The sequence below is a fragment of the Streptomyces sp. NBC_00631 genome (assembly GCF_045206895.1).
GTDB lineage: Bacteria > Actinomycetota > Actinomycetes > Streptomycetales > Streptomycetaceae > Streptomyces.
Genome location: NZ_CP107734.1, coordinates 280726 through 394459, shown reverse-complemented (window position 1 = coordinate 394459; position 113734 = coordinate 280726). Strand labels below are relative to the sequence as shown.

Here is a 113734-nt window from a genome sequence, read left to right as displayed (position 1 = left end):
CTGTTAGTGTGCCTCCACAAGCAGAACGCAAATTCTTTTTGTGGGAGGTGTGATGCCACGGCTCACCGACGCGCGCAAGGAACTCCGGCGCGCCCAGATCGCCGAGGCCGCCGTACGCTGCTTCGGCCGCAACGGCCTGGAGCGGACCTCGATCGCCGACATCATCGCCGAGTCCGGCCTCTCGGCCGGCTCGATCTACGCCCACTACCGCAACAAGGCTGACCTGGTTCAGGCCGCCGCCCGCGAGGTGCTCGCCGAGCGCGCCAAGGTCCTGGGAGAGCACGCTGCGAGCGATACCCCGCCCGACCCCGACGAACTGCTCGCCCGCCTGATCGCAGCGATCGACCCCGCAGAGGCCCGGGTCGGCGTGCAGACCTGGGGCGAGGCGACCACCAACCCGGCCATCCGCGCCATCGTCGTCGACATGACCGACCGGATGCGCGGGATGCTGCACGACTGCATCTCGGCGTGGCTCGTCAAGGTCGAGCACCACGAGCCGACCGAGGCACGGAAGCGCGCCACCCCGATCGCCCACCGGGTGATGGCGCTCTATCAGGCCGAACTGCTGTACACCGCCTTGCAATCACCGACCGAGGAGACAGCGTCATGACCACAGCGACCGCCTCGTTGGCCGGCCGCACCGTCTTACGCGTCGGCTACGGCGCGTTGCAGCTTGAGCGGCTGCACGACCGCCGCGGCGAGGCCGTCGCGCTGCTGCGCCGCGCGGTCGAGTTGGGCGTCGACCACGTGGACACCGCCGAGTTCTATGGCTTCGGTTTCGCCAACGCCGTGATCCGCGAGGCACTGCGCCCCGAGGACAACGTCCTGGTGGTCACGAAGGTCGGCGCTGACCCCAACCCGGGCGGGCGCGTGCCGTTGCGTCTGGCGCAGCGGCCCGAGCAGCTGCGCGCCAGCGTCGAGGACAACCTGCGCAGCCTCGGCGTCGACCGGCTCGCGGTCGTCAACCTCCGCCGCCTGGACACCGGCCCCGGGCTGCGTCCTGAGGGCGATCAGGTCGTCGACCTCGACGACCAGCTCGCGGTGATGACCGCCCTGCGCGACGAGGGCAAGATCGGTGCGATCGGCCTGAGTAGCGTCACCCTCGACGGCCTGCGCCACGCCCTGCCGGCCGGCATCGTCTGCGTGCAGAACGCGTACAGTCTCGTCTCCCGCGACGACGAGGACATGCTGCAGCTGTGCGCGGCCGCCGGCATCGCCTGGGTGCCGTTCTTCCCGCTCGGCGGGGCCTTCCCCGGCCTGCCCAAAGCGACCGACGAGCCAGCGGTGCACGCCGTGGCCGAGTCCCTGGGCGCCACGCCCTCCCAGGTCGGCCTCGCCTGGCTGCTGCACCACGCCCCGAACGTGCTGCTCATCCCCGGCACCGCCAACGCCGCCCACTTGGAGGCCAACATCGCGGTCAGCGAGATCACCCTCGACGCCGCGACCCTCGCCACCCTCGATGCCATCGAGTCCCGCTCCAACGACGTCCCTATCGGCTGACCGGAACCAACGCGACCCGGCTCGCGACCACACCACACGCCGGACACCCTGACGCACCGCCAGGCCACGCCGGGAACCCCCGCTCTACCAGGCTCCAAGGACGGATCATGAAGGCCATCATCTACCGCGACAACGGCGCCCCCGACGTTCTGCAGTTCGTCGACCGTGACCTGCCAGCGCCCGGCCCCGGCGAGGTTCGCGTCCGGGTCGCCGTGTCCGGGGTCAACCCGACCGACTGGCAGGCACGCTCCGGCGTCGGCCACCCCAAGCACTTCTCGGAGGTCACCCCGCACCTCGACGGCGCCGGCACGGTCGACGCTGTCGGTGAGGGTGTCGACCAGAGCCGGGTCGGTCAACGGGTCTGGCTGTTCATGGCCGCCGCCGGGCGGCCAACCGGCACCGCCGCCGAGTTCACCGTCGTGCCCGCCGAACAGGCCGTGCAGCTGCCCGACGAGGCCGGCTTCGACGTCGGCGCCTCACTCGGCGTCCCCGCGCTCACCGCGCACCGCGCGCTCACCGTCGCCGAGGACGGCCCGCGCCGGCTGCGGCCCGGGGTACTCGACGGGAGGGTGGTGCTCGCCGCGGGCGCGGCCGGAGCGGTCGGGCATGCGGTGATCCAGCTCGCCCGATGGGCCGGCGCCACCGTGATCGGCACGATCAGCAGCCCGGAGAAAGCCCGGCTGGCCACCGCCGCCGGGGCCCACCACGTCATCAACTATCGCGAGGGCGACCCGGCCGCCGAGATCCGCAAGATCGCCCCGGACGGCGTCGACATCGTCGCCGAGGTGGCGCTGGGCGCGAACCTCGCACTGGACCTGGCCGTGCTGCGGACGCGCGGCACGATCTCGACCTACGCCAACGATGGTGGCAAGCCAGTCGAACTGAACGTGCTGCAGAACATGGTGCTGAACACACGCTTGCAGTTCCTGGTGCTCTACACGGCCGGTCCGGAGGCACGCGCCGCGGCCGTCCAGGACGTCGCCGCCGCAGTGCGCGACGACGCGCTGCCGGTCGGCGAGGAGCACGGCCTGCCGCTGATCCGCTTTCCCCTCGACCGCACCGCCGACGCGCACCGAGCGGTCGAGAGCCGCGCGGTCGGCAAAGTCCTAGTGGACGTCACCTCCTGACGCCCAGTCGGCTACCGCGCACCCACCCGCCGCCCACGGGGAACCCCGCATGGGGCGGCCGGGTGGGCGGCGTCACCCCGACCTCTGTCCGGCCCGCGGCCACCCCACACCTCGAACAAGGTATTCAGCGAGAAGATCGGCACCCGGGTCCGGGCGCGCCCCCAGTTCGAACAGGCGCTGAAAGAGCGTTTTGTCCCGGCGAGGTTGTTTGGTTCGAGGTTCAGGTGTCGCGCCAGTTCGGAGTGGATTCGCTGGTGAGTCGTCGGCTTATGAGGTCGATCATCGCGATGTGGATTATGGCTTCGGACCGGTGGGGGTGGGTCTCGTAGTCGCGCGTGAGCCGGCGGTGGTGCATGAGCCAGCCGAAGGTCCGCTCGACCACCCAGCGCCGGGGGATCACCTTGAACCCTTTGACGCCGGGGTCGCGTTGGACGATTTCGACGTCGATTCCGAGGCGGGCGCCGTGGTCGATGACTTTCGTACGGTAGCCGGTGTCGGCCCACGCCTTGGTCACGCGAGGGGCTGTGGCGGAGATCTGGGTGAGCAGGTGGATGCCGCCGGTGTTGTCGGAGACACTCGCTGCGGTCACCCAGACGGCCAGTAGCAGGCCGAGGGTGTCGACGCCGATATGGCGCTTGCGACCTGCGATTTTCTTGCCTGCGTCGATGCCCTGGCCGGCCGCTGGCACGTTGGCGGAGGTCTTGATGCTCTGCGCGTCCAGGACGCATGCGCTCGGCTCGGCATCCCGGCCTTCGGCTTCGCGCGCCAGGCGCCGAAGCAGGCCGTTGAGCCGGTCGAAGACACCTTCCTTCTGCCAGGCGGCGTAGTAGCCGTAGACGGTTTCCCAGGGTGCGAAATCGTGCGGCAGATACCGCCAGGGGATGCCGGTGCGGTCGACGTACAGGATGGCGTCCATGATGCGGCGCAGGTCGTGCTCGGGTGGGCGGCCGATGTCCAGGCCCTTGCCTCTGCGCTCGGCCCGCCAGGCGGTGAGGGTGGGGCCGATCAACTCCCAGCGGGCGTCGGACAGGTCGCTGGGATACGGGCGCTGTCGCGTCATGTTTCGGTAGTACCGTCGGGCACGACGCATCCCCAGGGCGCAAACAGCGTCAACCGGGGGCGCTTCGGGATCAGACAGGAGCAACTCGACTCAAACGGTCAGACATATGGCGTCTCCTGTCGCACAGGCCGCATCGACCACTCTCGCCTCAGCAGTCGCAGACCCACTCGCCCTTCGAAGCGCCACCAAACAACCTCGCCGGGACAAAACGCTCTTTGAGACCGCGTTTGAGATCTGGTGTCCCGTGCCACCGAACCTTGATGGATGCGAGTCTGTGTCATCGAAGTTCGAGGGCCCTGGCTGGAGACGCGGCCGCCGAGACCGCACCTGGCAGCCGCGTAGCTTGAGGGCTCGGCGGACCAGGGTGCAGACGCCCTTGTTACGGTCGCTGGATGGAGAGCTGGGACGGGGACGGCGTACGCGCACGGATCCGGGAGATGGCAGCACGGGATCCGGGGCTGGCGCGTTTCGGGGCGGACACGCACCGGTACGAGTTGGCACCTCGGCTGCCGGAGGCAGAGATCCGGGCGTTCGAGGAATCCCACGGCATCGATCTGCCGTTGGAGTACCGGTCCTTCGTCGCTGAAGTGGGCAACGGCCCCGCAGGCCCCAGCCATGGGTTGATGCCGTTGACCGTCGCCCGCCCGGAGGCCGACGAGGAGTGGGCCGTAGACGCCGAGTGGCGGGAAGACCGACTGCCGGGCCGACTCGCTGAGCTGTTCCCTCTCACCGCACCTCTGCCAGGCCGGATCCGCACACCGGCCGATGCACTGACCCAGGGCACACTCATGTTGGCCGAACAGGGCTGCGGCATCTTCACGCGGCTGGTCCTGAACGGCCCCCGAGCCGGCCAGGTCTGGCAGATCGATCCGGACTGGGGTGGCTTCGTACCAGTGAGCCCCGGTTTTCGCACCTGGTACACCGACTGGCTGGCGAGCCCCTGAACACGCGTTACGTCGACCAGGCCAACCCTCCGACCTTCGACGCAGACCACATCACGAGTGAGCGACCCGGGCCACTCAAACTTGGTTGGCACACACTCAAGGTTCGGTGGCACAGGACATCTGGTGTCCCGTGCCATCGAAGGTCAGTGGTGGCCGTCCTCGGCAACGAGCTGCGCCACACCCACCCACGGGAACTCGCCGGTCTGATGGACCGCACGCACCCTCCACCGACCCGCCGGGAGCTGCACTGGAGCCTGGTCCGGCTGGCCCCCGTCGGGATACTCCACTCCCAGATCGGCGCCCGCTTCAGCCGAATCCATCAACACCGCCGGGCCATCGGTGACCCACAGGCCGCCGTCCTCCCAAGCGGTGTCCGGATCGGCCAGGACCGCCTCGGCTGCCGCGAACAACTCGGCCTCGGAGTCCGCAGCCAGCCACCGCACGAACAGCAGCTTCTCTGGCAGGAAGCACGTCTTTGCAGGTTCATCGGCCAGGACAAGCGCAGTGACGGCGCCCGCGCCTACGGCGATCACACCGGCCCAGTCCTCCACCTCGCAGGCGCGGTCGTAGTCATCACGGCCATCGGCATCACCGAGGACAGAACCGTCCTCCGTGCACCCACCCCAGGCGGTCACAGAGGACTCCGGAACGACGATCAAGGGGCCGCCCATCGACCGGACCCACACCACCCCAGCACGGTCACAGCGATCGGTGTCGAGAGAAGCATCCATGCGCGCAGTCTGCCGCCCTCCACTGACACCGATCGGAGGCCGGAGCCTGGTCGGCCGACCTGGTCACTCAAACTTCGATGTCCCGCGCTCAAAGTTCGATGTCACAGGACATCTGGTTCGGTGGCCTCTCGGAGGGTGCTCTAGGCTCGGCCAGGTGATCTTCGACAAGTTCCCCTTCCTCGGCGGCTTCAGGGAGCTGGAGTACGGCAGTCCGGACGGGCCGTCGATCCGAGCTGCAGCGCGCATGGCCGCGCCGGGGTATGAAGGCGATCTGGTTCGGTACCTGCGCGCCGGTACGGCCTTGGTCGCCACGCCTTCAGCTGTGCCTGACGTGCTGAGCGAGACTGGGGCGTTCATCAGAGGGCTGCACCTGCTCACAGACGGACATTGGCTGTGGTACTCCGACCTGGCCCACTACGTGGAGCGCTACCACGTGGAACTCAACCCGGCGTTCATCGATCACGCGCGCAGCAACAACTGGACTGTTCCGCAGGTCAGCGACGAGCACCTCGAAGCGATGGTGACGTCGCTCATCGGAGACGAAGGTGAGCTGGAGTGATGTTGTCCCGCGCCTAGATATCAGGCCGAAGTTCGGGTCAACGGGCGTCGACGTGCCCGGGATACCGGCGCCACTCTGGTCAGGCGGCGAACCATGATGCCGATCATCGCCCAGCGGATCATCGTCTCGGAGCGGGCGGGACTGGTCTCGTAATCGCGGGCCAGTCGTCGGTGGGCGGTGATCCACGAGAAGGTGCGTTCTACCGCCCACCGCTTCGACTGGACTTGGAACCCCTGCTGGTCGGGGTCTTTACGGACGATCTCCAGATCGCGGCCGAGCACGGTGGTGGTCCAGTCGACCAGTCGGCCGGCGAAGCCCTGGTCCGCCCAGATCTTCTTGACACCTGGATGGTCGAGGCGGGTCCACAACAGCGGTCGGCGGGCGCCGTCGCGGTCCTGGACACTGGCCGCGACGACGTGCACGGCCAGTAGTAGGCCGAGAGTGTCGGTGACGATGAACCGCTTGCGGCCCTTGACCTTCTTGCCCGCGTCGAATCCCCTGGTGACGGCGGGAACGGTGTCGGCAGTACGCACAGACTGCGAATCGATCAGGCCCGCGCTCGGCTCAGCGTTGCGGCCATCGGCTTCGCGGATCTGGCCGCGCAGGGCATCGTGGATGCGCTGGACCGTGCCGTCGTCGTGCCACCAGGTGAAGTACCAGTAGACCGTCGGCCACGGCGCGAAGTCCTTCGGCAGTTGCCGCCAAGCACAACCGGTCCGCACGACATAGAAAATCGCGTCCACGATCCGCCGCCGCGGATGCTTCTCCCTCCGCCCGCCCTTGGGCCCCACCCTCGCGGGCGGCAGCAACGACTCCACCAACGCCCACTGCTCGTCCGTCAAGTCCGACGGATACCCACCCCCAGCACCGCTCACGGCATGCTCAACGACCACACCTCCAACGGGCCACGGCAGATCTCAAACGCGGTCTGAGGCTGGCCAGCAGGGGGTGGTTTAATTTCAAAGAGCCCCATCAACCTGGACCATCCACGCCTGGTTTTCTCGCCTTGAATTGGGATCTGGCACAGAACCTGAGCTGGAACCATTTCTCGTACACGGCCCCGCAGGCCGCCCATCGCCACCCAGACTGATGGACGAACGCTGCTGCTTGAAGTGAACGAAGCCAGGCGAGGGAACAGGTAGGTCATTCGGCGCAGTGCTGGCGTCTCCGTATCGTCCGCCGCGTCCGTGGTTGGCCGGGAATCGCACCTGCCGTCCTAGGACTCATCCGCCAGGTATTTTGATTGCTCACTCTGAGTTAGGGTTCTGTGGACGGCTTGATGGATCTTCCTCATGGCGGAGCGAGGATCCGAAAGAGGGACGTCCCAAAGCCGGATTTTCCCGTCGCTGTTGCCGCTGGCCAGGGTTCGGCCATCGGGGCTGAACGCCACCGAATTCACCCCACCGCCGTTCTCGACCAAGGCGGTGCGCAGGCCACCGGTTGCAGTGTCCCATAGCCGGATTTTCCCGTCGTCGCTGCCGCTGGCTAGGGTGTGGCCGTCCGGGCTGAACGTCATCGACTCCACGCTGGCCGTATCTCCGGTCAAAGCGGTGCGTGGTTTGCCGGTTGCAGCGTCCCACAGCCGGATAACGTCGTTCTCACTGCTGGCGAGGGTGCGGCCATCTGGGCTGAACGCCACCGACCCCACGATGGCGGTATCTCCGGTCAACGTGGTGCGTAGTTTGCCGGTTACAGCGTCCCACAGCAGGATTGTCCCGTCGTCGCTGCCGCTGACGAGGGTGTGGCCGTCCGGGCTGAACGCCACCGGATTCACGATGTCCCCGTGTGCGGTCAGAGTGGTGCGCAGTTTGCCGGTTGCCGCGTCCCAAAGCCGGATCGTGTCGCCGCTGGTCGCAAGGGTGCGGCCGTCGGGGCTGAAAGCGACCGAATCCACGACTATGTCACCGCCAACGGCGTTGCGCAGTCGGCCAGTCGCCCTTTCCCACAGTTGGACGCCGTTGTCGCTGCTGCTGGCGAGGGTGCGGCCGTTGGGGCTGAACGCCACTGACCCCACGATGGCCGTGTTCCCGGCCAGTGTGGTGCGTAGTCTGTCGGTTTCGACATCCCACAGCCGGATCTTTTCGTCGGCCCCGCCGCTGGCGAGGGTGCGCCCGTCCGGGCTGAACGCCACTGATTCCACGCCGTTGGTGTGCCCGGTCAAAGTGATGGGCACCCCGCCGGTTGCAGGATCCCACAGCCGGATTGTGTCGTCGGCACTGCCGCTGGCGACGGTGCGGCCGTCAGGGCTGAACACCACTGACTGCACGAGGTCCGTGTGTCCGGTCAGTGTGGTGCGTAGTTTCCCGGTTGCCGCGTCCCACATTCGGATTTTCCCGTCGTCGCTGCCGCCGGCAAGGGTGCGGCCGTCCGGGCTGAACGCCACCGACTCCACGGCGGCCGTGCCTCCGGTCAGGGTGGTGCGTAGTCTGCCGGTTGCCGCGTCCCGCAGACGGACCCCGTCGTCGCTGCCGCTGACGACGGTGCGGCCGTCCGGACTGAACGCCACCGACAGAACGGCTTGATCTGCAGTGGTTGTGCGCAACTTACCGGCAGCCGTGTCCCACAGCCCGGCCCCGTCGTCGCAGCCGCTGGCGAGGGTGCGGCCGTTGGGGCTGAACGCCACCGAATTCACCCCACCGATGTGCCCGGTCAAGATGGTGCGCAGTGTGCCCGTTGCAGTGTTCCGCAGCAGGATTTTCCCGTCGTCGCTGCCGCTGGCGAGGGTGTGGCCGTCTGGGCTGAACGCCACCGAATTCACGACGGTGTCCGCGTCTCCGGTCAGGGTGGTGCGTAGTTTGCCGGTTGCCGCGTCCCACAGACGGACTTTTCCGTCAGCGCCGCCGCTGGCGAGAGTGCGGCCGCTGGGGCTGAACGCCACCGACTCCACGATGGCCGTCCCGGCCAGGGTAGTGCGCAGTCTGCCAGTTGCCGTATCCCAAAGGCGGATTGTCTGGTCGTCGCTGCCGCTGGCGAGAGAGCGGCCGTCGGGGCTGAAGGCCACCGACTCCACTCCGCCGGTGTGCCCGGCCAGACGGTGTCGGAGTGGGAGAGCGGCGGCGGCGAAGAGACTGGCGGTGGCTTCCCTTGTCGGACTGGTTTGGTACGCCTGGACCGCCAGGAGGGACGCCAGGTCAGGGTTGGCCCCGATGAAAGCGTCCGACTCTGTAGCGAGCTGGCGTGAGAGTGCGATCCGTTGTGCGGTGAGCGCCTGCTGCCGCCGCTGCTCGCTGGTCCGGTACTGCTGCCAGGCAATCAGCCCTGCTGTGAGGGACAGCACGAGCAGGATCGACAAGGTCACGGTGAACTGGCGCAGGCGCCGGGTGGTGCGGCCGGCTGCTTCTTCTTCATGACGGCGCGCTGTGGCGCTGCAGGTGAGGAAGTCACGCTCTAGGGAAGTGAGGTCGCTGTCGATGCCTGTCTGGCGAAAGGCCTCTTCGGCTGCGGTGAGCCGGGCGCCGCGATACAGCGCGCCCGGGTCGCGGTTGAGATCCTCCCATGTCCGTGCAGCTTCGGTGAGCTGACGGTGAAGGCGCAGGCGGTCGCGTGCTTCATTGATCCACGCCTGTAGCCGGGGCCATGCGGCGATCAGAGCTTCGTGGGCCAGGTCGACGGTGTCGTGCTCAAGGGTGAGCAGACGGGCGCGGGCGAGGTGTTCGAGGACCTTGGCCGTGTCGTCGGGGTCACCGAAGTCGAGTTCGGTGCGTGGGGTGGGCCGTCGAGTGTCGGGTGCTCCGTCGCCCGGGGTGATGAGGCGCAGCAGGATACGGCGGGCCAGGTCGGCCTGCGAGGGGGTCAGACGAGCGTGAACGTCTTCGGCGGTGCGAGCGATGGCGGCGTTGAGACCGCCGGCCGCCTCGTACGCCCCCTGGGTGAGGGCGCGACCTTTGCGGCGGCGCCAGGTCTCCAGCAGGGCATGGGACATCAGCGGCAGGGCGCCGGGTTCGCCCTCGACCTCGTCGAGGATGTGCGCAGTCAGGACCCGTTCCACGATCATCCCGGCGGCCTGGGCGGGTTTGGTGATGGCTTCGCGCAACTCGTCGCGGCTCATGGGACCGGCCAGCACGGTCGAGTCCTGTAACGCAGCGGTCAGAGCGGAGTGTTCGGCGCAGCGGCCGAGGAAATCGGCCCGCACGGCGATGACAACGCGCAGGCGACTTGCGGTATCGGTGGCGGCCAGGAGCCGGTCGATGAACTGGTTGCGTTCGGACGGGTCGGTGCAGAGCGTGTAGAGCTCCTCGAACTGGTCGACGATCAACCACGTCTCACCATCGCCGTCCTTGGGTACCAGCCGCGGTTCGTGGGCGTTCACGGGATGCTCACCAGGAGTGAGGACGCGCACGGCGGCCGGCCTCGGACCGGAAGCCTCCGGGCTGCCTAGGCGCGGAATGAGGCCGGCGCGCAGCAGAGAGGACTTGCCGCTGCCCGAGGGGCCGAACACCGCGGTGAACCGGCGGGCGCGGGTCAGTTCGACCAGGCGGTCGGTGAGCTGGTCGCGGCCGAAGAACAGATCGGCGTCGCCGGGCTCGAAGCGGGCCAACCCTCGGTAGGGAGGCTCCGTACCTTCGTCCGGACCACGAGGCTCTGCGGCTTCTTCCTCGACTGCCTCACGCCACCGCTCTTCCCACTCCTCGGCATCGCCACCGCAGGCTCGCACGTATGCCAGCACCACAGGCAGGGTCGGCAGCCGCTCTCCTCCAGCCGCCTGCGACAGGGTGCTTGCCCCTTGGCCGGTGCGCTGCGCCATCACCCGGTAGGTCGGACTCCCCGCCTCCGTACGGAGTTTACGCAGCCCGGCTGCGAGCCGTGCTACCGGTCCAGCACTCGGATCGAGCGGACTCTCAGGGCGTCCCGCCATCGACGACTCCTCTGCCCGTTCCGCTTCCCCCGTGGACGCGGCATTGAGGCTCGCGAAGCTAGACCTGCCTGCGGTGGAGGGGCAAACCACAGGGACGTTCTTTGGTCAGCATCCCGCAGGTGATGTCCACGCCCTGCGGCACAGCCATTGATCAGGCTGGCGGAACCGCCTGCCCATTCAATTCCCCAGCCGGAAAAGTCGAGGTCAGACGGCACGGACAGCCACCCATGGCTCGTGCCGCCGTCGACAGCAGGAAGGGATCGATCATGAACGTGCACAAGCGGCTCGTACTCGCGACCGCAGCCGTAGCGCTGAGCGCCGGGCTGGCCGGCACCGTACCGGCCCATGCGGATCAGCCGTCAGTCTCCGCTCAGGCCGCGACGCAGCGGCGGGACGTCTGTTTCACCGGAGCCTGCGGCAGCGCAACCGTCACCTTCAAGAGCCACTACTCCGCCAGCGTGAGCATGTCGGTGGCAGACAACCACTGCGACGCTCACCCCGCCAAGGTACGGATCTTGGCCGATCAGTACAGCGCCAGCCACGGACGGTACACCTGGCACGGGCCCTGGCACGTCAACCACCGGGGCTGCCACGGTGGGACCGGCCAGCCGTGGAACAGCACGTTCGCGGGCGGTGACCCTCTGCTCGGCATGAAGGTGGAGATCTGCAATGACGGCGTGAAATGCAGGACCTCGTCCGAGATGTACAACCCGTACTAGGCCAGGCAGGCACCGTCCGAGTCGCCGTGGCCGTCACCTCCTTCGCCCTCGGACGGGGGAAGTGACGGCGCCTTGGAAGGGGTGATGCTGAGCACGGGCTTCGGCAAGGGCGGCGTGGCCGCTGTGGCTGTGGATCCTGACGGGTGCCACGCTGCAGCGACCGCAGTCGTCGCGATCTACCTGCCGGTCACTCAGGTCGGGCGCAGGGAGCTCCAACTGCTCCTACGCCCAGAACTTCACTCTCCACTGATCAGCGTTGTCCTGGCCTGGGGAACTGGCAGGCGCGAGGGGACCTGCCAGTGCTTCAGACCATGGACCGCTGCTGGATGAGGTACGGAAGGCGACTCGCGTCCGGACTTCGTGCAGGCGGTGAGCAACGACTCCGCCGGGCGGGCGGTCACCGGTTGACCCGCCCCGTCTCGCCCGAGGGGCGCACGCCCACACGGCGGGCCTCCGCACATATATGAAGGGACCGTGCCACGTGAATCCGAGCAAGCACCCTGATGCGGTGCTGGAATTCGAAGACTACGTCCGTGCCCGGCAGGTCGGCCTGCTGCGCAGCGCTCGGCGCTTGGTCGACGACCCGCTCGACGCCCAGGACCTCCTGCAGACCGCGCTCTTACGCACGTACCGCCAGTGGGAGCGCATCGCCGACAAACGGGTCGCTGACGCCTACCTGCGGCGCGTCATGATCAACACGCGCACCGAGTGGTGGCGGGCCAAGAAACTGCGGGAGCTTCCCTCCGAGCATCTGCCAGACACGAGTATCGACGACTCCACGGAGCAGCACGCCGACCGTGCCCTGCTGCTGGACATCCTGAACGTGCTCGCTCCCAAGCAGCGCAGCGTCGTCGTGCTGCGGCACTTGGAGCAGATGACCACAGATGAGACGGCCACCGCTCTGGGCATGTCGGCCGGAACGGTCAAGAGCACCCTGCACCGGGCGCTCGCCCGGCTCCGCCAGGAACTGGAGAGCCACAACCCCGATTCCGTTTCGGCGTCAGCCACTGGTCGTGTATGCGCGACGGACGGAACGGAAGGGTGATGTCGCGCAGGGACTGTGTCTCGATCTTCCGACAGTCCCCGTCATGGCCCCCCCGGCCGCCGCCGCGGGAGGTTGCCAGTCGCCCAGGCCGCTCGCGCCCAGCAGCCGCCTGCTCAGCTCGGCCGAGGACAGCGGCACTGCCCCGACCGGATGAACGGACCCGGAAGGTGTGACGGACCGGTTCGCCGTTCACAGACCGAGCGGCACCGGCTCCGTCGGAGCTCCTGAGGTGATCAATGCTCCCAACGGTCCGGCGAGGTCCCGGGGAGAGAACAGATCCGGACCGTGATGACCGGCGACGTCTGGCAGGGACCACCACTTCAGCCCAGTGATGTTCTCTGCTGCGAGCTGGTCGTCAGACATGGCCCCGCGAGGCTCGAACAGCGCAGTGCGCACGAGGAAGTAATCATTGACTACTCCGTCGTAGCCCGCTGCGTGACCCGGCGCCACGACTTCCTGGTGCCACACATGCGGCGGGTCTGTCTCGATCATGAGACCGACCTCTTCCCGCACTTCGCGACGCAACGCGCCAAGCGGCGTCTCGCCTGGTTCGATCCCTCCGCCGGGAGCCGCCCACACGATTGTCCCCGCCGGGTCCGGGATCGCAAATCGGCACAGGAGGATGCGGTCATCTTCGTCGAGGATGATCGCGCGAACTGAATGACGCAGGTTCACGGATGGCACCCGGAAAGCCTAGCCGTCGCTGCCAGAGCATCGGCAACTCACCACGACGGGGTACAGGATGGGTCCGGGCGGCCGGAGCGAGCCGGCCCCGGGGCCGCCGGGCGGAGGTGCCGACCGAGCCGCCGGCGCCGTTGGGGGCGGAGAACGCCGCTCTGCGCAAGAAGGTGCGTGAGCTGGAGGAAGAGCGTGAGATCCTACGGAAGGCGGCGAAGTATTTCGCCGGGGAGACGCGCCGGTGAACCGCTTCCAGTTCGTCGCCGACCATCAGCGCCGTTACGGCGTGAAGCGGCTGTGCACCATCGTGGGCATCGCATTGCTCCAGCTTCTACTACTGGCTTCGCACGGCCGCGGACCGGGCCGCCCGGCAGGCGGCCGACGCCCGCCTCGCCGCCCGGATACGGTCCGTGCACCGCGAGTCGGACGGCACCTACGGCGTCCCCAGGATCACCGCCGAGCTCCGCGAGGCGGGCGAGCGGGTCAACCACAAGCGGAGCCAGTGCGGGAAGTAACTGCCCTGGCGCAGCTTGGGGACGGTGAGTTCGACGGTGCCGGCGCGGGTGTCCCACTCGCGTGGGCGGTAGCCGTTGCGGTGGTTGACGCGTTCGTCGCTGGCCTGCCCGTATTCGGCGTTGCAGAGGGCGTCGGCCTCCGCGGACATGAGCGCGGCGGCGAACGTCTTGACCATCGCGCGCAGCAGATCGGGACTCGCCGCGGCGAGGTTGTCTTCCGCGAGGGCGTGCAAGGGCACACTTTCGGGTGCGGTCATCGTGCTGATCTCCTTCGAGGCTTCGACACTTCGAAGATCAGCCGGTGGCCGTTCGTCTATGCGGGGATCGTCCCGATGCCGGAGCAAACCCCCGGATCAGGTCGAATCCGTACACCACTTGCCTGGACGCAACCTGGGCGGGTGGGAACCGCTGCGGGTACCCATTGCAGGCTTCATCCGGGATCTGACAGTCGAGTGAGTCACCAGTTCGCGCGATGTGGACAGTTCCTTTTCGGTCTGCTCTGCCCGGAAGGCCGAAATCAAACGATCATCGCCTCGCCGGGCGTGAGCGGACCGGCCGAGCTGCGCCGCCCCACATGCTGCGTCGGCGCGTGGATCCCGTCACGGTCCGTCTCTGTGCGGAGCTCTACGGGCGGCTCGCTCTCGGGCAGTCGCTGATCGAGCCGCCGGAGCCCTGGGCGGCGGATTGGCAGGGCGCCGACCCCGACCGATTCGCCGCCTGACAGCGGTGGCCCTCAGCTTCGGCCTCGCCCGAGCTCGGCGGTGCCGCGCGCGGTGTTCGGTGCGGGCCACCAGGCCGCGTCCGAGACCGGGGTCGCCGGTGAGCCGGTGATCCGTGGGACGACGTCGGTGACTGTGGAAATCTCGCCCTTCTCGATCGCCTGGTACCACGAGATCCAGGTTTCGATCTGTTCCCCGCTCATGCCCCGTCGCCATCGCCGCGTGAAGGCTTCTTCGAGAGTCTCGGGTTCGTAGCGGTAGGGCCGGCCGGTGGCTGCGGCGATCCGGGTGACCGCTTCGTCGAGGGTCAGGGCCTCGGGGCCGGTGATCTCAAGGGTCACGCCGTCGTGCTCGGAGCGGGGCCCCTCGTCGAGGGCGACGGCCGTGATCACGTCGGCGATGTCCTCATGGGTGACAAAGGCGGCCCGCCCGGTCGGTGCGGGGCCGCCGACGACGAATTCCTCGTCGGCGAGGGCGGCGGGCGTCGAGGTGTAGAAGCCGGCCCGGAGTACCGTGTGCCGGATCCCGGCCCCTGCCAGGAACTGTTCGGTCAGCCACTGGTCGCGGGCGTTGAGGTACGTGGCGGTGGGCGCCGCACCGACGAGGGACACATACAGAACCCGGTCCACGCCGACCGCGATCGCGGCCTCGACCGCACTGGCGTGCTCCTCCAGTCGGCGGACCGTGCGATGTGCGGAGACCAGGACGAGGGTCGACGCGCCCTCGAGCGCCTTGCGCATGGCGGAGGCGTCGGCGTAGGCGGCCGGGCCGCGTCGCTGGGCGCCAGGCAGTTCGGGCATGCGGTCGGGCCTGCGCCCGACGAGGAGTTGTGGGACGCCGCGGTCGGCGAGCCGGGCCGCGATCCGGCTGCCCAGCGCCCCGGTCACCCCGGTGACCGCCACCGTGGCGTGGTTCTTCTGGGACATATGTCTGCCTCCATCCGGGCCCGCGTCGATCGCGCACCCCTCTTCCGATTACGTCTGGCGAAAGAGACCTCGCCTCCGGCTGCCTTCCGCGGGTGCGCGACGGCGTGGTACTTCACCGCCACGCAAGCCTCACTGTTCCCGGAAATCCGACCGCCCCGGGACCAGGCCTGCGGCCGTAGCGGCAACCCGGGGACCGAACGGCCGTCTGAGCGGGCGTCAGCGGGGCACACGGAAGCTCAGGTCCGGACCGGACGCCGTCTCGGCAGGATCAGGCCGGCGACTCGTGATGACCTTGCCGCGCGTGTAGAAGTGCACGACTTCGCTGCCGTACATACGGTGCTCGCCGAAGGCCGAGTCCTTCCAGCCGCCGAAGGAGTGGTTGCCCACCCGCAGCGGCATCGGCATGTTCACGCAGACCCTCCCGACCTCGACCTCCAGCTGGAACCGGCGGGCCGTGCCGCCGTTGCGGGTGAAGACGGCGCCGGCGTTGCCGAACGGGGAGCCGTTGACGATGTTCATGGCATCCTCGTAGGTCTTTGACCGGAGCACGCACAGGACCGGACCGAAGATCTCGTTGCGGTACGCGTCCGAGTCCGCGCTGACCCTGTCGAGGAGCGAGATGCCCATCCAGTGCCCGTTCTCCGGGCCCTCGACAGTGACGCCGCAGCCGTCGAGCACCACGTCGGCTCCCTGGCCGGCCGCGCGAGCGACGTACTGCGCCACCTCGTCGCGGTGCGCCTCCGTGGGGCTTGCCTGCGATCCAACGGGTGACGGTCTTCATCGGCGGAACTCCTTCGAGAACGACGGCGCCGGCCGCGAGGTTCCTGTCGCTGCGCCTCAGGGGCCTTGGCTGCGCCCGGACCGGGCCGCGTTCTCAGCACGGGGCACGGGCCCATCGGGGCCACGCGCGGGAATGCTGCTGACATGGAATCGATTGCTCCACGTTCCGCGTTGCGGCAGATCCGAGGGCCGGGGCGCGCAGTGCCTCCCTCATGGCCCGCACTGCGGTGGCGCGGGTCACCGGATGCCGGGCGGCAGGCAGTCAGCTCCTCAGGATCCGCGTCCCGTGGGTTCGAGATCGAGGGGGTGAGCCGCCGCGCGAGACGTCCGGTTGCACCGGTCGTGCAGGGTGAAGTCGGCCCGGACCGCCACACCGGACTGCATCAGTTTCCGGTGGACCAGTGGGTCTCGGCCGGGGTGTGAGACCACGACACTGACGTATCCCTCGGGCAGACCGGTCACCGCGTACTCGCCCCGCGGGTTGGTGGTGGTCCGCACCAGCTGCCGGCCGCTGGTGTCCATGACGGTCACGGCGGCATGGCGGACGGGCTGCTGTTCGCTGTCGCGGACGAAGCCCTCCAGCATCGGCAACAACTCGCCGAAGTGATGGGGACGGACCGGAAGCGCGGTGGGTACGGGCGCCTCCACGGAGGGGTCCTCCACCGGCGGTTCCGGAACGTCCTCCTGCTCGTCCTCGGCTAGCTGCCGTGCGGCCACGCGGTGGTGCCGCCACGCGTCGAGTCCCAGCAGGGTCATGCCTGCCGCGATCCATGCGCACAGCACGAGGACCGGCTTGAGTACACCCGCGTCGTCGAAGTACAGGACCCCTCTCAGGCCGTCGACCGCGTTGCCCAGAGGCATGACGGCGTGCAGGACCTGGAAGAACCTCGGCAGCAGCTGGACGGGGACCAGGCCGCTGGAGGGAACGCTCAGCACGATGTACAGGCCCAGACCCGCCAGTGGGAAGAAGTGCTTGACGAAAGGCGCCATGCCGAGGGAGAACGTGCCCACCGCCGTGGTGAGCAAGAAGGCGATCGCCAGGGCGGCGGGGGAGTCGGGCAAGTAGCCCAGCCCCACACCGACGAAGAAGCCCACAGCGCTGACGACTGCGGCGAAGCACGTGACCATCAGCAGTTTCCTGCGCCGGTTGAGGGTCACCGCCCGCAGCAGGGACGTCGCGAGGATGTAGCCGGGCATGTTCCAGGCGATCGCGAAGTACACCAGGGTCGTGCCGAGCCCGTCCTTGCGCACGGTGGGAGCCACGTCCGTGACCGTCAGTTTCTGGTGGTCGTGCGCCGCGAGCCGGGCGAAACCCTTGGTCAGCGACTGTTCGAGGCTCACCCCGTTGGCCCCCGCCACGTACAGCACGGAATGCTTGCCCTTCGTGGCGAAGCCTGCCACGGCGTCCCGGTCCAGCACCGCTCTCCGAGCTTCCCGGGCGTCTGCCACGGCGGCGACGTCGAACCCGCCGGGATGCTGGCTCTGCAGAGCGGTGTCGACCCTGCGTTCCAGTGGGACACCAGCGATGACAAGCTTCGCGTGGTCAGGCTGCGGCTGGTGGAAGGCCATGGGGAAGCAGAACAGCAGGCCGAGGAAGAGCAGGGCCGGAACCGTCAGGGTCTCGGCCAGGACTTTGACCAAGGAGACGCCGCGGGGACGCTCGATCCGGTGTTTCACAGAACCGCACCCCGGGCGCCACGGGGAGCCATGTCACTGAGCTCGCGGACCACGCGGCCGACTGGATGCCCGGTGATCCGACGGCCGCCTCTTCGGTGCCGGAGGGCCTGCACTTCTCGCGGTCCAACCAGTTTCACGGCGTCCCTTTCGGCTGTGCCGCGCCCGGCCGTCGCCATGGCGCCACTCGATAAATGTACCGATCGGCACATCTACGTCTGCTGGACCATACGCGTACCGATCGGTACAGTCAAAGATGTGCCTCGCCCCATCAATGCCGAAAAACGTGCCGAACTGCAGAAACAGGTGGTGCACCACCTCCAGCACCACGGCGTCGCGCAGATGTCGTTGGGTCCGCTCGCGGAGTCGATCGGCACCACCAAGCGCATGCTTCTGTACTACTTCGGCAGCCGCGAGAATCTGTTGGCTCAGGTGCTGGCCGCAAGCCGCCCCGACGCCCACGCGATGTTCGACGGCGTCAGCGACACCGCGGGACTGCGCAAGGCGGCCGATGCCCTGTGGGAGGCTATGACCGTCGGGGAGCAGTCCGGGCCGATCCGCATGCTGCTGCAACTGCTCAGCCTGGCCGCCACCGATCCCGAGCAGTACGGCAGTATCGCCGCCGAGACGGTCGAGGCCATGATCGGCCCGATCGCCGCGGCCTACGTCCGGCTGGGGCACTCGGCACAGCAGGCGCGGACAGTGGCCACGCTGCTCGTCTCCGGCCTGCGCGGTCTGTGCCAGGACCGCCTGGTGACCCATGACGTTGTGCGTACCGACGCGGCCGCCGGCCGACTCATCAGGGACGCAGTCGCCGCGGCCGACTGAGCCTGTGCCCCCGACCCGGCGCTGATCGCGGAGCTCATCAGAGAGGGTGAATCCGTCGAGTTGGCGAACCGCCGGCCGTACGGCCTGGCCGCGTCCCTGAGGGCGAACGACCGCCCACGGTTCGAGGTCGGACTCCCGCCACCGGCGGAGCAGAAGACGATCGGTTCGCAGCTCTGGCATGCCACCCAGCCAACCCGATCAAGACCAGGGTGTCGATCAGTCATGTCGAACCCCACGGTGCTCGTCCATGCCGGACCCGCTGCGCAGATCCTCACGGCCTGCACCACCGGCGGGACACCATCCATCCACGCGCGGGACCCCTACGTGGTGGATGTACGGCTGGGTGCCGCCCAGGCACCGGCAGCAGGGCGACCAGTCTCCGGACCAGTGGGCCCCGCCGCTGCGACGAGATCGGCGCGTGGCGGGACCCGTTGCGCCCAGGAGCTGTCTCCAACAAGGGGTCGTCCCAGCTACCCGCCCTCAGCGAACCGGTCGACGCGGCCGATGGACCGACCGAGTCGCTCAGCGGTCTTACCCAGGGCGCGGGCCTGGCCGGGTTCGAGCCCGGCCCGCTGCCGGACGCAACGATGGCAGGCGTTCGGCGAAGCAGGTGATGCCGTCGGGGATCTTGAGAGCCAAGTTTCCCCGCAGATAACCCCGAACTCGGCCATGGTCCAGTACGTGCGCCCCATACTGTTGCCCGTGGCTTCTGAAGATCGTGACATCAGCGTTGAAATACGCCTTCCGTTCCTCACCATCGGCACGACAAGCATTCAATCGCTGTTTCGGCGACGTGATCGACGCACCGCCGGGCCCTTCTTGATCATTTCTGTGACCAGCGGACTGGCCCTGGATACCGCGCTCGGCACCGCCCAGGGAACCTCCCCGCATCTATGGGGGCCACACGGCAAACCGCACCAGCTGTGGTACTTGCGGCCGTCAGGCCACGCGGGAGAGGTGCACATTGTCTCCGTCGCGAACGGTCTCGCCCTTGACGCCGGCCGAGGCATGGGGGACGGACATCAGCCACAGATGTGGGAGCAGAGTGACGTGGCGTGGAGGCGATGGCGGCTCACTCCCTCACCAGATGGCCGGGCCCACACGCTCAGCTGCGAGGGCACGGGCACCGTCCTCGACAGTCCCTGGGACGCCAAATGGGAGACACGACCCGTCATGTGGAACGGCCATGGCGGTGAAAACCAACAGTGGGTACTCGCCCTACCGTTCGGCACTTCTCCGATCACTCAGTAGGACCAGCTACCTGTTGTAGACCGTGTCGAGCATGTCGTCCAGCGTGTCTTCGCGGTTGCTGATGCCGTGTGCCGCGAGCAGGCCGATGCAGGAGGCCATGTAGCCTCCGAGGTCGACGATGAGGTCGTAGAAGCGGTGAACGCGTGATCCCTGTCCCGGGCCTGCGATTTGACACCGCAGGCGATCGTCATCGCCCGATGACCGCCCTCAGTCGCCTCAGCCTGATCTGGCCGGAGGAACAGGCGCCGCCGTAGCGGCGCGGAGTCCCAGCTTCGCCGAGCGATACCAGATGGTCAGAGGACGACGAGGCGCTCGGCGGGTGCCGTCTGCTTGCTGATTCTGCCGAGCCTGCCCCGCTGCGTACGACGACGTGAGCAGGTCGATCGTCTGTGATGCCAACGCCGCCAATGGCAGGATGAGTTGGGATGAAGGGCGAAGTTTTCGTGCGGGGTGACAGGCGGCAGATTCAGACGGCGGTCCTGGGCGGCGCGGACTCGGAGGAGCCGCTGATGCTGCCGCTGGAGGCGATCGAGCTGGACGCCTTCCGCCGCCGTCACGAGCACGACACGTTCTCGTGCGGCCTGCTGCTCGGAGGCTGCGGCCTTCAGCTGACCACCAAGCTGTACACCGATCGGGTCTGTTCCCTGTCAAGTGCAGCGTGTTGAACCCCTGTGGGAAGAACTGCCTGGCTCTGTTCACGACCCTGCGACAGCAGTTCGGCCACTGCTCGGCGGCCCCTCCAGGGCCTGGCAGTGGCCGACAGCTGCTGGTGCGCGGTGCGGGTCAGAGCAGGGTATTGACCCCTTTGGTGATGCCTGTCAGGCCTGTCGGGCTGTCGCTGTGGGACGCCGTGCTGGGACGTCCCGCCAGAAGACGAGACCGGCGCAGAGCATGGTCCACCCGGCCAGCATGGTGATGCCCTGCACGAGGCCGTCGTTGTCGAAGTGGGACAGGCCCTGGATGGCGCGTACTCCGACTCCCACCGGAGGGATCTCCGACAACGGGCGTAGCCAGCCGGGCAGGTAGGCGGCCGGCAGGGTGCCTCCGCTTGTGCTGTTGCCCAGGGTGAGCAGGACTATGGAGGCCAACGGCAAGCCGCCCCGGCCGAACAGCCGCATGATCGCCATCGTCGCACTGCCGACTGCGGCGCCCATCAGAGCGACGAGCCCCGTAATCCCGAGGAAGGGACCGGGCAGAGCACCGAAGCCGAGACTTCCCGTCAGCAGGGCCACGATCACGCCCCCGGGCACGCTGAAGGAGGCGAGGCTCGTCATGCGCCAGCGGAATTCCAGGCGGGGAGCCATCTGAAAGGTCATCATGCCGAACAGGAAGCCGGCCAGGACGAGACCGAAGGCAGCGTAGAACACCGACATGCTGCGGGTGTCCCCGTCAGCTGCGGGCACGACATCCTTCTCGACGAGCGTGCGCCCGCTCGTCCTGGCGACCGCCGAGAAAGCATTGCTGACCGTAGAGGTGACCGACGGCCCGTTGGCACCGGCATACAGCAGCTCGGGCGAGCCGTCAGCGGCTGTGACGTATGCGGCGTACACCGTGCGGTCCTGCACTGCGTGACCGACGGCGCTCTTGTCGGCATACCGCTTCACTTCGAAGCCGCCCGGTATGCCGCGCTCCAGCCCGTTGGCTGTCTGCCGGGTCTGCTGTGCGGTGCCGACGACGGCCACCGGCAGGTCGTGCGGCTCGGGTGCATGGAAAGCCGCGAGGTACACGCTGACAAAGATGGAGCCGATGACCAGCACGACGACAACGGGCATCAGCACACCCTTCAGCCCGTCGGCAGGACGCTGCGGCGGAGCGGCGCCCAGGACATGATCACGATGCTTTGAGTGCACCGTTGACGGCAGGGGCGTTGATCTGGTGGACAAGGAGGCCTCCTCGTTCGATGTGGGGCTCAATGAGGCGTACGAGGGGGTCGCCGCCAGTGATGTGCGCTGCCGGTACGTGATCGACACCGCAACCTTCTGAGATCGGCCGTGCGAACGAGAGCCCGGGCGGATGTTCCGACAGGGCCCTCAGACGGACAGCGCACCGGCAGATGCGACCCCTGCCGTCAGGGCGGGTGAGGTGTTCCCGTTGACGTGGAGGTCGGTTCGGTCGCGGTGGATCGGTATGTGCGAGCCGCTCAGCGGGAGACCTGTTCCGCCGTGGCGGGCGGCGACGATCTCAGCGGCGATGGACAAGGCGGTCTCCTCGGGTGTGCGGGCGCCGAGGTCGAGGCCGATGGGCGAGTGCAGGCGGGCCAGTTCGGCGTCGGTGAGGCCGATTTCGCGGAGTCTGCGGTCGCGGTCTTCGTGGGTGCGGCGTGAGCCCATCGCGCCGATGTAGGCGGCCGGCAGCCGCAGGGCCGTCTCCAGGAGGGGTACGTCGAACTTGGCGTCATGGGTGAGGACGCACACCACCGTGCGGTCGTCGATCTGGGTACGGTGCAGGTAGCGGTGTGGCCAATCGACCACGATGTCGTCGGCCTCGGGAAAGCGCGTCCGCGTGGCGAAGACGGGTCGGGCGTCGCACACGGTGACGTGGTAGCCGAGGAACTTGCCCATACGCACCAGTGCCGCGGCGAAGTCGATGGCGCCGAAGACGAGCATGCGGGGCGGCGGCACGCTCGACTCGACGAACAGGGTCAGGTCCGGCTCGCAGTGGGATCCTCCCCCAGACTCCGTCCGGGGGGACCCCCATCTCGCTCCGCTCGCCGCGATGTCGAAGGTGCCGGTGCGGCCCGCGTGCAGCAGGGAGCGGGTTTCGTCGACGACGGTGTGGTCCAGGCTGGGACGTCCGCCGAGGTCACCTTCGTAGGATCCGTCGTGGCGGACCGCCAGCGCCCGTCCGAGGAGCTCTGCCGGGCCTCGGACCACGCGGGCGAGCGCCGCCGCCTCGCCCCGCGCGGCGGCCGACAGCGCCGTCTGGAATGTCTTCCTGCCGGGCGCGTCGGCGGGTATGGGTGTGACCAGGATGTCGAGGACACCGCCGCAGGTCAGTCCGACGGCGAAGGCGTCCTCGTCGCTGTAGCCGAACCGCTCGCGCACCGCCTCGCCGTCGGCGAGCGCCTGGGTGCACAGGTCGTAGACCGCGCCTTCCACGCAGCCGCCGGAGACCGATCCGATGGCGGTGCCGTCGGCGTCGACGGCGAGCGCGGCGCCCGGCCCTCGCGGTGCGCTGCCGCTGACGGCCACGACCGTGGCGACGGCGAAGTCGCGTCCTTCCTCGAGCCACCGGTTCAGCTCGTCCGCGATGTCCAGCATGGTGTTTCTTTCTTGTGGTGGTCGGATGGCGCGGATCTGCCAGGAGGCGGCTCAGTCCCTCGCGCCGCAGGCGCCCGAACGGGCACGGCGCGACGAGGGCTTTTCGACCGCCATCGCTTCAGAGCAGTTTGTCCAGCGTGATCGGCAGGTCCCGCACCCGCTTGCCGGTCGCGTGGTACACGGCGTTCGCCACGGCCGCACCGACACCCGTGACACCCACCTCGCCCGCGCCAAGGATGCCGAGGGGCGTGTTCGGATCCGGTTCGCCGAGGAAGGACACGTCGATCGGCGGGATGTCGGCGTGCACGGGGACGTGGTACTCGGCCAGGCTGGGGTTCATGATCCGTCCGGTGCGCGGGTCGACGAGGGTCTCCTCGGCCATCGCCAGGCCCAGGCCCATCACGATGCCGCCGCGCACCTGGCTGGCCGCCGTCTTCGCGTTGATCACCCTGCCGATGTCGAACACCCCGACCCACCGCGACACCCGCGTCTCGCCGGTCTCCGCATCGACCTTCACCTCGCAGAACTGCACACCGGAGGCAGCCTTGATCAACCGCTGGGCCCCGAGCAGGAAGCCCGGGAGGAACCGTGCCCGCCCGGCGATGCGGCCGAGCCGCGTCTCGGATCCGATTTTGGCTTCGACGTGCGGCACGTTCGCGCGCCGGAGTATCTCCTCGTGGCTGTCGCCGCCGGTCTTGCGGGCCATTGACTTCAGCGTCTGCTTCAGCTCCTCGCACGCCTGCATCACACTGGCGGCGGTGCTCGCTGTCTGGACGGAGGAAGCGGCGGCCGGCCCCATCGGCAGATCGGAATCGCCGTACTCCACGCGGACGGCGTCGAACGGCACGCCCAGCGCGTCGGCCGTGATCTGGGCCTGGGCCGTGGCCGCGCCCATGCCCATCTCCTGGAAGGCGCAGCGCACCAGGACGCTGCCGTCGGCCGACAGACGGACCATGACGTTGACCGGCATCGTCAACGTAGGGTGGAACGCCGTGGCCACGCCTGTCCCGACCAGCCACCGCCCCTCGCGCGTCGAACGCGGTTCGGGGTTGCGCTCATGCCAGCCGAACCGCTCTGAACCCATCGCGTACAGCTCGGGCAGCTTGCGGTGGGAGAACTTCTTCTTGCCGTCGATCGGGTCGACCGCGGTGTCATTGCGCAGGCGCAGCTCGATCGGGTCCATGCCCAGCTCATAGGCCAGTTCGTCGATCGCGGACTCCAACGCGAAGGTGCCGATCGCCTCGCCCGGCGCCCGCGTGAAGGTGCTGGGCAGCAGGTCGAGCTGGACACGGTCATGCCGCGCGAGGATGTTCTCGGCCGCGTACAGATGCTGGGACACAGAGGTGACCTGCTCGAAAGTACCGCCGATCGCGCTGGCGCGGGTGACGCTGGTATGCAGCAGCGAGGTCAGCCTGCCGTCACGGTCCGCTCCCAGCGCGACCCGCTGGATGGACGGGGTGCGTCCGCCCACCGTGCGGTAGACCGCCTCCCGCGACAGCACCAGCCGCACGGGCCTCTTGGTCGCCCGGGCCGCCAGCGCCGCGAGGATGGTGCCGGGCCAGATCGAGAACTTGCCGCCGAAGGCGCCGCCGACGAAGGGCGCCAGCACCCGTACGTTCGTCCTGGGCACGGAGAACCGCAGCGCGAGGTGGGTGCGGAACCAGTCGATCGACTGCGTCGCGTCGTGAACGGTCAGCCGGTCGCCGTCCCAGACTGCGGTGGTGGCATGCAGCTCCAGCGCGTTGTGGCTGTGCGGCGGGGTGGTGTACCGCAGGTCCAGCGACACCTGCGAGGTAGCCAGCGCCGCCTCCGCGTCGCCCCTAGTTGCTCCCCGGGGGAAGAACGAGTCGTTCGGTTGCGGCTGTGCGTCTTGTTCGGACCCCGTGAAGTCGACCGAGGACTGGGTGACGGTGTACTCGGCGCGCACCAGCGCGGCTGCCTCCCGGGCAGCAGCTGAGGTCTCCGCGACGACCACCGCGATCGGCTGCCCCTCCCAGTACACCTCGTCGCTCTGCAAGTAGTTCACCGAGGTCCCGGAGAACAAACCGGCGAAGTTGAATGTTCCGGGCAATTGCGCCGGTTTCATGTGGGGCGCGTTGAGGTGGGTGAGGACGGCGATCACGCCCGGCACCGCGCTCGCCTCGTCGGTGTGCAGGGCGGTGACCCGGCCGCGGCTGATGGTGGCGTGCACGAGTACGGCGTGCGTGAGGTCGGGATAGAAGTGCTCGGCGGCGAACTTCGCGGCGCCGGTCGTCTTGACCCCGCCGTCGACGCGGTCGAGCGGTTGTCCGATCGTGGTCATGCCGCCCTGCCTTCTTCCGTACGGCCCGGTAGCTCCTGACGCGGGAGTCTCGCGAGCCGGGCGGGGATGGTGTTCTTCACAAGGACTGCCCTTGAGCTCGGCATCAGGCGGCGCTCCCGTCGGTCAGCAGCTGCCGCAGGGTCGCCACGATCGTGCGCTGCGCGAGCTCGATCTTGAAAGTGTTCTGCGGTCCGCCCACTGCGGCGGCGAGTTCGGCTTCCGCCGCCCGCCGGAAGGCCTCCTCGGTCGCCGGCCGGCCAAGCAGCGCGCGTTCGGCTTCGGTGGCGCGCCAGGGTTTGGTGCCGACGCCGCCGAGTGCTAGCCGCACCTCGGTGACCACGCCGTCCTCGACGGCCAGCGTGGCGGCGACGGAGACCAGGGCGAAAGCGTAGGAGGCACGGTCGCGGACCTTGCGGTAGCGGGAGCGCGCCGCCACCGGCACCGGCGGCAGCTCGATCGCTGTGATCAGCTCGTCGGCGGCCAGCACCGTCTCGATGTGGGGGGTGTCGCCGGGCAGCGTGTGGAAGTCGGCGACCGGGATACGGCGCACTCCGCGCACGCTCTCGACCTCGACGACCGCGTCGAGCATCACCAGCGCCACCGCCATGTCCGAGGGGTGCGTCGCGATGCAGTGCTGGCTCGCCCCCAGCACCGCGCTGCCGCGGGAGAACCCGGCGATCGCGTCGCAGCCGCTGCCGGGTGTGCGTTTGTTGCACGCCGAGGTCTCGTCGTAGAAGTACATGCAGCGGGTGCGCTGCAGCAGGTTGCCTCCCACGGTCGCCATGTTCCGCAGCTGGGCGGACGCTCCCAGCAGGATGGCCTGCGCGAGTACCGGATAGCGGGTCCTGACGAGGGGGTCCGCGGCGAGCCGGCTGTTGGTCACCAGCGCGCCGACGCGGAGGGTGCCGTCCGGCAGTTCCTCGATCCCGGTCAGCGGCAGGCGGGTGATGTCCACGAGTATCGCCGGGTGTTCGATGCCCTCCCGCATGAGGTCGACGAGGTTCGTGCCGCCCGCGAGGAACTTCACGTGCTCGTGGTCCGCGATCGTGCGCAGCGCCGTGGCCGTGTCCGGTGCGCTGAGGTAGGAGAACGACTTCACTTCGCGACCTCCTTGATCGCCGAGACGATGCCGTTGTAGGCGCCGCAGCGGCACAGGTTGCCGCTCATCCGCTCCCGGATCTCCGTCTCGTCCAACTCCCCGCCGGTGTCGGCGAGGTGCTCGGTCGCCGCGCTGGGCGCGCCTTCCTTGTGCTCGGCGAGCATGCCGATCGCCGAGCAGATCTGGCCCGGCGTGCAGTAGCCGCACTGGAACCCGTCCGTGCGGACGAACGCCTCCTGCAGCGGGTGGTCGACCCCTTCGATGGTCGTGATCTCACGGCCCTGGTACTGCACCGCCAGAGCGAGGCAGGCGTTGATCCGCCGACCGTCGACCAGCACCGTGCAGGCACCGCAGGCACCCTGGTCGCAGCCCTTCTTGGTACCGGTCAGGCCCAGGTACTCGCGCAGCGCGTCGAGCAGGCTCACCTGTGGCGAGACGTCCAGCCGCTGGCGGATCCGTTGATCCGCAGCTCGATCTCCACCGTGTCACTCCTCCGGTTCACCCGAGGGCTCGTTCTCTTGAGGGGGGCGCCATCAGGCACCGGGCTGGATCAGAAGGACTGCGGCCTGGAACACCGCGTTCTGCCTCGCCATGCTCGCGGGTGATGATTTCCTTTCAGGTCACGCGCTGTCGGCGGGCAGCGCCGGGTAGTCGGTGTAGCCGCTGTGGTCGCCGCCGTAGAAGGTGGCCGCATCGGGGGTGTTGTAGGGGCCGCCGGCTGCGAGGCGGGCGGGCAGGTCCGGGTTGGCCAGGAACAGCGCGCCGAAGGCGATGATGTCCGCGGTGCCGTCCTCGATGAGGGCGAGGGCGCCGGGGCCGGTGGGCTCGGGGTGGGTGAAGGGGTTGAGGATGAACGCCGTCGGCCAGTCCTTGCGCAGCCGGGCAGTCAGGTCGCGGTCCGGGCTCTCGACCAGGTGCAGGTAGGCGAGGTCCAGCCGGGCGAGACCGGCGATCAGGGTGGTGTAGGTCTCCAGCACGTTGGCCGGGTCGGTCTCGGCGATGTCGTTGTAGGGGTTGCCCGGAGAGATACGGAAGCCGGTGCGGTGGCCGCCGATCGCCTCCGCGACGGCCGTGGCGACCTCGATACCGAAGCGGACCCGGTCCGCGGCGCCGCCTCCCCAGCTGTCGGTGCGCAGATTGGTGTTGGGGGCGAGGAACTGGTGGATCAGGTAGCCGTTCGCCCCATGGATCTCCACGCCGTCGAAACCGGCGGCGATCGCGTTGCGCGCGGCGTCGGCGAAGGCGGCGATCGTCTGGGCGATGTCGTCGGGGGCCAGTTCCCTGGGCGTGACGTATTCCTGGGGGCCCTGGTAGGTGAAGACCTGGCCCGTCGCCGCGACGGCGGAGGGGGCGACGGGGATGAGTCCGTCGGGCAGCAGGCTGGGGTGGCTGATCCGGCCGGTGTGCATCAGCTGCGCGAAGATCGTGCCGCCCTGGGCGTGGACGGCGTCGGTCACCTTCCGCCAGGCGCCAACCTGCTGGGCGGAGTGCAGGCCGGGGGTGTTGGTGTAGCCCTGGCCGACGACCGACGGCTGGATGCCCTCGGTGACGATCAGGCCGGCGCTCGCGCGCTGGGCGTAGTAGGTGGCCATCAGCTCCGTCGCCGTGGCTGCGGGAGCGTCGGCGCGGCTGCGGGTCATCGGCGCCATCGCGATGCGGTTGGCCAGCGCCTTGCCGCCAAGGTCGATCGGGTCGAACGCGGTAGTCATAGCAGCTTCCTTCAAGGAATGGGTCGGGTGAGAGAAGCAGGCGGCGTGCCTGGTGGTGTGCCGGTTCGCAGCACTCCGTCCGCCATGAGGCCTCTGGCGGGAGACTCTACACCCGAGTGAGACCAAGTCTCAATACGATTCTCTGTCCGGTCACAGCGAGGCGGTTGAGATGCTGCTCTCAATCGAGACTGAGTCTCAAGTCGAGTCTTTGCTGTAGTATCCCTTGTATGACCGACTCCGCCAGCACTGCCAACCACACCCCGCCGAAGCCGCCCGGTCTGCGTGAACGCATGCGGGCAACAGTCCGGGCGGAAGTCACCGAAGTGGCGCTCCGGCTCTTCACCTCCCAGGGCTTCGACCGGACGACCGCCGACCAGATCGCCGCCGAAGTGGGTCTGTCGCGCGCCAGCCTGTTCCGGTACTTCGGGACCAAGGAAGACATCGTGCTGGGCGGTCTGGAGGGCGATGGCCAGCAAGTCGCGGAAGCCCTCGCCGCCCGCCCCGACGAGGAGCGGCCCTGGGTGGCGCTGCGCCGGGCCTTCGACGTCCTGGTGCGGGTGAACGAGGAAGCACCCGAGCAGACACTGAGCTTTCTGCGCCTGCTGCAGCAGACGCCGTCACTGCGCGCCCGGCACTTCGAGAAGAAGTTGCAGTGGCAGGAACAGATGGTGCCGGAGATCGCCAGGCGACTGGAAGCCAGTCCTGGCCGGCCGGAGGATCCCAGGTCGACCGCGCTGGTCGCAGCCGCCCTCGCCTGCCTGGACGCGGCCGCGAGCGGGTGGGTGGCCTGCGATGGCACGGTTTCCCTCGCTGTCCTGCTCGATCGGGCGATGGGAGCGCTGATGGAGTAACCGCCCGCCCAAGGCCGGCGATCGGCGCTCGCCGAACGCGACGCCCCGGTCATGGCCGTGGTAGGTGAAGTTGAGCAGGGCGGCGGTGCACGCCAACATGGCTGCGCCGCCGAGGTCTTGGAGGATCCGGGCGGCGATCAGGGTCTGCTCGTTCGGGGCGAGCGCGCACAGCAGCGAAGAGACCGCGAAGACGCCGATGCCCACCAGGTAGGTGCGGCGCCGAGCGAATCGGTCGGCGAGAGAACCGGCCCCGAGCACCAGAGCGGCCAGGGACAGGGCGTACCCGTCGAGAACCCTGTGGGGCTCGAGTAATCATCGCTGCTGGTCAAGCGGCCCGGCCGTTGGTCGAAGCCCTGGCCGAGCAGGCGGACCGGGTCGTCATCCGCTGCCGCCCCTACGCCGCGGTCGCCAGCCCGCCGCGCCACCTGAAGCGACGATCAGCAGAAAGAGATCAGCCATTGGTTGTCGGGCGCCGTGCCGTGGGCTGCGGCGGATCCTGAGTGACGGTGCGGGGAGCGGGAACGGCCGACCGGGAACGGCTACTCCCTGCGCCGGAACGGGGGCGGGGGCTGTGAATACCTGACTCTCTGTCAGTTCTCGCTTTCCTCTCCCGGGTCTCCCAGGCGCGTGGGTGAGAGTCGTGACCTGTACGCGATCAAGGCAATGGAGCCGCCCCCGTGTCCCTTCTCGTTTGAGGAAGCCATGTCGCCCACCCCCCACAGCACGGCCCTCACCCGCGCCTCCGGCCGGAGCGTCACCTTCCAGCCCCCGAGCGGTCCCGCGCGCGTCGGCTCCGGCACCACGACCGTGGAGTTCGTCGTCCCCGTCTACAACGAGGAACGCGCCCTGCCCGGCTGCCTGCACACCCTGCACGCCCGGCTGACCGACGAGTTCCCGTTTGCCTGGCGCATCACTGTCGCCGACAACGCCAGTACGGACGCCACGCTCGGCGTCGCCCACCGCCTCGCGGAAGAACTGCCCGGCGTCGACGTCGTGCACCTGGAGCGCAAGGGACGGGGCCTCGCCCTGCGGGCCGTGTGGGGGTCCAGCGACGCGGACGTCGTGGCCTACATGGACGTCGACCTGTCCACCGGTCTCGACGGGCTGCTTCCGCTCGTCGCCCCACTCGCAACGGGGCACTCCGACCTCGCGATCGGCAGCCGGCTGGCCCCGGGTGCGCGTACCGTGCGCGGGCCGCGCCGTGAGTTCATCTCCCGTTGCTACAACGGGATCATCCGGCTCACCCACGGCGTGCGTTTCACCGACGCCCAGTGCGGATTCAAGGCCGCCCGTACTGAGGTGCTTCGGCCCCTGCTGGCAGTGACCCAGGACGACGCGTGGTTCTTCGACACCGAACTGCTGCTGCTCGCCGAGCACAACGGGCTGCGCGTCCACGAGGTACCGGTCGACTGGGTGGAGGACGTCGACACCCGGGTCGACGTGGTGGGCACGGCCACCGACGACCTCAAGGGGCTGTGGCGGATGGCGCGCCTGAAGGCGTCCGGCGCCGCCCGCGTCGAACTGCCCCGCCGCCCCGCACCGGCCGCCGAGCACCCGGACGCCGTCCTGGCGCCGCCCACCAGGCGCGGCGTGCTGTCGTGGGAGGTGGGCTGCTTCATCGCGATCGGTATCGCCTCCACGGTCGGGCAGGCGCTGCTGTACTGGCTGTTGCGCGGCTGGTGGCAGCCGGCGGCCGCCAACCTGGTGTCGCTGCTGTTACTGACGGTCCTGAACACCGAGGCGAACCGCCGCCTCACCTTCCGGCATGCGCAGACCGAGCCGGCACGTGCGCACCTGGGGGCGGGCGGACTATTCGTGCTCGGCTACCTGGTCACCTCCGGGGCTGTGCTGTGGTTCAAGCACGCCGATCCCGGGGCCTCGGCGGCCGCCGAGACCGCCGTTCTGGCCGCCGCGTCCGTCGCAGTCACTGCCGTCCGCTTCGCCGTGCTGAGGCTGGCCGTCTTCCGCAGCACGGCCGCCTCCGGACGCAAGCACCGCCACCACCACTCCTGACGAGAGCTGATCTTCTTCCATGAACGAGTCCTACCGGACCCTGTCCGTCGCGCCGGCCCCCGATGGACCCCCGGATGCCCCCACCCGCTCCTTGCCCCCCTGGGCCGCCCCGGCCGCGCTCGGCGCGATCCTGCTGCTGGCGACCGCGCTGTACGGCTGGGCGCTCGGTTCACTGGGCTGGGGCAACGGCTACTACGCAGCGGCCGTGAAGTCGATGGGCAAGAGCTGGACCAACTTCATCTTCGGCTCCTATGACCCGGCCGGAGTCGTCACCGTCGACAAGCCGCCCGCCGCGCTGTGGCCCCAGGTCATCAGCAGCAAGATCTTCGGGCTGCACGGGTGGGCGCTGATCCTCCCGCAGGTGATCGAGGGCGTGGCCGGCGTGTTCGTGCTGCACCGCACCGTGCGCCCCTGGGCGGGGGAGCAGGCCGCACTGCTCGCGGCCCTGGTGCTCACCCTCACCCCCATCACCGTGGCCATCAACCGGGACAACAACCCCGACACGCTGCTCGTCCTGCTGCTGGTGTCGGCTGCGTACGCGCTCACCCGTGCCCTGCAGACCGAGGGCCGGGCGGCGACCTGGTGGCTGTGCGCGAGCGGCTTCCTGATCGGGTGTGGGTTCCTCACCAAGATGCTCGCCGCCTGGATGGTGGTCCCCTCGTTCGCTCTCGCCTGGCTCGTGGCGGGAAGCGGTGCCTGGGCCGCACGGGTGGGGCGGCTGCTGGGTGCGGGAGCCGTCCTTGTGGCGTCCTCCCTGTGGTGGGTTGCGATGGTGGCGCTGTGGCCGGGGGACCGGCCCTACATCGGCGGCAGCGAGGACGGGTCGGCCTGGGATCTGGTGGTCGGTTACAACGGGCTCGGCCGGGTCTTCGGCTCCAGTGACGGCTCGTCGCAAACCGGCAGCGGCGGGTTGGGGCAGTTCGGTGGCACAGCGGGTCTCGGCCGCATGTTCAACACCCAGGTCGGCGGGCAGATCAGCTGGCTGCTGCCGGCCTGTGCCGTGGCCCTGGCGCTCGCGGTGGCGTGCACGGTCTTGCATCGCCGTGGGCGGCTGGAGCCGTTCGGGGTGCTGCCCGCCTCGGGGTGGCTGCTGTGGGGGAGCTGGCTGATCGTGTGCGTGGCCGTGTTCTCCACGCAGAAGGGCATCTTCCATCCGTACTACACCACCCAGTTGGCCCCGGCGATCGCCGCCCTGTGCGGGGGGATGCTGGCCGCCCTGATCCGTCTCCACCGAGCCGACGTGGCGTGGGCTCCTTGGGCCGGCGCGGCGGCCGTGGCGGTGACGGTCGGCTGGGCGACGGTTCTCATCCGCCGTACGCCGGACTGGCACGGATGGCTGATCTGGCCCGTGCTGCTGATCGGCTGCGCAGCTATCGCGCTCCTGCTGGCCCGGCGCGGTGGAATGCTGCTCCAGGCCGGGGTGGCTGCCGCGGTGGTGTCGATGCTGGCGGCGCCGGGAGCGTGGGCGGCCAGCACGCCGGCCTCGGCCCCGTCGGGCGTCATGGCGGGCGGCAACCCGACGGCGGGCCCCAAGGGCTCTCAGTCGGCCTTCGGAATGTCCGGCATGCCAGGCCGGGGCTCCGGTGGGGATCAGGGATCGTCGGGAATGCCTTCCGGGATGCCGTCGGGTATGGAGGGCTTCCCCGGCGCGGGCTCCGCCTCGGGGCAGCAGGGCGAGCAGCCGACGGGTGGGATGCCTTCCGGGATGCCTTCCGGGATGCCGTCGGGGATGCCTGGTGGTGGTCAGGACGGTATGCCAAGTGGTTTCCCCAGCGGCATGCCTGGTGCATCCGGTGGCTCCGGCTCGGCCTCCGGCGGCCAGGAGATGCCCTCCCTCCCCAGCGGATCCGGCGGGATGTCCGGCGGATTCGGCGGTTCCAGCGGCTCGAAGCTCACCTCCGACCAGCGCAAGATGCTCGACTACGCCGTGAAGCACTCACCCAAGGCGCGGATCAAGCTCGCTGTGTCAGGCGGCGCAACCGCCTCCAACGCGTTCATCCTGGACAGTGACGAGACGGTGATCGGCATGGGTGGCTTTATGGGCTCCGACGACGCGCCCTCGGTTGCCCAGCTGAAGAAGTGGACCGGGGACGGTGAGCTGCGGTACATCCTTGGATCGGACAACTCCAGCGGTGAAGCGATGACGATACCGGGCATGTCGCAGGGGAAGGCCACTGACCGCTCGGATTGGATCTCCAAGAACTGCACCAAGGTTGCCGCGTCGGCGTACGGAGGCAGTAAGACGTCTCAGCAGACCTCGGGCATTGCGGCGCTCTTCAGCGCCTCCGTGCTCTACGACTGCGCCGCTCGGTGAACGGCAACAGGACGGACCGCACAGCACGATGACAGAGCAGCCCGCGGACAGGGCGCGGTACAGGCTCCTCGTGGTCGAGGACGAACCCAGCATTCGCACGCTGTTGGAGTCCACCCTCCGGCTCACCGGATACGAGGTGAGCGGAGCGGAGGACGGGCAGTCCGCCTTGGTCGAGATCGAGCGGCGGGAGCCGCACCTGGTGCTGCTCGACGTGATGCTGCCCGACCTGGACGGCTTCGAGGTCACGCAGCGGCTGCGGGCGGCCGGGAACGGCGTACCCGTGCTGTTCCTGACCGCCCGCACCGACGTCGACGACCGCATCAGGGGTCTGAGCTCCGGCGGCGACGACTATGTGACGAAGCCGTTCCACATCGAGGAGGTGCTCCTGCGCATTGAGGCGATCCTGCGCCGAACAGCCACCCAGGCAATGGAACCCCTTCTGCTGGAGACCGTGCTGCGCTACGCCGACCTCGAACTCGACGAGGGGGCGCACGAGGCGCACCGCGCCGGGCACTTCGTTCCGTTGTCGCCGACCGAGTTCAAGTTGCTGGCCTATCTGATGGCCAACCCGGGCCGGGTGCTGAGCAAGGCCCAGATCCTCGATCACGTGTGGAGCTATGACTTCTCCGGGGACGCCCGCATCGTCGAGACATACGTCAGATACCTGCGCAAGAAGATCGACTGCTTCGATCCGCCGCTCGTCCACACCGTGCGCGGCGTCGGCTACTGCCTGCGGCTGCCGCGCGAGGCGGGCGGGATGGGTGGGGTGGGCGGGGCGGCGAGCCAGTGAAACGGCTCCTTCCCCGCCCGCCCGGATCCCTGCGTCGACGCCTGGTCCTGGGTGCCACCGTGCTGGCGACGGTCGCCGTCGTCGTCTCCCAGGTGTTCGGCTTCGCGGTGCTGCGCTCGTGGCTGGTGGACCGCGTCGACCAGCAGCTCGTCGACTTTCATCCCCCCACCCCTGCCTACTTCGGCGCGCGCCAAGGGGCCGTTCCCGGCGACCGGCCTGGTGTCCTGCCCTCGGACTTCCGCGTCTATTTCTACGATGCCTCCGGCCGCCGGATCGACGCGTCGCTCGGTGCCGTTGACACGCCAGGGCCTCGGATCGCGGATTCGGTGGCGCGGCTCGGTCTCCGGGACGGCCACCCGGAGACGGTGGACTCTGTCAGCGGCGACAGCCGGTGGAGGGTGTTGCTGAGTTCCGGCCCGGACAACATGCACGCGGTCGTGGCCCTTCCGCTGGACACGGTCGACGGCGCCACCTCCAAGCTCCTGTGGCTCGACGCCGTGCTGCTGGCCGCCACCGTCGCCGCACTGCTCGCACTGGGCCGCTGGGTCGTACGGCTCGGCCTGCTGCCGTTGACGCGCATGGAACACACTGCCGAACGCATCAGCGCGGGGCAGCTCGATCTGCGGCTGCCCGACACCGATCCGCGCACCGAGATCGGGCGGCTCAGCCGAGTCCTGAACTCCATGCTGGAGAGGCTGCGGCAGGCGCTCGCGGAGCGGGAGGCATCCGAGGCGCGCATGCGGCGCTTCGTCGCCGACGCAGGCCACGAACTGCGCACCCCGCTCACCGCCATCCAGGGCTACGCGCAGCTCGCACTTCGCCGAGCCCGCCTGTCGGCCGATGAGGAGAGCGAGGCCCATCAGCTCATCGCACAGAACGCTGAACGCATGGGCCTCCTCGTCGACGACCTTCAGCTCCTCGCCCAGCTGGACAGAGAACCGTCGTACGCGAGCGCCCCAGTGGACCTGCTCTCGCTGGCGGCGGACGCCGTGCGGACCGCCGCGCTGCATGGGACGAGCCATCCGGTCGACCTCGGGCCGCTGCCGACCCCGGCGGGCACCGGCGAACTGGAGGTGGTCGAAGCCACCGGCGATCCCCACCGCCTGAGACAGATCGTCGAGAACCTGCTCTCCAACGCCCGCCTGCACACCCCGCCCGGCACCCCGATCCATGTCCGGGTGGGTGAGACACGAGTGAGCGTGGGCACCTGCGGAGCGAACCGTGCGGGACGCACCAGCGCGTCACCCCCCTTGCCGCACGGCACGCCCGTCAGCGTCCTGGAAGTAGCGGACGAAGGGCCCGGACTCGCCGCCCGGAACGCCGAGCACGTCTTCGAGCGCTTCTACCGTGCCGACCCCTCCCGCTCCCGGGCCTACGGTGGCAGCGGCCTGGGCCTGGCCATCGCGGCCGCCATCGCCGAGGGCCACGGTGGCCGCCTGGAACTGGACACCGCGCCGGGCCAGGGGTGCGTCTTCCGTCTCGTTCTGCCCGCGCAGACTCCGAATGGGCGAACCGGTGGCACGTCCGCTGACGACCGCGGGCCGGGGCGAACGCTGAGCGGTTGTCCGCCCCGCCCACAAGCCCGTACATCAGGAGATCGACGATCCGCTCCATGTACTCCTCGTCGCCCGGCCGACGGGTGAGCAGCACCTGCCGACTACGACGTTCACAGCAAAGTCACTGCGTCAACGGCGGTGAGAAGTAGGAGTTCGCAACAGCGGTTTGCCGACCGAGGACGTCGACACGGTCCGGTCGGCACCCGCCGAGATGTGGCCCGACCGGCCGGGCGGATGGGTGTACGAGTGATCGCGACTGGCCGTCGGATACGCCGAGTACGGTCGGCACCGACTCGCGGCGCTCGCCTACGGGTGGGCGAAGTTCCCACCCTGGCATACGACGCGAAACTCACGGCGCTGGAGCGGTCCTCCCTTGCCGCTCCCGGCTTCAAGGTCGCGTTCGAGCGCCGCATGGTCGACGTGCCCTACGGGAGGGGGTCACCGCCCTGCCCGTGCACCTTCTCGCTGGGTGTTTGGTCCGGTCTTGGTCGAGTTGGTGTCGTTTCTCGAGTCCAGCAGCGCCGGGACCGCTGTGCCTGATGGGGCAGTCGATGCGTTCGTGACGCCTGGGAATTGGTTCGTTCCGGCTGCTCCTGTCTGCTCCGAACACGGCCCCCAAGCGCTGCCTTTTGACCGCTAGCGGGGCCGACCGCAGTCGGCTACTTCGCAAACATGACATCGCACGGCCCCCGTCCCAGCGACCTGTCGGACGCGCGCTGGGAACTGATCGAGCCCGTCCTGGCTGCCTGGCGGCACCAGCGCCGCGTCCCGGCGCTGGACATCGGCCGACCGCCCGAACGCGACCTGCGCCCAGATCATGAACGCCATCCTGTAAGTGGACCGCACGGGCATCCCCTGGCGCCGCCTCCCGCACGACTTCGCACCGTGGGCCACGGTGTACGGGTACTTCGCCAAGTGGCAGCAGGACGGCGTGTTCGAGGAGCTCGCCGGCCTTTGCGGTGACTGGTCCGCGAAGCCGAGGGCTGAGGCGCGGAGCCGTCGGCCTGCGTGCCGGACTCCCAGACCATCAAGACCTCCGCCCACGTGCACCTCGCCGATCAGGTCACCGACGCCGGGAAACGGATCATCGGCCGCAAGCGACACCTCGGCTGGGACACCCTCGGCCTGCTGCTGACCGTGCTGGTCACCGCCACCAGCGTCTCGGGACAGAAGGCCGGCTCGCGCTACTCGATCACCGCAACGAACGTCCGGCACATGGGACACAGCGCCGACACCCACCAGGTGCAGTTCCTCGATGCCCTCCACCGCGATCACGCCGAAGCCGAAGACTCCTTGCGTACCAACAAGGCGATGGGACTGGCGGATCCGTCATCCCAGTCCCGGGAAACGAACGCGAGCCGAATGCTCACCGCGAACCTCTTCGGCGATCTCGACGCCTGGCTGCGGCTGCTGCCCCTCCACGACCAAGCCTGCCGCCCGCCCCGCCACCACGCACGCCGCCACCTGCGCATCAAACGGACAGCTGTCCCCAGTCCCCGCGAGTCGCTGGCAGGGCACGGCGGCGACGTCGTTCCTGCCGACGGCGCCTCGCCTGGCGGGAGGGGCGTCTTGCTGTCTGTGCAAAATATGCAGATTGAGAAAACATACATAGACTGCAATCATGGGGGGTATGACTGGTAGGAGAGTAGGCCTGCGTGAGCGTAGGCGCCGTGAGACCCGGCAGGAGATCCGGGCCGCAGCGCTGCGGCTCGCGGGGGAACACGGTTTCGATAAGGTCACCGTAGAGATGATCTCTGCTGAGGCCGACGTCTCTCATCGGACCTTCTTCAACTACTTCCCCAACAAGGAGGCGGCCGTCGTCCAGGCGCCGCCGGGGCTGTTGGGCGAGGACACTGAGGCCTTCACCGCGGCCGGCCCCGCGCACCCCCGGGAGGTCCTGGCGGACCTGACCGCGCTACTCCTGCGTAACATGGTCGAGCAGCCACCACAGCGGGACGAATTCTCTGCCACCTTCGCGCTGGCCCGCGAGCACCCGCCCGTGCTGGCTGCGATGCTGGCGAGCTTCGGGACGTTCGAGCAGTCCCTGGTCGACATCGTGGCGGCACGCACGGGGGAACGACCGGAGGACGAGGCGCCGCGCCTGATCGCCGCCCTGGCGGTGACCGCCCTCAAGACCGGTATCGAGAGCTGGGTGGCCGGCGGCCCCCAGGGCCAGGACGACAGCCCCCTGCCGTACGTGGAGCGCGTGATGGCCTTGCTGCGCGCCCTCCTCGGCCCCTGACCCGCATGGCCCTCGTCGGTTCGCCGCGCGGCCGCCCCACGACATCGCCCCTCGCTGGAGCATTTGATGACCGCCCTCTCCCCCCTGCACAGTCGGAGCAGCCTGACTCCTCTGCCCTGCCCCAGCGATTCGGCCCGCTGTTCGCCAGTCTGATGACGACCATGCTGCTCGCCTCACTCGACCAGACTTTCGTCTCACCGCGCTCCCTACCGTCGTCGGTGAACTTCACGGCCTGGACCACATGGCGTGGGTCACCACCGCCTACATCATGGCCGCCACGATCGGCATGCCCCTGTACGGCCGTTTCGGGGATCTGATCGGCCGCAAGGCCCTCCTGCTCAGCGGGATCGGTATCTTCATCGCCGGATCGGTACTCGCCGGAGCCGCGAACAGCATGACCATGCTGATCATCGGGCGGGCCGTTCAGGGTCTGGGCGGCGGCGGTCTGATGATCACCTCTCAGGCGATCGTCGCCGAGCTCGTGCCGCCGCGGGAGCGTGCGCGGTTCATGGCCCCGATCGGCGCGGTGTTCGGCCTCTCGGCGGTGGCAGGGCCGCTGCTCGGCGGCTGGTTCACCGACAGCGTCTCCTGGCGGTGGTGCTTCTGGCTCAATCTGCCGGTGGGCGCCGCCGCCTTCGCGGTGGGCGCCTTCGCGCTGCGCACCCGGCGCAGGTCCGTCAAGGTCACCATCGACTACGTCGGCATCACCCTGATGGCCCTCGCCGTCGCCGCCACGGTGTTGGTGGCGAACTGGGACGGCAACGCATACGGCTGGACGGACCCGGTGGTCCTCGGTCTGGCCGCCGGCGCCGTCGTCGCCTGGGTCCTGTTCTTCTTCTCGCAGAGCCGCGCCACGGAGCCGATCGTCCCGCTGTGGCTGTTCCGCAGCCGGATCTCCAACATCGCCACGCTGATGGACCGCGCTCTGTCCCACGTGGACGGGGAGGGCGAGGGCCTGCGTTCGCAGGCCGAGCACCGGAGCGAGGGCTCGCAGGTCCCGCTGGTCGAGTCCCGGTTGTAGCTGTAGTTGGGCGCCGGCACGGGCCTCGCCCCGGCGGGCCAGGCCCATTGCACCGGGGCGTGAGGACTTCGCCGTGAGCCGTCATCGCGGCCAGCGGCACCATCCTCTGCCTGGAAGTCGGTATTCAGGCCGTCCAGGGCGATCAACTTCCGCCCTCGCCTGACAGCAGAGGGGTCGGGTTCGGGTCCGCCGTCCGGAACCTCCAGGGCGGCGGGCGTTGTCTGCTCGATGCCCTCGCGATGAATGAGTGGCGCCGGGCGGGTTCGCGAGGGACAGGGCGCCTGGAGAGACTGCGGAGACCAAAGTTCCGTCCACGACGGTGTGTTCGTCCGGCGCAGGATGCCAACTCATCGCAGAGCACGCCCCCTCGTGGCCGCGGGCCCGTGGGGAGAGCCTGAGCGGTTCAGTGCGTGCCGCCGCATTCGGCCGCCGGCGCGTCGTCTTCGGTGGTCCGTATCCGTTGGGGGCGCCTGGAGGCCCAGGCGCCCCCAACGGATCCTGTTGGCCGGTCGCTTTTGGCCGCAGCCCCCTGTGTCCCGCGGCGCGCTCGCGTTCCGCGCCTCGACGCGTGCCCGGCGCGGAAGCTGTCGTCGCGGCTTTCGCCGTGCCTTGCCGTGGAGGCGTCCGGTGCGCCTGCAAAGGCCACTGCGTCCGGGGGTCGTTGCCCGGACGCAGTGGCCCTTGTTCAGAACCGATAGCGTCGGGTTGTCGCCCGACCGGCGTCTACGGTTCTTTGCGGCTCAGCAGTATGTCGACGCAGTCCTGGCCGCCGCTCAGCGTGACCGGTGTGGCGACCGGCGGGTGGCCGCTGGTGATCAGGGTGTACTGCTGGATGGAGAGGCCGGTGAAGGAGTAGCTCCCGTCGGCACTGGTGGTGCGTGTCGCGACGACGTCGCCGACGGCATCGATCAGGGTGACCCGGGCGTCGTCCGGCGCGCGGCCGTCCTGGGTGCGCACCGTCCCCCGCAGAGTCGCCGCGACGAAAAGCCGGATGTCGCCGGAGGCGCCCTCGGCGGAGACGCCTGTCGGCACGGTGGCCGGGCGATGGCCGGGCGCGCTGGCGCTGAGCGTGTAGTGGCCGGGCAACAGGTCGCTGATCCGGTAACCGCCGTCGTTTCCGCTGGTGGTGGAGGCCGTCACCTCTCCACGCTGGTCGGTGGCCACTACCAGGACGTCGGACAAGGCTTCGCCGTCCCCGCCGCGCACTGTACCGGCCAGGCCGCCCATGCTCGGGAGTATCACGAGGTCCTGGGAGAGGGGTGCCTCGTTCAGCACCAGGGTGACAACGCCTGGCTGATGATCGGGCGCCGAGCCGACGAGGACCAAGGTGCCGCGCTCGGCGGTGTCCACCGCGTACGAGCCGTCCTCCCGGGAGGTGGTGCGGGCCAACTGACGACCCGCCGTGTCCAGCACGGTAATCGCGGCGTGGGGTACGGGGGCGCCCGCGCCGTCGCACACTCGTCCGTGGATGGCGGAGGCATCGTCCCCGCCCGTGCCGACGGTACCGGCATCGGGTGCGGCCGGGGAGCCCTCCGCGGGCATGCTCGACCTCTTCTTGCGGCGGAACATCAGCACCGTGATGATCAAGGCGACGGCGAAGAAGCCGGCGGACCACCAGTAGGTGACGGCGTAGCTGTGCAGCGCCGCCTTCTCCTGGACCAGCGGGTCGCTCAGGTGGTCCTTCGTGTAGTCGGTGACGGCGCCGGCGGCCAGGGTGTTGAGCAGAGCGGTGCTGATCGCACCGCCCACCTGCTGTGTGGTGTTGACGGCCGCTGAAGCCACGCCCTGGTCGTCCGCCCGCACACCGAGGGTGGCTCGGCTCATCGACGTGGTCATGAGCAGACCGATACCCCCGCCCACCAGGAGAATCGGCGGCAGTACGTGGCCCGTGTAGCCACTGTGCAGATCGAGGCGGGTCAGCCAGACCAAACCGCCGGTGGCCAGCAGCGCGCCGAAGGGCACCACCACCTTGGGGCCGAACTTCGGAACCAGCCAGTTGGTTGCCAGCTGTGACCCCACCATCAGTGCACTCACCAGTGGGAGGAAGGCCACGCCGCTCTTGACCGGGGAGTAGCCCAGCGTCGACTGCAGATAGTAAGTGAGGAAGAGGAGGACGCCGAACGTCCCGGCCGACGAGATGAGCAGGGCCGACAGTGAGGCGGCGCGATCGCGGTCGACCAGGATGCGCAGTGGCAGCACGGGGTGCTTCGCCCGGGTCTGCCAGAGGAGGAACGCCAGCAGCAGGACGCCGCCTGCGGCGAGGAACCCCCAGGTCATCCAGTTGTCCCAGTCGTGGGTCTCCGCGTTGGCGAAGCCGTAGACGATGCCGAACAGACCACTGGAGACCAGGACCACTCCGGGGATGTCCAGCTGAGGCCTCTCGGCCGGAATGGAACGGCGGATGAAGAGGATCGCGCCGATGAGCGCAGGGACCGCGATGGCATCGTTGACGTACATGGTCCAGCGCCAGTTCAGGTACTCGGTGAGCAGGCCGCCGAGGACCAGGCCTATGGCGCCGCCGGAGGCCGAGATAGCGCCGAATATGCCGAACGCCCTGGCGCGTTCCTTGGTGTCGGTGAACGTCGTGGTGAGCAGGGAGAGCGCCGCCGGCGCGAGCAGGGCGGCGAACAGGCCCTGCACGGCGCGCGCGACGACCAGCATGATGAAACCGTTGGCCGCGCCGCCGACCGCGGAGGCGACGGCGAAGCCGGCGACGCCGATGATGAAGGTCGTCTTGCGGCCGAAGACGTCGGCGAGCCGACCGCCCAGCAGCAGCAGACTGCCGAAGGCCAGGGAGTACGCGGTGACGATCCACTGCCGCCCGGTGTTGTCGAACTCCAGGGATTTCTGGGCGGACGGCAGCGCGATGCTCACGATCGAGGCGTCGAGCATCACCATGAGTTGGGCGAGGCCGATCACGGCCAGTGCCCACCATCGGTGCTTCGCTTGCGCGGGGGTCTGGCCGGACGGTGCGGTCCGGACTGTGTCGGCCAATGTGGATGACAAGGTGGAAACCTCCCCTTCATGGGTTCGGATGGCTCGGTTGTGGTCCGCACCGGCAGGAAGACGAGGTTCAAACGGCGCGTCGGAACACGTGGTGTCGGCGTCGAAGCGGTCGGCGGCTGCCGGAGCGAGGACTGTCCGGGCGATCAGACGCGGTGCGCCAAGGGGACGGCCGGGTCGGCTGGTGTCATCTCGCAGCGGTGCGGGGCACGTTCCGGCCTCGACCACCGCGATCTCCAGCAGATCAGCGCATGGCGAGCCGCCATCTTCCAGGTGGACGGATTCCCGTCGGCACAGAGAACCGCGTCTGAGCAGCGACGGTGACCGCGGCACGACGACCCCGTGCGGCGGAATGGCAGCAGCGGCGCAGAACTCCTGCTCCAGTGTTGCCGGTGCGCCACGCGCCGCGCAGCTGTAACAGCACGACGGCCAGAGGGACCGCCGTCAACGGCCCGGCATTTCCTCTCGTCCAGACAGGCCTCGAGTCGGGCGCGCACGATGCGGGCCGTACAGAAGGCGATCGGTACCAGAAAGGGCATGATGCCCTCACGTCATTGAGGCGGGTTTGGCCAGGGCTCGGAGTGCAGTGACGGGTTTGCGCATGCCGTACGCGATGACGGTCGAACGGCCGTCGGGGTGTTTCCAGGTGAGCAGGGCACGCCCGTTCTCCACACTGCCATCCACGGTTGCGGGTTCACCGGTGGGCGGCAGAGGGCCTACGACCTTGAGGGCGAGTCCGGCGACCTCGGTCCAGAAGTAGTCGTCGTACGGCGGCCCCGAGGGCGGAAGGCCGAGGGCGGAGGCTGCGGCGACCTTGCCCTGGGCGACGGCGTTGGACCAGAACGGCGCGCGCCGTTCTGGTCCGCTGTCGTCGGCGCGGAGATAGGTGACGTCGCCGGCGGCGAACACCTCCGGCACGCGGGTGGCGCAGGTGTGGTCGATGCCGACGCCCAGTGGGTCGTCCAGGCCTGTGCCCGCCAGCCAGTCCGTGCAGGGTGTCTCCCCCGCGCAGGTCACCACGAGGTCGGCGCTGAGCTTGGTGCCGTCGGGCAGGGTCACGCCGCGCATGGGGTTGCCTGCCGGTGTGACGAAGCCGGACGTCTGCTCGCAGCGGATGCCGTATGCCTCGGCGTGTGCGGTGATCGCGGCGGAGACATAGCCGCCGAGGATTCGCTCCAGTGGCCGGTCGACGTCCAGGACGGTGACCGGGATGCCGCGGGCGGCGCACGCGCTGGCCACCTCCATGCCCAGGAATCCCGCGCCGATCACGATCGCTGAGGCCGCGGTCTCCAGGCGTCTGCGCAGCGCACGGGCGTCGTCGAGTGTGCGCAGGACGATTTCGCCACGTCTGCCGGGTGCGGCGAGGCGGCGGGCCTGTGCGCCTGTGGCGATGATCAGTGCGTCGTAGCGGAACTCGCGTCCGTCGGTGGTGGTGACGGTGCGGCGGCTGGTGTCGGCCGCGATGGCGGCCGAGCGGACGATGTCGACGTCGAGTCCGTCGAGTCCTTGGGCCAGGACATCGTCGGCACTGGGGTCCTTGAGGACGGCTTTGGACAACGGTGGGCGGGAGTAGGCGCCGTGTCGTTCGGCGCCGATGATCGTGAGCGGGCCGGTGTGGCCCAGGGACCGCAGTTCTCGTGCGGCGGTCGTTCCGGCGAGCGATTCGCCGACGATGAGCACCGAACGCGCCGTCATGGCAGGACCCGCAGTGCGGCGACGGGACACGCGTTGACGGCCGCCCGGGCCGATGGCTGGTGCTCGTCGGGCACGTTGGCATCGTCGAAGTGGTAGGTGAGTTCGGCGTCCTCGTCCAGGCTGAACAGGTGGGGGGCCTGGTCCGCGCACATGCCGTGGCCTTCGCAGCGGGCGTAGTCGACGGAGATCTTCATGATGCTGTCCTTCAACAGGGTTTCTGGCCGGAGGAATTGGCAGTTGTCTGGGCGGGGATGAGTGCGAGCGGGAGGCGCTCGTAACGGTGGATGAGGTTGTTCAGAGCCCACTCGGGGGTACCGGTCGGCTCGATCCGGTCGACGCGGGCGACCAGGGCTCGGAGCATCGCGGAGGTCTCCAGGCGGGCCAGCCCTTGTCCGGCGCAGCCATGGCTGCCCTGTCCGAAGCCGAGTTGGCGGGATGCGTCGCGGCGGATGTCGAAGGTGGCCGGGTCGTCCCACGCCAGCACATCGCGGTTGACGCATCACGCAACGTCCAAAGCTGTGGTACGGCGCTTGACCGAACGAGCGCGCATCGCCAGCAGTACCCCCAGCACTGCGCCGGCACCGACTACCCCGAGGACCTCGGGCGAGGTCCAACCCCAGGCACTTCCCTTGACGAGCCCGAACGTCACCAGCAGTGGGGCGGTGGCGTCGAGCAGGCGGCTGGGCACGTCCAGGTCTTTGAGCTTGACATCTCGCGGAGGAGTGTTGGGTACGGCCTTGAGCAACAGCATGGCCACGGCCGTGAGGGCGATGAAACACCCCACGCTGCCTCGCCAGCCGATCGCCTCGAGCAATGGCCCCGACACCTCGTTCGTGACAACCACAAAGAGACCGATGGTTGCAAGGACGCTGAGCAGCACGAATGGGAACTTCTTGCGGGGAAAACAGTCACGCGTGGCGAACAGAGCAAGGGGGCCGACCGCCGTGTACAGACCGGCGATTGCGTGCCCGATCAGCGCTACCGCGAAAGTCTGCGCCAGCACGGTGATCGTGTTGCCGAGAATCCCGAAAGCGCAGACGACGCCCAGAACCCTCTTCGGGCCATGAAGGTGACTGGCCCTCATGGCAAGGGGAAGACCCAGCACGCTCGTCAGGGCAAAGACCGTGCTGTACAGGCCTCCCTGGGAGGTGGGCAGATCTCGCGTGAGGTAGGCCTCCAGCTTTCCGCCCAGTACAGCGCTGATCACCAGGACTGCGCCGGCCCAGTTCAGCACGGAAGCAACCAACAAACGTCGTGATACTCCGCCGGGTGGCAACGTCAGGACAACGGGCGGCTCGACTGCCGGATCGGTGGGGACAGCACTGTGGGTTGAGTCAGAGTCGGCAGTCATGGCGCACTCCAGAAGAGGGTGACGTGGCGATCAAGGCTTGAGGTATGGGCGCGCGCGACGCCCGGGACGACGAGGACCTCGGCCGGGACGTATCCGGGTGATCCGCCGGTGCGGATCGCATCGCAGACCCTGATGTGCAGCCGGCCGTCGAGCTCGCCTCCGCCGGCGAGGACTTCGGACAAGGGCACCTGGTAGTCGCCGTCCGGCTCCTCGGCCCCGATGACCAGCGTCTCGGCGATCTCCGGTAGACGCTCGACGACATCGCGCATGTCAGCGCCGAAGGACCGTACGCGGTTGCGATGGAGGGTGGCCAGTGTTCCCGCCCTCGGGAGCGAACTGCGGAAGCCGTCTGGTCGACTACTGGAGCAGCCCACCCCCGCCGGTCAGCTGAGCACCCTCGGCGTGAGCTCCGCCTACCCGCTCGTACCTCAGCCGGTTGTCCACAGCCTTCGCCGGCGCCACCCTGGCACAGCTCACCGGTCTCGCCGTCGGCCACGCTGTTGCTGGTCATCGGGCCGTCTTCAGTGATCGGGAATTACACCGAATGGTGCGCGGTCGCCGTGGTCAGGGAGCGGTGCAGGTGTTCGTGAGGCTGCCGAGTCCCTCGATGGTGGAGCGCAGCACACCTCCGGGGGCCATGTAACGGGGCGGCTTGCAGGCATGGCCGACACCAGAGGGAGTGCCGGTGAAGATCAGGTCTGCCGGCCGCAGCTCGCACACGCTGGACAGGTAGCTGATCAGGGTCGGGATGTCGAAGATCAGGTCGCTGGTGCGTCCCTTCTGGATGGTGTCTCCGTCGTAGGTGGAGGACAGTGCGAGGTCGGTCGGGTCGTCGAGTTCGTCGAGGGTGGTCAGCCAGGGGCCGATCGGGCTGAAGGCCTGGTGGCTCTTGCCGAGACCGAACTGCGGAGGACGGCCGGCCAGTTGCATCGTGCGTTCGGAGATGTCCTGGCCGACGCAGAATCCGGCGATGTGACTGAAGGCCTTGTCGGAGGGGATGTTGCGGCCGCCCTCGCCGATGACGACGACGAGTTCGAGCTCCCAGTCGACGGTCTCGGTGGGCAGCGGGATGTCCGCAACGGGCCCGGCCAGGCTGGAGGGCCACTTGGTGAACGCCAGCGGGGCGTCGGGCACAGGCACGTTGTTCTCGGCGCTGTGGTCACGGTAGTTCAGGCCGATCGCGAAGATCTGGCGCGGATCAGTGACGGGAGGACCGAGCCGGCTGGCGTCGGCTTCCAGCATGGCCAGTGTGGTCGTCGGGTCCGCCTTCGGGTGGGTGGCGGCGACCCACTGGCCTATCTCGGAGATCCGGGTGACGGAGGAGTCGACGGAGGTCGAGAAACGGCCGCCGGAGGCGGTGTGCAGGTCGATGACGCCTTCGGGCGTGACGACGACAGCGCGGCCGTCAAGATTGGCGAGTTTCATGGTGAGATCCTTTTCGGGAGAAGAGAGCCTGCGGCACACGAGGGACGCAGGACCGGATAAGGGGCGAACGCAGCGTGGTTCAGTCCTTGGGCCTGGGCATGGCTCCCCCTGAGGGACAGATGGTGTGAACCAGGCGGGCTGCGGCGGTGCCTCGTCGGCGCAGGTGAGCGGGGCTTGGTGCGTCTGCAGGCGAAGGAGCGCGTTGACGCGATGGGGGCCGCCGCCAGGCGAAGCCGAGACGGGCTGGGGGCCAAGTCCGGCGGCTCCGGGACGATCTGCCGGACAGGGCGTGGCCGGGCCCTAGTCCCGTGCCGTCGGCCGGGCGCCGGTGGATGCGGTGTCGTGCAGTTCCAACCGCAGACGTTCGGTGAGTTCGCGGACCAGGGCGTCGGCGCCGTCGAGTGAGTCAGCGGTGCCGAAGACGTGGAAGTCGGGGCGGAGCAGGATCACATCACGGTCCCATTCGTCGAACCAGGCTGCGTACCCGCCTTCCACGTCGGTCACCGGTGCATCCGGCCCGATGTGAACGGCGACGCCCCCGAGGCGCTCCCATGCCTCACGGACCGGCGGCGACAGCGACTCCAGCGGGTCCCCGTCACGGCTGAGAAGCACATGTGCGCCCATGCCGCACACGTCGTCGAAGAAGCCCTCCCGGTCGCCGACCCGCACGAGCCCCTGACGGCCCAGCCGCCCCGCGTGCGGGTCTCCGGCTGCCAGCGAATCGGTGCCCATCCGCCAGTCCATCGCCGGCGGCCCTTCGCCGGTGTTCTCCCGGATCGCCCTGTCCCGCTCGGCGCACGCCTCAGGGTCGACCATGCAGAGAATGTTGCCGATCATGACGGCAGTGGAGATCAGCTGTTCGACGTGCGGCCGACGTTCGCCGGCGTAGTCGTCGAGGGTGTCCGGCGGGACGATCCCTTTCAGCACCAGGTCCAGGCGCCAGGCGAGGGTTGCCACATCGCGGATTCCGGAGTTCATGCCCTGTCCCAGGAACGGCGGCATCAGGTGGGCGGCATCACCGGCCACCAGCACCCGCCCCTGCCGCCATCGCTGGGCCCAGCAGGCTCGGAAGCTGTATGCCGCGTACCGCACCAGTTCCGCGTCCGCCGGAGTGACCTCTCGCTCAGCGAGCAGCCGCCACACGGTTTCGTCGGTGGCCATCTCCTCCTTGCGCTCCCCGGGCAGCAGCATGAATTCGAAACGACGCCGCCCCGGCCCGGCGGGCACCGATGTCACAGGGCGCGGCGGGCCGAGGACCTGCCCGAAATGCGGGAACCACTCCCGTTTCACCGTGGGTTTGAGGTCCACGACCAGCCAGTCGGAGGAGAACTGCAGGTCGCCGTCCATCGGAATGCCCACCAGGCTCCGGACGGTGCTTGTGGCGCCGTCACACCCGACGACGAACCCGGCAGTGCATGTCAGTTCACCCGCCCCGGCCCGAGGGCCTCCGTTCTCGTCGGAGGGCGCAAAACACACTCGGACCCCGTCGTCGTTCTGCTGTAGGTCGGTGACCACATGGCCCCGGAGCAGGCGGATCGTCGGCTCGGCCTCGACCTGTGCCTCCAGCACCGCCTCCAGATCCGGCTGGTTGAACGTCCCCCCATGCGGTCCCTCGGCCCTGGCAGGCGCAGGGAGGGTCTCCGAGAAGAGGATTTCTCCCTCGGGGGTGACGTAGTCGAGGCTGCTCCCCTCCGGATCCCACAGCACGTGGGGCTCCAGTGGCTCGGTGACCCCCGTCATGTTCAGCACCCGCCGCGCCTCATTGCTGAGACCCACGGCTCGGGGCAAGGGGTACAGGGCGGGCCACCGCTCCACCACCAGAACCCGGTGCCGGTTACGGGCCAGCAGCAGGCTGAGCGTCAGTCCCACCGGCCCGGCCCCTACGACCAGCACATCCCACGACTCGGCCACGGAATCACCCGGTGACGCAGGATGTTCACTGTTCTGCTCCATCGCAGCTCCAAACACTCTGTGAATTATCGAAGACGGGGCGCACCGCTGCTCCCCAGGCTCTTGGGCATCCTCAGCAGAAATGCCGACCAGGAACGGTCAAGGCTCGATATCCGCGTCGCATTCCTGCAGGATTCTGGCCCACTGTTCCTGAATCACACTCTGCACATGGCGGGCCTTTGGCCAGCCGCTGTAGACGGCGAGGTGCAGTGTGAACTCCTCCAATTCCGCCACGGTGAGATCGCCACTGCTCAGGGTGGCCCAGACGTGATCATTGATCGCCTGCGGTGCACCCGCCGCGGTCACGCAGGCCAGCGTCACCAGCCGCCGATCACGCCTGCTCAACCCCGGACGCACCCACACGGCGCCGTATACGAAATCCTGGGTCGCCTCATCCAGCGGCGTGTGAATGTAGTCGCTCTCCGGCAGTTTCACCATCATGATTTCACGGAACGCCGCTTCGCCAGCAGAACGGGACAATGGATCCTCCTTGGCTGCTCGGCCGTTGAAAGCCGCTGAGGGCCTGCGAAACCGAGTTGCTGTAGCTACCGTGCGCACCTGTCACCGCGTCGACCCCGCCCCGGGGCGGACGTCGAGAGCGGAGCGATCATCACAGTGGGGGGCGGCTCTTGCTCTCCCTCGCACGCGACGGCACCGCGCTCGATGTCGTCAACGAAGGCATCGGCGTCGCCCGTCGCCACCCCCCGCCCCCAGTGGGCGGGGAATAACGCGCGCGCACGCGACGGCTGGCGGCTTGGGGGCCTTGGTGCGTGTCGGGTTCGGCTTATGTGTCGCCCTGGCCGATCCCGCCGGTCCGGTGCCGGTTGCGGAACCGGGCACCGGGCGGTTCATGGGCGCTTGGTCAGTTCGGCCTCCGGCTCGCCGGCCTCGAAGCGGGCGACGAACTCATCGGGGTCGAACTCCACCCCGATCGGGTTCTTCTGGAACTCGTCGGACAGCAGGTACGCCTGCGTGGACTCAGCGTCGGGGAAGTTGTCGATCTGCAGCTCTACGCGGTTTCCGTCGGGGTCCGCGTAGTACATCGAAACGGTCATGCCGTGATTGATCACCCAGACCGGCTCGATATCGTTCGCCTTCAGCCGCTTGTAGTTGTCGACCAGGTCACCCAGCTTCTCGTAGGTGAAGGCGAAATGCTCAAGCCCGGTGTGCTCCATTCCGGGGGTCACAGACGAGCCGACCCCGAGGAACGCGACCCGGTGATGCTCGTCGTCGTAGGTCATGAAGCCCAGCATTTCGTTCGAAAATACTGGGCGGCCATCCAGAACCTGCGAGTACCAGTCGATCATCTCGTGCAGGCGATCGGTCTTCAGGACGATGTGAGCGAGTTTGACAGGAGCAACCATTTTTTTCCTCCTTGATTGTGCGGCACTGCTGGACATCAACGACAACGCCCCGGCCACGTCTTTTGCGGTGGGTCAAGATGTGGATACCAGTCGTCGCCACCTGAAAGGCTTGCGGCATACGGGATCTCGAGGCAGGCCTGGAACAGTCCGTCACGCACCCCGGGAAAACAATGTCGCGCGACGGTGCAGCATCCGGGCCTCCGGAGGCGCACCGCGGAGAGCGGGGGCCGGATTCCATCGATACGTGCCACTGCGCCGGTGACTGACCGTGCAGGGCGCGCGTCGATCTGCTCCACCCCTTTCCGGGCAAGAGCCGGGCGGGGCTCGCCCCCGTCCAGAAACTATAATCTATAGATTCCATTTCCGGAAGGGCTGGGGAAGAATGTGGCCATGTCTTCTTCCCAGACCTGGCCGACCGATCCCCCGCAGACCCGCGCTGAATGGGTTGACGCGCGGTTGCGCGTCGCCATCCTCACAGGGCAACTCGCAGCCGGGACCAGGCTCCACGCGGAACGCCTGGCTTCCCAGTGGGGCGTGTCGGCCACGCCCCTCAGGGAGGCGTTCCAGCGTCTGGCCGGCGACGGGCTGGTCGAGATCGCACCTCAGCGGGGTGCGTGGGTGGCAGGCCTCGACCGCGCCAAGGCCGCCGAATACTACGAACTGCGCCTCCTGCTCGAACCCCGTGCGCTGGAGTCCTCGCTCCGTGAAGCCGATACGGCCTTCCTGGATGAGGTCCGTCGCGCCATCACCGAGTTGGAGGCAGTGGAGACAGGCGACACCGTCGAGACCGGGTTCATCGCACATCGCAGCTTCCATCGAACCCTGCTGTCCCGCTGCCACAACCGGGAAATGCTGCGCATGTGCACTGTCCTGCAGGACCAGACCCAGCGATTCGCCGCCAACTCCATGGATGTGAGGCACATCGCCCAGCACCGCGCCCTCGCCGAGGCGGTCCTCAAGGGAGACATTGACGAGGCTGTCCGCCTGATCACCGTCCACCTGCACACCACCATCGGCGCCACCCATCCCCCAGGTGACGACCTTCCTGGCAGCACCGCCGCCGAGCCCCTGAAGCCCTGAGCCCACCAGGTACGTCCACCCCCAGGGCCACCACCAGCATCCACCGTCATCTCTTCGCTCCCGTGAGCTGGCACTTTCCCTGAACGCACAGATCGCGGGGACGAGCAACCCGGACGGTACGGCGGTGATGTGCGGGTGAGTCCGGCTGGGCGTGCCGCGGGGTGGCAAGGACTTCGCTGACTGGCACCTGCGGGATGGGCGCCCCGGCCTCGCACCCACCCAGCCCCCCACCACTGCACTACATGGTCCGAGAGCCGCCCCGGCCTGGTCGGCGACACCGACGTGCTGAACCTGTCGCTGGACGTCCGCGCCACCGTCTTCGAATGCCGCAACCACCCATGCCCCGAAGCGCCTTCGGGGCCCGGGCGAACGACCTGATGGCCAAGCACTCGGCCGCAGATGCACTGCCCCCGCCGCTGCTCCAGCTCGCGGACCTCTACTCGCGCGCGACTGACTACTGGTTGCGCAGAAAGTGTCACTGTCGGCAACCAGTCCGACAGTTGACGTTCGTTGCGGTGAGTGCAAGTCTTGCCGTCGCTGCAACATGCAGTGAGTATAAGCAGGCTCGCCGTGAACTCGCCCGCCGTACCGCCCGGATCGGCGTGAGCGCAGGAGCCGCGAGCCAGGGAGAGGACAACGATGAACTCGATCCCCAGCTACGAGCCCGACATCTTCGACGACGCTGCTCAGCTCGATCCCTACGGCCACTACAGCGCCCTGCGTGATCTCGGTCCGGTCGTCTGGCTAGAGGCCCACAAGTTGTACGCGCTGCCGCGTTACGCCGAGGTCCGCGCTGCGTTGGGCGATCCGGAGACGTTCTGCTCCGGCCGGGGCGTCGCGATGGACGAACCGCCCGAGGGCCTCCCCGTGTCGACGCTGATGAGCGACGGCGCACTGCACGAGCACCTGCGCAGCGTGCTCACGGGGGAGCTGACGCCCCGGGCGTTGCGCCCGCGCAGGGCCGGCATCCAGGCCGTCGCCGACGAGGTGGTCGAGCAACTGGTCCGGCGCCGCTCGTTCGACGGCGTCGCCGACCTCGCCCGAGCCCTGCCGCTCGCCGTCGTCCCCGACCTGGTGGGCTGGCCACAGAGCGGTCGTGAGCACCTGCTGGAGTGGGCGGCAGGCGCGTTCAACCTCACGGGCCCCTTCAACGAGCGGGCGATAGCCAGCCTGCCCGCCGTCGGGGCGATGATGGAGTTCGCGATACAGACCGCGAACTCGGGTGACCTGCTGCCCGGCAGCGTAGGGGCCGGGATGCTCGCCGCCGCGGCCCGTGGCGAGATAGAGCCCGGGCACGTTCCGAGCCTGCTGGTCGACTACATCGCCCCGTCACTGGACACCACCATCAGCGCGATCGGCAGCACGCTGTGGCTGCTGGGCACCCACCCCGATCAGTGGGCCGCGCTGCGCGCCGACCGCACCCTGATTCCCAAGGCGGTGAACGAAGCCATCCGGTTCGAGACGCCGATCCGCAGCTTCACCCGGGTCACCACCACCGCTACCGAGGTCGGCGGGTTCGCGATCCCGGCGGACGCGCGGGTCATGATGATGTACGCCTGCGCCAACCGGGACGAGCGCCATTACGAGCGGCCTGACGAGTTCGACATCACCCGCGACGCCGCCGACCACCTGGGCTTCGGCTACGGCGTCCACGGATGCGCCGGTCAGGGGCTCGCCCGTCTCGAAGCGCAGGCCGTGCTGTCCGCGCTCGCCGACCAGGTCGAGTGCTTCGAGATCGGGGAACCCGTCCGCGGGATCAACAACATCATCCGGGCCCTGGCCGCCCTGCCCATGACCGTGACGCCCGCCCGCGCCACGGCTGACGCCTGAACCTCCCAGTCGAGGACCGTCATCCCGAACAAGCATGTGGTCCTACTCCGGAGGGCGACGCGGCGATCACTGCATCCGCGCCTGCACGAAGGGCTCACCCTCAGACGCGTGATCGGGTGGAACGGGACCGCGGCGAGCCGACGTCAGCCTTGCCGGACGGGCCGTGAACAGCTGAACCACACCGCTCGCCGCCGCACCTTCCTCGTCAGCTGTATCGGCGCCGCACTCACCCTGGTCACCACAGCATGCAGGGGACAGAAGCGACCGTGGACTCCGGCTGCGGAGGGGACAGCGGCAAGAGGACGGTGAAGATCGCCGCTCCGCCACGGGCTGGGACGAGCACACCACCGCCATGTACCTGTGGAAGGAGATCCTTGAGGAGAAGGGCTACAAGGCCGACGTCCAGGAACCGGACATCGCCAACACCTTCACCGGCGTGGCCGACAGCAGATCGACTTCCACCTGGACGCCAGGCTGCCGCCCACGCACGAGGCTGGAGATCGCCTTCACCTGGTACGAACCGGCCGAACGCAACCTGCGCGTCCCCACCTATGTGAAGGACGTCGACACGATCACCGACCTCAAAGCGCATGCCTCCGAATTCGGCGGATGGATCGTCGGCATCGAGGCGGGCTCCGGCCTGACGCTCCTCACGCCTGAGAACGTCATGCCCAACCACAAACTGACCGGGCGGCTACCAGCACACCGAGAGCAGCACCTCCGCCACGCTCTCCCCGCTGTAGATCACCATCAAGGAGAAACCCATCGTGGTCGCCCTGCGGCGGACGCATTGGGCCTACGACAAGCCCCCCCTGAAGGTCCTCAAGGACACGAAGGGCGCCTTGAGGCAAGCCCGACAAGGTTCAGGCCGTCGCCTCCAAGGGTTCCTCCGACGCCCACCCCGAACTGGCCGGGCAGCTCGAGCACTTCAAGCTCACCTCGGACCAGTTGGGCAGCCTCGAACTCCGGATCCGAGAAGGGCCGGCGGCACGAGCAGGAAGCAGCCAAGGAATGGATGGCCCAGAACCGGAACAAGGCGGTCGTCGACTCCTGGTTGAAGTGAGCCGCGCTGGCGGCCCCCACCCCCCTTTCCACACCCAGCAGAAGGAGAAGCCCTCACATGGCACAGGAAGTACGCGGCGTCATCGCGCCGGGCAGGGACGAACCGGTACGGACCGAGACGATCATCGTCCCGGATCCCGGGCCGAGCGAGGCGGTGGTCAAGGTACAGGCGTGCGGTGTGTGCCATACCGACCTGCACTACAAGCAGGGAGGGATCAGCGCGGACTTCCCGTTCCTGCTGGGGCATGAGGCCGCCGGCGTGGTGGAGTCTGTCGGCGACGGCGTGACCGACGTCGAGCCGGGAGACTTTGTCATTCTGAACTGGCGTGCGGTGTGCGGGAGTTGCCGGGCCTGTCTGCGCGGGCGCCCGTGGTACTGCTTCAACACTCACAACGCGAAGCAGCGGATGACCCTTGCCGACGGCACCGAGCTGTCGCCCGCTCTGGGAATCGGAGCCTTCGCCGAGAAGACGTTGGTGGCGGCCGGGCAGTGCACGAAGGTCGACCCGGCCGTCGCCCCGCAGGTCGCCGGGCTGCTCGGCTGCGGAGTGATGGCCGGCATCGGTGCGGCCATCAACACCGGGAACGTCGGCCGCGGCGACACCGTCGCGGTGATCGGCTGCGGCGGCGTCGGCGACGCGGCGATCGCCGGGGCCCGGCTGGCGGGCGCAGCGAAAATCATCGCCGTCGACATCGACGACCGGAAACTGCAGACGGCCCGCCGGATGGGCGCCACCCACACGGTCAACTCCCGTGAGACCGAACTCGTCGGCGCAGTCAAGGACCTGACCGGCGGCTTCGGTGCCGATGTCGTCATCGAGGCGGTCGGCCGACCGGAGACGTACCGGCAGGCCTTCTACGCCCGCGATCTGGCCGGCACCGTTGTCCTGGTGGGTGTGCCAACTCCGGAGATGCAGCTGGAACTCCCGTTGCTGGATGTCTTCGGACGCGGCGGCATGCTGAAGTCGTCCTGGTACGGCGACTGCCTGCCGTCCCGGGACTTCCCGATGCTGATCGACCTGCACCTGCAAGGGCGGCTCGACCTGGCCTCCTTCGTCACCGAGACGATCACCCTGGACGAGGTGGAGAAGGCGTTCGCCCGGATGCACGACGGCGACGTCCTGCGCTCGGTGGTGGTGCTGTGATGACCGCCGTCCGCATCGACCACCTGGTCACCTCGGGCACCTTCTCCCTCGATGGCTCCACCTGGGACGTCGACAACAACTTCTGGATCGTCGGCGACGACACCGAGGCGATCGTCATCGACGCTCACGCCACCGCGTAGGCCCTGGGCAATCGGGCACTGCGGGCCATCGTTTGCACCCGCGCCCACGACGACCACGCGGGCGCAGCCCCGCAACTCGCCGCCCTCACCGGCGCACCGATCCTGCTCGCCTCCATACACCCGCCCTCGGGGCGGTGTTCACGGGAGACACCCTCTTCCGGGGCGGTCCCGGCGCCACCGGCCGGTCGTTCTCCGACTTCCCCACCATCATCCGCTCGATCTGCGACGAACTGCTCACCGTCTCCTCGGAAGCGGCTGTCCACACCGGACACGGCGCCTCGACCACCATCGGCACGGGGGGCCTTTCTTGTCCGTGGGTGCGCCGAGGGCCGTGGAGCTCGGCCGGGCCATGGCGGTACGCATCACCGAGGAGATCCCGGAACCGGCCCTCGACGGGATCGCGCAGGGGCTGCGAGGCGGTCGCCCCGGGCGTGATCGCCGCCCTCTCCGACCAGCGGGACTTCACGGTTGCCGACGTGCCCGAGGTCTTCCAACGCACGGCCGAAGTGGTGAGCCGGGGCGTCGGAATCGAGCACATGCTGCGCGCGGTCAACGTGGGTCACTCCTTCGCCGTCCACGAAATGCTCGCCGTCTGTGAACGGCTGCTGCCGGTCGACGACCGGTTCGCGGCGATGCGGCACGTCTCCGAGCTGATGCTCGCCGTCGTCGACGAGTTGACGGCCGACATGGCCCGCGAGTTCGGTCAGGTGCAGCAGGCATGGCTGGCCAGTACCGCCGCCGCCCGGATGGAGGTCGTACAGAGCATCCTGCACGGCGACGCCGTGCCGTTGGATCGTGCCGCGCGCGTTCTCGGGTACGACCTCACCCGGCAGCATCTGGCCGTTGTCGCCTGGGCTGACGATCCGACTCCCGTGTGGTCGGGTCGGCTGGAGGAGGCCGCAGACGACCTGCTGCGTGCGGCCGGCTGCACGTCGACCCTGGTGGTACCGGTCGGCGACCGGAGAGTGTGGGCCTGGGGCTCCGGTGTCCGCAGGCCACCTGCCCTCCCCGCGAACGGTACTCCCGGCCTCGCCCGGGAGTGCGGCTCGCCGCGGGGCTGACAACCCTTGCCAACTGCCGCGAACCACCCGACCTGCCTTCCGGCCGAGGTGCTCGAATCCGTCGAGCGGCGTGTCCTGTGGCTCTCGTCGGCGATGGTCGACCATGCCAACAACGTGCGCGAGAACCCCCTCGGGCCTGAAGGTCGGAGGTCACCAGGCAGGTGCCGCCACTTGGTGGGCTCCTTTTCGGCCTTGGACCGGTTGGAGGCCGCGGACACCGCGATCAGCGCCCGCTCGTCGTCGAGGTCGTTGGAGTAGGACTCGCGTTCCTTGGCCGTCCACGCGGAGGCGCCGAGCCCCAGGCCTCGGCGAGCGGATCTGAGCTGACCGCGGTCATCGAGGCATGGTGGGGCAGCGAAGTCGTGGCAATGTGAGCTGAGTTCCTCAAGGCAGCTCTGGTATGGGAGCCATACACGCTGGAGAGTGACCAGGCGGAGGCCTCCCGGGTCCGCCAGATCCTCATCGACGCCGAGTTCGCCCGCATCGTGACTTCACCTGTCCGTGCCATTGTCCTGGTCGCCGCGTGGTGACTGTCCTCGCCGACTGATCCAGGCGGCAACGACGGTCCCGACGGCCGTGATGATGGCCGGGACGCTGACAGAGACGATGGTCTGCACGGTTTCCCCCTCTGGGCCTCGTGGCGCGGTGTCGCGCCACAAGAGAGCATCTTCCACGCTCCTACGTGCCGAGGAAGTGCAGCTACATTCGGGCATACACGCAGGTCAGAGCCCGTCTCCATGCTTGGCGGACGACCGATTTTTGTGCTGTAGCGAGGAACGTTTCCGTACAGGAATGGGCGCCTTTTCCGCGTAGCACTCTGCCGCCCGGGCGAGGTGACCGGCCCGGACGCGGAGACGCGCCTCCAACAACCAGCGCGCGCACCTACGAGGTTTCATCCGCGCCGCGGAAATCGGACCGGACGCGAAAAAGAGCGGATCTGGAGCAAGGGCCGGGCCCAGAAAATGCTCTGGCACATTGACGGGATTCAGGCTGGTCGGCGCGATCCATACGGCGCGACGTGAATGTGGCTTGCCACCCGTGGCGTCCTGCAGCCAGGCCCATCCACGGGCACCGGCCGGATCCGGCTGCGCGTCGACCGGCAGACCAGCATCCAGCTCGCCACCCCCCAAACTCGGATCGAACACCGCCGGCTACAGCGTCGTGGAGTCAAAGAAGGCGATGAAGGCCCGCGGCGTGCGCGACTGCATCTGGCCCTCCGGCCGAGCGCCGCGGTCGCCTCCGAAGCGGGCGGGTGCTGTCGAACACGACACCTTCGTCGCTGCTGCCGGCCCGTTCGTACGGTCCTGAGGGGGAGGCCTGGCACGCGGCCGCGCTGGGCAAGGCGGCTAGCAACGTGGGGGCGGTGGCTGAGCCGACCCGGTGCAGCAGCGGTGCACTGTGTGAGGCCCGCCGGGTCCGTGCAGCTGGCGTCGGAGACCACCGCCATGGGGGCCCGGCCCCGCCGGCGAATTCCTTGGCCGCCCTCCCACGGCAGTTGCCCCGTGGCCCGCCGGCGGGCTGCCAGATTGCTATGCGATCCTGTCCTATGCCACCCCTCTGCTACCACCCTGGTACCATGCGGTATGGCCTCTGACCGGAAGCAGACCCAGCTCCGCCTGTCACCCGACGTCCTCGCCACCGGCAAGGACGCCGCGAAGGCCCGCGGACTCGACTTCAACAAGTACGTCGAGCGGCTCATCGTGGAAGACACGACCGGGGCGCGGGCCGCCGGCATGGAGGCCGCGCAGCGCCTCATCGACCAGCACGGCGGATTCCTCGATGACCTGGAGCGTCAGTTCGACGAGCCGGGCGGCGACGTGCACCCGGGGGCTGCGGCGTGATCGTGCACGTCGACGAGTCCTGGATCCTGGAAGTCGCCGAACGAGCCGGTCACCGCGATCCGAGCGTGGACGACTACGGTGTTCCACTCGCGGCCGTCGCCCGTCACCGCGGCGAATTCTTTGACCGCCCTGTCTACGACGGCCCCTACGCGCGCGCAGCAGCCCTGGTGCACACCCTGGGGCGCTGCCGGTGGCTGGAGCGCTCCAACCTCACCGTCGCCTGCGCCGTCGCCGTCATGTACCTCGCGGCGTCGAACATCCCGGTCGACCCCACCCGCGAACAGCTCTCGGCGCTGGCCCGCGAGGTGAACAGTCCGCGCTGCACCGCCGAACAGATCGCTGCCCTCCTGCGCACCTGGAAGCCCTGACTCATTGTCTGGACGGTCCGGCCCGCCCGGGGCCCTCATGCCAGGAGGCGCTGGTCCAAGGCGCCCCCATCCGGGCTTCCGGGGCGGCGGCGATGTATCCAAAGACGGGGCCCGTGATTCTACCGGCGGTAGAGTCGGTGCATGAGTAAGCCGACCAGCATCAAGACCACCGAGGAAGTGCGGGACCGGCTGCGCGTTCTCGCTGAGGAACGCGGCACCACCATCACAAAGCTGCTGGAGGAACTCGCCACGCGCGAGCTCACGGCAGCCGAGCGGGAGCAGCGGGCTGTCGAGGCTGCCCGCGAGCTCGGCGTCGAGTACACCGACCAGGTCCAGCAAGCCGGCCAGAACGCCTGGGCGAGGATCCGCGCCCATCAGGGTGATGCGGCCGCATGAACCTGGCGGCTGTCCTAGACCACACCACTCTGACCGCCCTGTTCCGGGCGGATCCCTTCTTCACCGGCCTGTACATCGAGGCCTCGCGCGGCACCGGCCGGGTGATCATCCCGTCGCTGTCGGTACTGGCTGCCGAGCGGCAGGTTGCCGGGGCGGCACGCGGCGTCGCTGCGGTTCGCGGAGAACGTGTCGTTCACCGCCGCGCACGCGGTCGACGCAATGGACTGGGCACATGTGCACCGGCCGGTGGCGCACGCTGCGGCGATCGCCTGGCAGGCCATGAGGGCGGGGGAGCCGCTCACGGTCCTGTCGCTGGAACCCGACCTCTACACGGGGACCGGCATCACAGCGCTGAACCCCATCTGACCCGCTGCTTGGTACGCCTGCGTCGCTGGCAAGGATTGCTGTGCCCGCAGGCGTGACCGCGGGTTGGTACTACTGAGTACCGCCGAGGAGGCGGTGGCGGTCCGTGACCAGAGCGCGCCACAGGCGGCGGGTCGCGGGTTCTCCATCGAGCCACCGCGCGCTGGACGTATGCGCAAGCGGAAGGCCGGCCATGAAGTGGACGAGGTCGAGGTAGTAGGCGTAACCCCCGTCCTGGGTGAGGTCGCCGAGCCGGGAGAGGGCCACTGTCAGGGCGTCATGGTCGTCCAGGACGGCCCGGTGGAAAGCGGCGGCCAGTTCGAGGGTGGGTGCCATGGAAGTGAGGCCTGCGACCTCAAGCTCGGTGCGCAGCGCGTGGACACGGTCGACCGGCATAGAGGTGCCGGCGTCGCGGATGAGTGCGGCGATGGCCGTGTTGATCCCGGTGGCGCGCAGGTCGAGACTGGCGAGGAAGGTGGGCGGGAGGCCGTCCCCGCCAACTCAGCCCTGACGAGGAGGACTTCGTCGTTCAGGCGGCCGTCACCCGCCCGGCCAAGCTCGGCCAGCCCTTTACCCGCTGGTCCCTGCGTAAGCTCGTCGCCTACCTGCGCAAAGTCCACGGCCGTGTGATCCGGATCGGCCGTAAGGCGTGACGCTGCCTGCTCGCCCGCCGCGGCGTGACCTTCCAGCGCACCAAGACGTGGAATCGCCGGACCCTGACCGCGAGGCGAAGCTGGACCGGATCGAGGAGGTCCTCGACCGCTTCCCCGACCGGGTCTTCGCCTTCGACGAGTTCGGCCCGCTCGGGATCCGCCCCAGCGCGGGCTCGGGCTGGGCCGAGCGGGGGCACCCCGACCGTGTGCCGGCCACCTACCACCGCACCCACGGTGTCCGCTACTTCCACGGCTGCTACCCGGTCGGCGACGATCGCTTGTGGGGCGTCAACCGCGGCAGAAAGGGTGCCGCCAACACGCTGGCCGCGCTGAAGTCGATCCGTGCTGCCCGACCCGACGGCGCCCCGGTCTACCTGATCCTGGACAACCTGTCCGCCCACAAAGGCGCTGACATCCGCCGCTGGGCGAGGAAGAACAAGGTCGAGCTGTGCTTCACCCCGTCCTATGCATCGTGGGCGAACCCGATCGAAGCCCATTTCGGACCGTTGAGGCAGTTCCCCATCGCCAACTCCCATCACCCCAACCACCCCGTGCCCTGCACGCCTACCTGCGCTGGCGCAACGCCAACGCCCGCCACCGTGACGTCCTGGCCGCCGAACGCAGGGAACGCGCCCGCATCCGAAGCGAGAAAGGCATCCGCTGATGCGGACGCCCCCTCAAGACCGCAGCCTGAGCGCACTTCCCAGCCAGTGCGCAGCTCCTCGTGAAAGGCTTGGAGCATGATGGGCGGACCGTCTGAGAACCCAGAACTCTGGGCGTTCCTGGAGTCACTGCACCGCGGCGAGTTCCTTTCCGGCACCGTCACAGCGATCGAACGGTTCGGTGTGTTCGTGGCGCTGGACGACGGACCCGACCATCCGGTCTTCCCGGGCGTCGGGTTCATCTCCTTCGCTGAACTGTCCTGGCGACGTTTCGAGGCAGCCTCCGACGTCGTGCAGGTTGGACAGCGCGTCTCATGTGAGTTCCTCCAGTTCGACACGTGGAACCTGGAGGCCAGACTTTCCTTGAAAGCCGCACAGCCGGATCCCTTTCAGGTATTCGCCGACACCATCGCGGTGGGGCAGAAACTGCCTGGCCAGGTCACCAAGCTGATCCCGTTCGGCGTCTTCGTCCAGGTCGCCGACGGAATCGAGGGACTGGTTCACCTGCGAGAGCTCGTCTGGACACCGGTGGAGACTCCATCAGATGTCGTCCAAGTCGGCGACAAGATCACGGTGGTCGTCACCGAAATCGACCGAGAGCGACGCAGACTAACCCTCTCCCGACGGCAAGGCTCATCCGCTGACGTGTGATGCGCCGACTTCCTGGGGCAGCTCCCTTGCACGAGTGTTCATGAACGTCTGCTCAGTCAAAGGAAGGCACACGCCCCAAGCCGGTGAACCTTCGCGGTCACAGCACTAGCAATCTCGATGGTAGGAACAGCGGCGACGGTGTGCCCGACATGCTGGCGCAGACGATGGGGAAGATCCGCCACTGATGGTCCTCTGGTTGGCCTTGACGGGCCCCGCGCCGAACCGTGCGCTGTGCAGGCCGTCGCCGCGAAGCTGGCGCAGATCCGTCGAATCCGGGGGAGCATGAGCCGACCTCAGAGCGGAAACCAGCTTCGGGCGGAGTAGCGTTCGTAGCGCAGTATTCGCACTACCTGGGCTTCACACGGGACCGATGCTGCACCGTGGGTCGGGTACAGCGCCGTGGTGCCGACTGGGACCGGGGTCAGGCCACGTGCAGCTTCTTGCGGCGGTCGCGGGCGAGCTGGCCGCGGTAGTCCTGGCCAGCCTGGTGGTAGCGGGCGACGAAGTGCGAGTCGTCCAGCCGGTCCGCTGGGTCCATGGCGTCGATGGCGGCTCGGGCGTCGCCGGCGTCTCGTACAAAGCGAGCATCGCGTTAATGGGGTGGACGCCGTTGCGCTGCTTCGTCACCAGCTGAGCAAGTATCAGCTCGCATAGGCCGGACGTGGCGCTGGGGCGGCTGAGTCCGATCGAACCGCTCCCGGCGCTGCCGCCGCTTGTGTGCCCGCTCCTTGTGGAACTCATCGATCGCCTCGCGCATGTGCTGCAACGAGGGGAACCTGACGAGGTCGGGCAGCTTCGCGGCCCTCGGCTCCGCAAACGCGTCGGCCTGGTCCACCTGAACATACTCGGTGCTCCCGTCGGACAGCCGGACACAAGCCGCCCCTGGCGCCGTACTACGAGGCCGGCGGCTTCCATGTCCTTGATTCCGGGGCTCAGCTCGACCTGCAGCCGCCCGTCGGCTGGTAGCGGTATCCGGCGGTGCGCCACCTGGCGAGCCCTCTCGCCGGACACGTGTCGTACGCGCACGCAATACGCGGGCCGAGGTCTTGAAGGCCGAAGCGGTCATCGCCCTGGTGCAGGGTGCGCACTGCGTCCTGACCGGCGGGGAGTGGTACTCGCCCTACGATGACCGGTACATCAGCGGCGCGCGTGGCCTTGACATTGACCATTTGGTGCCGCTTGCGGAGAGCTGGGACTCCGGCGCGTAGGCGTGGGCGGCGGCGGAGCGCAAGACCCGCCAATGACCTCGGTGATGCGCGGGCGCTGATCGCGGTTTCGGCGGCGTCGAACCGGTCGAATGCCGACCAGGACCCGTCCACGTGGGCGCCGCCGGCCGATGGCTACCGCTGCCAGTACGTCACCGACTGGGTGGCCGACAAGACCCGCTGGGGCCTGAGCATCGACGCCACCGAGCAGGCGGCGCTGGCCGAGACGTTGAGCCACTGCTCCGACGGGCCCATCACCGTCACCCTGGCGCGGTAGTCGGGTTGTGCAGCAGTGGCCGTGAGCCGGCTCGGAGGGGGGCGGCGGCGTGGGTCGGGGCGCGGTGCCGCACCGTACGTCGGCGATCACTGTGGCGCACCGGGGCCAGCGGGTGTACATGTCGGGCTGGGTGACCTGCTGTTCGGCGAGGTCGTGCCGGACCGGCGGGCGAGCGTCTATGTGCTGTCAGCGCCCGGCCAGTGATGATCCAACGCCGCACAGGCGTCGGCCTGCCGGGTATCAGGGTGGCTCGGGCCGCTGCTCGCGCGTCGGCGGGGCCGCGCGTTGCCGGGCCGGGACGGCAGGACGCGAAGGGTCCCGTCGGCGGCCTCGGGGCGGTCCGCGCCGGCACATGCGCGGCCGGGCGTCGATGCGCTCAGCCGCGGCCCGTTGCCGGTACAGCAGCGGACCCCGGCTGAATGGGCCTACTGGGGCGTTGCCCTGTGGCCAGGGCGTCGTTCTCGGGTGGTCATCGGGTCGCACACACGAGCGCACCATGTGACGATTTGTCCGTCTCCTTCGTGGTGGTCGAGGGGCCGGGCGACGAGTGTGGTGCGCCGTCGTGTCCCCGCGCCGCGGAAGGGGGCGTGTACCGCGCGCCGCCGGGGAGCGGGCTGCGGGCAACCGGCCACCAGGAGGATGGATGAGCACTGCCATGTTGCAGCCCCGGAGTCTGACGTACTCCGCGTTCGCGGTGGGCAGCATCGCAGCGATCGCGGGGAACGGCACGGGCAGCTGGAACGGCGACGGGTTCGCCACGTCCAGCTATCTGCACCACCCGTCCGCGGTGGCGATGGACCCCTCCGGCAACGTCTACGTCGCGGACGGCTCCAACCACCGTGTCCGCAAGGTGTCGCCCGAGGGGCAGGCACGCCTGGGACCTGGTATGAACCGCCGGGATCGGTCCAGTGACGATCAACCCGGGGGCGGTCAGTGCTCGCGCGTGGAATCGATTGACGGCCACCGCTACGGGCCGGGCGGTAGCCGCCAATCGGATTGCTGCATGCCGCTACGCGGCCGCCCGGCGGCCGCTGAACGGCGTTTTGGGAAAGAATCCGGCCTTGGCGTGGCCGGAGATCTCGTCTCCGTCGACCTTGGCGGTGAACGTGACTTTCACGGCCACCGGCTTGGTCGCGTCGACCTTCCACGTCGCCTCGTCGCCGTTGACCGTGCCGTCCTGGATCTCGGTGGTCTCGCCCATGGACGACTGCGAGCCGGTCAACGTTTGACCGTCAGACCGCAGTTCCAGCTGTAGCATCTGGGTTCCCATCGGGGTCTTCATGGTGATGTCCCAGCTTCCGTTGACGCTCAATGTCCGGCAACCTTTCTCAATCTTCACTGGATGACGCGAACGAAAGTTCGCATATGAGCACTCAGATTCACAGCTTGCCGTGACTGGTGTTCGAAGCCGCCTGGTTCAGTCGGCATGCACACTCAGCTCTAACGAAGCGCGGTTTCGTTCGGTGACCCTCCGCGGATGGTGTGCAGGAGCTTGGTGTTGGTGAACGACAACAAGCCCGGCATTCCACCCTCCACGCCCAGCCCACTCCATTTGTTCCCGTCCAGTGCCACGCCCGGTGTCGGCACGGCGTGGGCGTTGACCCAGGACGTACCGCATTCCAGCCGGGTAGCGAGCGCCGCGGCCCGTTCCGGATCCGCGCTCCACACCGCACACCGAGCCGTTCAACCCGAAGTGGGTGTCATTGGCCCGCGCGAGCGCGTCCTCGACATCGTCGTACGCCATGACCGGCAGTACAGGCCCGAACTGCTCCTCAGCGACGACCCGCATCCGTTCATCGAGGTCCGTCAGGATGGTCGGTGCGAAGAAGTAGCCGTCGCCATTCATGCGTCGGCCACCGGTCTCCAGCGAGTCGACCCGCCAGGAGACTTGGTGGGTGAGATTGACTCCGTCGGGCGCGGTCCGGCCGCGCTGCAGCACGAATTCGTGGTGCTCCTGCTCGGGCTGCGCGGACAGAAAGACGATGGCCGAGTTCCTCGTCCTCGTCGGTCACGGTGAGGCCCAGCACACGGGTGTGGAAGTCACGCATCTTCTCCGGGTCGTTGACCCGGAAACCGGTGTGGCCGAGTCCGGTGATCGCCATGGTGCCTCCGTGGCTGCTGTAGGTGGGGTCCGTCCGTGTCGCTGCGGCCCGGACCGTCCCTGGGTCCTCGCATGAGCTGGAGCAGGCCGCAGCGGCCGAAGGGAACTACGCCAAGCTCCACAGGGCAGGCCTCGTCGGCGTTCCGGTCAGACCCGCGAGCAGCCCGACGTGGGCCCTTACTCGATTTCTGTAAAACAGGACTGCTGTCTTACTAAAGAGGACAGTAGCGCTCCCGCGGTATCGAGGTCAACAAGCCGCCGGCAGCTCAACCGCTGCCCCTGGGACCAGGACCGAGTAGGCGGCCCGCTCGAAGCGGGTCCGCGGACGGCAGCCCGCCGATTCGTCCTCGCGGAACACCACCGACAGCCCCAGCGGGGCGTTGAGGAAGCCGCGCAGTTCTTCCGATACCGCGATGTGTACGGCCACGTGCCCGAAGCCGGCCGATTGGGTCACGAGTCGGACTCCACGAATGAGGACGGGGGAAGTTGCAGCCGCAGGCCCTTCTCGGTGATCTGCAGGCGGGCCAATTCCAGATCGGCGGGCAGAATTTCGGTCAGCACCGCCCGCAAACTCGTGCGGCTCTGCCCCCAGCTCCGGTGGAAGACCCGTGGGTCGAGCCGGGCCGCGAGGCTCTCCACGTGCGCTGCAAACAGCAGGAGTTGGCGCACTGCGCCTGGGTCCGTCGCGGACGCTTTATGGGGCTTAGCGCCGTAACTCACGCTGCCAGTCAGCACTCCCCAGCGCGTTCGGGAGACATGTCTTACTTGCCTTGCCGCCGTCCGCTGCTGTGACCTGCACGAACGGCTCAGGACCCGAGATAATCACGGAGGTCGGTGGCTTGGGCTGCTGTACGCGGCCATGCTCGCCGGTCTTGGTGCGGGCGGGAAGCGGCCCATCTCTCCTGTGAAACAGGGGGCTTGGGAAAGGCTTGGTCAGGGTGAGGTAAGGATTGCGCAGGTCGCTTCTTGTTCATCCCGCGGCTCTACTCGCATAGACCTGGGTGGTGGTGTCATGCCGTCAGCCGCCCGGCACCCCACTTTCCGGGCCGATCCCGCGGGAGATCCCCCTATGCGTCGCTTCACCGCCACTACCTGCGCCCTGGCCTTGGCGGCCGCCGGCATGATCGCCGCTTCGGCCGGCACCGCCCAGGCGTCGGCCTGTTCCCACGCCTACCTGTACGCCCGGCGCCTACAACTCGGATGTCACGCAGTCGGACATTCAGAGCACGATCTGCGTGTCCGGCTGGACCGCCACCGTCCGCCCGCCGACGTCCTACATCAACCCCCTCAAGGCCCAGGGCATCATCGACTACGGCTACTCCGACACCAACATGGCCGACTACGAGGATAACCACCTGGTCCCCCTCGAACTCGGCGGTTCGCCCCGCAGCACCAGCAACCTGTGGCCCGAGCCCTACTCCGGCACGAAGACCGCCACCACCAAGGACGGCGTGGAGACAAAACTGAAGAACGCCGTCTGCGCCGGCACCATCACCCTGTCCGCAGCCCGCAGCGCCATCAAGACCGACTGGACCACGGCCCTGCAGGTCACCGGAATCAGCTGACCCTGCCAGCTGCCGGGACATCCAGGCCGAACGTGCTGCATGTCCCGGCACCCAGCATCGAGCTCAGGTCCGGGCTCACCATCTCGCTGGTGCCAGCGCTGACCGAGTTGTCCGGCCGCCGCACTCCGAAGCTCACCTGAACTGGGTACTCTTCACCATGATGTCCCGGCGTCTCACCCGCAAGAGCCCCCGAACGGACACTTGGTCGAGGAAGCCACAGGCCACTCAGGGCTGATTCCATACAAGCGTATAGCGCCAGAACAACCGTCGTCGCAGCCGTGCGCCGGGGAGGACCTCTCTGGCTTCACGGACGATGTCGTCAAAGGTCATGTCCGCTGAGCGAGTAGGGGCCGTCATGGAGACGGGGCGCTGCGAGGGGCGCCCCTTGTTCTTCAGCCAGCCCCATCCAGCGTTGGCCGGAATGGCGACAGCACCGAGCAAGTGGTCCACGGGGGTCTGGGCGCGAGATAGACCGACGACCGCCAGGGTCCCTCCCGGAGCCAGATGACGGCGGAAACGGGTGAGTGCTTGGGTGAACGGCAGGTGGTGGATCGTGGCGACGCATGTGATGACGTCGTAAGGGCCGGGAGGAAACTCGGCTATTGCATCCGCGACGGTGAAGGTGACGGGGAGTCCGGAAGGAGTCAGCTTCTGGGCCTGGGCTGTGATCACGGGATCGGAGTCGATGGCCCGCACCGTGTCGGCTCGTCCGGCCAAGAGCCTTGCAAGATCACCACTGCCGGAACCGACGTCCAGGGCGAGGTCGAAGTGCCTCGGCAACTGCCGCAGGATCCAGCGATGGTAATGGGCGTTGTGATCCCAGGGATAGGCGGCGTTGAACCGTTCAAGAGCCCGCAGGACACGAGGCGACAGGATCTTCACCACCCCAGTCCATCAAGTTCCTGCAGCATGCACACCCTGTTCCGGAACAAAGATCACTTACTCCCGGACTGCCGGACTCAATCCAAGGAAGCGAGTTGAAAAGCACCTACTCATTCCACGCGGCAGACATGACGGCAGCTCCCGAGACGCCGCAGATGGGTCGTTCGGGGAGATCGAGGGCTCCGGGCAGTCCGAGGGGTACGGGGCGAGGGGGCGGCCGGGTGGTGTGGTCGCGGGGAGGAAGGCGCGCAGGTGCTGGCCCTCGGGAACCGCGTAGGTGACCCGGAGCCCTTCGGCGCGTCCGGTGTCGAGGGCGGCGAGGGCTGCCCCAGCCCAGACCGGCTCGCCGCCTTCGCGGGGGTGACGCCGGCGCCGCGGGATTCGGGCAAGGTCAGCGGAAACCTCCGCCGTCCTCAGCGCTATCACCGACGCTTGCAACGGGTCTTCTACACCTCGGCACTCGTCAGCATCCAGCGTGACCCCAACTTGCGGCGTTTCTACGACAGGAAACGTGCTGAGGGGAAACGTCACGTCCAGGCCGTCCTGGCACTTGCCCGCCGGCGAGTGAATGTCCTGTGGGCCTTGATCCGTGACCGACGGTGTTATCAAGGCGCACCTCCAGTCACTCAAGCCGCTTGACTTACAGATTGGGAAGCCCTTCACCGAGCCTCACGACGACTGGCCACGGGAAGCGGCGCCGTACTTCCGTGACGTCGCCGACCACCTCACCCGCACCGACACCGAAGTCCGCGCCCTCGACGACCTGCTCGGCTCCGTCCTCGACGCCCACCTGGCGAAGGTGGGCACCTGGCAGATCGACGACATGCGACGCATCAGCGCCTGGGCCGCCATCCTGGTCATCCCCACCATGGTCGCCGGCATCTACGGCATGAACTTCGCCCACATGCCCGAACTGGACTGGCGCTACGGCTACCCGTGCGTCCTGGCCGCGATGGCCCTCGGGGCAGGACTGTTGTACCGGGCCTTCCGCCGAAGCGGCTGGCTCTGGCAACCCCACAACCCCCTGTCCGCCTGTCGGCTCCGCGGGCAGTGCGCGGGCCCACCTCTCACGAGCGATGGATGGGGTGCGGCCCGGGGCGCCCGCTGGCTGGCGGAAGGGCCCGGTGGCCTCAAGTCGGTCCACCGGGCCCTGCCGCAACAGCGAGGTCAGACGGGGCGGATGTTCTCCGCCTGCGGGCCCTTCTGGCCCTGGGTGACGTCGAACTCGACCTTCTGGCCTTCCTGCAGCTCGCGGAAGCCCTGGGCGGCGATGTTGGAGTAGTGGGCGAAGACGTCGGGGCCGCCGCCCTCCTGCTCGATGAAGCCGAAGCCCTTTTCGCTGTTGAACCACTTGACAGTGCCCTTGGCCATGACCTTCTCCTTCGAGGGAAACCGGCCACGCACCTTGCGTGCCCGGGAGGTGATCGCCCTGGTCCGGAGAGGCGTTGAAACGCAAGAACGCCCGTGATGGCGATCACGGGCGAGCGGGACTTCGGAACCACGACTGCTGATCACGACGCTACACCCGCAGGGCGGCAGCCGCTAGATTTCGCTGCCCTAACCGCTGCCCGTCGCTGCGCCGTCTCGCCATCAACTAAACCGGTACAACAAGCTGCAGTTGCCCATCGACGTTGGCCATCCTGACGAGCAAGTCCGCCCCCTGCTCGCCCGTCCCTGACGCCGAAGCAGCTGTTCGGTCGAAGTCCCCACCGTCGGCGGCGCGTCACCCAGCCATAGCCCGGCGAGCCGCAGCAGTTGCTCTGCTGCGGCGAACGCTTACTTCCTGTGAAGCGCTGGCTAAAGGTGGACGTCAAGGAGCAACGATCCAGATCGCCGTGGGCTGATGCTCGGCCTCGACGACACAAAGGGCGGCTTCCGCGTCACCCTCGTCCGATACTGGCTCGTCGGCCTGCCTGCAGCGGTGCTACTGGGCTTCGTCGCCGACCTGGACATCCTCGGCATCTGGCTCGGCCTCCTCACCGGCCTCGCCACGACCGCGACCCTCCTCCTGCGCCGCTTCGCCCAGGGACTCCGCAGGCTGAACGCCGGCCCGGCTCCCGCACACGCGTAGCCCGTCCGCGCCGAGCAGGTGGACGAGGCGGACGCCGACCCGCAGGTGACCGCTTGATGCAGGTCTGCAAAGGTGCCGGCACCCCCTTGAAGCACCGGCTCCGCGCCAGCGCCAGCGGGCAGGAACAGGGTCCCGTACCCGCCGTTTACCGAACGGTAGGAGGGGCTGCCGGGATGTGGGCCGTGGTGATGGTCATCGGAGTTCCGGTGACGGCGATCAGGTAGGTCCGGGAACGGCCGCCCGGCACGGCGCGGAAGCCGCCCTGGGGTTCGACGACGTAGTCAGCGGTGGCGTGCGGTGCCAGCGCGGCGGGACCGGACTCGGTGGTCCACCAGTTGGAGGCGCCCTGGCCCTTGCGACTGGCGAAGTGCGGAGAGAGGGGCGAGCCTGTGGTGTTGACGGCCCGTACCTCGATGGCGGTGACACCGGTGCGCGGGCCGTGTGTGGCGTAGCGGGGCGTGAGGCTCAGGTGCAGGGGCGGTGGGCTCGCGGCGGCGATCACGACGCAGGTGAAGGCGGGGGCGAGCAGCCCGGCCGCCAGGACGGCCCTCGCACGTCGGCCGGTGAGGCGGGGCAGGTGTGGCTGCCAGGCGGTGGCGAGCGCGGCGGCCGGGACGGTGGCGGCGGCCGCCAGCCACAGCGGGGTCATCATCAGGAAGTAGCCGTCCTGGGAGCGGGTGGCCAGATAGAACACGCCCCAGGGCAGGACGGTGAGGGCCGGGCCCAGTCGTCGGACGAACAGCAGCGTGGCCGCGAGCAGGCCGAGCAGGAGCAGTTGGCTGCCGTAGGAGTAGTAGTCGAGGCGGCTGCTGCCGTCGGTGAAGTAGTAGGAGATGCCCATCACGCCTTGCCCGTGCAGGATCGCCTTCTGCTGAAGGGGCAGGAGTATGCCGTTCAGCCAGGTCGAGAAGTCCTGGACGGCGAAGTACGCATTGGCGGCGGACCAGGTGAGGGCGGTTGTGGCGGCGTAGCGCGCGGTGACGGCCAGGGCGCGACGGGGGCCGAGTTCCCCCCGCCGGACGGCGTACAGGCCGATCAGCAGGAACGGGGCGAGGAACCAGGCGAGCTGCTGGGCGGCACAGGCTGCCCCCAGACAGGCCGCCCGCAACACGCCCTTTGCCCCCAGGTGCCCACCCCGGCCCGTGCTGGGCCAGCGGACCACTACGGGGATGAGGAGAGCGAGGGCCGTGATGGCCGGGTAGCCGGAGTAGGCGTAGTGGGGCAGGAAGCCGAAGCCGAGGCAGACGGCCGTGGCTGCGGACCGCCAGGGCGTCGGCAGCAGGAACCACAGCAGGACGGATGAGACGAGAAAGGCGGAGGTCGTGACCAGGGTGGCGGCCGCCGTCGAGTGGATGAAGGCGTGCACCGGCGCGGCGAGCAGCGCGGTCAGCGGCGGATAGCCGTAGGTGTAGTCGGCGCCGCCCGACATGGTCTTGGTGATCCCGACGGACGGGGTACCGAAGAGCCAGGGCCAGGGCTGGCCGTAGACGGGATGGCCGTGCAGGATCTGGTTTGCGGCTTGGGCGGTCAGTACGCCTTCGTCGGTGCCCGCGTGGTCCATCAGGTAGCCGCAGCTCACCAGGGCGACGGCGGTGACCAGGACAGCGGCGTCGACGCGGATCAGCGCGCGCCGGGTGCGCACGAGCAGGGTGAGGACGGCGCAGACGAGGATCGAGGCGTAGCAGGCGGAGATGACGCCGGCGACCATGGGGCGGGACAGCATCGCGCTGGTCCATGCCGATCGTGTGCCGATGAACAGGCTGATTGTGGCCACGAGAGTCATGCCCCGGTGCAGTTGCTCGGGCGCGGTGTCCGGGAGACCGGGAGCCTGGGCAGGGGGCGAGGGCGGTGCCACCGGATCCGTGGCGGGACGGCGTCGGATCCCGACGCGCGTTCCGGCGCGGTAGGTGTCAGCCATGGACTGCCTCCTCTTCATCGCCCCATTGGGCGGCAATCGCACATGGTCGGCCACTCGAAAACCATCAACTACATCGTGTAGTAAATGATCTGCAGGGTGTTGAACCGCCGGACCGGGTGCCCCGCCGATGGCGGGCCCGGCGCGGATGCGCATATCGGCCATTCGGGTCACGGAGGGGAACGGATGCCCCTCTTGGATCATCTACAGTTCAGGTAGCGTCTACAAGGTTGTAGTCGGTAAGTGGTTTGCGTGAAGTGTCTTCATGAAAGGGCTCCCCTCCATGACCACAGCGGTCCATCCGGCGTCGCAGCTGGCCGTCAACGTGCTGGACGCCCATTCGCTGCTGGCGGCCTTCGGCGTGCTGGGCGTCGGTGTGGTGATGTTCGCCGAGACGGGACTGCTGGTCGGGTTCTTCCTGCCGGGCGACTCGCTGTTGTTCACGGCCGGTCTGCTGTGCACGGGCTCGGCCGGAGGGAGCGTGCATCTGTCTCTGGGGCCTTTGCTGGCCGCGGCCGCGGTAGGCGCGCTTGCGGGCGCGCAGTGCGGATTTCTGCTCGGTGGGAAGGCGGGCGGAGCCCTGCTGACCCGCAGTCGCTCGCCGCGTCTGCACGAGGGCGCGAAGCGAGCCGAGGAACTCCTGGAGCGGTATGGCTACGCGAAGGCCGTCGTGCTGGCCCGTTTCGTGCCGGTGGTGCGTACCGTGCTCAATCCGGTGGCGGGAGCGCTGGAGGTCCCCGTGCGGACGTTCACGCTGTGGCAGGTCGTCGGCGGGCTCGTATGGAGCCTCGGACTCACACTCGCCGGTTATGCGCTGGGCTCGTCGATCCCGAACGTCGACCGTTACCTGCTGCCGCTGGTGGGGTTGATCGTTGTCGTGTCGCTGGTCCCCCTGATTTCTGAGATCTACCGGGCTCGCCGGGGCGCCAAGCGGCAGGGGGATGACAGGTGATCATGGCTTTCGACGGATCGTCGATTGATGGCACCGCCTACCTGGACGTGGTCCGCGCGGCCCGGCACGCGCCGGGCTGGCTGGACGGCGCGGTGTCGTTCTGGTCGACGTACGGGCTCGCGGTGTTCGCCGTCCTCGCGGGCATGGGCTGGTGGTTCGCGCGTCGAGTCGACGGCGGGGCGCTGGTCAGGGCGATAGCCGTGCCGGTGGTCGTGGTCGTGGCGTACGGGGTGGACGCCGTGGTGAAGCTGGCGGTGCGTGAGGACCGGCCGTGCCAGAGCCTGCATGTGAGGACTCTGGAGGCGTGCCCGGCGCCAGGTGACTGGTCCTTCCCCAGCAATCACGCGGCGATCGCTGCCGCGGCTGCCGTGGCACTGCTCTTTGTCTCACGTCGGCTGGGGTCGGTCGCCGTCGTCGCCGCCCTGGCGATGGCTGCCTCCCGGGTATGGGTCGGCGTCCACTATCCACACGATGCAGTGGCCGGCCTGGTGGTCGGCGGGCTCGTCGCACTGCTGTCGATGCTCACACTGGCACGGTGGTCGGGGCCGGTGCTCGGGTGGGCCGCCTCCACCCGCCTGAGAGCGCCGTTGCCTACGGCGCCGGAGGCGGAGACGGACACGGTCTAGCGCCAGCGAGTCCTTGCAGGCTCCGGGAGGCGTCATGAACAGGCGTGACGCCCCAGACCTCGCCGGCACGATAGGTCTCGGTGCCTGGATGGCGTTCGGCATCCTCACCGTGGTCATGGTCGACCAGGATGGTCCTTCCCCGTGGATGGACGACGGGTTCCTGTCCTGGTCTGCCGGCCATCGCCCGGACGCGCTCCTGGCTCTTGCCCGTGCGGTGACCGATAGCGGGACCGGAGCCATCCCCTACGTCCTCGCGGCCGGGACCGGCGTGATGGCAGGTCGGGCCGCACGACACCGGCTGATGCCTGCCTTGGTGAGCCTTGTCTGTCTCGGAGCAGGACAGGCGGTGCGCTATGGGGTGATGGAAGTCGTTCACCGGCCCCGTCCGCCGCATGCCGGCTAGGCAGCGCGAGCGAGCGGGTGGGCATTTCCGTCGGGCCACACCACCACGGCGGCGATCACGGCAGGGCTGCTGATTATTGCCGTGTCGCTCCGCGCCCCACGTGGCGCCACTTCGTTCAAAGTTGTCATCGCGTGCTGGGGCGTGCTGGTCGGCCTCACCCGACCCTATCTCGGTGTGCACTGGTTCACCGATGTGGTCGGTGGCTGGCTGTTCGCCGTCGGCTGGCTCGGAGCTTTCCTGTGGGTGTCGGCTCGATGGCTGCCCGCATCGCTCACCTCACCCACGACCCATACCGCCGGGCACGGGACGGTGGACCGTGCGCCGCAAGATCCTGGTCGTCGAGGACGATCACGCCCTGCGTGACGTGCTGCGGCATCCTGAGTGGGCGAAATCGCATCGCGCACTGCGCGCCACGGCAGAGCAATGCATCGGAGTGATACGAATTGTGCTCGGTGATTCTGCTGGCGCTTGGCCGCTCGAGGCGGCAGCTGTCGCCTGCTGCGGGGTGAGAGTGTCCACCATGGCGGCGTATGTGCTGTACCGGCAGTACCTGTTTCCAGGCGCCCGCAGGACCGAGGTGGCTGCATGTCGATCAAGGGCTTGCGGTTACAGCAGCCTCATTCGGGCGCCGCTGCCGTCTCGTCCTGGTGAACCGGAACAAGCAAGGTGAACGTCGCGGGGTCAGCCCTGGTGAGGGCGAGCCTGCCGCCGAGCGAGACAGCCAGGTCACGGGCGAGGGCCAGACCGATGCCCGTTCCCGGTCCGCCGCCGGTGTGTCCTCGGTCGAACAGCCGGGCCGGCTCGCCCGCCACGGCGCCCTCGTCGCTCACGTCGAAGGCAAGGGTGTCGTCCAGGTCCCGCACCGCCACGCGGACCGTGCCGCGCCCGTGCGCGCGGGCGTTGTCCAGCAGGATGCCGAGAACTTCCGACACGGGCGCGCCCGGCACCCGGACGTCGACCGGTGCGTCCTGTGTGCCGCACTCCAGGCGCCTGCCGTCCTCGGCGAAGAGGCCATGCCACCGTTCCTCCGTCTCCCGCAGCAGTTGTCGGACCACGATCGTCCCCGCGGTGGGGCGGACCGCCTCCCTGGAGCGGGACAGGCGCAGCACCTCCTCCACCGTGTGGTGCAGGCGCTGCGTGGTGGCCAGCGCCTCGGCCAGTACGGGCCGCAGCCGGGCGTCGTCGTCCTGGGCGAGGCCCGCCTCCAGGGCGAGTTGCAGGCCGGTGAGCGGGGTACGCAGCTGGTGGGAGGCGTTGGCGGTGAAGTCACGTTCGCGGCGCAGGAGTTCCGAAAGGCTGTGTAGCATTTCGTTGTGGGTGCGGGCGACCTGGTCGATCTCGGCGACGCTGCTCGGGGCGGCCCGTACGTTCAGGTCACCTTCAGTCACCGCCCGGCACTGGCGGGAGAGATCCTCCAGCGGCGCGGCCAGCACCCGGGCCTGACGGCGGGCGACGAGGACCGCGACGGCCAGCGCGACCGCGGCCACGCCGAGCAGCAGCAGCCAGGCGACGGCGACCCGGTTCCGTACGGCGACGGCGGGAGACGAGGCCCGTACGACGCCGATCACCTTCTCGGCGTGGGAGACGGGTACGGCCACCACCAGGTCCGGGCCCGCCCGGCCCCGTACCGCCTCACCGCCAAGGCTTTGCCGGACCGGGCTGTCACCGGACCGGGGGCCGCTGCCCGCGCGCAGTCGCGATTGAGGGTCGTACAGGCCGAGCCGCCCGCCCGCTGGGGGCGCGGGCAGTTCCACCGGGTCGCCGGTCACGTAGTCCGGGCTCACATGTACGGCCGCGGCCAGGGCCGCCCGTTCCAGGGTGTCGCGCTGGTCGGCGTACAAGGACGACCTGATCGCCAAGGCCAGTGGGACTGCGAGGAGGACGACGGCGACCAGAGCGGCGGTCAGGGCGACTCGCACCACGCGCTGTCTCATGCCCTCATCATGCGGGCCGTTCACCTGGGCGGATGCGCTGCGCCACACGGTTTTGCCGTCGTCTAACCCTCAGCGGGCGGTGCCTTAACCGGCGGCTTCCTAGCGTCGGTGCCATGACCGTTCGGTCCGAGGACTCTCCTGGAGGGCAGTGGCCATGGCAGCACACACAAGGACGTACGCGGTGGTCGGGCTCACCCTCGTGGCGGCGGTGGCCGCCGGCTGTTCCGGTTCGGGGGCTCACACCGGCTCCGGTAGTCCTGCGTCCGGTTCGACCACCGTCAGCGGACAGAACAAGCCGGCGCCCACCGAGTCCAACCCGCCCGGCGACATCCCCGACAACCAGGTGTACGTCTCCTACCAGCCGGTCGGCGGTTCCTACACCGGCTTCACCGTGAAGGTGCCCGAGGGCTGGGCCCGCACCAGCCAGGGCGGCATCACCGCGTTCACCGACAAGCTCAACACCGTGAAGATCGCTGCGGTTTCCGCCTCCGGCGCGCCGACGGTGGGCTCGGTCACCAACGCGGTCGTACCTCAACTCCGCACCCAGGTACCGAAGTTCGCCTCGCCCAAGGTGAGTGAGGTGACCCGGCACGCCGGCCGGGTGGTCCTGCTCACCTACCAGGGCGACTCGGCGAAGGACCCGGTCACCGGAAAGGTGGTGCGGGACGCATTCGAGCGGTACGCGTTCTATCGCGCCGGGCACGAGGTGGACCTGACCCTGTCGGGCCCGGTCAAGGCCGACAACGTCGACCCGTGGCGCACCGTCAGCGACTCCTTCACCTGGCGGTGAGCAGATCATGTCCAACGGCACACAGACCGGCAGCGCTACCGGCGACGTCCTGTCGGCCCGCGAGCTGTACCGCTTCTACCGGGCCGGCGAGGAGGAGACACTCGCGCTGCGCGGGGTGTCGCTGAGGGTGCGTCGTGGCGAGACGGTCGCGGTCGTGGGACCGTCCGGGGCCGGCAAGTCGACCCTGCTGGCCTGCCTTGCCGGGCTTGACGAGCCCTCCGGCGGCGAGGTCCACATCGACGGCGTACGGATCAGCCATCGGCCCGAGACCGAGCGCGCCCGGCTGCGGGCCCGGCACATCGGCGTCCTGCTCCAGACCCGCAACCTGCTGCCGCACCTGAGCGTGCGGGACAACGTCCGCCTGCCGCAGCGGGCGCGCGGACGCAGGGCTCCCGTCCCGGCCGGGGAACTGCTGGCCCGGGTAGGGCTCGCCGACCGGGCGCACGCCCTGCCGCGCCAGCTGTCCGGCGGAGAGCTGGCGCGGGCCGGACTCGCCGTCGCGCTGGCCAACACGCCCGCCGTCCTGCTCGCCGACGAGCCGACCGGTGAACTCGACGGCGAGACAGAGCAGTTGGTACTGGCGATGTTGCGGGAGCGAGCCGCCGAGGGGTGCGCGGTGCTGATCGTCACGCACAGCCGAGAAGCAGTCCGTATCGCGGACCAGGTGATCACCCTGACAGACGGGAAGGCCACCGATGCCCGGCGGCAGGACCACGAGGAGGAGAACGATGTCGTCGGCTGAGGTGCTCGTCAGCTGCAGAGACGCGGCCCTGACCTTCGGTCGTGGGCCTCAGGCGGTCGTGGCCGTGCACGGGGCCGACCTGGAGATCCGCGCCGGGGACCGGCTCGCGGTCATCGGCCCCTCGGGGTCGGGCAAGAGTTCGCTGCTGCACCTGCTCGCCGGGCTCGAACACCCCACCAGTGGCACCGTCACCCGGGCCGCCGCGCTCGGGCCGTACGACATCGGTCTGGTCTTCCAGGGCGATAGCCTGATCCCCGCCCTGAACGTGGTGGAGAACACCGCTCTGCCCCTGGTCCTCACCGACCGTCCGGAGGGCGAGGCGCGACTGTGCGCGCTCGCGGCACTCGCCCTGGTGGACGCCGCGGACCTGGCCGACCGGCTCCCCGAGGAGATCTCCGGCGGCCAGGCCCAGCGGGTGGCCGCTGCCCGGGTCCTGGCGCAGGCGCCGCGCCTGATCCTGGCCGACGAGCCCACCGGGCGCCTCGACCACGTCACGGGAACCCGCGTCCTGGACGCCCTGCTGACGGCCGCCGACCACATCGGCGCGGCCCTCGTCGTCACGACCCACGACCCGGCCGTCGCCGCCCGGCTCACCGTCCGGCGCAGCATGCGCGACGGACGGTTGCTCGCGCCTCTCGCACCCGAGGAAGTCTCATGATCGCCGCATGGGCCCTCGGACTGGCCAGCCACCGCACCGGACGGCTCCTGGCCGCCCTGACCGGCATCGCGCTCGCGGTCGCCCTGGTCGCCGCGCTCGGCTCCTTCCTCACCGCGTCGAAGGCGACCATGACCCAGCGTGCGGTGCGCTCGGTCTCCGTGGACTGGCAGGTCCAGGTACAGCCTGGTGCCGACCCGCGTACGGTCCTGTCCCTGGTGGCCGGGACTCCGGGCACCCGCACTGCCCTGCCCGTCGGCTTCGCACACACCAGCGGCTTCACCGCTCGCGTGCAGGGCAGCAGCCAGGCCACCGGCGGCGGCATGGCCCTCGGCCTGCCCGACGGCTACCGCGCCCGCTTCCCCGACGCCGTCCGCACGCTCTCCGGCTCGTCCACCGGTGTCCTGCTGGCCCAGCAGACCGCTTCCAACCTGCACGCGGCCCCCGGCGACACCATCGGCATCCAGTTTCCCGGTGCCGGTCTGCGCCAGGTGAAGGTGGACGGTGTGGTCGACCTGCCGCAGGCCGACTCCCTCTTCCAGACCGTCGGGGCCCCGAGCCAGTCCCAGCCGACCGCTCCTCCGGACAACGTCGTCCTCCTGCCCGCCACACGGTTCGCCTCCCTCACCCGCGGCGTCACCGGTGTCACCACCCAGATCCACGTCGCTCGCGACAACACTCGGCTGCCCTCCGACCCGGCCTCCGCGTACTCCGCCGTCACCGGCGCCGCCCACAACCTCGAAGCCCGCTCCGCAGGCACGGCCCTGGTCGGCAACAACGTCGGCGCAGCGCTCGACTCGGCCCGCCAGGACGCCCTGTACGCCCAGATCCTCTTCCTGTTCCTCGGTGTGCCGGGCGCGGTGCTGGCCGCCAGCCTGACGGCCGCGGTCGCCTCGGCCGGCGGCGAACGGCGCCGTCAGGAACAGGGGCTGCTGCGGCTGCGCGGGCTGCGGCCTCGCCAGATCACCGCACTCGCCGGTCTGGAGGCCGCCCTGATCGGCCTCGCCGGCGGCCTGGCGGGACTGGGCATCGCCGCCCTCACCGGCCGTCTCGCCTTCGGCACGGCCTCCTTCGGGGCGAGCGCGGGCACCTGGTCCATCTGGTACGCCGTCGCCTTCGTGCTCGGAGTCGCCGTGGCCGCGGGTGCGGTCCTCGTCCCCGCCCTGCGGGACCTGAGCACGGTGACCGTCTCCGACACCCAGAAGCAGGAGGACCTACGACGCTCCCGATCGCCCTGGTGGATGCGCTACGGCCTGGACTTCGCCCTCCTGATCGGCTCGTGGCTCGTTTTCCGTGCCTCCTCCGGCAACCAGTACGCACTCGTCCTCGCCCCGGAGGGCGTACCCAGCATCTCCGTGTCGTACTGGGCCTTCCTCGGCCCCGCCCTGCTGTGGATCGGCGCGGCCCTGCTCCTGTGGCGCCTCACCCTGCTCGCCCTCACCCACGGCCGGGCCGCCCTGGCCCGGCTGGTACGGCCGCTGACCGCGACCCTGGCCGGCACCACCGCCGCGGTCCTGGCCCGGCGCCGCCGCCCGTTCGCCCGGTCGGTGGTCCTGCTCGCCCTCGCCGTCTCCTTCGCGATCTCCACCGCCGTCTTCAACGCCACCTACCACCAGCAGGCCGAGGTCGACGCCCGGCTGACCAACGGCGCCGACGTCACCGTCACCGAACCACCGGGTGCTCAAGTCCCGCCCGCCGCCGGGGCCGCGCTGAAGATCTCCGGCGTACGGCACGTCGAACCCCTCCAGCACCGCTTCGCCTACGTCGGCTCCGACCTGCAGGACCTCTACGGCGTCCGACCGGACAGCGTCGCCAAGGCCACCTCGCTCCAGGACGCCTACTTCGCCGGCGGCACCGCCGACCAGCTGATGCGCCGCCTCGCCCAGCGGCCGGACAACCTCCTCGTGAGCGTCGAGACCGTCAACGACTTCCAGCTCTCCCCGGGCGACACCGTCAACCTGCGCATCCAGGACGGGCGCACCAAGTCCCTGCGCACGGTCCCCTTCCACTACGCCGGCATCGCCAAGGAATTCCCCACCGCCCCCAAGGACAGCTTCTTCGTCGCCAACGCCGCCTACATTGCCAAGGCCACCGGCAGCGACGCGGTCGGCGCCTTCCTCCTCGACACCGGCGGCACCAACCAGCAGCGGATCGACACGCACCTGCGCAACAAGCTCGGCACCCGGGCCACCGTCACCGATCTCACCCAGGCCCGCGGCACCGTCGGCACCAGCCTGACCTCCGTCGACCTGGCCGGCCTCACCCGCATCGAGCTCGCCTTCGCCGTCCTGCTCGCCGCCGGGGCCGGCGGCCTCGTCCTCGCCCTCGGGCTCGCCGAGCGACGCCGCACCTTCGCTATAGCCACCGTCCTCGGCGCGCGGCCACGGCACCTGCACGGCATGGTCCTCGCCGAGGCCGTACTGCTGGCCGCCGGCGGTCTGGCCGGAGGCGCCCTCATCGGCTGGGCGCTGTCGGAGATGCTGGTCAAGGTCCTGACAGGCGTCTTCGATCCGCCGCCCGCTGCCTTGTCGATCCCCGGCATCTACCTGGCACTCACCGGAGCGTCCGCCGTCGCCGCCATCCTGGCCGCGGCCTTCAACGGCATCCGCAGCAGCCGTCGCCCTGCCGTGGAAGAGCTCCGCGACCTGTGAGGAAGACGTGCACCGACGACAAGCCCTTCGCCGAAGCCGCCCCTAGGCTGTCGACCATGCGCACGCCCGCCGCACCGGACCGCAGCCGACTGCGCGTCCTCGTCGTCGAGGACGACGACACCATCGGCCGCCACCTGGAAACCGGTCTGCGCGGCCACGACTACACGGCGACGTGGTGCCGCACTGGAGCGGGTGCTCTGGAGGAGGCCGCACGGGCGCCGTACGAGGTACTGCTGCTGGACCTGGGGCTGCCGGACATGGACGGCCTGGACGTCGCCCGGCAGCTGCGCGCCCGCCTCCCCGACCTGCTCATCGTCGTGCTGACGGCACGGACCGATGACATCGACGTCATCGCCGGACTGGACGCCGGAGCCGACGACTATCTGGTCAAACCGTTCAGCCTGACCGTGCTGCTCGCCCGGCTGCGGGCGCATCTGCGGCGGCATGCAGTGGCGGCCACTGCACGAGAACCAGTGCGGCTGGGCGATCTGGTCATCGACGTCATGGCCCGGCGCTGCGAGCTGAGAGGTGCCGAAGTACCGCTGCGGGCCAAGGAGTTCGACCTGCTCGCGGTGCTGGCCGAACGTGCCGGCGAAGCGGTGTCGCGGGAGACGCTGATGGCCGAGGTGTGGGATGAGAACTGGTTCGGTCCCACCAAGACGCTCGATGTGACGATGGCGGGCCTGCGGCGCAGCCTGACCGAGGCGGCGCAGGCGGTCGGCGGCCCGGTCCGCCTGGCGGAGATCACCACGCTGCGAGGGCACGGCTACCGGTTGGAACGGCAGTCAGGTCCGGCGGATTGAGAAGCAGGCAACGGCGCCGCCGGGCGGACGGTCCTCCTGCCAAAGAGCCCGATGGGAGACGGTGAGCGGGACGACAATGGTGCGCAGGCGGCTTCGCGCCAGGTGCAGGGTGTGGGGGAGCGGCAGGGGGAAGGCCAGCAGCAGGAACCTCGGCTTGCTCGTGAAGAAATGGGTGCCGCCGACGGCCATCGCGATGGGTACCGCGCAGTACGCGAGCAGGGGCAGGGGCATCCTGTTCAGTACGCAGAAGGCGAACAGCAGCAGGTAGCCGAGGACGATCGCGGCGGTCAGATGGACGACGAGGGTGTTGTGCCCGACGGTCAGGTGCTTGAACGTGTCGGCCGTGTCGAGATCGAAGCCGAACCGTGAGCCCCACACAGGCTCTGCACGTGGAAGTAGCCGAGGGGGCTGTGTGTCCTGAGCCTCGCCCAGCCGATGTAGCCGACCCATCCGTGGGGAGCCACAGCGGCGGCCGCCCAGGTGGGCGGGGCGGTGGGCTCACCGCGCGGCGCAGCTGCCAGAGATGGACGACGGCGCCGGTGACGACGGCGGCCGCCACGGCAAGGCCATGGGGACGACACAGCCCGGCCAGCACCGCAAGTGTCCCAGCGGTCAGCCATCGCCGGGTCAGTTGGCGCGTAGAGCGACCAGGCGGCGAAGGCCGTCATGAGGGGTCCGGTGTTACGCCATCGTCAGGATGATCGCGTGCGGTAGCAGCGCCCACAGCGCCACGACGGTGATCCCGACGCGTCGTCTGTGTAGCAGCTCGCCGACCGCATACACGCCCCAGGCCGCCACCAGCGCGCCACTCCATGCAAGGAGCAGGGCCACGTTGACCGGGCCGATCGGCAGCACTGTGTTCACCGCGCGGATCAGGCCCGGGAAGAGAGGGAAGAACGCCAGGTCGTTCCAGACGAAGTGGCCCGGTTTGGCGTGGACGATCAGGCCGTAGCCGTACTGGGCGATGTGCCGGTACCAGCGGCCGTCCCATTCCAGGCCGAGCATGGTGCGCGGATGGCTGCCCAGGTGCAGCGACCACAAGGTCGCCATGATCACGCCGGTGAGCCGCACAGAGGCGAACACCGTCAGTGCCGGCAGTGCCTTCCCCAGTTCGACACGCCGCCGCTGCTGAGGCGGTGGACCCAGCCTCGGCGCGAACCGCCGCGTGAGAGGGTCGCTCTTCTTCATGAGGCTGTAGCCCATTTCGACTCCCCTTTCTGCCCTGCAGGAGAGTGCGGCCGGAGGCCGGAGCAGGGAGCACTGTCGCCGGCTCACAGCGCCGAACGGCGGGCCAGCAAGCCCATGACCAGCAGCCCGGGTCCCATCGGCAGCCATCCGGTCAGCAGGCGGTAGCCGAGGACTGCGGAGATCGCGGTCTGCCCCGGCGCTCCGGCCGCCGTGAGCGCGAGGGCGAGCGCGGCATCCAGCGATCCCAGTCCGCCGGGTGTGGGCAGCAGTGCCGCTGCGCCGCTGGCGACGAGGTATGCCATGACCACGTGGCCCGTCGGCAGTCCGAGACCGAGCGCGTGGACGATGGCGACCACCACGCCGGCGTGCAGCAGCGCGAACGCGAGCGAGCCGCCCCACAGCGCACACGCCCGTGCGCGGCTCCGGTGCACATCACGCACGTCGGCGAAAGCCCGGCCTGCCGCCCGCCTCAGCCGGCCGCTCGCCACGACCAGCAGCAGGAACCCTCCGGCCGCTACCGGCAACAGCACCTCCACCACGTGCGGCACCCGCGCCGACAGCCGGACCGTGCCCGGCGAGGTCACCAGCAGGGCCACACCCAGCACCAACCGGACCACCCCGCCGACGACCGCCTTCACTGCCAGCGCGGTCGCCGAGCGCCGGGTGGACAGACCGCACCGCTTCAGGAACCGCAGGTTGACCGCGGTCGCACCCGCGCCCGCCGGGAGGAGGTGGTTGGCGGCGGACGCCGCGAACTGCGCGGCCACCAGCCGCCCCCTGGGCAGGCGTTCGGTGACGGCCCCCTGTTGCGCCACGGCCGCGCACACCCAGGTGGCCACGGCGGCGAGGCAGGCGAGCAGAAGCCACTCCTCGTCGGCCGCCGCCAGCCTGTCCGTTCCGCTGTCCAGCGTGGCCCAGTGCGCGGCGAGGACCCCACATGCGCCCGCAAGAACCGCCAGGGTGATCCCCAGCTGGCAGTACAGGCGCCTGCCCATGGTCGCCGTGGGTCCGTCGGTCACGGTCACGACACCTCACCGCCCCTGCGTCACGTCAGGAGCCACATACGCCTCAAGGACGCCGACCCGCTCCACGGGCCAGGTGCGCGCGTAAGCGGGCGGGCGGACACTGGGCGCAGTGAGCACGGCGACAGGAGTTCTGTGGGCGGCTCGGGCCAGGTCGGCCGCGGTCGTGCTGGCGTCGTGGCCTCCGGTCTGGGCGGCACCGCACCCTGCGTAGAAGGCGATCGGCACGGCTTCGTACCCGCTGAGCAGGTACGGCGGCCGTACGCCGAGCGTATGGAGGGCGGCCGCGGTACGGGACCAGTCGGCGCGGTTGGCGGCCGAGCCGTGCACGGTGCGCTCCAGGACGACGTACTGCACGGCCAGGTGCCCCGCCAGGCAGACCGCCACCAAGCTGACCGCAAGGGTGCGAGCCCTCCCGCGGGCCGGGGCGGCGACCAGGTACGCGAGGCTATGGGCGACAGGAACGGCGAGCAGGGCGTATGCGGGCAGCAGGAACCGAGGGGCTGCGTAGCCGATGAGGAACAGGTAGGGGACGGCGGCCGTGACGGCGCAGGCGCCTGGGAGTAGGACGGGCAGGGCGCGCCGGGTGCGGACCGCGACCACCGCCCCCAGGGCGGCCAGGAGCGGCAGCAGGAACCACCACAGAGTCATCGCCGGGCTGGGCATCGATCCGGTGCAGGGCCGGCACAGCGTGCGTCCGCCGAGACTGCGCAGCTGGTCGATGACGGCGAGGTGCCAGCCGAGGCCGCCCTGGATGCGAGAGGCATCGGAAAGGCGTTGCGCGAGGCCGCCGTAGCTCGTGTACGCCTCGATCACCCACTCCCCGGCGCCCGCCAACAGTCCGGCGACCAGCACGAGCAGCAGGCGCGGGCGGCGCAGGGAGAGGACGAGCAGGGGCAGCACGATGTAGACCGCGTCCATCGGACGCATCCACGCCATCAGCGCCGCCCCGGCGGACACGCCCCACCAGGCTGCCCGGTCTCCTGCGTTGGCGCGGGCGCGCAGGTAGCAGCCGACGCAAGCCAGGGCCCCGATGGCGACCCAGTAGTTGGGCATGGCCTGGGGGCCGTAGAACAGCGTCACCCACAAGGAGGCGAAGAGGGCACCCGCCAAAGCGAGGATGCGTGGCATGACGTGGGCTCGCCAGACCCGCAGGGCGAAGAAGATGGTCAGGCCGGAGAGGACGGCCAGGTATATCCGGAGGAGGGCGGTGGAGTCCGACCACGAGGCAATCGGAGCGGCAAGGAGGGAGATGCCGCGGGCGCGGGGGGCGCTGAAGAAGGCGGCGGGTACTTGGCCGCTGACCTGGCTGACGTAGACGGTCTCGTCCCAGCCGAGACCGAGATCCGGTCGTACGAGCACGAGCTGGGCGAGCGTGAAGGCGGCCGCGACCGCCGCGGGCCAGGGTTCGCCCAGGCGGCGGCGGGGCCGGACGGTCTGCGGTGGAGGGCTGGTGCGAGGGTCGCCGGTCGTCGTGACACTCGGGCCGTCGGCCATCTTGCACCCCCCCGTCGCTGCACACCGCGCAATCCGGAATCCACTCCTCCTACAACCTGTAGGGGGCGAACCCACCCTACGGTTCGTAGGGTTAAAGGCGGGTGAGAAAGCGACTTCCCCCGCCTCTGTAGGGTGACCGGCATGGCGGGTGGCGGCCAACGCGAGAGCCCCGAACGGCTTGCGGGCGCGCTGAAGACCGCCGTCCTGGCGGCCCTCTGGACGGCGGAACGCCCCCGCACTCCGGCCGAGCTCCAGACGGAACCGGGCGGCGGTCTGGCCTACAACACTGTTCACACCATTCTCAAGCGGCTGTACGACAAGGGTTTGGTCCTGCGGGATGCCGACGGGCAGCGCGGCGCCTACCGCCCGGCACGAGACGCGGCCGAGCTGACCGCCGAGGCCGTGCACGAGGCCCTGGACCGAGGACCGGACCCGATCGCCGCCCTTCAGCACTTCGTGACCGGGCTGAACATGGATGAGGCGCGAGCGCTCCGAGGGGTGCTTGAGCAGTAGGGCCCGCCTTCGGTACAGCCGACGCCGAGGCGGGCGAGGCGCCGCCCCGCCGTGGGACGGCACCTCAAACTGCCCTGTTCGGCGGCCTGTTCCACCGGTGCCGGGGCCAGGCCCGGCGTCCACTTCTCCTCGATCCGGCCGATCTCCCAGACCAGCAAGGCGATGGCCCAGGTGGCGAAGAACAGGCCGACGATGACGTACCCGATGGTCCAGGTGAACGCCTGGGGCAGGATGCCCGCGGGACCGGCGACTGGATGAGGACGGAGGAGAGGATCAGAAGGGCCGGCAAGGCAAACCCGGTCAGTGCGAGGGCGGCGCCGACCGCGAGGGACGCGTCGAGGAAGGTCAGCGGGAGACTCGCGGCGTTGAGGGCGCTGGCCGCGGCCAAGGGATCCGTCGCGCTCGAACGCGGCCTGCTCAACGGCATGTTCGCCGAGGACGCCTTCCACGGCCGCGAGTACGTCGCCTTCTCCGAGGTACGCGCCACCCGCGTCGCCGCTCTGGCCCGCTTCCGGCAGGTGGCCACCGCTTCCCGGTGCTGCAGCACGCCTTCCAGACCGCCGGCGCTCAGCGCCCCTACGAGAGGCGGGCAGAGGACGCCGCCGACGGCTCCGTGCTGCACGCCGATGTCAGCGCCTGGTGGGACGCGACGACCGTGCTCGTCGACGACCTGTACGTCGTCCAGCAGGCGGTCGGCGACGACGTACGGCACCGGGCCGACCAACTCAGCCACGATGCCGAGACGGGCCTGGCCGCCTACCTTGCCGCGGCAACGCTCCTGGCCGCCCTCCTGTAAAGGCCGATCAGCCATTGCCGTCCGGGTCTTGGGAGCCGGTGGTAAAGGATGATGAGGTTTGCCGAGGCACCCGCGAACCTTGTCGGCCACCCGGCCCCTTTCGAACCTGCCGTGCACCGAGACCAGCATGCGGTGAACCAGTTCGGGATCCGTCAGGACATGCACCGGCCAGGGGCCCAGCGAAATCCTGACAACGCGTCCGTATCGCTCAGCTCGTGCAGACACCTGAGGGGATCACTTTTGAGCTGCACCAGGTGCCCGAGGAAGGGGAGTTCACCGGGCGGGACTGGTGCTCAAGAGCGATCGGCGGACATGTAGGACCTCGCACCAGAGGAGGCGCCTGCTCCGAGTAATCCAACTGCGTGTACACGAAAACGAATCGAGCCGGCGCAGTGGGAGCGACCGAAGGGGAGGGGCGCGTGTAGCGGGGTGCAGACCGGCCCGGGCGACTGACCGGGACCGCCGCGAAGTGAGGTTTTCTCAGCGAAATGATCTCCACAAAGTGGGGTGATTCGCTGGTACTCGCGTGAGTCGAACGCGCATGCTCGGGCTGCGGACAGACGTGAAGCCCCTGGTAGGACAGGGCTCTGCCGAGAGGCTCACTACCAGATCATGTCCACAGCTATCCGAGGCTCTACGTTGATCGCCTACGTTGCCACGCTCGATGTCCCCCGCCACGTTGTCGAGTTCCTCGCCCACCATCCGGCCGCTCACCGACGGCGGATCGGCGCACCGAAGCGATCCCGGGCACTGGGGCCGTTCCGGCGGGCAGTGCTGGTGCTGCGCTGGTTCCGCGAGCGAGGGTGCGTGCACTGCCTGGCCCGCGACGCCGGTGTCTCCCAGGCCACCGGCTGCCGCTATCTGCACGAGGGCATCGACGTGCTCGCCGACCAGGCCCCAGACCTGCACGAAGTCCTGACCCAGTGTCAGCGAGAAGGCATGACGCACGTCATTCTCGACGCCACACTGATCGAATCCGACCGCCTTGCCGGCGTCCGTGAGAACGGCAACGACCTATGGTTCAGCCAGAAACACAATGCGTTCGGCGGCAACGTCGTTCCTGTCCGCCCCGGACGGCACCCCGCTGTGGGTCTCCGACGTGGAGCCCGGTTCCACCCCCGACATCACCGCCGCGCGTATCCATGCCCTGCCCGCGCTGTGCAAGGCGGCGGCCGAAGGCCTGCCGACCCTGGCGGACAAGGGCTACATCGGTGCGGGCATCGGCATTCGCATCCCCGTCCGCCGTCCAAGAGGCAAGTCCGAAAAGGCACTTCACGTCGACACCCGCATGTTCAACGCGTTGCTGCGGCACGTGCGAGCCCTTGGAGAGCGCACCGCCGCCGAGCTCAAGCAGCGGTGGCGCACCCTGCAGCACGTCACGCTCAGTCCCAGTCGGATCGGCGACATCGCCCGCGCCGCCCTGGTCCTCAACGGAGTCTGGAAGTGATCAACGCTGGAAAACCTCACTGTGGACCGACCAGCAGTCCGGAGGTTGAGGTGATGGCCCTGCCTGACCAGTCGCGTCAGACAGGGCCCTGCGGGTGCGGCGCACTGGTCAGGCCGGGTGGACGCGCTGGAACAGCCGCCCGGCGAGGTCGATTCCCACGACCGTGCCGCTCTCGTCGCGGGTGAAGCAGCCGCGCTGCCCCGTCAGGCCGCCGTCGGTGACGATGTAGTCGTCGGCCCCGCCTGGCAGCAGCCCGAAGTCGGCCGGCGGCAGGTCCGGCGGCAGCTCGGTGTCCGCGGACGCCCGGAGCTCCGGCTTGATCTGCACGGCGAGCTTCGGTCCGGCCTCGTCCATGCTGATGGTGAGCATCATGGCGTCGATCTCGTAGTTGCCGGCGAACTCGAGGATCCGCGCGGGGTCGTAGGGGAGCGGCTCGGGGTCCCGGTCGGCAACCCCCAGGTAGTGCTCGAGCGCCCAGCGGACGATGGCCTGGTTGCAGGCCGGCCCGCTGTCCGGGCCCGCGTTGGAGGCCACGGCGATGGCGAAGCCCCGCTCGGGCACCGTGAGCAGCTCGGCGAACTGACCGTTCGCCGACCCGCCGTGCCCGACGACGCGAACGCCGTCCACGTCGCGCAGGAACCAGCCGATGCCGACGGCGTCGCCCATCGAGCTGGAGCGCAGCTCGACCGTCGGCTCGGCCATCCGGTGCAGTGTCTCGGCGGACATCACCCGGGCGCCACTCTCCGAGCGGCCGTCGCCGAGGTGGAACCGGGCCCACCGGAGCTGGTCCGCGACCGAGGAGACGATGCCCCCGCCGGGGTTGTTGCCGCGGGAGTCCTTCCACCGCCGCGCTACGGCCAGGGTGCCGTCCTCGCCGACGTTGTGCCCGACGGCGAACCGCCGGGTCATCACCTCGTCGCCGGCGAAGAAGCTGTGGGTCATCCCGAGCGGTTCGAAGAGCAGCGAGGCGACGGCGCGCTCATAGGTCAGACCAGTGACCTTTTCCACGATCCGCCCGGCGAGGTTGTAGCCCAGCTGGCTGTAGGAGGCGCGGGCGCCGACCGGCGCGATCAGCGGAATCCCGGCGAGCTGCGCCACGTGGGTGGCCAGCGCGTCGTCGCCGTCGCCGGTGTCGGATGCGGTCCGGACGTTGAGCCCCGCGGTGTGGTTGAGCAGGTTCCTCACAGTGATCCGGGTCGCGGCCTCCTCATCTGGGAGTGCGAACTCCGGAACGTACCGGCGCACCGGCGCGTCCAACTCGATCTGGCCGGCCTCAACCAGGCGCATCAGCGCGGTCGCCGTGTAGGTCTTGGTGACCGAGCCCAGCCGGAACAGCGTGTCCTGCGTGACCGGCAGGGGGTTCTCCAGGTTCGTCACGCCGTGGCACGCGAAGAGCTCCCGGCCGTCCACCCATACCCCGACGGCAACGCCGGGGATGCCGAACTCCGTTGCCTTCGCCTCGACATAGGCGGCCAGCGACTCCTGTGACATTTCTTGTCCCCCTCTTCCGCTCCCGCAGCTGCATGACTTGCACTGCATTCAAGTCGAACGTAGGGCAAGACTTGAACAGCGTGCAAGTGGCTTTTTGAACTTTGTGCAAGTCGCGGCCCGATGCCCTACCGTGGCCACATGCCCCGCGACACGCTGACCCGCGAACAGATCGTCCAGGCCGCCGTCGAGCTGCTGGACGCCGAAGGCCTGGAAGGCCTCAACATGCGCGCTCTGGGCAAGCGGCTGGGCTCCGCGGCCACCGCGGTCTACTGGCACGTCGGCAGCAAAGACAATCTCATCGCCCTCGCCGCCGACCAAGCATGGAGCGAGATCGCACTGCCCGACCTGACCGCCACCGGCTGGCGGACCGCAGCCGCCGCGACGGCCAATGGCCTGCATGCAATGCTCACCCGCCACCCCTGGCTGGTGCAGGCCTTCGGCTCCTTCTTGATGTTCGGCCCCGCCAAAGCCCGCTACGACGACCACACCCTCGCCGTCTACGAGGCCGCCGGATTCACCGGCGCGCTCGCCGACCAAGCGGCCGCCACCGTCTTCACCTTCGTGCTCGGCAACGCCCTCGGCCCAGCCGCGGCGGCCTCGCTCTCAAGGAAGCTCCGCGGCGACGGCAACGCCGAGCAGCTGATGCGCGACAGCATGGCCGAAGCCCGCGAGATCGCAGCGCAATTCCCCCGGCTACGCGCTCGCCTCGAAACCCCCGCCGCCGGCTACGCCACGGCTCCGGACGACACCTTCGCCCTCGGCCTCCAGGCCCTCCTCGACGGCCTTGACGCCCGACTCGCCGGCCGACGCGCGAGCAGCGCGCCCGGCGAGTCGGGGTAGTCATGACTCGCGCAGTCGATCCGCAACCGACGACTTTGCTTCATCGGTTCGCGGAGACATTTTGCTGAGAAAACCTCACTGAACCTCTTTCATCCTGAGTAGTCGCAGGTCAAGAGGGTGTGGATGGCTTGGACGGCGGTGCCGATACGTCGGGTTGAACATCGGGCTCGCCGTAACAGTCGCCATGACTTCAGCTGTGCGAAGGCGCGCTCGCCGGGAGCACGCAGCCGGGCGTGGTCGCGGTTGAACTGCTGGTAGTGCTCGGGCTGTTCGTGGTGGTGGTAGTAGGGGGTGCGGACGGTGGGGGGCTTCCACCTTGATCGTGGACACCGGCTGTCATGCAGCGATGGCCAGCGTAGTTGATCTCTGTTCGAATGCGACCGGCGCGAGGTAGCCGATCGTGGAGTGCCTGCGCTGGTGGTTGTAGAAGCCGAGCCAGTCGAAGACTGCGAGGCGGGCGGCTCGTGCGGTCGGCCAGCCGCGCCGGCCTGGAAGGATCTCCCGCTTGAGCGAGGCGAAGAACGACTCCGCGGCGGCGTTGTCCGCGGAGGTGCCGACCGCTCCCATAGATCGGAGGATCCCCGCGTGGTGGCAGGCGTCGGCGAAAGCCTTCGCCCCGTACTGGGCGAGTTCAACCGGTCGTTGCAACACCGGGCTGTTGCAGCGAGCGTAGCTGCTCGCCGAATACCTCGGCGGGAGTCTTCCAACCGAGGATCTTGCGGGGTCGGTTGTTGATCGCCAGGGCGACGGCCTCGAGGTCCTCGGCAGACCACCTGGCCAGGTCGGTCCCCTTGGGGAAGTACTGGCGCAGCAGCCCGTTCGTGTTCTCGTTCGTCGGGCGCTGCCAGGGCGAGTGCGGGTCGGCGAAGAACACCTTCGTCCCGGTCTCGAGCGTGAACTGGGCATGGCCGGAGAGCTCCTTCCCGCGGTCCCAGGTCAGGGTCCTGCGCAGTTGCTCGGGCAGCCGCGTCACCGACGCCATCAGCGCGGCGTTCATCGCGGCGGCGCCGTAGCCGCCCAGCGACGGGCTGTTCCTCTGCGGGGGCTTCTGGGCCCAGCCCTCCAGCCGGGGCAGGTGGACCAGGACCGTGGACCGGCTGCTGCGCTCGACGAGCGTGCCGATCGCGGACCGGCCGGTCCCGATGATCAGATCACCCTCCCAGTGCCCCGGCATCGCACGGTCTGCGGCCTCAGCAGGGCGTTCACTCAAGACGACGTCCGCGGTGACATGCCCCTGCGGCTTGTTCCGTGACCTCGCCCGAGGCTCTCGAAGTGCCCGTCCGGTGCGCAGGCAGGCGACCAGCTCCCGCTTGAGCGCCCCACGGCCCTCGATGAACAGCGACTGGTAGATCGCCTCATGGCTGATCCGCATGGACTCATCCTCGGGGAAGTCGACCCTCAACCGGTGCGAGATCTGTTCCGGGCTCCACGCCATCGCCCACCGCCTGTCTTGCCGGTGTGGCTTGTTCAGCCCTTTCCACGCAGGCGTCTGCGGTCCCGCGACGACCGTCCCGTCAGGTCGGTGAACGTTCCCGGAGAGCCGCTCCTGCACGTACTGGCGCAACCGGTCGTTGCCCAGGAGCTTCGCGCTCTTCGGGCGCTTGGCCGCCTGCTGAGCCTTCCACTGGGCGACCGTCGCGCGGTATTCCTGCTTGCCGCCGCGCGTGGCGGCGTTGCGGCGCAGTTCGCGAGAGATCGTCCCGGGGTCACGCCCCAGGGCGCGGGCGATCTCGCGCACGCCCTTGCTCATCGCCATGAGGATCGCGATTTCCTCACACTCCTCGAACGTGAGGTACCGGCCCGTGGGCTCGGCCAACGAGATCGGAGGCATGCCGCCAGCGTGACGAAACCACCTCGCACCCACCGGCCACGACACGCCAACTGCCAGCGACGCCTCCACCGTCGTGCCCCCCGTGGCGATCAGTCGCCAGAACTGGCGCTGCACGACCCGGGACGGATCAGGCCTCCCAGGCGACCGCATCGCCGGCCGCAACGCACGATCAGCCCGCCACTGCCGACGCCGACCCTCCGGAACATCGCTGGTCTTCAAACTCCAGTCCGCCGTGGCCACGCCGCGCACCTCCGAGATCAGGGTGTTGCGACGACCAGTTGAACCCACCGTTACTTCCGCGGTCGGAGTGAAATATCGCACCGGCCGAGAGCTGCCTGTTCCGTGCCGCGTTGCGGATTGCCCTGGATATCAGTGGGGTTCGATAGTGGTCGTCCATCGCATAACCGATGACTTCCTTCGTGCAGCAGTCGATGACCGTTGCGAGGTACAGCCAGCCTTCCCCGGTCGCGATATAAGTAATGTCGCCGACGAGCTTTTTGCCGGGCGCGTCCGCAGCGAAGTCGCGGCCGACGAGGTCCGGCACCTCGCCGGCCGCAGCCCGGGTGAGGCTGAACCTCTTCGGCTGTGGCAGGCAGGGCACCAGGCCCAGTTCGCGCATGAGGCGGCGGACCAGCTCCACGCCCGCGGCGACGCCCCAGCGGTGCAGCTGAGCCTGGATGCGTCGGTGCCCGTAGGTGCTGTCGGACATGTCGAAGGCTTTCTCGATGAGCAATTTGAGTTCTTCACGCCGCTGAACTGTCGCGGATTCCGGGCGGGATCTCCAGTCGTAGTAGCCGGATCTGGAGACGCCGAGCCGGCCGCACATGAACTCGACGCTGTATGCGTACTTCTCGGTGTCGAGCCGCATCTCGTCGATGAACTCGTACTTGCTTGCTACCGGGGATCCTTCGCGAAGTACGCTGCGGCTTTTTTCAGGAAGGTAACTTCCATCTCCAGCACACGGTTGCGTCGTTCGAGTTCCTTCAGGCGCGCCCGCTCGTTCACCGTCAGTTCCGCATCGAGGGCCGGTTCCTGCTGCTTCTGATACTTCTTCACCCAGCCGCGTAGCGTCTCCGAGTTCAGCTCAAGCTCCCGGGCGACTTCGGAGATCGTCTTGCTGGACCTCAATGCGATCTGGACGGCTTCCTCGCGGAACTCCGGTGAGTACTTACTGGGTGGCGCCACTTCTTCCTCGTTTCCTTGTTCAGGACAACCCTATTGGGTGCCTGTCCGGAAACTTCGTGGCCCCTCACACATCGGCTACGAGTCATGGCTGGAACGGGACTGGTTGATCCTTCTGGACGCTGATCCGCAAGTGAGAGGGATCGCGTCACAGCCGTTCTGGCTGCACCGGCACGACGGCGAGCGCGTGCGCCGCCATGCTCCCGACTTCTTCGTGCGTCTTGCAGACGGCCGGGGCCGGGTGGTGGATGTCCGGGCCGCTGACCGCGTGGATGACGCGGCTGCGGAGGCTTTCGAGACGACGGAGCGGGCCTGCCGCTCGGTGGACTGGGAGTTCGGGCGAGTTGGTGCCGTGGATCCGGTGCTGATGGGGAACATGCGGTGGTTATCGCGCTATCGCAGACGGCGATGCCTTCGGCGGGACGTTGCCGAGCGCCTGCTGGAAGGCTTTCGTGAACCGGCGCCGTTGCGGCCTGTGGCATTGAGCGTGGGTGATCCGCTGCTGGTGCTGCCGGTGCTGTTCCACCTCCTGTGGTCGGGCTTCCTGGTGACGGACGTGACCTCGCGCCTGCTGGGATCGGATTCCGTGGTGCACACGGAGGCGAGGGGGCGGTCATGGGACGGCTGACGCGGCCGGAGGGTCTGGCGGTGGGGGAACGTGTCCGGTTCGACGGCCAGATCCGCCTGGTTCTGGCCGTCTCGGGCAGGGCGGTGACGCTGTCGGACATGGACGGCACGCCGCGGCCCGTTCCGCCGGCGATGCTGTTCGCTGACGACGACTTCGAGGTCGTGGACAGTTCGGGGCGGATGCCGCGGCCGCCTGTGTCACTGCTGGAGACCCTTCCCCAGGCGACGTTGGAGAAGGCCCTGTGGTGGGAGGGCCACATTCTGGAGGTCCTCAGCGGGTTGCCGCCGGATGCCGGGGCGGGCACGGAACTGAAGCCGCAGTATGGGCCGTCGCGATCTTTGACCGCACGGGAACGTGCTAAGGCCGTCGAACTGACTGCGGCCGGCCACCGGGTGAGCGCGAGCACGGTCGCCAACTACCGGCGCCGCTACGAGACAAGCGGGGTAATGGGCCTCGTCGATCACCGGCCGGTCCGCAAGACACCGAAGTACGGCACTGTGAACGACGTGGTGGTCGCCGCGATGAGCCAGGCGATCAGCGAGGCCACCGACGCCTCCACCCGCACCGGCACCTTCCTGCTCTGGCGGACCGAACAGATCCTCAAGGCCGCCTCGGAGGACAGGGAGGTGAAGCTGCCTTCACGCCGGACGCTCTACCGGCTGCTGGACAAGCTCACTGCCGGCACCCACACCACGGGATCGGCGACTACCAGAAGATCGCGAGCGCACGGGGCGACCGCACCGTTCGGGGAACTTCCCGCGTTCGCACCGGGTGAGGTGATGCAGATCGACTCCACCCCGCTGGACGTGCTGGTCCGCCTGGATGATGGCGTGGCGGGCACGGTCGAGCTGACCGGCATGATCGACGTTGCGACCAGGACGGTCACTGCGGCGGTGCTGCGGCCCACGACGAAGGCCGTCGATGCCAGCGTCCTGCTGGCTCGCACGGTCACCCCGGAACTGATGAGGCCGGGCTGGGTCGACGCCCTGCGCATGTCCCGCTCGGTGCTGCCGCACCGTCGGCTGCTGACTTTGGATGAGCGCCTGGAGCATGCTGCCGCTCGACCAGTGATCGTCCCCGAGATGATTGTCTGTGACCATGGCAAGGCGTTCATGTCGCGCAACTTCCTCGCGTCCTGCCGTTTCCTTCAGATCGATCTCCAGCCCGCGCACAAGGGCTCGCCGTTCGAGAAGGGGCACATCGAGAAGACGCTCGCCTCCGTGGGCACTCTGTTCACGCAGTTCCTGCCCGGCTTCACCGGCCGCACCACCGAGCACCGCGGCCGGCACCTCGACAAGCAGCCGCTGTGGTCCCTGCCGGAACTGCAAGAGCTCCTGGACGAGTGGATCGTTGCCAAGTGGCAGAACCGCGAGCACGACGGGCTGAGGGATCCGACTGCCCCCGGACGGATGTTCACACCGAACGAGAAGTACGCCACGCTCGTCGAAGCCTGCGGCTATGTTCCCGTCGCGCTTGCCGGCGACGACTATGTCGAGTTGCTGCCTTCCCTCTGGCGCGTGGTCAACGACTACGGCATCAAGATCAAGCGTCGCACCTACGACAGCCCCGCCCTGACCGGGCTGCGGCGTCAGCATTCCGGCATTCAGGCCAAGAAGGGGTTGTGGGAGGTCCACCACGATCCCTACGACATCTCCCGGATCTGGGTACGCGACCACCGCGCGGGAAGCGGCTGGATCGAAGCCACCTGGAAACACCTGCACCGCGTCCCGGTTCCCTTCGGCGAACTGGCCTGGGACCACGTCGCCCAGGGACTGCCCCAGGCGACCGAGGAAGAGATCGCCGACGCGGTCGCCGCCCTCCTGGCCAAAGCTCATGCGGGCCCCGACCAGCCGGCAGGAAAGAAACGGACCGCCAGGGACAAGCGGGTTGCCGCCCGCACTCGCGCAACCAGCACCCCAGCCCCAGCCGAACCCACACCCACTGAGGCAGATCCGTCCGGCCAGGACAGCGAGCCCCTGGCCGAGGTGATTCCGCTGGGCCTGTTCGACCCGTTTGAAGATCCGTGGAGGCGCGTGTGACCGAACCTGGTGCCATACCCGGCGGCTTCCTCGAGGACGCCGAGGCTGAGTCCGGCCAACAGCTCACCACGCTGGAAGGCTGGCGGGAGTTCGTCGCAGCAGAACCACCGCCCCCGACACCGCTGCCCCTGCATGAGTACGCCGATCTGTCCCCTGTTGAACAGGAGGTCGCAGACGAAGAACGTCTGGATCATCACGCCCGGCTGCTGGTCGTCGCCACGTCCACCGTCCGGCACACCGTCACCAGCGGGCGGCGCTTGGTCCTGCTCAACCGGCATGCGATCAGCGCACGCCGGGGGCTGATTGTCTCCGGTCCGGCCGGCACGGGAAAGACCATCGCCATCACCCAGCTCGGACGCACCCACGAGCTGCTGGACCGGGCCCGTCACCCGCATCGCAGCGAGCGCATCCCTGTCCTCTACATCACCGTCCCGCCCGCAGCGACCGCCCGCATGATCGCCGCGGAGTTCGGCCGCTTCCTCGGCCTGCCGGTCAGCAGGAGGCTCAACATCACCGACATCATCGAGGCCGTTGCCGGCGTCTGCACCGACACACGCACCGGCCTGGTCATCGTCGACGAGCTCCACAACATCTCTCTGACCAACCGGCACGGGGCCGAAGTTGCCGACACGCTGAAGTACTTCTCCGAACGCATCCCCGCCACCTTCGTCTATGCCGGAATCGACATCGAACGCAGCGGCCTGCTTACCGGCACACGAGGCGCTCAGATCGCCAGCCGCTTCACCCTCATCCCCACACACCGCTTCCCCTACGGAGCGGAGTGGAAGGGACTGGTGGCAGCCCTCGAACAGACACTCCTGCTGCGCGACCACAAACAAGGGACGCTCGTCGCACTCGATCGATACCTCCACGAACGAACCGGCGGCATGATCGGCACGCTGTCCCACCAGATCCGAGGGGCCGCCATCGACGCCATCCTGAGCGGCACGGAGAAGATCACCAAGCCGGCGCTCCAGGCGATCCCGTTGGACTTCACCTCGGAAAGCCGCAGCCCAGCGAAGGAAGCCGGGGCTCGCCGGTGACTGCCGCCATGCCTGAGCGGCTGGGACCGCTTCCCGTCCGTGTCCGGCCGCGGCCAGGAGAACACACCGCATCGTTTATCCGGGGCCTTGCCCGAGCCAACCATCTCAAGCCCAGCTACCTGCACATGATCCTCAGCGGACCGCCCAACTGGTTCGGGGCCCCACTGCCTGACCGACTCTCTGCGCTATCCGGCATCTCCGAACAGGTACTTCAGCGCACCCTGGCCAGTGCCTCATCGGAGCTGATAGCCCTCAGGCCAAAACCAGGCCAAAGCGAAGCGGAACGCTCCCAGGCGCAGCTGCGCCTTCGAATCCGGCGTGACGCGGAGGGAAGAGGGCTGACAGTCCGCACGCTGGCAGCACGCCACCGAGCCTCTCGGCGCACGGTCCGCAAGGCCCTCAACATGCCGGAACCCTCACCCCAGGAGATCACTCACCACCGGCCCAGGATCGTCGAACGGCACAGGCGCCTCATCGATCCCATGCTTGAGGAGGGTCTCCTCCCCAAGCAGATCTGGGTCCGCCTCATCGACGACCACGACATCACCATCGGCTTCAGGCTCGCCCCCATCGTCTACTACGCCCACGAGTGGCATCTCGCCAAGAGCCGCGTCGTGGACGCAAGCTTCCCAGCCCTCAATGTGTGAGCCGGGACGCTTCGATCGCGGCACCGGTTTCAACTATCGCGCCCTCCGCGACTCGCCGTTCCTGGCGAAAGTGGCGGGCGAACCACCTGGTTCCATCTCTCACACCTGGACGCCCTGAACCATTACGCGGCCCTGCGTGACTCCTCCTCCACGGCGACGTCCTCGCCGAGAAGATCGATTCCGGCACCGGCATGCGCTGACACAGGAAAAGCAACAGCACTTATATAAGCACTGTTAGAATGCGCCTCATGGCCGATCCTCATGCACTCGACCCGACGCGGCAGAGCCTCTGGCGCCCTCTGCGCCTGCTCCAGGCGTCCATGGACGCCGACATCGCCCAGATCTACTCCGAGCGGCAGATCGACGGGCTCAAGCCGAGCTTCGTCATGGAACTGCTCCGGCTCCATGCCTGTGGCCCCATGACCATCGCTGAACTGGCCGAGTCGGTTCAGCGCACGCATTCGGCGCTCAGCCAGAAAGTCGCAGCGATGCGCAAGGCCGGCTGGGTCCAGACCGTCGTGGGCGACGACGCACGCACCAAGAAGGTGACGCTCACCGACAAGGCTCGTCACGTCATCGACCGGCTGGCGGCTGAATGGCGGGCCACCGAGGCCGCCGTCGCTGACCTGGAAGCCGAGGTTCCCTACCCCCTCTCCCGAGTTGTCACCGATATCGAGCGGGCTCTGCAGCGCAAAAACTTCCACGACCGGATCGCCGAGAAGCTGGCGGAGGATCCCGCATGGGGCTGAAACGCACGCTGCTCGATGTGACTCCGTTACGGTCATCGCCACCGTTCCGGCGGTTGTGGGTCGGTCAGACTCTGTCCGGTTTCGGCGGCCAGATGACGCTCGTCGCTGTGATGTTCCAGGTCTGGCAGATGACGGAGAGCCCCACGTGGACGGGTGCCGTCGGGCTGGCCCAGGCGGTTCCGCTCGTCGCGCTCGGGCTGTTCGCCGGGTCGCTCGTCGACCGAGTGGACCGCCGGAAATTCTACCTGCTCACGATCAGCGGACAAGCCGCGTGTTCGCTCCTCCTCGCCCTCCAAGGCTTCCTCGGCCACGTTCCTGCGGCCGGCGTTCTGGGGCTGGTCGCACTTCAGTCCTGTTTCGGCGCAGGCAGCGGCCCCGCCTCGCGCACCTTCATTCCGCACCTCCTGCCCAAGCACCAACTGGCCGCGGGTCTGGCGCTAAGACGCATCGCCTTCCAGGGCGCCATGCTGCTCGGTCCCGCACTGAGCGGACTGATCGTGGGCGGGCTGGGAGTCGGCGCCTGCTACCTGATCGACGCCCTGACCTTCATCGCCGCGCTCTACGGTGCGTTCGGCTTGCCGCAGATGGCCTCCGAAGACGAGCCCGCACGGCCCGGCCTGCGCGGAGTGCTGGACGGCCTGGCCTTCCTGGCGCGCACTCCCGTCATCCGCGGGGCCCTGCTCACCGACCTGGCCACCACCGTGCTGTCGATGCCCATCAGTCTGTTCCCCTTGTTCAACGCCGAACGATTCGGCGGCAACCCCCGCACTCTCGGACTGTTCCTCACGGCCATCGCGGTTGGTGGCGTTGCAGCGTCGCTGTTCTCCGGAACCTTCACGCGGCTCCCCCGCCCCGGCCTGGTCATGCTCGGCGGATCCGCCGCCTGGGGTGCATCGTTGACGCTGTTCGGACTGTCGCCCAACCCCTGGGCCGGATTAGCCTTCCTCGTCATAGTCGGCGCCGCCGACACCGTCTCAGTCGTCGCCCGCAGCACCGTCGTCCAGATGCACACCCCGCACGAACTACTCGGCCGCGTCAGCGCTGCTGAACAAATCGTCGGGCAAGCGGGACCCGACATCGGCAACATGCGCGGCGGTCTCGTCGCAGACGCCACCTCGGGAACGGCGGCCCTGGTCAGCGGTGGCCTGCTATGCCTGGGTGCCGTCGTCTTGGTGGGCGCCGCCACGGCGGACCTGCGCCGTTCCTCCGCACCGCCCCATCCACACACCGCCACAGCCAGCCCATGAGCCTCGCTCCGAGGCGCAGCCACTGGTTCCAACTCTCGTGACCAGGTTCCAACTCTCGCGTCCCGGCTCATTGTGTGGCCTGGGCCACTCAAACTTCGATGGCACGCGCTCAAAGTTCGCTGTCACAGGACAGCAGCGATAGCTGGCCACTCACAGTGCTACTTGGCCGCAAACGCGCCCATGACGGTCCTCCTGGGCTTCGACACCCGAGGCTGCTCCAGTGCAGGTGAGGTCTCGACCCGTAGTTGTGTCTGTTCCGGAGCGGTAGTGTCAGTCATTCCACCTGTTCCGGGTCCACCTGTTTTGGCAGAGGCGGTGATGGCGGGAACAGGCGGTCTTCCAGGGCGGGTAGCCCGAACAGCATGAGAAGCGGCACCACCGGGCCGAGCAGGGCTATCACGATCACGGCGCCTCCCTGGGAAGTCGGCGATCACGGCTGATGCTTGACGGCAAGCTGACCATGTTCACCGTGCGGCCGAACGGGGGTAGGCCGCACATGGGGAAGGGCCCGCGTAGGCCGAACGGGTGAGGCCAGGACGTACGGAGGTATGGCCTGGTGGCGGACCGCAGCGGCTGGTGCACTGTCGGGTGCGGGCGGCCACGAGCCGGCACCCATGCCTCCGCCCCGTTCGGCACTCTCCCCGGCCGAAGGGGGCGCCGCCACGGGCGGGCGGAGCGAGGGTGTATGCCAGCGCGTTCTGTACCCGGTGTACTGCTCCTTCACAACCAGGCCCCACCGCGTCCGAGGGTAACTGGAGGGTAACTCTGTGTCGTCCGCATGATTACGCAATCCTCACCAGAGGGGCACATGAGCGAGCAAGAAGTCACCTTCTACATCCGGCCCAACTACACGGGCGACGCCCACACCTACGCGGTCGGAACCGACGAGAACCTGTACCCGGGTGAGCTCAACGACAGGTTCAAGTCCGTCAAGGTCGGCCGGAAGGCCAAGGTCTTGGCCTGGCAGCACGACAACCAGAGCGGCAAGTACCGGGAATGGGATCTCGACCAGCCGGACATCTCTGACATCGGCGGGCTGACCAGGTTCAAGGTCGTCGAGAGCACCACCCTGCCCATCGCCGTCCGGCTCCAGGACCTCACCGGCGCCCCAGACGGGCGGTACAGCCTCAAGGTCGCTTCCTACGACGTCGGAGACACCGTCGTCCGCTCCGGCGACCCGGAGTACGGGCTCGTCGGCGTCATGCCCGAGGACGGCCCGCCGGTCACCACCGCCATCTACGTCCGTGACGAGCACTCTGGCGTGTACGTCGCCGTGGGCGCCATCTACTTCGTCTGGAACTCCAGCACCAAGTCGATCGACGTCGCCGACGCCTCGAACGTCCCCGAGAACCTGGACTACTCGCGAGACGGCCGCAACCAGTTCACCTTCAAACTCACCGAGGTATAGCCGTCGGCTGTGCCGTACAGGCGACGAAGAGGCCGGAGCATCCCCTGCTCCGGCCTCTTCGTGGCGAAGCCAAGTCCGCAGTGGCCAACCATCTCTGAGTAAAGCGGCCAACCACCGTTGAGCAGCGCCCGCTCACCAGCGGGCCTCCGGATCCCTCTGGCCAGATATCGGTGGAGGTCACAAGCACCTCGCCCGTGTCCCGCGACACCGAACCTTGATCGTTTGCCACTGAACTTCGACGACCGGTACTTTCCCGCATCGAAGTTGACCGTCGACGTTTGGCTGCCTGGGGGCGGGCCCCGGCGCCTCCGTTCTTCCTGGTAGCGCATGGGATCATCGACGAATTGCTCATGCGTCGGCGCAATGTTGGCTGCTGCGGTCAGGTGCCGGGGTGGGGTGTCGACTGCATCGGATGGAACTCAGGGGCGGGGTATGTCGGACGGTCGGATGGTGCGTGCCGCAGTGGCGGTCTGCGCAGTGGCGATGATGGGTACGGCCGCCGGGTGCGGGAGCGACACCGGCGCCGCGGGGAAGCCGGTGGTGAGCGGAACTTCCGGACGTCCCGCGACCGCGGGATCCGCCTCCGCCGGAGCAACGACGAAGCCCGGCGTGTCGCCCTCCCTCACCGGCGCCTCCGCGGCCCGGAGCGGGTCCGCAAGCGGGAACAGATCCCACCTGGTGACCCAGCAGCAGATCGACTCCTACGTGCTCACTCAGAAGGACGTCCCGGGCGACAAGATCTCAACGATGGCGGGCCGCACCACGGACGGGACGGAGATACCGGTCACCCTGTCCACGGGCAACCTGCCACGGATCTCACCAAAGGGCTGTCAGCACGTCTACGAGAACGCTCAGCACGGCAGTGCCTACCGCCAGTACGCCCTCGCCGATGACCTCCTCAGCGGCCGTCACAACGTTGAGGTGGCCCTGATCGCGTACCGGCCGGCGGACGCGCCCAAGGTCCTCGCCGACCTGCAGGCGGCGCTGCCCCAGTGCACGGCGTATGCAGGACCCGTCGACATGACCGAAGGCTTCGAGCACCCCCAGGTTCTGCCGGACCCGCACCTGGGCGACCAAGCCGTCGAGTACCGCATCGTGGAGAAGGTCGACGACCAGGAAGGCACCCTCCGCGCCCCGTTCCACTTCCTGGTGGTTCGCAAGGGTTCCGTCATCGCTTGGTTCATGGCCCAAGGCTTCCCCGGCAAGGCGGCAGTCCTGCCCATGGACGTGATCAACGCCCAGCTCGCGAAACTTCCCTGATTGGCAGTCCAGCGCGCTTCATGGGGAGCCTGTCCCGGTGGTCAAAGTTCAGTGGCAAACGGTCAGGGTTCAGTGACACGGGACAGGTGTGACCCGCACGGGACGTCCGGGAACGATGAAGGGCCATGACCGCGCAAGCGGGTGCCGGCCGCCCCTGGCCGGCCTGGCGGTGCGCCTGTCCTCGGCGTACCCCCGGCCGCTGCCTCAACCGACGTCCCGGTCTGGCCCGTCACAACGGCGCACAGCGTGTGACGGGCCAGACCGGGACGTCGGTTGAGGCGAGAATGACGGTGGTTCCGGTTGGATGGCGGCGTCAAGAGGTTCGGTCGGGGGTCCGCGGACGTCGCCGCCTGCCTACGAGGAGCCTGGTGAAAAAGGCGCAGGATGAGTTGGGCGTGTGGAAATAGACTCTGAACCGCCCCGGGTTCGGTAGAGATCTCAGATTGTGGTGATGACCTGGGGTTTCGCGAGTTCGGTGTAGTAATTGGCTTCGTATTCGACGGGCGGGATGTGCCCTATCTCACCGTGAAGTCGGCGGTGGTTGTACCAGTCGATCCACTCGGCGGTGGCGAGCTCGACCTGGGAGAGCGTCTTCCAGGGCCGCTGGGGCTTGATCAGCTCGGTTTTGAACAGGCCGATCGTGGACTCCATCAGGGCGTTGTCGTACGCGTCACCGACGGATCCGATGCTCGCCGCGATGCCGGCGGCGTCCAGGTGCTTGGCGAGGCGGTAGCTCGTGTACTGCGACCCGGCGTCCGAATGATGTATCAACTCGCCCGGCTGGATGGGGCGTTGGTCGCGGTCGCGCTGCCAGATGGCCATCTCCAGGGCGTCCAGCACGAACACCGTCTCCTTCACCGTGGCCGCGGACCAGCCCACGATCCGGCGCGAGAAGGTGTCCACGACGAACGCGACGTAGACGACGCCGGCGAAGGTCTTCACGTGCGTGAAGTCGGCTACCCAGCAGCGGTTCGGGGCGCTGGCGACGAAGTCGCGGTCGACAAGGTCGGGGGCCCGCTCAGCCTGCCCGCCGGGGATCGTGGTGATGACGCGTTTCCCGCGCACCGCTCCCTGGATACCGAGCTCGCGCATCAGGCGCTCGACGGTGCAGCGGGCCACCGCATGCCCCTGCCGGTTCAGCTCGCGCCAGATCTTCCGGGCTCCGTAGACACGGTAGTTGGACGTGTAGACCTCCTGGATCCTCTCCTTGAGCTCCTCGTCGCGCACGGAACGGGCAGAGGGAGTGTCGAGGCGTTTCCTGTGGGCGTAGTACGTGGAAGGGGCGATCTTGCAGTCGTGTGCGGTGAGCGTCCTGCAGATCGGCTCGACCCCGCCGAAGCGGTCCCGGTGCTCGTCGATGAACGCTACGAGCGCGTGTGTGGCCGGTCGAGCTCGGCCGCGAAGAAACTCGCCGCGGCCTTCAGGATCTCGTTCGCCCGCTTCAGCTCGGCGTTCTCCTTCTTCAATGCCTTGAGCTGGGCGGACTCCTCCGTCGTCGTCCCCGGACGCTGCCCCGCGTCGATCTCGTGCTGCTTCACCCAGTTCCGCAGCGTCTCGCGGGAGCCGATGTCGAGCTTGTCCGCGACCGCCTGCAGGGCGGCCGTCTCGTTCGGGTAGTCGTCGCGCACTTCGGCGACCATGCGCACCGCACGACGGCGCAGCTCAAGCGGGTAACGGGAGGGTCGTGCCATGACTCAATCCTTACATGGAATCGAGCCTCCACCCGACCCGGGGCGGTTCAGTCGATCCGGAGCCGAGCCCAAGCTCGCTGTACGCCAGCACGGGGTGCCATCCGGCCGGCCACCTGCTCGCTCCGCAGGACGTCGACCTGGACGGCGGCCGCGTGTGGGCGGTCGACGCCTCCGGCGCTCTCGGCTATGTCACTGAGCCTGTTCCAACCTCAGGTTGCGGTGGCTGAGGGCTATGAACGGGTCTACGTCCGAGCGGTCGTGAGGTAGCACCGGCGCCCGGCCCTCCATATAGGACAGAACCTGACCTGGATCCCGCCTAACGTCGAGGCTGACAACCAACATTGGCGGAAGGGCCGTGATGTCTGAGCAGACCAACTCCGCGCCGGCGGGCTACACCACCGTTGCCCCCTGGGTCGTTACCGACGACACGGGTGCTTTCCTCGACTTCGTCTCCCGGGCGTTCGGGGGTGAAGAGCTGGCGCGAGTGCCCACCGAGGACGGTTTGATCGGTCACGGCGAGATTCGAGTCGGCGATACCGTCGTGCTGGCCTTCGACCGGCACACGAACTGGCCCGCCATGCCAAGCCTGCTGCGCGTGTTCGTCACCGACGCCGACCAAGCCTTTTCACAAGCCGTCGCAGCTGGCAGCCATGTCGTCACGCCTTTGGCCTACGACGCCTTCGGACAGCGCGGAGGCCGTATCAAGGACCCGTTCGGCAACATCTGGTGGGTGATCAGCCGCGTCGAGGACGTCTCTGAAGAGGAGATGTGGAAGCGGCTACAGGACCCCGCGTACGCCGAAGTCATGCGCGTGGCTCAGGAGACACTCGACACCGAACTCAGCGGTCGAGACCAGGGACGCAGCAGTGCTCCTGTCAGGACAACCAACTGATCAGTGCCCAACTTGACTGAAACGAACGTCAGTTGGCGTGGAGGTGGTGTCCGGGAAGAGGTGAAGCTCCTGGTAGATGGGTTGTCGACCAAGATCAACCTATCTATCAGGAGCTTCACGTGCTCGTCTACCCATCGGGGATCGACAGACCCTAGACGACCGCTGGCAGGACGGTCAGCGTTCCCGTGGCTGTGTCGATCGTCGCCTGGGTACCAAGGGGGATCGTCGGGGGGTTGCTGCCGTGCCCGGCGGGGAGCCCGCCCAGGACCGGAACACCGAGAGCGGCCAGTCGGTCGCGCAGCACGTCGCGGATGCCCCATCCGCCCAGCGTCGGATCGCCGGCATCGCGCTCGAAGCCGAGGAACTGGCCGAGGGCGACGCCGCGCACGCCGTCGAGCGCCCGGGAGCGGATGAGCTGGGTCAGTGCGCGGTCGACCTCGCCCAGCCCCGTTCCTCTCTGGTGTTCGAGAAAGAGGATCGCCCCCCGCAGGCTGGGCAGGCCGGCTCCGGTCTCCGTGCGGATCGCGCTGAGGTTGCCGCCCATCAGGAAGCCCGTCGCTGTGCCCTCCACGGTGACGTCCGCGGTGGCCTCGGACGGGTCGCGGTGGAGGGTGACGGGGTCGGTGGTCATCAGCGCGCGGCGCAGGGACTCGGCGGAGGCGGGCCCGGTGTAGGTATCGTCGCGCTTGGCGAAGGGACCGTGGAGTGCGGCCAGGTGGCATCGGGACCACAGGGCGAGGTGGATATGTGTGATGTCGCTGAAACCGACGACTGGCTTCGGGTCACGTCTGAGGGCGTCGGTGTCGAGGTCGTCGACGATGCGGTAAGTGCCCTTGCCACCCAAGGCGGCGATCACGGCGCGGACACCAGGATCGCGGAACGCCGCGTTCAGGTCGAAGACGCGGTCCTCGTCGCGGCCGGCCATGTAACCCCACTGGTCGAAGACGTGCTCGCCCAGCTCGACCTGAAGGCCCCAAGAGGTGAGCAGGTCAACGCCCCGGTCGACTTCTTCCCGACTCGGCGGACAGGCAGGAGCAACGATCCGCACCCGATCTCCGGGTCGTAAGCGCGGCGCCCTCAACGACTTCGGATTCTGGTAGTCATCCATCCGACGATTCTGCGTGGGCCCAGCCCACACCCGTGCAACCGTTTGACAAAGGGACGACCGCGTCCACCGGCGGATCCACGGACAAGATCCACTTTCGCAACAGACCCTAGCCGCCTCAAGCAGAGGATGACGCACGCGAGTTGGAGGAGTCCCTGGTGAAGACCGGCGCGCAACGGTCTCGCACCACAAGGCATAGGCTTACATCCACTGGTAAGCGGGCCGCTCGAAGAGCGCGCTGGCCGCGTCGCTGGGGGTGGACCGCAAGACGGTCAGGAAGTACCTGGCGCCGGCGGAGGCGGCAGGGATCATCCCGGGCGGGCCGCCGATGAGCGAGGCCGACTGGGCCGGGCTGATCGAGGGGTGGTTCCCCGGCCTCATCGACCGGCATCTCCCGCCACTGTCCGCCGGTCTTGAACCGCCACATCACCCCCCTCGAACTGCTGCCGCAGACGTTCGGGGTACGGGCCGTACTCGCCAATCGGCAGGTACGGCTCGATGAACTCCCGTTCCTCATTGGTCAGTTACACTCGCGTCACGCAAGAAGGTCTGCCGGCCCAGGTCCCGCCACGAAGGCGAATACCGCAGATTGATCACGACTCGATACGCGCCCTAGCAGGGCACCGTGGCGGGGCGGCCGACCAGGTGCCGCTGGAGAAATTCCAGTTGGTGCCCCAGTAGCCGGGTGAACGTGTCGTTGGTCGGTGCGGCATGTGTCATCCCGCTTAGCGGCAGCACCTCGTGCGGCTTCCCCGCGGCCAGCAGAGCGCTGGAGAGCTGCAGCGTACTGGCCACGAAGACGTTGTCGTCTGCCAGTCCGTGCATCAGCAGCAGCGGGCGGCTGAGCTTTGGAGCGTCGGCAAGAAGCGAAGACAGCTCATAGTGCTCCGGGTATTGGTCGGGCAGACCGAGGAAGCGCTCTTTCCAACAGGCATCGTAGAGATGCTGGTCGGTGAGCGGGGCGCCGGCCACTGCGGCATGGAAGGTGTCGGGTCGGCGCAGCACCGCGGCGGCGGCCAGCATCCCGCTGAACGACCAGCCGCGGATGCCGACCCTGCCGAGATCCAGCTCCGGGTGGCGTTCGGCGGTCGCATGCAGCGCGGCAACCTGGTCGTCCAGGGTCGGGCCGATCAGGTCACCGAAGATCTCCTTCTCCCAGCGCGGCCCGCGTCCGGGCGTGCCAGCGCCGTCCGTCACCAGCACCGCGAAGCCCTGTTCGGCGAACCACTGCGAGACGAAGGTGTGAGCGGTCTGTTCGGCCATCACCTTCTGCATTGCGGGGCCGCCGTAGGGGTCGACCAGTACCGGCAGCTGGGCATCACCGGCCTTGTGCCAGGACGGCAGGAAGAGGTGTGTGCGCAGTTCGCGCGGCCCGACGGCGGCGGATTCGACACGCAGTTGCAGCAGCGGTCGTTGGGCGTGCGAAGTGATTTCGACGGGCGCGGGGCCATCCGGTTCCGGTCGGCCGTCCCCGGTCAGGCGGTGCACGGCGGTGTGCGAGCCCGGCAACTCCAGCGTACGCGTGGTGTGTACAAACGTGCCGCCGCAGAATGCGCCGGAGTGCACCCCCGGCTGCTCGGTCAGCCGGTGTATGCCCTGGCCCGGACGGTACCTCCACACATGGCGCTCGGTGGGTTCCGCGGCTGCCGTGAAAAGCACCGTCTCGCCGTCCACCGCGAGCACCTCGTGCAACTGCAGGCCGTCCGGCGTGACCGGCGTGCCGTCGATGCTCAGGTGCCGGGTCTCGTCCCGGTCGAGGTAGTCGACAAGCAGGCCGGTAGCTGTCCGCGCGGGCACTCCGGGCACCAGCAGCTCCACCCAGCGCTCATCGTGCCGCTCGGCCAGAAGGCTGGTCGTACCGTCTGCCGAGTCGACGGCCAGTACCTGGAGCGTGCGCTGGTCGCGGCTGAGTACGGCGGCGAACGGGCCGTGCCCGTCCCAGCCGGCCGCGGGCAGGTACTCGAAGCCGGCCCGGTCCCAGCGGACCTCGGTGCGGTTGCCCGCCAGATCGGCGATCCAGAGCGTGACCTCGGCGTTGGCAGTACCGACCTGCGGGTAGCGCATGGTGCGCGGCGGCTTGGCGGGGTCGGCCGGATCGGTGATGTACCACAGCCCGACCTTCCGGTTGTCCACCCGGGTGGTCAGCAGCCGCTCTCCGTCCGGTGCCCACCAGTACGCCCGGTAGCGGCCCATCGACTCGCTCGCCACATGCTCCGGCAGGCCGAAGAAGACGTCCGGACTTTCCGCCGGCTCGGGCGCGGCCACCGATCGGTCGCCACTGCCGTCGGCGCCGATCACCCGGAGCGCGCCGCCGGAGACGTAGGCGATGTTCCGGCCGTCCGGGGACGGGCGCGGGTCCACCACCGGCTGCCGGGCGGGCAGTTGCCGCACAGCGCCGGAGCCGGTATCCACCACCCACAGCTGCCCGGAGAGGGCGAACGCGGCCACCTGGGCGGCCGTGTCGGTGGCGTAGTCGGTGATCCCAGCGGCCTGCTGCCGGGCGCGCTCGCGCCGGATGCGCTCCTCCTCCGGCACCTCATCGGTCGCGTCGCCGAGCAGCCCGGCGGGGTCAGCCAGCAGTCGCTCCGCGCCGGTTGCCAGGTCGAGCGTCCACAGGCACCCGACCGGATCGTCCCCGGCCCGGCTCCGCAGGAACAGGACACAGGTACCGTCCGGCGCCACGGTGAAACGGGCGGGTGCGCCCAGGGTGAAGCGGCGGGTGCGGGCGAGCTGTCGCAGAAGTGGGGATGTCACCATGCCTGGCACTGTGTCATTCGTTCGGTATAGCAGCATGGGAATATCGAGATCGTTCCCCGTGGGCTTCATAGTGCCGACTCGCTCGTGGCCGGTTCAGGCAGCCGTGCCGAAACCGGTGGCAGCCCGGCACCAGGCGTGTTGAGTCAACCGGTGATCTGAGCAGACTGTCAAAAGCCGTCGGCAGGAACGCGAAGCGCGCTGTCGTACGGGCCGGGCGGGATGTGGAGGGTGGCGATGTCGTAGTCGCCGAAGCGCAGCACGTTGTCCCTGCGGTGCGGGCTGAGCGCGGCGATGTCGTCGGGGCTCAGCTCCCAGCCCTGTGTGGCCATCTGGCGCAGTGTGTCGGTCATGTCGACGGTGGTGGAGAAGATGATGCTGTTGGCCATCAGGTCGAGGAACTTGACGGCCTTCTCCTGGAGTTCGGGATCACGGGAGCGCAGGTAGCCGTCCCCGCCGAAGTGCAGCCACTTCGTGTACCCGTTGTATGCCTCGGCCTTGTTCGTCGCCCTGGTGATCTGCTCCCGCAGCTGTGGGTCCGACGGGTAACGGAGCAGAACGATCGTCCGCACGGCGCGGCCGACCTCGCGGAAGACCCTGTAGATCTGATTCTTGTGGGAGTGGTTGTTCAAGCGCCGCAGAAGGGCGATGGAGGACACGGTGCCTTCCCGTACCGACAGGCCGACCTGTATGAGGTCCTTCCAGCCGTTCTCGATGAGCTGCCAGTCGATACAGGCACGCGGATCAGCGGAGAACAGCGCGTCGATATGCCGGTAGCGTGCTCGCGGATCGGGGCGGTGGAAGGTGAGGTCCTGAAAGTTCCGGATCCGCGGCAGCAGGTCGATGCCGAGCAGGTGGGCGAGCCCGAAGACCGGGAAGGACTGCCCCTGGGTGTCGGCGTGTACGGCCTCCGGCTTGACCTCCGACTCGTTCGACAGCAATGCGTCGATGAGATAGACCGCCGCCTGTCGGGCCCGGACCTGCTCACACTCCCGCTGCTGAGGCAGACCCCGGGTGAGCCGGCCAGCGAGAACCTACGGTCCGTCCCCTGCTCACCATGGTCGGCTCGGAGCGGGCGAAGCCCGCGAGGCCGCCTTCGTCGGGCTAGAGGTCCTGGACGGCGCGCAGGGCCTGGTCCACCCGGGCCATGGCCTCAGCGCCGACGGGGCCCAGAAGCTTCGCCCCCTCGAACCGGTTGACCCTGAGCTGCACGATGTTCACCGCGACCGCGGTGCACGGGAGCGGATCCCTGATCACCACCGACATGGCTGTGTCCGGGAACCGCCCGCTTTCGTGCAGCACGATCACGAGGACGGCGCCGTATGTCTCTTCCAGGCCGGTCAGGCTGATGATCAGGACGTTCCGGCCGTCGGGGAGTGCCCAGATCTCACCACGGTTCACAGAGTGTCGCCCTCGCCCGCCAGGTCGTCGCCGAGACCGAGCGCGGCCAGCTGGCGGGCAGCGTCGAGGGTGGCGGCGCGGCGGGCGGCGCGCACCACGTACGCGTTCACGCTCATGCCGGCTTCCATGGCGGCCGCCTTGATCGAGGGTGCGAGTTCTTCGGGGATGCGCAGGGTCATGGTGGTGACAGACATGGTTGCAGCCTAGCCACCGATTCGTGGTGGCGGTAGTCGGTGGCATGCTGTGGGACAGCCGGGGCGCTGTCTACGCAGGCGCGCCGAGGCCGGACCCGAACGGTGACCGACCTGATGGCCCACAGACTCACTGGCGAAGCCGCTTCGAACTGGCGCAGCCCCTGGCCCGGCGACCAAACACACCAGCCGCCGGACCGAGCGCTCAGTCAATGCTCAGTGGATGTTCTGCGGATGTTCGGAGTGCTCCTGGACCACCGGACGCGGCACGGGTGCGGTGTCGATGATCCAGATGTTGCGCTGTCGGTCGGCCAGGAATGCCGAGAGTGCGAGGAGGAGTGCTCCCGCTGCGACGATGAGAGCGACCAGGAGTGCGCCGTCGACGCCGTGGGTGTCTGCGAGGCTGCCGGAGAGGGCCTGTCCGGCGGCTGTGCCGAGGGGGCCGCCGGCGCACAGGATGGTCATGGCGACTGCTGCCCGTTCGGCGGGGGCGAGGCGTTCGGTCAGTGCGTACAGGCTGATCATGTAGGGGGCAACGGTGAAGCTCGCGACCGCGACCGCTGCGGGGAGGGACACCAGTTGTGCGCCGATGAAGAGGATCAGCATGCCGGCGAAGAGGATCGCGGCGAACGAGACGTAGCGGCCGCGCAGCGAGAACTTCTGTGGGAGCCAGGCGCAGGCGGCGCCTGCAAGGGCGCTGCCGATGCCGAACTCGGCGTAGACGAGTCCGGAGGCACCGGGCTTGTCGATCGTGTTGGCGTAGACGGTGACGGCTGTCTGGACCGCGCCGAAGATCGCCCCCATGGCGACCATGGCGAGGAACATGACGGCCAGGGGGCGGCGGGGCAGGTACGGCCTCTCCTGCCGGCCGGACGGCTGGTGGTGCGTGGTGCGGTGGGCGTAGATAAGGGCAAAGGGGAGGGTGCTTGCTGCGAGCAGAGTCATCGTCGCGACCGCGGGCGCGAGGGGGCTGACGGAGGCGAGCAGCCCGACGAACGCGGGGCCGGCGACGAAGCTCAGTTCGTCGGCGGACGCCTCGTAGGACAAGGCCGGGGACAGCAGGTGGTGTTCGTTGCGGGATTGCACCAGTCGTGACCAGCGCACCCGTACGAGGGGGCCGACCTGCGGCTGGGTCAGGCCCACCAGGGCGGCCGCGGCGAGCATGCTGGCCCGGCTGCCGTGGCTGGCGGCCAGCAGGGCCGCCCAGGCTGCGAAGTTGGCGATCGCAGCGGCTACTCCGACGGTCCGGTGGCCGTGACGGTCGGTGAGGGCTCCGACCAGGGGGCCGCCTATGGCGATGGCGATGCTCTGGGCCGCGCTGGCGAGTCCAGCGAAGGCGTAGCTGTGGGTCGCTGCCTGGAGCAGGATGAGTGTGGAAAGGGCTGAGGTCGCGTACGGCAGGCGGGCCAGGAATCCCAGAGGGAAGAATCCGACGCCTGCAACACGCAGCAGGGAGCGGTAGGACACGATGTCTCCGTCGGGCACGTCAAGGGGACGCGCCACCCAGCCACCAACGCGTCGACGAGCCCGATTCTGATCGTCAACGTAGCGGAGGCGGCTGAGGGCTGTACAGATCCCTTGAGGAAAGCGGCTGGGACGATGTGCTCGGCAACGGGTGCGGGGGCGCTGTCAGGCCGCCCTCCCTGGAAGACCGGCTCGGTGTACGGGATGGCCGTGGATCATGAATGGCTGCTCAGCTTGTCGAGCAGGAGGTCGCGCAGAGCGTCGATGTCCGCGCGAGTGCCACGTCGATCTCGCGTCCGACCCGTGCATTGTCGTATCCGGAGCGGAGGGTTGCGCCGCGTGCCGGCGTGGAGTCGCACACCACATCGACTGCCAGTCGCTGGCACTTCAGTGTGCCGGGCCAGATCGCCTCGGCGACGGCTACCGCGTCATGCAGGACAAGGCCGTCCACTCCGAGTTCCCGCTGGTAATGGGCACGGTACGGGGCGCAGACGGAGACCAGGGAAGCCCCGGCGGGGCCGGAAGCGGCGAGCGTCTTGAGCCAGTCGTCACTCACCCAGGCCCGGTGGGTCAGGTCGACGGGAACCAGCGTCGTCGGCACGTCGGATTCGACCAAGACGCGTCGGGCTGCCTCGGGGTCGCTCCACACATTGAGTGGTGTGCATCCTGAAGTTGCAGGTCATGGGGCTGGTGTGCGCGGGCTTCGGAATACTCGGGCTGGTCGGCGGCCGGTGTCCACGGTGAAGATCGTCTGACCGGGCGGTCGGGGCGGTTTCTGGGGTTCTGCTGCGTCCGTCGCGAGGGTCCGCCTACGATCCGTCGCCATGCGGATAGCACCATCGGATCGCGAGGAGGGAGCGGGGGTGTCCGAGCTGGAGCGGATCACGGCTCGCCGAAGGATCGATCACTACCCCGCGTGACGCCGGCACCGGGACGCACCGACGGCGGCCGGGACCGGCTGAGCGTCATGGGGAGCCCCGAGGGTGTTCCGGTGACGTCCGCCACCGGAACACCCTCTTGCGGTCGGTTGCCTCCTTAGCGCAGATCTTCGTCCGTCTCCCCCGGATAGACGGCAGTGACGGGCATCAACTCGTAGTGCGTGACCGATTCCTGCGCCAAGAGGCGGTCGACCGTCAGCTGGTACGGTTCCAGACCGTCCCGTTCGGCAGGCGTCAGGGGCTGTGAATCGGCTACGGCGAGGGCGGCCACCAGAACCTTCGCCGCTTTTGCCGCTTCCGCCTGCCGGCCGGCTCCGCTCAGCAGCAGACCGTAGTTGTTGTAGGCCAAGGCGACCAGCCCCGCGTGTCTCTGCCATCCGTGCTCGTCCTCGCGGGCCAGACCGAGGGCGACCCCGGCAGCCTCCTCGTACGCGCGCAACGCGGAACCCGGTTTCCCGGCTGTGGCCGATACGGTGCCCAGACGCGTCAAGGCGTGGACGAGCTGTGGCCGGTGGGCCGGGTCGCGTCGCGCCAGGGTCCTGCGCACCTTGGCCGCTCGCCGGGCGACCCGCAGGGCCGGGCGGCGCCAGCCGAGCACCACCAGCCGGTAGCCGAGAACGTCGAGGCAGTCGGCATGGACGGACCCGTACGTGTCGGGATCGGCTCGGGCGAGCTTCGCTGCGAAGACCACGGCTGTGCGGGCGTGCCACCAAGCATGGTCCGGCTCACCGCGGGCCTCATAAAGGTCTCCGATGTCACGCACCGCCTGGAGCATCTGCGCGGCCGTCTCCCTGCCCTTCGGGGACCAGATCCGAGAGGAGAAAGAGCGTTCGCCGCGCAGCTCCAGCGCCCCGAGGATTTCCTGGAGCACCTCCGAGTTCCGCATCGTGCGCGCCACCCTCTGGTGGAGGGGCAGCAGCACATCGACATAGTCGGCGTTCTTCAGTACCTCCTGGAACACGTCCCATCCGGCGGTTTCCGGACGCAGTACACCGGCGGCGGGCGGGAGGAAGTCCAGGGGACGGTTGCGAATCAGGGTGCCTATTGTCTCCATCAGCCAGTTGGCCGACTCGTGGGAGCCCCGACCGTGCAGGGCGACACGGGTGCGGTCGAGGACCGTCATGGCCTGCTCGGCCTGTTCGAATGTGCAGTCGGCGAGTACGGAGGTCAGCAGGCTGACGGACGCCTCGGCGCTTCCGGCGTCGTCGAGTACCTGGGACAGCAGCAGCTCGGCGATCCGGTCGGGTTGCAGGGGTGCCCAGTACAGGCCGGGGCGTGGGTAGAGCCGGTGCAGCAGTTCGGCGGCACTCGCCAGGGCATTCTCCGGCAGCGTCTCCAGACGGCGGAGGGCCGCCTCGGCCTGCTGGGCGGAGACGGCGGAGAACAACGCGGGCAGCAGAAGGACGCGCCTGACCGACGCGTCTTGCGTGGGCAGGGGCGGCTGGTGCTCCTGCGCCCGCGCCACGTCGGTCCAGTACCGCTGCTCACGGCTGAGCACGCGCCCCAGCGGATCCCCCGCCCCGACGCGGACTCTGTCACGGCGCGCCAGTACCTCGTCCAGGGCCAGTGCGTGAAGGCTCAGTACGTCGTCGGGGTCGTCGGGGCCGTCGGCTCCTGGCCCGGCCGGAGGAGTCGGGGCGGGCCCGCCGATGATGGCGGCGTGGAACGCCTGCCACGCGGCGGACAGCACCGGGCCGGGTCCGGTGCGCTCGCCGAGCGGGGACAGGCGGACCGGGTCGCGGTCCACGACGTCCCCGTCTTTCAGGCTGGTCCACCACGGGCCGTCCGACC

Annotated in this window: 103 protein-coding genes and 17 pseudogenes (1 of these 120 cut by a window edge); 59 read left to right on the top strand and 61 right to left on the bottom strand. The window is 68.7% G+C overall.

Going from position 1 to position 113734, the window contains the following annotated elements; all coding sequences use genetic code 11:
* The first annotated feature begins 52 nt into the window (after window positions 1-52).
* The 3 genes from OHB00_RS02115 to OHB00_RS02105 all read left to right on the top strand — a co-directional run bounded on the left by OHB00_RS02115 (window position 53) and on the right by OHB00_RS02105 (window position 2627).
* Entirely contained in the window at window positions 53-610 is a 558-nt protein-coding gene (locus OHB00_RS02115; protein ID WP_406430604.1) for a TetR/AcrR family transcriptional regulator, read from the top strand.
* Entirely contained in the window at window positions 607-1500 is an 894-nt protein-coding gene (locus tag OHB00_RS02110) for an aldo/keto reductase (RefSeq protein ID WP_406430602.1), read from the top strand. Before OHB00_RS02115 ends, OHB00_RS02110 begins: the two co-directional genes overlap by 4 nt.
* Before the next feature lie 107 nt (window positions 1501-1607).
* Window positions 1608-2627 carry an NADPH:quinone reductase gene (locus tag OHB00_RS02105; protein ID WP_406430600.1) on the top strand — a complete coding sequence of 340 codons (1020 nt, stop codon included), beginning with the start codon at window positions 1608-1610 and terminating at the stop codon, window positions 2625-2627.
* Between the two features lie 220 nt (window positions 2628-2847).
* Here the strand turns inward: OHB00_RS02105 and OHB00_RS02100 are convergent, their stop codons facing one another.
* Window positions 2848-3687, bottom strand: coding sequence for an IS5 family transposase (locus tag OHB00_RS02100; RefSeq protein ID WP_406430599.1), 840 nt, complete (start codon window positions 3685-3687; stop codon window positions 2848-2850).
* Window positions 3688-4079: 392 nt separating this feature from the next.
* On the opposite strand from OHB00_RS02100, the gene OHB00_RS02095 reads away from it, so the two are divergent.
* Complete coding sequence (locus OHB00_RS02095) at window positions 4080-4631, top strand: SMI1/KNR4 family protein (RefSeq protein ID WP_406430597.1); 552 nt, start codon at window positions 4080-4082, stop codon at window positions 4629-4631.
* A 143-nt stretch (window positions 4632-4774) separates the two neighbouring features.
* Here OHB00_RS02095 and OHB00_RS02090 read toward each other — a convergent pair whose 3' ends face one another.
* The gene (locus OHB00_RS02090; RefSeq protein WP_406430595.1) at window positions 4775-5362 is read right to left on the bottom strand and encodes an Imm21 family immunity protein; all 588 of its coding nucleotides are present in this window, start codon (window positions 5360-5362) and stop codon (window positions 4775-4777) included.
* 154 nt (window positions 5363-5516) lie between these two features.
* On the opposite strand from OHB00_RS02090, the gene OHB00_RS02085 reads away from it, so the two are divergent.
* The gene (locus tag OHB00_RS02085) at window positions 5517-5921 is read left to right on the top strand and encodes a hypothetical protein (RefSeq protein WP_406430593.1); all 405 of its coding nucleotides are present in this window, start codon (window positions 5517-5519) and stop codon (window positions 5919-5921) included.
* A 20-nt stretch (window positions 5922-5941) separates the two neighbouring features.
* Here OHB00_RS02085 and OHB00_RS02080 read toward each other — a convergent pair whose 3' ends face one another.
* Entirely contained in the window at window positions 5942-6796 is an 855-nt protein-coding gene (locus OHB00_RS02080) for an IS5 family transposase (protein ID WP_406430591.1), read from the bottom strand.
* 341 nt (window positions 6797-7137) lie between these two features.
* Window positions 7138-10665 (bottom strand): hypothetical protein, encoded by a 3528-nt coding sequence (locus OHB00_RS02075; RefSeq protein WP_406430589.1) that lies wholly within the window; start codon window positions 10663-10665, stop codon window positions 7138-7140.
* Between the two features lie 377 nt (window positions 10666-11042).
* Here OHB00_RS02075 and OHB00_RS02070 point away from each other — a divergent pair, with 377 nt between their 5' ends.
* Together OHB00_RS02070 and OHB00_RS02065 are read left to right on the top strand one after the other, a co-directional pair.
* A complete protein-coding gene (locus OHB00_RS02070) occupies window positions 11043-11495 on the top strand; it encodes a hypothetical protein (protein WP_406430587.1) in 453 nt (150 codons plus the stop codon).
* Window positions 11496-11976: 481 nt separating this feature from the next.
* The gene (locus OHB00_RS02065) at window positions 11977-12540 is read left to right on the top strand and encodes a SigE family RNA polymerase sigma factor (protein ID WP_406430585.1); all 564 of its coding nucleotides are present in this window, start codon (window positions 11977-11979) and stop codon (window positions 12538-12540) included.
* Window positions 12541-12729: 189 nt separating this feature from the next.
* On the opposite strand, the gene OHB00_RS02060 is transcribed toward OHB00_RS02065, so the two are convergent.
* Window positions 12730-13215, bottom strand: coding sequence for an NUDIX hydrolase (locus OHB00_RS02060; protein ID WP_406430583.1), 486 nt, complete (start codon window positions 13213-13215; stop codon window positions 12730-12732).
* A gap of 436 nt (window positions 13216-13651) precedes the next feature.
* The gene (locus OHB00_RS02055; protein ID WP_406430581.1) at window positions 13652-13990 is read right to left on the bottom strand and encodes a transposase; all 339 of its coding nucleotides are present in this window, start codon (window positions 13988-13990) and stop codon (window positions 13652-13654) included.
* Window positions 13991-14322: 332 nt separating this feature from the next.
* Between OHB00_RS02055 and OHB00_RS02050 the strand changes: the two genes are divergently transcribed.
* Window positions 14323-14454 (top strand): hypothetical protein, encoded by a 132-nt coding sequence (locus tag OHB00_RS02050; protein ID WP_406430579.1) that lies wholly within the window; start codon window positions 14323-14325, stop codon window positions 14452-14454.
* A 12-nt stretch (window positions 14455-14466) separates the two neighbouring features.
* Here the strand turns inward: OHB00_RS02050 and OHB00_RS02045 are convergent, their stop codons facing one another.
* From OHB00_RS02045 to OHB00_RS02035, 3 genes and pseudogenes are all read right to left on the bottom strand, one after another.
* Window positions 14467-15378, bottom strand: coding sequence for an NAD(P)H-binding protein (locus tag OHB00_RS02045; protein ID WP_406430577.1), 912 nt, complete (start codon window positions 15376-15378; stop codon window positions 14467-14469).
* A 216-nt stretch (window positions 15379-15594) separates the two neighbouring features.
* Window positions 15595-16122, bottom strand: a pseudogene (locus OHB00_RS02040) (aldehyde dehydrogenase family protein); the annotation flags it as partial.
* Window positions 16123-16428: 306 nt separating this feature from the next.
* Window positions 16429-17835, bottom strand: coding sequence for a carboxypeptidase regulatory-like domain-containing protein (locus OHB00_RS02035; protein WP_406430576.1), 1407 nt, complete (start codon window positions 17833-17835; stop codon window positions 16429-16431).
* Between the two features lie 255 nt (window positions 17836-18090).
* Here OHB00_RS02035 and OHB00_RS02030 point away from each other — a divergent pair, with 255 nt between their 5' ends.
* From OHB00_RS02030 to OHB00_RS02020, 3 genes are all read left to right on the top strand, one after another.
* Window positions 18091-18660: a TetR family transcriptional regulator gene (locus tag OHB00_RS02030; protein ID WP_406430574.1), complete on the top strand. Its 570-nt coding sequence runs from the start codon at window positions 18091-18093 to the stop codon at window positions 18658-18660.
* A 222-nt stretch (window positions 18661-18882) separates the two neighbouring features.
* Window positions 18883-19911 carry an RICIN domain-containing protein gene (locus OHB00_RS02025; RefSeq protein WP_406430572.1) on the top strand — a complete coding sequence of 343 codons (1029 nt, stop codon included), beginning with the start codon at window positions 18883-18885 and terminating at the stop codon, window positions 19909-19911.
* A 509-nt stretch (window positions 19912-20420) separates the two neighbouring features.
* Window positions 20421-20576: a hypothetical protein gene (locus tag OHB00_RS02020; RefSeq protein ID WP_406430571.1), complete on the top strand. Its 156-nt coding sequence runs from the start codon at window positions 20421-20423 to the stop codon at window positions 20574-20576.
* A 153-nt stretch (window positions 20577-20729) separates the two neighbouring features.
* Here OHB00_RS02020 and OHB00_RS02015 read toward each other — a convergent pair whose 3' ends face one another.
* The 6 genes from OHB00_RS02015 to OHB00_RS01990 all read right to left on the bottom strand — a co-directional run bounded on the left by OHB00_RS02015 (window position 20730) and on the right by OHB00_RS01990 (window position 28281).
* Window positions 20730-21794, bottom strand: a complete 1065-nt coding sequence (locus tag OHB00_RS02015; protein ID WP_406430569.1) for an ABC transporter permease — start codon at window positions 21792-21794, stop codon at window positions 20730-20732.
* A 147-nt stretch (window positions 21795-21941) separates the two neighbouring features.
* The gene (locus OHB00_RS02010; protein WP_406430567.1) at window positions 21942-23171 is read right to left on the bottom strand and encodes an XdhC family protein; all 1230 of its coding nucleotides are present in this window, start codon (window positions 23169-23171) and stop codon (window positions 21942-21944) included.
* Between the two features lie 118 nt (window positions 23172-23289).
* Window positions 23290-25473: a xanthine dehydrogenase family protein molybdopterin-binding subunit gene (locus OHB00_RS02005; RefSeq protein WP_406430565.1), complete on the bottom strand. Its 2184-nt coding sequence runs from the start codon at window positions 25471-25473 to the stop codon at window positions 23290-23292.
* 103 nt (window positions 25474-25576) lie between these two features.
* Complete coding sequence (locus OHB00_RS02000) at window positions 25577-26572, bottom strand: FAD binding domain-containing protein (RefSeq protein WP_406430563.1); 996 nt, start codon at window positions 26570-26572, stop codon at window positions 25577-25579.
* Window positions 26569-26997, bottom strand: a complete 429-nt coding sequence (locus tag OHB00_RS01995; RefSeq protein ID WP_406430561.1) for a 2Fe-2S iron-sulfur cluster-binding protein — start codon at window positions 26995-26997, stop codon at window positions 26569-26571. The genes OHB00_RS02000 and OHB00_RS01995 overlap by 4 nt, the downstream gene beginning before the upstream one ends.
* Window positions 26998-27192: 195 nt before the next feature.
* On the bottom strand, window positions 27193-28281 hold the full coding sequence (locus OHB00_RS01990) for an alkene reductase (protein WP_406430559.1): 1089 nt from the start codon (window positions 28279-28281) through the stop codon (window positions 27193-27195).
* Window positions 28282-28508: 227 nt separating this feature from the next.
* On the opposite strand from OHB00_RS01990, the gene OHB00_RS01985 reads away from it, so the two are divergent.
* Entirely contained in the window at window positions 28509-29132 is a 624-nt protein-coding gene (locus OHB00_RS01985) for a TetR family transcriptional regulator (RefSeq protein WP_406430557.1), read from the top strand.
* A 42-nt stretch (window positions 29133-29174) separates the two neighbouring features.
* Here OHB00_RS01985 and OHB00_RS01980 read toward each other — a convergent pair.
* Window positions 29175-29408: pseudogene (locus tag OHB00_RS01980) on the bottom strand (MFS transporter); the annotation flags it as partial.
* Between the two features lie 426 nt (window positions 29409-29834).
* On the opposite strand from OHB00_RS01980, the gene OHB00_RS01975 reads away from it, so the two are divergent.
* The 7 genes and pseudogenes from OHB00_RS01975 to OHB00_RS01945 all read left to right on the top strand — a co-directional run bounded on the left by OHB00_RS01975 (window position 29835) and on the right by OHB00_RS01945 (window position 39068).
* Window positions 29835-31145, top strand: coding sequence for a dolichyl-phosphate beta-glucosyltransferase (locus tag OHB00_RS01975; RefSeq protein ID WP_406430555.1), 1311 nt, complete (start codon window positions 29835-29837; stop codon window positions 31143-31145).
* A 19-nt stretch (window positions 31146-31164) separates the two neighbouring features.
* Window positions 31165-33459, top strand: coding sequence for an ArnT family glycosyltransferase (locus OHB00_RS01970; protein WP_406430553.1), 2295 nt, complete (start codon window positions 31165-31167; stop codon window positions 33457-33459).
* A 28-nt stretch (window positions 33460-33487) separates the two neighbouring features.
* On the top strand, window positions 33488-34249 hold the full coding sequence (locus OHB00_RS01965) for a response regulator transcription factor (RefSeq protein ID WP_406430551.1): 762 nt from the start codon (window positions 33488-33490) through the stop codon (window positions 34247-34249).
* Window positions 34246-35892, top strand: a complete 1647-nt coding sequence (locus tag OHB00_RS01960; protein WP_406430549.1) for a sensor histidine kinase — start codon at window positions 34246-34248, stop codon at window positions 35890-35892. Before OHB00_RS01965 ends, OHB00_RS01960 begins: the two co-directional genes overlap by 4 nt.
* Window positions 35893-36477: 585 nt before the next feature.
* Window positions 36478-36984: pseudogene (locus OHB00_RS01955) on the top strand (transposase); the annotation flags it as partial.
* Between the two features lie 442 nt (window positions 36985-37426).
* Complete coding sequence (locus OHB00_RS01950; protein ID WP_406430547.1) at window positions 37427-38047, top strand: TetR/AcrR family transcriptional regulator; 621 nt, start codon at window positions 37427-37429, stop codon at window positions 38045-38047.
* A gap of 241 nt (window positions 38048-38288) precedes the next feature.
* On the top strand, window positions 38289-39068 hold the full coding sequence (locus OHB00_RS01945; RefSeq protein WP_406430545.1) for an MFS transporter: 780 nt from the start codon (window positions 38289-38291) through the stop codon (window positions 39066-39068).
* A 723-nt stretch (window positions 39069-39791) separates the two neighbouring features.
* On the opposite strand, the gene OHB00_RS01940 is transcribed toward OHB00_RS01945, so the two are convergent.
* The 10 genes from OHB00_RS01940 to OHB00_RS01895 form a co-directional block, all read right to left on the bottom strand.
* A complete protein-coding gene (locus OHB00_RS01940; protein ID WP_406430543.1) occupies window positions 39792-42074 on the bottom strand; it encodes an MFS transporter in 2283 nt (760 codons plus the stop codon).
* Between the two features lie 543 nt (window positions 42075-42617).
* Complete coding sequence (locus OHB00_RS01935; RefSeq protein WP_406430541.1) at window positions 42618-43766, bottom strand: NAD(P)/FAD-dependent oxidoreductase; 1149 nt, start codon at window positions 43764-43766, stop codon at window positions 42618-42620.
* Entirely contained in the window at window positions 43763-43960 is a 198-nt protein-coding gene (locus OHB00_RS01930) for a ferredoxin (RefSeq protein ID WP_406430539.1), read from the bottom strand. The genes OHB00_RS01935 and OHB00_RS01930 overlap by 4 nt, the downstream gene beginning before the upstream one ends.
* 11 nt (window positions 43961-43971) lie before the next feature.
* Window positions 43972-44250 carry a cytochrome P450 gene (locus OHB00_RS01925; RefSeq protein WP_406430537.1) on the bottom strand — a complete coding sequence of 93 codons (279 nt, stop codon included), beginning with the start codon at window positions 44248-44250 and terminating at the stop codon, window positions 43972-43974.
* A 15-nt stretch (window positions 44251-44265) separates the two neighbouring features.
* Window positions 44266-45117 carry an MFS transporter gene (locus OHB00_RS01920; protein ID WP_406430535.1) on the bottom strand — a complete coding sequence of 284 codons (852 nt, stop codon included), beginning with the start codon at window positions 45115-45117 and terminating at the stop codon, window positions 44266-44268.
* Window positions 45114-45386, bottom strand: a complete 273-nt coding sequence (locus OHB00_RS01915) for a hypothetical protein (RefSeq protein WP_406430533.1) — start codon at window positions 45384-45386, stop codon at window positions 45114-45116. The genes OHB00_RS01920 and OHB00_RS01915 overlap by 4 nt, the downstream gene beginning before the upstream one ends.
* Before the next feature lie 295 nt (window positions 45387-45681).
* Window positions 45682-46542, bottom strand: a complete 861-nt coding sequence (locus tag OHB00_RS01910; protein ID WP_406430531.1) for a fumarylacetoacetate hydrolase family protein — start codon at window positions 46540-46542, stop codon at window positions 45682-45684.
* Window positions 46543-46842: 300 nt separating this feature from the next.
* Window positions 46843-48453 (bottom strand): bifunctional 3-(3-hydroxy-phenyl)propionate/3-hydroxycinnamic acid hydroxylase, encoded by a 1611-nt coding sequence (locus OHB00_RS01905; RefSeq protein ID WP_406430529.1) that lies wholly within the window; start codon window positions 48451-48453, stop codon window positions 46843-46845.
* Window positions 48454-48591: 138 nt separating this feature from the next.
* On the bottom strand, window positions 48592-48972 hold the full coding sequence (locus OHB00_RS01900) for a carboxymuconolactone decarboxylase family protein (protein WP_406430527.1): 381 nt from the start codon (window positions 48970-48972) through the stop codon (window positions 48592-48594).
* 368 nt (window positions 48973-49340) lie between these two features.
* Window positions 49341-49856 (bottom strand): VOC family protein, encoded by a 516-nt coding sequence (locus OHB00_RS01895; protein WP_406430525.1) that lies wholly within the window; start codon window positions 49854-49856, stop codon window positions 49341-49343.
* Between the two features lie 390 nt (window positions 49857-50246).
* Between OHB00_RS01895 and OHB00_RS01890 the strand changes: the two genes are divergently transcribed.
* From OHB00_RS01890 to OHB00_RS01865, 6 genes and pseudogenes are all read left to right on the top strand, one after another.
* The gene (locus OHB00_RS01890; RefSeq protein ID WP_406430523.1) at window positions 50247-50936 is read left to right on the top strand and encodes a GntR family transcriptional regulator; all 690 of its coding nucleotides are present in this window, start codon (window positions 50247-50249) and stop codon (window positions 50934-50936) included.
* 639 nt (window positions 50937-51575) lie between these two features.
* Window positions 51576-52766, top strand: coding sequence for a cytochrome P450 (locus OHB00_RS01885; RefSeq protein ID WP_406430521.1), 1191 nt, complete (start codon window positions 51576-51578; stop codon window positions 52764-52766).
* 277 nt (window positions 52767-53043) lie between these two features.
* On the top strand, window positions 53044-53829 hold the full coding sequence (locus OHB00_RS01880; protein WP_406445576.1) for a glycine betaine ABC transporter substrate-binding protein: 786 nt from the start codon (window positions 53044-53046) through the stop codon (window positions 53827-53829).
* 57 nt (window positions 53830-53886) lie between these two features.
* Complete coding sequence (locus OHB00_RS01875; protein WP_406430519.1) at window positions 53887-54972, top strand: S-(hydroxymethyl)mycothiol dehydrogenase; 1086 nt, start codon at window positions 53887-53889, stop codon at window positions 54970-54972.
* Window positions 54972-55441 (top strand): annotated as a pseudogene (locus OHB00_RS01870) (MBL fold metallo-hydrolase); the annotation flags it as partial. The gene OHB00_RS01875 and the pseudogene OHB00_RS01870, both read left to right, overlap by 1 nt.
* 207 nt (window positions 55442-55648) lie before the next feature.
* The gene (locus OHB00_RS01865) at window positions 55649-56173 is read left to right on the top strand and encodes a hypothetical protein (protein ID WP_406445574.1); all 525 of its coding nucleotides are present in this window, start codon (window positions 55649-55651) and stop codon (window positions 56171-56173) included.
* Window positions 56174-56340: 167 nt separating this feature from the next.
* Here OHB00_RS01865 and OHB00_RS01860 read toward each other — a convergent pair.
* Window positions 56341-56489: pseudogene (locus tag OHB00_RS01860) on the bottom strand (HNH endonuclease); the annotation flags it as partial.
* Between the two features lie 1267 nt (window positions 56490-57756).
* Between OHB00_RS01860 and OHB00_RS01855 the strand changes: the two are divergent.
* The 4 genes from OHB00_RS01855 to OHB00_RS01840 all read left to right on the top strand — a co-directional run bounded on the left by OHB00_RS01855 (window position 57757) and on the right by OHB00_RS01840 (window position 59144).
* Window positions 57757-58014: a hypothetical protein gene (locus OHB00_RS01855; protein WP_406430517.1), complete on the top strand. Its 258-nt coding sequence runs from the start codon at window positions 57757-57759 to the stop codon at window positions 58012-58014.
* Window positions 58011-58382 carry a fic family toxin-antitoxin system, toxin component gene (locus OHB00_RS01850; protein ID WP_406430515.1) on the top strand — a complete coding sequence of 124 codons (372 nt, stop codon included), beginning with the start codon at window positions 58011-58013 and terminating at the stop codon, window positions 58380-58382. Before OHB00_RS01855 ends, OHB00_RS01850 begins: the two co-directional genes overlap by 4 nt.
* 141 nt (window positions 58383-58523) lie before the next feature.
* Window positions 58524-58778 (top strand): hypothetical protein, encoded by a 255-nt coding sequence (locus OHB00_RS01845; RefSeq protein WP_406430513.1) that lies wholly within the window; start codon window positions 58524-58526, stop codon window positions 58776-58778.
* Between the two features lie 186 nt (window positions 58779-58964).
* Window positions 58965-59144, top strand: a complete 180-nt coding sequence (locus OHB00_RS01840; RefSeq protein ID WP_406430511.1) for a hypothetical protein — start codon at window positions 58965-58967, stop codon at window positions 59142-59144.
* A 69-nt stretch (window positions 59145-59213) separates the two neighbouring features.
* Here the strand turns inward: OHB00_RS01840 and OHB00_RS01835 are convergent, their stop codons facing one another.
* Window positions 59214-59537: a hypothetical protein gene (locus OHB00_RS01835; RefSeq protein ID WP_406430509.1), complete on the bottom strand. Its 324-nt coding sequence runs from the start codon at window positions 59535-59537 to the stop codon at window positions 59214-59216.
* A 77-nt stretch (window positions 59538-59614) separates the two neighbouring features.
* On the opposite strand from OHB00_RS01835, the pseudogene OHB00_RS01830 reads away from it, so the two are divergent.
* The 3 genes and pseudogenes from OHB00_RS01830 to OHB00_RS01820 form a co-directional block, all read left to right on the top strand.
* Window positions 59615-60458, top strand: a pseudogene (locus OHB00_RS01830) (IS630 family transposase); the annotation flags it as partial.
* Window positions 60459-60534: 76 nt separating this feature from the next.
* Complete coding sequence (locus OHB00_RS01825; protein ID WP_406430507.1) at window positions 60535-61107, top strand: S1 RNA-binding domain-containing protein; 573 nt, start codon at window positions 60535-60537, stop codon at window positions 61105-61107.
* 2125 nt (window positions 61108-63232) lie between these two features.
* Window positions 63233-63427: pseudogene (locus OHB00_RS01820) on the top strand (hypothetical protein); the annotation flags it as partial.
* Between the two features lie 171 nt (window positions 63428-63598).
* Here the strand turns inward: OHB00_RS01820 and OHB00_RS01815 are convergent.
* The 6 genes and pseudogenes from OHB00_RS01815 to OHB00_RS01790 form a co-directional block, all read right to left on the bottom strand.
* On the bottom strand, window positions 63599-63928 hold the full coding sequence (locus tag OHB00_RS01815; protein ID WP_406446358.1) for a hypothetical protein: 330 nt from the start codon (window positions 63926-63928) through the stop codon (window positions 63599-63601).
* 101 nt (window positions 63929-64029) lie between these two features.
* On the bottom strand, window positions 64030-64257 hold the full coding sequence (locus OHB00_RS01810) for an aldehyde dehydrogenase family protein (RefSeq protein ID WP_406445572.1): 228 nt from the start codon (window positions 64255-64257) through the stop codon (window positions 64030-64032).
* Between the two features lie 73 nt (window positions 64258-64330).
* A pseudogene (locus OHB00_RS01805) lies at window positions 64331-64399 on the bottom strand (hypothetical protein); the annotation flags it as partial.
* Entirely contained in the window at window positions 64383-64637 is a 255-nt protein-coding gene (locus OHB00_RS01800) for a hypothetical protein (RefSeq protein WP_406445570.1), read from the bottom strand. The gene OHB00_RS01800 and the pseudogene OHB00_RS01805, both read right to left, overlap by 17 nt.
* A gap of 300 nt (window positions 64638-64937) precedes the next feature.
* Entirely contained in the window at window positions 64938-65144 is a 207-nt protein-coding gene (locus OHB00_RS01795; protein ID WP_406430505.1) for a hypothetical protein, read from the bottom strand.
* Window positions 65141-65359: a hypothetical protein gene (locus OHB00_RS01790; protein ID WP_406430503.1), complete on the bottom strand. Its 219-nt coding sequence runs from the start codon at window positions 65357-65359 to the stop codon at window positions 65141-65143. The genes OHB00_RS01795 and OHB00_RS01790 overlap by 4 nt, the downstream gene beginning before the upstream one ends.
* 566 nt (window positions 65360-65925) lie before the next feature.
* Here OHB00_RS01790 and OHB00_RS01785 point away from each other — a divergent pair.
* Entirely contained in the window at window positions 65926-66255 is a 330-nt protein-coding gene (locus OHB00_RS01785) for a hypothetical protein (protein ID WP_406430501.1), read from the top strand.
* Window positions 66256-66480: 225 nt separating this feature from the next.
* Here the strand turns inward: OHB00_RS01785 and OHB00_RS01780 are convergent, their stop codons facing one another.
* Complete coding sequence (locus OHB00_RS01780; RefSeq protein WP_406430499.1) at window positions 66481-67137, bottom strand: class I SAM-dependent methyltransferase; 657 nt, start codon at window positions 67135-67137, stop codon at window positions 66481-66483.
* 330 nt (window positions 67138-67467) lie between these two features.
* On the opposite strand from OHB00_RS01780, the pseudogene OHB00_RS01775 reads away from it, so the two are divergent.
* Together OHB00_RS01775 and OHB00_RS01770 are read left to right on the top strand one after the other, a co-directional pair.
* A pseudogene (locus OHB00_RS01775) lies at window positions 67468-67776 on the top strand (transposase); the annotation flags it as partial.
* Window positions 67727-68071 (top strand): annotated as a pseudogene (locus OHB00_RS01770) (CorA family divalent cation transporter); the annotation flags it as partial. The pseudogenes OHB00_RS01775 and OHB00_RS01770, both read left to right, overlap by 50 nt.
* A 233-nt stretch (window positions 68072-68304) precedes the next feature.
* Here OHB00_RS01770 and OHB00_RS01765 read toward each other — a convergent pair.
* Window positions 68305-68508 carry a cold-shock protein gene (locus OHB00_RS01765; RefSeq protein ID WP_020120296.1) on the bottom strand — a complete coding sequence of 68 codons (204 nt, stop codon included), beginning with the start codon at window positions 68506-68508 and terminating at the stop codon, window positions 68305-68307.
* Between the two features lie 472 nt (window positions 68509-68980).
* On the opposite strand from OHB00_RS01765, the gene OHB00_RS01760 reads away from it, so the two are divergent.
* Entirely contained in the window at window positions 68981-69208 is a 228-nt protein-coding gene (locus OHB00_RS01760; protein WP_406430497.1) for a hypothetical protein, read from the top strand.
* Between the two features lie 145 nt (window positions 69209-69353).
* Here OHB00_RS01760 and OHB00_RS01755 read toward each other — a convergent pair whose 3' ends face one another.
* The gene (locus OHB00_RS01755) at window positions 69354-71126 is read right to left on the bottom strand and encodes a hypothetical protein (RefSeq protein WP_406430495.1); all 1773 of its coding nucleotides are present in this window, start codon (window positions 71124-71126) and stop codon (window positions 69354-69356) included.
* Between the two features lie 280 nt (window positions 71127-71406).
* Here OHB00_RS01755 and OHB00_RS01750 point away from each other — a divergent pair, with 280 nt between their 5' ends.
* From OHB00_RS01750 to OHB00_RS01735, 4 genes and pseudogenes are all read left to right on the top strand, one after another.
* Window positions 71407-72075: a DedA family protein gene (locus OHB00_RS01750; RefSeq protein ID WP_406430493.1), complete on the top strand. Its 669-nt coding sequence runs from the start codon at window positions 71407-71409 to the stop codon at window positions 72073-72075.
* Window positions 72072-72701, top strand: a complete 630-nt coding sequence (locus tag OHB00_RS01745; protein WP_406430491.1) for a phosphatase PAP2 family protein — start codon at window positions 72072-72074, stop codon at window positions 72699-72701. Before OHB00_RS01750 ends, OHB00_RS01745 begins: the two co-directional genes overlap by 4 nt.
* Window positions 72702-72735: 34 nt before the next feature.
* A complete protein-coding gene (locus tag OHB00_RS01740) occupies window positions 72736-73104 on the top strand; it encodes a hypothetical protein (RefSeq protein ID WP_406430489.1) in 369 nt (122 codons plus the stop codon).
* A gap of 27 nt (window positions 73105-73131) precedes the next feature.
* Window positions 73132-73467 (top strand): annotated as a pseudogene (locus OHB00_RS01735) (phosphatase PAP2 family protein); the annotation flags it as partial.
* A gap of 254 nt (window positions 73468-73721) precedes the next feature.
* Here OHB00_RS01735 and OHB00_RS01730 read toward each other — a convergent pair.
* Window positions 73722-75038, bottom strand: a complete 1317-nt coding sequence (locus OHB00_RS01730; RefSeq protein WP_406430487.1) for a histidine kinase dimerization/phospho-acceptor domain-containing protein — start codon at window positions 75036-75038, stop codon at window positions 73722-73724.
* Window positions 75039-75192: 154 nt separating this feature from the next.
* Between OHB00_RS01730 and OHB00_RS01725 the strand changes: the two genes are divergently transcribed.
* The 5 genes from OHB00_RS01725 to OHB00_RS01705 are packed head-to-tail and all read left to right on the top strand — an operon-like array spanning window position 75193 to window position 80679.
* Window positions 75193-75828: a hypothetical protein gene (locus tag OHB00_RS01725; protein ID WP_406430485.1), complete on the top strand. Its 636-nt coding sequence runs from the start codon at window positions 75193-75195 to the stop codon at window positions 75826-75828.
* 7 nt (window positions 75829-75835) lie between these two features.
* The gene (locus OHB00_RS01720; RefSeq protein ID WP_406430483.1) at window positions 75836-76570 is read left to right on the top strand and encodes an ABC transporter ATP-binding protein; all 735 of its coding nucleotides are present in this window, start codon (window positions 75836-75838) and stop codon (window positions 76568-76570) included.
* Window positions 76557-77228: an ABC transporter ATP-binding protein gene (locus tag OHB00_RS01715; protein WP_406430481.1), complete on the top strand. Its 672-nt coding sequence runs from the start codon at window positions 76557-76559 to the stop codon at window positions 77226-77228. The genes OHB00_RS01720 and OHB00_RS01715 overlap by 14 nt, the downstream gene beginning before the upstream one ends.
* The gene (locus OHB00_RS01710; RefSeq protein ID WP_406430479.1) at window positions 77225-79876 is read left to right on the top strand and encodes an FtsX-like permease family protein; all 2652 of its coding nucleotides are present in this window, start codon (window positions 77225-77227) and stop codon (window positions 79874-79876) included. The genes OHB00_RS01715 and OHB00_RS01710 overlap by 4 nt, the downstream gene beginning before the upstream one ends.
* Window positions 79877-79932: 56 nt before the next feature.
* Window positions 79933-80679 carry a response regulator transcription factor gene (locus OHB00_RS01705; RefSeq protein WP_406430477.1) on the top strand — a complete coding sequence of 249 codons (747 nt, stop codon included), beginning with the start codon at window positions 79933-79935 and terminating at the stop codon, window positions 80677-80679.
* Here the strand turns inward: OHB00_RS01705 and OHB00_RS01700 are convergent.
* The 4 genes from OHB00_RS01700 to OHB00_RS01685 all read right to left on the bottom strand — a co-directional run bounded on the left by OHB00_RS01700 (window position 80662) and on the right by OHB00_RS01685 (window position 84386).
* Window positions 80662-81057, bottom strand: a complete 396-nt coding sequence (locus OHB00_RS01700) for a hypothetical protein (protein ID WP_406430475.1) — start codon at window positions 81055-81057, stop codon at window positions 80662-80664. The two genes, OHB00_RS01705 and OHB00_RS01700, sit on opposite strands and share 18 nt — an antisense overlap.
* Window positions 81058-81360: 303 nt before the next feature.
* Entirely contained in the window at window positions 81361-81882 is a 522-nt protein-coding gene (locus OHB00_RS01695) for a hypothetical protein (RefSeq protein ID WP_406430473.1), read from the bottom strand.
* A gap of 68 nt (window positions 81883-81950) precedes the next feature.
* Window positions 81951-82892 (bottom strand): YbhN family protein, encoded by a 942-nt coding sequence (locus OHB00_RS01690; RefSeq protein ID WP_406430471.1) that lies wholly within the window; start codon window positions 82890-82892, stop codon window positions 81951-81953.
* A 6-nt stretch (window positions 82893-82898) separates the two neighbouring features.
* Window positions 82899-84386 (bottom strand): hypothetical protein, encoded by a 1488-nt coding sequence (locus tag OHB00_RS01685; protein WP_406430469.1) that lies wholly within the window; start codon window positions 84384-84386, stop codon window positions 82899-82901.
* 141 nt (window positions 84387-84527) lie between these two features.
* Between OHB00_RS01685 and OHB00_RS01680 the strand changes: the two genes are divergently transcribed.
* Complete coding sequence (locus OHB00_RS01680) at window positions 84528-84899, top strand: BlaI/MecI/CopY family transcriptional regulator (RefSeq protein WP_406430467.1); 372 nt, start codon at window positions 84528-84530, stop codon at window positions 84897-84899.
* Between the two features lie 77 nt (window positions 84900-84976).
* Here the strand turns inward: OHB00_RS01680 and OHB00_RS01675 are convergent.
* A pseudogene (locus OHB00_RS01675) lies at window positions 84977-85105 on the bottom strand (HoxN/HupN/NixA family nickel/cobalt transporter); the annotation flags it as partial.
* Between the two features lie 48 nt (window positions 85106-85153).
* Here OHB00_RS01675 and OHB00_RS01670 point away from each other — a divergent pair.
* The 3 genes and pseudogenes from OHB00_RS01670 to OHB00_RS01660 form a co-directional block, all read left to right on the top strand.
* Window positions 85154-85369 (top strand): annotated as a pseudogene (locus tag OHB00_RS01670) (hypothetical protein); the annotation flags it as partial.
* A 65-nt stretch (window positions 85370-85434) separates the two neighbouring features.
* A complete protein-coding gene (locus tag OHB00_RS01665; protein ID WP_406430465.1) occupies window positions 85435-85695 on the top strand; it encodes a hypothetical protein in 261 nt (86 codons plus the stop codon).
* Between the two features lie 639 nt (window positions 85696-86334).
* Window positions 86335-87142: pseudogene (locus OHB00_RS01660) on the top strand (transposase family protein).
* Window positions 87143-87250: 108 nt separating this feature from the next.
* Here OHB00_RS01660 and OHB00_RS01655 read toward each other — a convergent pair.
* Complete coding sequence (locus OHB00_RS01655; RefSeq protein ID WP_406430463.1) at window positions 87251-88633, bottom strand: serine hydrolase domain-containing protein; 1383 nt, start codon at window positions 88631-88633, stop codon at window positions 87251-87253.
* Between the two features lie 138 nt (window positions 88634-88771).
* On the opposite strand from OHB00_RS01655, the gene OHB00_RS01650 reads away from it, so the two are divergent.
* Window positions 88772-89473, top strand: a complete 702-nt coding sequence (locus OHB00_RS01650; protein WP_406430461.1) for a TetR/AcrR family transcriptional regulator C-terminal domain-containing protein — start codon at window positions 88772-88774, stop codon at window positions 89471-89473.
* An 89-nt stretch (window positions 89474-89562) separates the two neighbouring features.
* Here OHB00_RS01650 and OHB00_RS01645 read toward each other — a convergent pair.
* The 5 genes and pseudogenes from OHB00_RS01645 to OHB00_RS01625 all read right to left on the bottom strand — a co-directional run.
* A pseudogene (locus tag OHB00_RS01645) lies at window positions 89563-89775 on the bottom strand (transposase family protein); the annotation flags it as partial.
* A 34-nt stretch (window positions 89776-89809) separates the two neighbouring features.
* Window positions 89810-90100 (bottom strand): annotated as a pseudogene (locus tag OHB00_RS01640) (integrase core domain-containing protein); the annotation flags it as partial.
* Between the two features lie 4 nt (window positions 90101-90104).
* Window positions 90105-91304 (bottom strand): IS30 family transposase, encoded by a 1200-nt coding sequence (locus OHB00_RS01635; RefSeq protein ID WP_406445569.1) that lies wholly within the window; start codon window positions 91302-91304, stop codon window positions 90105-90107.
* Window positions 91305-91473: 169 nt separating this feature from the next.
* The gene (locus OHB00_RS01630) at window positions 91474-92181 is read right to left on the bottom strand and encodes an IS3 family transposase (protein WP_406445567.1); all 708 of its coding nucleotides are present in this window, start codon (window positions 92179-92181) and stop codon (window positions 91474-91476) included.
* Between the two features lie 17 nt (window positions 92182-92198).
* Complete coding sequence (locus OHB00_RS01625; RefSeq protein ID WP_406430459.1) at window positions 92199-92489, bottom strand: transposase; 291 nt, start codon at window positions 92487-92489, stop codon at window positions 92199-92201.
* Window positions 92490-92592: 103 nt separating this feature from the next.
* Between OHB00_RS01625 and OHB00_RS01620 the strand changes: the two genes are divergently transcribed.
* The 6 genes from OHB00_RS01620 (at window position 92593) to OHB00_RS01595 (ending at window position 98839) form a co-directional block, all read left to right on the top strand.
* Window positions 92593-93114, top strand: coding sequence for a TnsA-like heteromeric transposase endonuclease subunit (locus OHB00_RS01620; protein ID WP_406430457.1), 522 nt, complete (start codon window positions 92593-92595; stop codon window positions 93112-93114).
* Window positions 93102-95153, top strand: a complete 2052-nt coding sequence (locus OHB00_RS01615; RefSeq protein WP_406430455.1) for a Mu transposase C-terminal domain-containing protein — start codon at window positions 93102-93104, stop codon at window positions 95151-95153. Before OHB00_RS01620 ends, OHB00_RS01615 begins: the two co-directional genes overlap by 13 nt.
* Entirely contained in the window at window positions 95150-96196 is a 1047-nt protein-coding gene (locus OHB00_RS01610; protein ID WP_406430453.1) for a TniB family NTP-binding protein, read from the top strand. Before OHB00_RS01615 ends, OHB00_RS01610 begins: the two co-directional genes overlap by 4 nt.
* Before the next feature lie 404 nt (window positions 96197-96600).
* The gene (locus OHB00_RS01605; protein WP_406430451.1) at window positions 96601-96843 is read left to right on the top strand and encodes a hypothetical protein; all 243 of its coding nucleotides are present in this window, start codon (window positions 96601-96603) and stop codon (window positions 96841-96843) included.
* 248 nt (window positions 96844-97091) lie between these two features.
* A complete protein-coding gene (locus OHB00_RS01600; protein ID WP_360496975.1) occupies window positions 97092-97592 on the top strand; it encodes a winged helix DNA-binding protein in 501 nt (166 codons plus the stop codon).
* Window positions 97583-98839: an MFS transporter gene (locus tag OHB00_RS01595; protein ID WP_406430449.1), complete on the top strand. Its 1257-nt coding sequence runs from the start codon at window positions 97583-97585 to the stop codon at window positions 98837-98839. The genes OHB00_RS01600 and OHB00_RS01595 overlap by 10 nt, the downstream gene beginning before the upstream one ends.
* A gap of 274 nt (window positions 98840-99113) precedes the next feature.
* Here the strand turns inward: OHB00_RS01595 and OHB00_RS01590 are convergent, their stop codons facing one another.
* Window positions 99114-99245, bottom strand: coding sequence for a hypothetical protein (locus OHB00_RS01590; protein WP_406430447.1), 132 nt, complete (start codon window positions 99243-99245; stop codon window positions 99114-99116).
* A gap of 402 nt (window positions 99246-99647) precedes the next feature.
* Between OHB00_RS01590 and OHB00_RS01585 the strand changes: the two genes are divergently transcribed.
* Both OHB00_RS01585 and OHB00_RS01580 read left to right on the top strand, forming a co-directional pair.
* The gene (locus OHB00_RS01585; protein WP_406430445.1) at window positions 99648-100247 is read left to right on the top strand and encodes a beta/gamma crystallin domain-containing protein; all 600 of its coding nucleotides are present in this window, start codon (window positions 99648-99650) and stop codon (window positions 100245-100247) included.
* Between the two features lie 678 nt (window positions 100248-100925).
* On the top strand, window positions 100926-101507 hold the full coding sequence (locus OHB00_RS01580) for a hypothetical protein (protein WP_406430443.1): 582 nt from the start codon (window positions 100926-100928) through the stop codon (window positions 101505-101507).
* A gap of 438 nt (window positions 101508-101945) precedes the next feature.
* Here OHB00_RS01580 and OHB00_RS01575 read toward each other — a convergent pair.
* Window positions 101946-103198 (bottom strand): IS3 family transposase gene (locus OHB00_RS01575; protein WP_406430441.1). Its coding sequence is split into 2 segments (ribosomal slippage): window positions 101946-102916 and window positions 102916-103198, totalling 1254 coding nucleotides; the frame shifts between segments, so codons are not numbered across the junction.
* A gap of 358 nt (window positions 103199-103556) precedes the next feature.
* Here OHB00_RS01575 and OHB00_RS01570 point away from each other — a divergent pair.
* Complete coding sequence (locus OHB00_RS01570; RefSeq protein ID WP_406430439.1) at window positions 103557-104090, top strand: VOC family protein; 534 nt, start codon at window positions 103557-103559, stop codon at window positions 104088-104090.
* Between the two features lie 151 nt (window positions 104091-104241).
* Here OHB00_RS01570 and OHB00_RS01565 read toward each other — a convergent pair whose 3' ends face one another.
* The 10 genes and pseudogenes from OHB00_RS01565 to OHB00_RS01520 all read right to left on the bottom strand — a co-directional run.
* A complete protein-coding gene (locus OHB00_RS01565) occupies window positions 104242-105138 on the bottom strand; it encodes an LD-carboxypeptidase (protein ID WP_406430437.1) in 897 nt (298 codons plus the stop codon).
* 258 nt (window positions 105139-105396) lie between these two features.
* Window positions 105397-105576 carry a hypothetical protein gene (locus tag OHB00_RS01560; RefSeq protein WP_406430435.1) on the bottom strand — a complete coding sequence of 60 codons (180 nt, stop codon included), beginning with the start codon at window positions 105574-105576 and terminating at the stop codon, window positions 105397-105399.
* Window positions 105575-105719: pseudogene (locus tag OHB00_RS01555) on the bottom strand (transposase); the annotation flags it as partial. The gene OHB00_RS01560 and the pseudogene OHB00_RS01555, both read right to left, overlap by 2 nt.
* 88 nt (window positions 105720-105807) lie before the next feature.
* Window positions 105808-107952: a DPP IV N-terminal domain-containing protein gene (locus OHB00_RS01550; RefSeq protein ID WP_406430433.1), complete on the bottom strand. Its 2145-nt coding sequence runs from the start codon at window positions 107950-107952 to the stop codon at window positions 105808-105810.
* Window positions 107953-108119: 167 nt separating this feature from the next.
* Window positions 108120-108956 carry a Tn3 family transposase gene (locus OHB00_RS01545; protein ID WP_406445565.1) on the bottom strand — a complete coding sequence of 279 codons (837 nt, stop codon included), beginning with the start codon at window positions 108954-108956 and terminating at the stop codon, window positions 108120-108122.
* Window positions 108957-109053: 97 nt separating this feature from the next.
* On the bottom strand, window positions 109054-109350 hold the full coding sequence (locus OHB00_RS01540; protein ID WP_406430431.1) for a hypothetical protein: 297 nt from the start codon (window positions 109348-109350) through the stop codon (window positions 109054-109056).
* Window positions 109347-109544, bottom strand: a complete 198-nt coding sequence (locus OHB00_RS01535; protein WP_406430429.1) for a toxin-antitoxin system HicB family antitoxin — start codon at window positions 109542-109544, stop codon at window positions 109347-109349. The genes OHB00_RS01540 and OHB00_RS01535 overlap by 4 nt, the downstream gene beginning before the upstream one ends.
* A gap of 213 nt (window positions 109545-109757) precedes the next feature.
* Window positions 109758-111008, bottom strand: coding sequence for an MFS transporter (locus OHB00_RS01530; protein WP_406430427.1), 1251 nt, complete (start codon window positions 111006-111008; stop codon window positions 109758-109760).
* 226 nt (window positions 111009-111234) lie between these two features.
* Window positions 111235-111654 (bottom strand): nucleoside hydrolase, encoded by a 420-nt coding sequence (locus OHB00_RS01525; RefSeq protein WP_406430425.1) that lies wholly within the window; start codon window positions 111652-111654, stop codon window positions 111235-111237.
* Window positions 111655-112040: 386 nt separating this feature from the next.
* On the bottom strand, window positions 112041-113734 hold the 3' portion of the coding sequence (locus tag OHB00_RS01520; RefSeq protein WP_406430423.1) for a trypsin-like peptidase domain-containing protein. The gene runs 1090 nt beyond the window's last position; 1694 of the gene's 2784 nt are visible here — the last part of the coding sequence; its start codon lies beyond the right edge, outside the window; the stop codon is at window positions 112041-112043.

Coding starts and splice junctions, on each gene's coding strand:
- OHB00_RS02110 (WP_406430602.1), top strand. CDS start 607: ATGACCACAGCGACCGCCTCGTTGGCCGGCCGCACCGTCTTACGCGTC.
- OHB00_RS01975 (WP_406430555.1), top strand. CDS start 29,835: ATGTCGCCCACCCCCCACAGCACGGCCCTCACCCGCGCCTCCGGCCGG.
- OHB00_RS01650 (WP_406430461.1), top strand. CDS start 88,772: ATGCCCCGCGACACGCTGACCCGCGAACAGATCGTCCAGGCCGCCGTC.
- OHB00_RS02010 (WP_406430567.1), bottom strand. CDS start 23,171: ATGCTGGACATCGCGGACGAGCTGAACCGGTGGCTCGAGGAAGGACGC.
- OHB00_RS01970 (WP_406430553.1), top strand. CDS start 31,165: ATGAACGAGTCCTACCGGACCCTGTCCGTCGCGCCGGCCCCCGATGGA.
- OHB00_RS01760 (WP_406430497.1), top strand. CDS start 68,981: ATGCTCGGCCTCGACGACACAAAGGGCGGCTTCCGCGTCACCCTCGTC.
- OHB00_RS01750 (WP_406430493.1), top strand. CDS start 71,407: ATGACCACAGCGGTCCATCCGGCGTCGCAGCTGGCCGTCAACGTGCTG.
- OHB00_RS01930 (WP_406430539.1), bottom strand. CDS start 43,960: ATGAAGATCTCCGTCGACTACGCCCGCTGCGAAGGCCACGGCATGTGC.
- OHB00_RS01730 (WP_406430487.1), bottom strand. CDS start 75,038: ATGAGACAGCGCGTGGTGCGAGTCGCCCTGACCGCCGCTCTGGTCGCC.
- OHB00_RS02005 (WP_406430565.1), bottom strand. CDS start 25,473: ATGACCACGATCGGACAACCGCTCGACCGCGTCGACGGCGGGGTCAAG.
- OHB00_RS02075 (WP_406430589.1), bottom strand. CDS start 10,665: ATGGCGCAGCGCACCGGCCAAGGGGCAAGCACCCTGTCGCAGGCGGCT.
- OHB00_RS01695 (WP_406430473.1), bottom strand. CDS start 81,882: ATGGGCTACAGCCTCATGAAGAAGAGCGACCCTCTCACGCGGCGGTTC.
- OHB00_RS01855 (WP_406430517.1), top strand. CDS start 57,757: ATGGCCTCTGACCGGAAGCAGACCCAGCTCCGCCTGTCACCCGACGTC.
- OHB00_RS01535 (WP_406430429.1), bottom strand. CDS start 109,544: ATGTCTGTCACCACCATGACCCTGCGCATCCCCGAAGAACTCGCACCC.
- OHB00_RS01585 (WP_406430445.1), top strand. CDS start 99,648: ATGAGCGAGCAAGAAGTCACCTTCTACATCCGGCCCAACTACACGGGC.
- OHB00_RS01710 (WP_406430479.1), top strand. CDS start 77,225: ATGATCGCCGCATGGGCCCTCGGACTGGCCAGCCACCGCACCGGACGG.
- OHB00_RS01680 (WP_406430467.1), top strand. CDS start 84,528: ATGGCGGGTGGCGGCCAACGCGAGAGCCCCGAACGGCTTGCGGGCGCG.
- OHB00_RS01890 (WP_406430523.1), top strand. CDS start 50,247: ATGTCTTCTTCCCAGACCTGGCCGACCGATCCCCCGCAGACCCGCGCT.
- OHB00_RS01945 (WP_406430545.1), top strand. CDS start 38,289: ATGGCGTGGGTCACCACCGCCTACATCATGGCCGCCACGATCGGCATG.
- OHB00_RS02115 (WP_406430604.1), top strand. CDS start 53: ATGCCACGGCTCACCGACGCGCGCAAGGAACTCCGGCGCGCCCAGATC.
- OHB00_RS01935 (WP_406430541.1), bottom strand. CDS start 43,766: ATGACGGCGCGTTCGGTGCTCATCGTCGGCGAATCGCTCGCCGGAACG.
- OHB00_RS01720 (WP_406430483.1), top strand. CDS start 75,836: ATGTCCAACGGCACACAGACCGGCAGCGCTACCGGCGACGTCCTGTCG.
- OHB00_RS01950 (WP_406430547.1), top strand. CDS start 37,427: ATGGGGGGTATGACTGGTAGGAGAGTAGGCCTGCGTGAGCGTAGGCGC.
- OHB00_RS01915 (WP_406430533.1), bottom strand. CDS start 45,386: ATGCGCGATGTCGTCGAGCGTCTACCGGAGATCGCCGAGACGCTGGTC.
- OHB00_RS02105 (WP_406430600.1), top strand. CDS start 1,608: ATGAAGGCCATCATCTACCGCGACAACGGCGCCCCCGACGTTCTGCAG.
- OHB00_RS01800 (WP_406445570.1), bottom strand. CDS start 64,637: ATGCGTGACTTCCACACCCGTGTGCTGGGCCTCACCGTGACCGACGAG.
- OHB00_RS01920 (WP_406430535.1), bottom strand. CDS start 45,117: ATGACTGCCGACTCTGACTCAACCCACAGTGCTGTCCCCACCGATCCG.
- OHB00_RS01845 (WP_406430513.1), top strand. CDS start 58,524: ATGAGTAAGCCGACCAGCATCAAGACCACCGAGGAAGTGCGGGACCGG.
- OHB00_RS02070 (WP_406430587.1), top strand. CDS start 11,043: ATGAACGTGCACAAGCGGCTCGTACTCGCGACCGCAGCCGTAGCGCTG.
- OHB00_RS01635 (WP_406445569.1), bottom strand. CDS start 91,304: ATGCCTCCGATCTCGTTGGCCGAGCCCACGGGCCGGTACCTCACGTTC.
- OHB00_RS01990 (WP_406430559.1), bottom strand. CDS start 28,281: ATGACTACCGCGTTCGACCCGATCGACCTTGGCGGCAAGGCGCTGGCC.
- OHB00_RS01715 (WP_406430481.1), top strand. CDS start 76,557: ATGTCGTCGGCTGAGGTGCTCGTCAGCTGCAGAGACGCGGCCCTGACC.
- OHB00_RS01885 (WP_406430521.1), top strand. CDS start 51,576: ATGAACTCGATCCCCAGCTACGAGCCCGACATCTTCGACGACGCTGCT.
- OHB00_RS02055 (WP_406430581.1), bottom strand. CDS start 13,990: ATGACCGCACCCGAAAGTGTGCCCTTGCACGCCCTCGCGGAAGACAAC.
- OHB00_RS01725 (WP_406430485.1), top strand. CDS start 75,193: ATGGCAGCACACACAAGGACGTACGCGGTGGTCGGGCTCACCCTCGTG.
- OHB00_RS01755 (WP_406430495.1), bottom strand. CDS start 71,126: ATGGCTGACACCTACCGCGCCGGAACGCGCGTCGGGATCCGACGCCGT.
- OHB00_RS01740 (WP_406430489.1), top strand. CDS start 72,736: ATGAACAGGCGTGACGCCCCAGACCTCGCCGGCACGATAGGTCTCGGT.
- OHB00_RS02090 (WP_406430595.1), bottom strand. CDS start 5,362: ATGGATGCTTCTCTCGACACCGATCGCTGTGACCGTGCTGGGGTGGTG.
- OHB00_RS01595 (WP_406430449.1), top strand. CDS start 97,583: ATGGGGCTGAAACGCACGCTGCTCGATGTGACTCCGTTACGGTCATCG.
- OHB00_RS02100 (WP_406430599.1), bottom strand. CDS start 3,687: ATGACGCGACAGCGCCCGTATCCCAGCGACCTGTCCGACGCCCGCTGG.
- OHB00_RS01985 (WP_406430557.1), top strand. CDS start 28,509: ATGACCGACTCCGCCAGCACTGCCAACCACACCCCGCCGAAGCCGCCC.
- OHB00_RS01605 (WP_406430451.1), top strand. CDS start 96,601: ATGCCGGAACCCTCACCCCAGGAGATCACTCACCACCGGCCCAGGATC.
- OHB00_RS01910 (WP_406430531.1), bottom strand. CDS start 46,542: ATGAAACTCGCCAATCTTGACGGCCGCGCTGTCGTCGTCACGCCCGAA.
- OHB00_RS02025 (WP_406430572.1), top strand. CDS start 18,883: ATGTCGAACCCCACGGTGCTCGTCCATGCCGGACCCGCTGCGCAGATC.
- OHB00_RS01705 (WP_406430477.1), top strand. CDS start 79,933: ATGCGCACGCCCGCCGCACCGGACCGCAGCCGACTGCGCGTCCTCGTC.
- OHB00_RS01615 (WP_406430455.1), top strand. CDS start 93,102: ATGGGACGGCTGACGCGGCCGGAGGGTCTGGCGGTGGGGGAACGTGTC.
- OHB00_RS01550 (WP_406430433.1), bottom strand. CDS start 107,952: ATGGTGACATCCCCACTTCTGCGACAGCTCGCCCGCACCCGCCGCTTC.
- OHB00_RS01875 (WP_406430519.1), top strand. CDS start 53,887: ATGGCACAGGAAGTACGCGGCGTCATCGCGCCGGGCAGGGACGAACCG.
- OHB00_RS01570 (WP_406430439.1), top strand. CDS start 103,557: ATGTCTGAGCAGACCAACTCCGCGCCGGCGGGCTACACCACCGTTGCC.
- OHB00_RS02045 (WP_406430577.1), bottom strand. CDS start 15,378: ATGTCCCAGAAGAACCACGCCACGGTGGCGGTCACCGGGGTGACCGGG.
- OHB00_RS01835 (WP_406430509.1), bottom strand. CDS start 59,537: ATGCCGGTCGACCGTGTCCACGCGCTGCGCACCGAGCTTGAGGTCGCA.
- OHB00_RS01865 (WP_406445574.1), top strand. CDS start 55,649: ATGCTGCGCGCGGTCAACGTGGGTCACTCCTTCGCCGTCCACGAAATG.
- OHB00_RS02020 (WP_406430571.1), top strand. CDS start 20,421: ATGCTGCCGCTGGAGGCGATCGAGCTGGACGCCTTCCGCCGCCGTCAC.
- OHB00_RS01825 (WP_406430507.1), top strand. CDS start 60,535: ATGATGGGCGGACCGTCTGAGAACCCAGAACTCTGGGCGTTCCTGGAG.
- OHB00_RS01765 (WP_020120296.1), bottom strand. CDS start 68,508: ATGGCCAAGGGCACTGTCAAGTGGTTCAACAGCGAAAAGGGCTTCGGC.
- OHB00_RS01685 (WP_406430469.1), bottom strand. CDS start 84,386: ATGGCCGACGGCCCGAGTGTCACGACGACCGGCGACCCTCGCACCAGC.
- OHB00_RS01600 (WP_360496975.1), top strand. CDS start 97,092: ATGGCCGATCCTCATGCACTCGACCCGACGCGGCAGAGCCTCTGGCGC.
- OHB00_RS01965 (WP_406430551.1), top strand. CDS start 33,488: ATGACAGAGCAGCCCGCGGACAGGGCGCGGTACAGGCTCCTCGTGGTC.
- OHB00_RS01655 (WP_406430463.1), bottom strand. CDS start 88,633: ATGTCACAGGAGTCGCTGGCCGCCTATGTCGAGGCGAAGGCAACGGAG.
- OHB00_RS02095 (WP_406430597.1), top strand. CDS start 4,080: ATGGAGAGCTGGGACGGGGACGGCGTACGCGCACGGATCCGGGAGATG.
- OHB00_RS01560 (WP_406430435.1), bottom strand. CDS start 105,576: ATGAGGCCGGGGAACCACCCCTCGATCAGCCCGGCCCAGTCGGCCTCG.
- OHB00_RS01895 (WP_406430525.1), bottom strand. CDS start 49,856: ATGGTTGCTCCTGTCAAACTCGCTCACATCGTCCTGAAGACCGATCGC.